A 91033-nucleotide genomic window follows, 5' to 3' on the forward strand; every position below is an offset into this window, starting at 1 on the left:
CCCGAAGATCACCTCTTCGTGGACCTGCTCAAACACCCACCACCACCCCACCGTCAAGACCTACTGGCCAGCGGATTCAGGATGGAACTACTTCAGGGATATTGCTGCCTCGCACGTGGGCACAGCCCTCCGACGGCACCCGACTGGGACTAAACCCACTGCCCAGGACAAACGTCCGTCGAGCGCACCCCATGAAGACGACCCGCCAACGCCGTGCCCCGCACGCGCCGTGGTCTGCACGCACCGTGGTCTGCACGCACCGTGGTCTGCACGCGCCGTGGTCTGCACGCGCCGATCATGGAGTTGTGGCTGTTGCTTTGCCCACTTTCATGGCTTTCGCGGGGGCCACAACTCCATGATCGCGCGTCGATGACCGGCCGGGGTGGGCGGGCAGGGAGACCTGCTCAGCGGAAGACGCTGGAGGCTGGGTTGAGGTCGGCTACTTGGCGGGGGTGGCCTTGCGGGCCGAGGTCGCCGAGGCCGTCGTCCGCTTCGCGGTGGACTTGGCCGCCGGACCAGTGGACTTGCGGGCACGGCTCGCGGCGCTCGTCGTGGCCTTCTTCGCCGGGGCCGTGGACTTGCGGGCCGCCGCCCTGGTCGTCGCGCTCGCCGTGGACTTCCGGGCCGACGCTGTCGACTTCCGGGCCGGTGCCGTGGACTTCCGGGCTGGTGCTGTCGACTTGCGCGCCGAGGCGGTGGCCTTCTTCGCCGGGACGGACTTGCGGGCCGCCGTACCGCTGCTCGTGGCCTTCGCCGCGGACTTCTTCGCCGGTGCGGACTTGCGCGCCGCTGTGGCCCGGGTCGTCGTCTTCTTCGCTGCGGTCGCCGTCTTGCGTGTCGCGGCCGGCCGGGTAGCGGTCGCCTTCTTCGCCGGAGCGGTCTTCCGCGCAGGAGCGACGCGACCTGCCGCCGCCTTCTTCGCCGGAGCGGCTTTGCGCGCCGGAGCGACCCGACCAGTCGAGGCCTTCTTGGCGGGAGTGGTCTTACGGGCCGGAGTGGCCCGACCCGTTGCCGTCTTCTTGGCGGGAGCGGCCTTGCGGGCGGAGACGGTCCGACCGGCCGTCGTCGTCTTCGCCGGGGCGGCGCGACCCGTGGACGCCTTCTTCGCCGGGGCCTTCTTGGCGGGTGCCTTCGCCGCCGTCGTACGGGCGGGGGTCCGGGTCGACGCCGTGGTGGTCTTGCGCGCGGGGGCCTTGCCGGCCGCTGCGGTGGTCTTCGTGGCCGGGGCCTTGCGCGCGGCGGTGGCCCGCGCCGTCGTCGTCTTCCGCGCGGGCGCGGTCTTACGCGCAGCGGAAGCAGCCTTCCGCGCAGGAGCAGTCTTGGACGCGGCGGAAGCGGCCTTGCGGGCCGGAGCAGCCTTGGACGCAGCAGAAGCAGCCTTACGGGCCGGAGCAGCCTTGGACGCAGCGGAAACAGCCTTGCGCGCGGGCGCGGTCTTGCGCGTCGGGGTCGCCGCGCTCGTGGACGCCTTGGCGGCCGTGGTGCGCGCCGCCGTGCCCCGGGCCGCTGCACTGCCGGGCGCCGCGCTCCGAGTGGTCGTGCTCCGGGTACCCGTGCTGCGCGCCGCCGTGGTCCGGGCCGCTGTCGCCGTCGCTGTCGTGGCCTTGGCGGGTGCCCGCTTGGCGGCAGGCGTGGACTTCGTGCCGGCGGCAGCCGCAGCGGACCCGGGCGCGGTCTTCCGACCGGCAGCCGCAGGGGTCGCTGCGGTGATCTGGCTGGCGGGGGCCTTCACGGCGGCGCGCTTGCGCGCCGGGGCCGTCATGCCATCTGACGCGGTCGCCTGCGCGGCCGGGGTCGCCGTGGTGGTGCTCCTGGCGGCCGGGGTCGTGGCGGTGGTGCGCTTGGAGGCCGGGGCCCGGCCGGCACCACCGGACGCGGTACGGGTGGCCGGGGCGGTGCCGTTCGCGCGACGTGTGGTCGGCGTACGGGTGAGGCCGGCGGTGCGGTCCGTGGCGGCAGTCTGCCGGGCGGGTGTTCGCGTCGCGGCCGGTCGGGTGGCCTGTTGTGCTTCGGCCATCTCGGTTCCTCCTTGGGGACGTGCCACCGCCCTCGCGGCGCACGTGGTGTCGCGACGCGAGGTCGTCCCGCGTCGGCTACTTCTCCTCCCCGTCCTCCTCGGCCCTACGGGCGTCCTCGGCCTCCCACGCTTCGTTGCGCTCCCGCACCTTCTGCAGGGCGTTCTCCGCGTCGGCTGCCGAGGCGTACGGGCCGAGGACGTGCCGGGCAGGGCACACGTCGGCTTCGTGCTCGACCCGGTGGTGCCGCGTACACCAGAAGTAGCGCCCATGTCCGATGTCGTTCATGGGATCACTGTGCATCGGGATGCGACCGCCCGCCACCGGAACACTGCAAGTCACCAGGCTTTTCCACAGTAGACCTGCATGTGGCTTTACGTGCGAAAACAGCGAAAAACACAAAATGTCGCAGCAGCCCTATCACTCTCCGTACACGAATTAATGTCACTGTGACGACGGATGCGGACGCCTGCCGCGCGAATGTCGGCACCCCGCGACGGTGCGCGCACCGAGCGCGTCCGAGTAGCCGAAATCCAACTCTGCCAGGGGAATCGGGTCACTCGTCACTTCGTCCTGACCGGATGCGAGGGCCGATCGGCGCCCGGCTAAGGTCGCCGGATGGGCGTACCGGAATACATCCTGCGGATGCGTGAACACGTCGGACACGAGCTGATTTGGCTACCCAGCGTCAGCGCAGTGGTCCGAAACGACGCGGGCGAGCTGTTGCTCTCCCGACTCGCCAACGACGGGCGATGGTCGGTGGTGAGTGGCTTCGTCGAGCCGGAGGAGCAGCCGGCCAGCGCGGTGGTCCGCGCGGTGCTGGAGGAGACCGGTCTGGAGGTCGAGCCGCTGCGCCTGAGTAGCGCGGTGACGCACCCGCGCACGTACCCGAACGGGGACCGCTGCGAGTACCTCAACCTCGGCTTCCGCTGCCGTCTGCTCGGCGGCGACCTGCGGGGCGACGACGACGAGTCGTCGGACGTGCGGTGGTTCGCCCCGGGGCGACTGCCCGACCTGGACGAGCACGCCCGGATGGTGATCCGGCACGCGCTGGGCACCGAGGTGTCGGCGTTCTTCCTGCCCGCTGGGATGCCCTGGGGAGAGCCGGGCGAACTCGAACATGCCTGACGCGCCGCTGCGCTACCTGACCGACCTGGTCGCCGCCGCCCGCGAGGTGCTCGGCGACGACCTGCGCGGCGCGTACGCGGCGGGCTCGGTGGGGTTGGGCGCGTACCAGCCGGGGCGCAGCGACGTGGACGTGGCGCTGGTCTGCGCCGCGCCGCTGGACCGCGCGGTCGCCGGTGAGCTGGTGACGCGGCTGCGGCACGAGGCGTTGCCCTGCCCGGCGCGCGGGCTGGAACTGGTGGTGTACCGGTGGGAGGTGGCCCGATCGGGCACGCCCGAGCCGGGGTTCGAGGTGGAGCTGAACACCGGCGCGGGAATGGACTTCCGGGTGTCGTACGGCCCGGCGGACCGGCCGCCCGCCGACGGGCTGTTCTGGTACGGCCTGGACCGCAGCATCCTGCACCAGAGCGGGCGGGCCCTTCTCGGCCCGCCCGCCGCCGACGTCTTCGCCGACCTCGCCCCCGACGACCTGCGGCGGCTCGTGGCGCAGGCGCTGCGCTGGTGGCTGGCGCTGCCGCTGCCGGCCGGCGACGTGCCCGCACCCGGAGCGGAGGACGCCGTGCTCGGCGCGTGCCGGTCCTGGGTACGCCTGCACCACGGGGTGTGGCTGCCCAAGGTGGCCGCCGGCCGGCGGCTGCTGGACGGGGCCGGACCGCTCGTCGACGCCGCGACCACCGACCTGGTGACCCGGTCGATCGCCGCCCGCGACGGCGGCCCACCCCCGTCCGGCCCACCGGCCCGCGCCTTCCAGCGCCGGGTGTTGGCCGACCTCACCGGTACGCCGACCTGAGCGCTCAGGCCGCGACCGGCTCCACCGGGATCCACAGCTCCGCGTCGGCACGGCTGCCGTCGGCCGAGATGCGGGTACGGGAGATCTCCGGCCCGGGCCGGGACCGGTACGGGTTGGACGGGAACCACTGCGTGAACACGTCCCGCCACAGGTCCTGCACCGCCTCCGGAACGGTCCCGGAGGTCTCGAAGACCGCCCAGGTCCCCGCCGGCACCGGCATGGCGTCCAGGTCGTCGGGCACGTCGGCGCCGGTGACCACGCCGTACCAGTAGTCCAGTTCGGTGCCCTCGGCGCGGCTGTCGGCGAGGCCGTCGCCGACGTTGACCACACCCGCCGGCTCCTGGTCGGACAGCGCCTCGATCCGGTCCCGGGTCGCCGGTGCGATGCTCTTGACGAACGCCACGATGGCCGGGTTCATGCCCTCGTGCACCAGCGGCACCCGGGCCTTTAGACCGACCAGCCGGAACGACTCCTTCTGCACGATGCGGTACCGCATGCTGCTGCTCCCTTCGACGGTCAGTCGGAAGGACATCCGGGGCTGGGCCTGCAACAGCGCGCCGGTACGCCGGGCCTCGCCGGGCCCGACCCCGTGCACCGCCTTGAACGCGCGGGCGAACGCCTCGGCCGAGCCGTACCCCCAGCGGACCGCGATGTCGAGCAGCGTCCGCTCCCCCGCGACCACCTCCGCGCCCGCCACGGTGAGCCGGCGACGCCGCACGTACTCGGAGAGCGGGACACCGGCCAGCGCGGAGAACAGCCGCCGGAAGTGGTACTCCGACGTCACCGCGATCCGCGCCAGCTCACCGGCGTCCACCGGCCGGTCGAGATGCCGCTCGATGTGCTCCATGGCCTGGTTGAGTCGCTCCAGCACCCGGTGCCTCCTTCCTTGCGCCACCCAAACTATGGGCGCGACGGCACCGCGCACCCGACATGCTGTGCCCGGTGCGGTCGGGTGGTCGGCGGCGGTACTCCCATGCTCGCGCCCGGATACCCGCCATCGCCCCGGAACGAGGTCGGCCGGCCAGGGATGCCCAGGTCGCGGACTGAGTAGCAGACAACATCGGCACCGAGACATCAGCCGCAGCGACGAACTCGACCGGCCCGCCGGTCACCCACCGTGGCCCGCTCAGTCCGATCGCGCTGTCCCGGGTGCACAGCACGTGTCACGTGTGCCACCCTCGTCCGAGATTTCCTCACCCGGGGCCCGGCCCCGGTGAAGACCACGAGCTGGCGCGGACTCGGACGCCAGTCGAACCTGGAGGCACCATGGCCAACCTCGACACCGCCCTCAAGGACGCCATGACGATCGACGGCGCGATCGGCGTCGCGCTCGTCGACTACACCAGCGGGATGACACTCGGCGTCGCGGGCGGCACACCGGAGATCGACCTGACCGTCGCCGCCGCCGGCAACACCGACGTGGTACGCGCCAAGATGCGGACCATCGAGATGCTCAAGCTCAACGACGAGATCGAGGACATGCTGATCACCCTCGGCGGTCAGTACCACATCATCCGACCGTTGAACGGCTCGAACGGCAAGGGCCTGTTCCTCTATCTGATGCTGAGCAAGACCCGCTCGAACCTGGCTCTGGCCCGGCACCAGTTGCGCAGCATCGAGGAGCGCCTCGAACTGTGAGCGAGACCTTCCTGCCCCGCCGCACCGCGCAACGCCCGGCCGCCCCACCACCGCCCCGGCTCCCCCCGTCGCTGGCCGGCAACCCGAAACTGCCGTACCCGGCCATCGGCACGGAACTCGCCGAGCTGCGCCTCCAGATCCCCGGCGTGCAGGGAAGCGTTCTCGGCGGCGTGGACGGCCTGCTCATCACCCACGACGTACCACCAGGGCTGGACCCCGACGACCTGGCCGCGATGGCGGCGGCGACCTTCGGCCTCGGCCGGCAGGTCAGCCTCCGACTCGGTCAGGGCGAGTTCCAGCAGTCCACCGTCCGCAACCAGGCCGGCTACTTCTCCGTGTACGCCGTCGGCCCGCAGGCCCTGCTCTCCGTGGTCGGCGCCGACGCGATCAACGTGGCCCGCCTCCACCTGCACGCCCCACCCGTGGCGGCGCGCCTCGCCGCCCTGCTCGCGCAGGTCTGACCGCGGTTGCCCGCCCAGGTCTGACGTTCTGCCGCAAGCCGGGCTCACCGCCATCGTGTGCGCCACGCGCCGCGCGTGATTCCTCGCCACACGATGGCGGTGAGCCCACCACCCTAGTCACCCGTCGCGTTCATCGCCCGACGACCATCGGCCCGCCCGCGCGGAGTCCGCACCCACAGGGGAGCGCCGATCAGCACCCGGTCGACCGACGCCCGCTCGGTCCACCGATCCGGGACGAGCAGCACGTCGCTGTAGATCTCGGCGAACCACTCCGAGTCGGTCACCTGGTCGAAGCTGAACTCCGGCTGCTCCCGGTCACGCCGCGACGGCCTGCCGCCGCCCGCACCGTTGCCGAACGCGACGGCCACGGCTTCGCGCGAGACCGACTGCGAGTCGACCGGCCCGGACCAGTCCTTCGGGAACCCGCTCACCAGCCAACCGCTGATCGACGACTCCGACGAACTGCCCCCGCCACGGTGGCCGGCGTGCTGCTCTCCCGCGCTCACGAAGCCGGCGAGGTTGTCCGTACTGCCGAAGAGGCAGACGGCGACGCGGCTCCCGTCGGACGCCACCGACCGGACGCCGACGACGACGCGCGGCGGCATACAGCCGACCAGATGCGTGAACTCGACCTGGCCCCGCCCCTTGGCGAAGCGAACCTTGGGCGGCGTCACGAAGTCCTCCACCGCCAGGTCTCCGATCGCGCGCTCGATCCGGTCCGCGATCTCGTTCCGAAAGAGCGCACGAGGCTCCCGCTCGAACTCGGCAGTGGAGTTGAGCAGTGGCACCGAGAGGGCCAACTTCGACCGCCACCGTGGACTGAGGTCGATCCCACCGTCCTCGGCGATGGACCGCACCCGCCGCTCCGACCAGTACGCGTACCGGGTGAGGTCGCCTCTCTCGCCCATCCCGCCAACCCTCCACCAGTCCCGCACCTCGGCACGGAAAGCCCACTCACGTCCGTCGAACTGTCTACCGCACGAACGCCAGCAACCGCCGCCCTCAGCACGCGGAGCAGGCTTAGTTTCATGCGTCGGACTCGCTTCACGTCACGTCGGAGGCCGTTCTCAGACCGACGACGAGGACGAACACCGACCGCCACTCGACGGCCACGCCTCGTTTGTCGAGCTGGTAGCCCTCAAGCCAGATCCAGCCGTCGAACGTCGTCCAGTCCAGAACCCTGATCAGTCGGAAGTGGATCGGTCTGTGGAACTGCGGACTGGCCTCCCGGGTGAGGTAGAGCAGTTCTCCCGACCGAGGTACGCCAGGCGTTGACGGTCGCTGCGGCGTCTTCGAGCCTCGGGCAGGCGGTGTGCGGTTGACAGCGCGTACAGACGCCCCTGTGGTGGGCGTCGATGACCGACCACGAGAGTTCGACACGGAACGGGACCTCAGGCCGGGTCATCGGCGGAGCCGTCCGGCCTCTCGTCAGAACTCGGACGGTGGTAGGGACGCTGGTTCGTCGACCCGCTGCGCGCCAGTCCAGCTCGGACGCGCACTTGGTCGACCGAGATCACCTGCCAGACGACGTCGATGGGCTCGTCCGGCCTCTGGAACCACTTCGACCGCGTCACTGGTTGCCTCCGGAAGTCGTAGGGGCAACCGACACAGACACACCTACCCCTAGGTCACTCTCGGTGCCGGTTGCGTTGCAACCCTAAACCCGTCCAGTCAACCTGTCTAGACAGGCTCGCCGGGGGTGCGGCGCAGAAGAGACTCCGGAAGATCGGCGGTACGGTGACGGACGTGCCTACCCCGCACCCAGAGCCACCCCGGTACCGGTTGATGGCGGAAGAACTGCGTCGCCGAATCATGTCCGGCGCGATCCCGCCTGGGGCATTACTGCCCAGCGAATCGACCTTGATGACCGAGTTCTCCGTGGCGCGCGGAACGGTCCGGGAGGCGCTCGCCCTCCTGCGCGCCGAGGGCCTGGTAGTCACCGAGATGGGACGCGGCACATACGCGCGGCCCACCATGCCCGTGCGGCGTCTCGGCTCCGACCGCTACCGCAAGGAACTCGACCAGATCCGTTCGGGCGAATTGGGTACGTCGTTCACGGCGGACCAGCAGATCCCGTGGTCGGCGTACACCCTGGACAAGACCTTCCACGAGACGCCCGCGAGCGAGACGATCGCCGACCTCTTCGGCGTCGAACCGGGCACGATGCTGCTCGAACGCCGCTTCGTCTTCCGGACACACGGCACGCCGCAGCAGATGTCGACCTCATACCTGCTGCTGGAGATGGTGACCGGCACGCCTGTGGCCGACCCCGCCAACGAACCGTGGCCCGGCGGCAACACCGCGCAGCTTCACAGCCTGGGCCACACGATCACCTCGGTGCGGGAGCAGGTCCGGGCGAGGATGCCCGTACCCGACGAGGTCGACACCCTGCGGATTCCGGGCGGCGTCCCGGTGGTCGTCGTCACCCGGCAGACCTACGCCGGGGACCGCGTGCTTGAGGTCGCCGACATCACCATCCCCGCCGACAGGGTCAGCCTGGACTATCGAATCGACCTGGGTTAGGTCGCTGCTGGATGCCTGCGGAATTCTGCTCGCCGACAGCCAGCGTGAGCCGCCGTCCAAGGTTCGAGGCGATCGGGCAGGGCTTGGGCCGTTATCGGATCACCGGGGCCAGCGGTGAATGCGGTGGTGTCGGTCGCGGGCGGCTCGGTACTGTCCGGGCTCACGATCGACGGGAATAGCGGGGTCGAGTTGAGCAGTGGCGTGGGTACGACGGTGTTGTGGCGCCCGACCGGGCCACAGGAGCTGGAGCTTGTCCGCGCCTCGGGGTGGCGGCAGTGGCCGCCGCGCCTGCCCGATCAGCCGATCTTCTACCCGGTGTTGAACGAGGACTACGCGATCAAGATCGCCCGGGACTGGAACGTGCCCGCGTCTGGTTCGGGGTACGTCACCCGCTTCCAGGTCGAGACGGAGTTCCTGAGCCGCTACCCCGTCCGCCAGGTCGGTGGCGACACCATCTTGGAGTTGTGGATACCCGCCGAGGAACTGGACGAGTTCAACAAGCACATCGTCGGTGCGATCGAGGTCGTCCACGAGTTCCGGTCGCAGTGATCAGCAGGAACAGCGGTTAGCAAACGTCCCCCGTCCTGCAGCGCATCGGCTGGCCGGGCAGTGTCATCCGGACAGGCCGAAACCGGTCAAGGTGGGAGCGGTCGCAGAGGTCGCATCCAGGTGGCCTTACCAGCCGTCCGTACATGAAGAGGCGACATGATTCGCTTGTGGAATCCCGCGCCTGGCCTCACCGCTTCGATAAGGTTCCGTGGCGGTACATCGATGCCTGGTTCCGCCAGCTCGCCCAGCACTACCCCGACTTTCAGCACATGGCTGACATCACGGAAAGGACAGTCACCCGAGAAATTCACCTCGCTGCGAGCCCAATGCCGCGATTATTTGAGTAGCTTCACTATGGGCGCGAGCTCTGCAAATCCTTGGAGCCAATTCCGATTCTCGATCTGACGTGCAAAAACAAGAGCTTCATCAAGTCGGTCGGATCGTAGCAGCAGCCCAAGGAAGCGCCTCTGAGCGTAACAGTCCCCTTGAATCGCAAGCCCGCGAAACACTTCGATAGCCTCAGCCTCATGCCCCCAGATTTCAAGGAATACAGCGAGCTTTTGAAGTGAGCTTCGAGTTTGCGCTTGAGCCCGCAATCTGGCGATCGCCTCTTCCGGACGATCCAGACGGATAAGAACCTCAACAAGCGCTTGAATAGCATACCCATCACCCGCATCAGCTCGAATTCCCAGGTCCTCTATTCGGTCCTGAGAAGCGAGGATCCGCGAAAGCATCTGAGCACCCTCTCGCGAGTGCTCAACACCAGAATCTGCTAAGCGGCGATAAAGCGCTTCAGCATGACGTGAGAGACCCGCAGCTTCGGCACTGCCAGCCAAAAGCACACGTCCCCGCACCGTTTCAATACTATCTAGGCAGGCTTCCCACGCAAGATCCGGAACGTCACAACCAGCGCGGATCTGCACCAGCCGTTGGAGCAAGTAGTCAGTGACTGCATAACCCACAACTTGCCGCCGGTCCGGACTTACCACAGCCAGCAGGGGCGCGGTAGCGCGATCCTGGGGCCGCCCAGAAGATGTTAATTCGCTAATGCTCTCATGAAACCACTCGTCGCCTGGATAGTGACCAGAGAGATAAGCACGTGCGGCTTTGGAAAGAACCTCCACTGTTAGCGCTCGCTGCATGCCAAGGCGTCGCGCGTCCACCGCCGCGTGCACAATCGCACGATGTTCCGTCGTTCCACGCTCATACCGTCGGACAACCTCACGCGCCCCAGCCAGAACCTCGGTCACGTTATAGTCGCCCGCAGTCAACGCAATAGCAAGCCGGGGATCTGCCGAAGCTAATGCCGACGCCTTCTCTCGCTCTCCGACTGTGAAACCTTCCAGAGAAAATTCTTCCAATCGCCGACTGTCAAGGATATCGAGAGCGGCCGGATATCGAGGACGATGCAAACCGCTAACTCTATCAAATTCGGTTGCGCGAAGTTGCCTCGCATACTCTGGCCATAAAGTGCCCACAAATATCACGGGACGCGGCGAGTCCATCAGGCTGCGAACAGCGGAAGCAGTTACAGCAACGTGTCCAGAAGTAAGATAAGGACCTTCCAGAAAACGCTGGAGTTCGTCGAGCCACACAACCAAGGGAGAAATCTTATATCCAGCTTGGGAGATGTTGTTGATTACGCCGCCATCACCTAAGCCAGGGGCCAAGATCCGGAAATCAGGCACCACAGCGCGCGTCGCTTCGTAGAGCAAACGAGTCTTACCCACACTAGAATTTCCCACAACTAGCAAGAAGCCGCCCGTTACCCTAAATTCAGCCAGCCTCCTACAGATTTGCTCATAATTCTCGCGCGGCACGAAAATCGGCAGATGCGGATCGAGAGCCTCAGGCCCGCCGAGGGTGTCGCTTTTCCAAAGCGGCTCTTGAGCCCGCCATGTTGCGACCGAACCGTCGAGGTCGATAGCGGGATGGACACGGAGGGCTAGCGCGTCCACCTCTGCCACCCGAGGGAAGCGCCGCCCCATCCTGCCTACACGAGCATTGAATGCCAGCCGCTGCGCCTGTGGTTCAGCTTCCAACGCATTGGTTGATGCCTGTGAACTCCCGCTGCGGATCTGAATCCGACCAAAGATCACGGATGCGAGAAGCGATACAACGCCGACCAACATACTTATTATGCTGCTAAAGCTATCCTTGTCGGAGAGGTCCGCCTGCCAGAACCTGGACAAGAAATTTATCACGGGAGGGACCCACCACCAGCCCGCAATGCCGATTAGGCCGATAGTCCCAAGAGCCAACCATGTGCGACGAATGCGCCAGCCGCGTCGAGCCAGTCCTACCGCTGCCGCCATCGACACAACGATAGACCCTTGCTTCCAGTCCTACTAGCCAGTCCAGCCTAAGGACTGGCTAGCCATCGTGACAAAGGGGGCACGCCAGCAGCTCCACCGCCAGGACGCGCCCCGGTATCACGACAACCAGTGGCATGGCCGCAGATGCGAGCCGAGCCGCCGGCCTGCACTCGGTCTAATCGCCAGGGTTGGCTACAACCCAGCGAAGGAGACTCGTGTATGCCGCGATCGCTGCATATAGGTCCTCGCGTAGTCCGGCCATGGTGATTAGTCGGGATTCGCGGGTCCGGCGGTCGACGAGATGCCACTCCACGCGCATGGCTCTGCCTGGTCCGTCGGGCCGCGGGTAAGGGTCGCTAGTGACCCGGGTGATGTTTCCGTGCGCTAGTTCGTTGCGGCGCCGGATCGCGGCCCATAGCTCGTCACGTGGGAAGGTGCCGTTCGCCTCGGGCGACGCGCTGCCGTCCATAAGCGACTCGACACGCTTTAGGCGTTTGCCGATCGTCCACTGGTCTAGCTCGCTCCGACGCGCCTCGGGATCATCTGGTTCCTCTAGCCGCAGGATCACGTCACCGAGGAGGTCCTCCAGGACGGTGCTTTGCGTGATGACGAGACCTCGCCGTTGGTCAAGCGCGCTGCGTTCGGCGACCTCTTCCCAGTCAAGGTCGACCTCATCGTGGAAAGCTAGGAGGAGGTCGTAGTCGGAGAAGACGTTCAAGGGTTCGTCCGAGTCGTCGTCGAACGACACCTCGACGACATCAACCGACATCTCCTCCAGCAGCCGGACATCGTTCTCGTCCAGCATCCCGGCGTAGGCCCAGTCGACCACGTATGAACAGGTCAGGTCGGGATAGTCCGGCGTTCGGAATGCACAGCGCCAACCGCTGACCTCTGGAACGAGATCCGAACTCTCGCGCCGTACGTCACCGTGGCGGGGGCACCTCATGTGTTCGGCGATGGGGGCAGCCTGCCAGCGACGAAGTACCTCGATCTGCCCGGGAGTGAACGGCGCGTGGACCTTCGGCGTGTGGGCTGGAAGTCCCAGCCCGAGTCGGAGCGCCACTCGGTTTCTCCACTACTTCGTACCGGAACGAACGCGTCGGTATAGACGTCGCGCCACGTCCCATCCTGCCGTGGCGCAACCACCATCGGCGGCCGTCACACGTCTCGCTTCCGCACCGCTAGTTTGCTGCTGAGCCCTCGCTCGGGCCGTCTCCAGGCCGTCCCAGGCCGTGGCCAGGCCGTCAAACGCCACCCAATGATGACCAAGGTCAACCAACAGCACCGGATAAACGACCAGCTCAGAGCCTTGATCAGGTCCCTGAGCTGGTGGGCGACGGACGAGTCGACCTGTACGCCGGATTCTGTGCGCGGCGCGTACCCCTTGCGGGGTTCGCACCGGCGGCGGCCATCCATCTCGGCCTGCCGTCGCCGACAGGCTCGTGCGGCCTACCCGCAGACATCGGGCGGGCCGCCCTCAAGCGTCTGCGCAGGTCGTCATCTTGCGGTGACGGCCCTACTTGGCCTTGCTCCGGGTGGGGTTTACCGAGCCACCCCGGTCACCCGGGGTGCTGGTGGGCTCTTACCCCACCGTTTCACCCTTACCGTCCCCGTTGGGGGTCGGCGGTCTGTTTTCTGTGGCACTGTCCCGCGGGTCGCCCCGGGTTGCCGTTAACAACCACCCTGCCCTGTGGAGTCCGGACGTTCCTCGGCGGCGGGCCGCAGCCCGCCGACGCGACCGCCCGGTCGACTCGTCCGTCGCACGCTCATCCTAACGACACCGGGTCGCCGCCTATTGCGCCGGCAGGACCGCAGGCCGGGTCGTCCGGGGGTACGCATAATGGGCCGATGACGACGCTGCCGCCGTTTCCCGAGCCTACGGTCCCGGCCGACGGGCGGGCCGAGGTGTTCCTGCGCTACCTCGACTATTTCCGGGAGAGCGTGCTGGCCAAGGTGTCGGCGCTGCCCGAGGCGGAGGTGCGGGCGAGCCGGTTGCCGTCGGGCTGGACTCCGCTGGAGCTGCTGCGGCACCTACGCTTCGTCGAGCTGCGCTGGATCGAGTGGGGCTTCCAGGGTCAACCGGTCTCCGAACCGTGGGGCGACTGGCGGGACGGCCGCTGGCACGTACCGCCGGAGACGAGCGTGACGGATCTGGTGGCTGAGCTACGCGCGCAGGGCACCCACACCCGCAGCGTGGTGCAGAGCGCCGACCTGACCGCCGTCGGCGCCCCCGGCCCCCGCTGGAACGGCGCGGAACCGGCATCCCTGGAACGGGTGCTGTTCCACCTAATCCAGGAGTACGCCCGCCACCTAGGCCACCTGGACATCGTCGCCGAGCTAGCCAACGGCCCCCTCGGCGAGTAACCCCACCCCCGTACCCCCTGGGGTTGATCAAGAGGTTTGGTCGTGATTCACCGACGAACGGTGACCAAAAGCTCTTGATCAACCCCGCGGGCCGACCGCGCAGGTCCGCCGCCCACCGTCATCAACCAGGGGAGGCGGGGTCAGGGCAGGTAGGGGGTTTCGTTGACGGAGCGGACGGCTATGCCGCCGTCGGGCCAGCGGTCGAGGATGGAGATGCCGGCGGCGTCGAGGAAGAGGCGGTGCAGGAAGGCGTCGGTGGCGGCGAGGGCGTCGCGCAGCATCAGCTTGATCGGCGAGACGTGCGAGACCACGACCACGGTCTGACCGGGGTACGCGGCGAGCAGTCGCTCCACCACCCGCGTGCAGCGTTGGGCGACCTCGTCGAAGGACTCGCCGTCGGGTGGGGCGATCCGGGGCGAGGAAAGCCAGGCGTCGAGTTCACCGGCCCATCCTTCGCGTACCTCGGCGAAGGTCCGGCCCTCCCAGGCACCGAAGTCGCACTCGATCAACTCGTCGTCACGGCGTACCGGGATGTCGCCGATCGCGGCGGCGATGGCCTCGGCGGTCGCCGTACACCGGGACAGCGGTGAGCTGACCACGGCGGCGGTGTCGGGGGCGAGCGCGGCGACCCGGGCGGCGGTGGCCCGCACCTGGTCCTTGCCCTTCGCGGAGAGCGGGATGTCGCCGCGTCCGGAGTAGCGGCCCTGTTCGGTGTACTCGGTCTCGCCGTGCCGGACCAGGATCAGCCGGGTGGCGGTGAAGCTGGGGCGCGGCTCCCAGGAGACCGGGGCGCTGCTCGGGTCGGTGCCGGGCGACTCGGCGCGGGCGGCGACCCGGGTCGCGCCGCCGCCGGCCGGTTCCGGGCCGCCGAGGCGGCGCGGTGACTCGACGGTACGCGGTGGCGTGACGGTCGGAGTGGCGGTGCCCGACGTGGCGGCGGCGTCCATGGCGGCGTTGGCCAGCCGGTCGGCGTGGGTGTTGCGGTCCCGGGGGATCCAGGTGAAGCGGACCGCGTCGAACCGGCTGACGATCTGGGCGGCCTGGGCGGCGAGTGGACGCAGCCCGGGATGCTTGATCTGCCAGCGGCCGGACATCTGCTCGACGACCAGCTTGGAGTCCATCCGGATCTCGACCTCGCGGGCGCCCAGTTCGGCGGCGGCGGTCAGACCGGCGATCATGCCCTGGTACTCGGCGACGTTGTTGGTGGCGGTGCCGATCGACTCGCTGCACTCGGCCAGCACCTCGCCGGTCGCCTGGTCACGGACGACCGCGCCGTAGCCGGCCGGGCCGGGGTTGCCCCGGGAGCCGCCGTCGGCCTCGACCAGCACGGTACGCGGTGCCACCGGCTACAGCCCGGACTCGTTGGTGCGGACCATGATCCGGCGGCAGTCCTCGCAGCGGACCACCTCGTCGGGGTCGGTCTTGCGGATCCGGGCCAGGTCGGCGCCGGAGAGGTCCAGCCGGCACCCGCCGCAGCGGCCGGCGGTCAGCAGCGCGGCACCCAGCCCGGTGTCGGTGCGGATCTTGTCGTAGAGCTGCACCAGGTCGGCGGGGAGGTCACCGGCGAGCGGCTGCCGGGCGGAGCGCTTGAACTCCTCCTCGCGGCCGATCTCGGCCAGAGCCTCGTCGCGGCGCTGCTCGGTGGCGGCCCGCCGCTCACGCACCTCGGCCAGCCGCTGCTCCACCCCGTCGAGCGTCGACTGGGCGGTCTCCCGCTGCTCCATCAGCTCCAGCTCGGCGTCCTCCAGGTCGCTCTGCCGGCGGTTCAACGAGACCAGCTCGTGCTGGAGCGCCTCCAGCTCGCGGGCCGGACCGCCACCGGCGGCGAGGCGGTCCTCGTCCTTCTTCTTGCGCGCGCGGACCTGGTCGACGTCCTTCTCCAGGCGGGCGATGTCCCGGTCCAGGTCGTCCACGGCCACCTGGGCGCGGACCCGCTCGTCCTCCAGCGACGACAACTCCCGGGCGAGGGCCTCCAGTTCGGCGCGCTCGGGCAGCGCCCGGCGGCGGTGGGCGAGCTGGGCGAGGGCGGTGTCGATCGCCTGGAGGTCGAGCAGGCGGCGCTGGACCTGGGGGTCAGCCTTCACGGTCGGGGCTCCTTGTCGTCCGCTGCGGATCGCTCCGGAGCGGCGGGTGAGGCGGCGTGTACGGTCCACGGGTCGGTGTCCAGGTCGGACACCAGGGTCTCGACGTCGGGCATCGTGGCGCGCAACCCGGTGGCCAGGTCGTCGAGCCAGGGCCGTTCGGTGGCCCAGTGGGTGGCGTCGAGCAGCGCCGGTCCACCGGTGGCGAGGTGTTCGCCGGTCGGGTGGTGACGCAGGTCTGCGGTGAGGTACGCGTCCACCCCGGCGGCGGTCGCGTCGGCCAGGAAACTGTCCCCCGCGCCGCCGCAGACTGCCAGCGTACGCACCGTGCGGTCCGGGTCGCCTGCGGCGCGTACGCCGATGGCGGTGGGAGGCAGCACGGCGGCGGCGTGCCGGGCCAGCTCGGCCAGGGTCAGCGGCTGCGGCAGCTCGCCGATGCGCCCGGCCCCCCGGCCCTCACCGGCGGCGGGCGTACCCGGCCGGGACGGCACCAGCGGACGCAGGTCGGTCAGGCCGAGCCGGTCGGCGAGGGCGTCGGAGACCCCGGGTACGGCGACGTCGGCGTTGGTGTGGGCGACGTAGAGCGCGACGTCAGCCTTGATCAGTTGGTGGATGATCCGGCCCTTGTACGTGGTCGGTGCCACCGACGAGACGCCGCGCAGCAGCAGCGGGTGGTGCGCGATGATCATGTCGGCGCGGGCGGCGAGCGCCTCGGCGACGGTCTCCGGGACCACGTCGACGACGCAGAGGATCCGGCGGACCGGGGCACCGGGCTCGCCGAGCACCAGCCCGACCTTGTCCCACTCCTCGGCCCAGGCGGGCGGATAGCGCCGCTCCAGCTCGGCCACGACGTCGGCGACGGTCGGCACGGCTGCGGTTGTGCTCACGGCGCGCCAGCTTACCGGCGTCGGCGGCACTCCGGGACGTCACCCGGCCGACCCCGGACATCTCACCCGCCCCACAGTCGCCACCGGCCTCGACGCTCCCGACGGGCGTGCTCTCGGCCTCGGCGCTCGCGGCGTGCAGTTCCCGGCGTGGGCGCTCCCGGCGGGCGTGCTCCCGGCGTCGGCACGTTCCCGACTGCACGCTCCCGACGGGCGGGCTTCCGGCGGGGGGTGGTGGGAGACGGGGCCCGGGCCGTGGCGGTGGCCACGGCCCGGGCTGTGGATTGCGGCATCCGGTGTGTCGGGGTGATTGCAGGGGACCCCTGTTCTACCGGAGGCGTTAATAAGGTGCCCTTCCTTTCACCAGTCCCACCCGGCGTGCCGCTCGGCGTTCATCCGGCGTGCCGCTCGGGGTTCACCCGGTCCGGCAGAGCTGGTCGCGCAGGGCGGTCAGCGGCAGCGCCCAGGGGAAGGTGTGCTGATGGCGTTCTCCGGTCCCGGGCGGGTGCAGGGGGAAGACGTCGTCGCCGAAGAGCACGGTCACCCCCCACTCCGCCAGTCGGGCGATCCCGGTGCGGAAGGCCGGGTGGGCGGCCATCGCCGCGTTGGTGTACGGCACGGCGACCAGTGGTACGCCCCGTCCCTGTGCCTCCACCAGCAACCCGAGGGCGAGGGTGTCGGCGATGCCGGCCACCCACTTGTTGACCGTGTTGACGGTGGCCGGGCAGACGATGATGGCGTCGGCCGACGGCAGTACGTCCGGGTCCCCCGGGTTCTTGTAGTGCGTACGCACCGGGTGGCCGGTCTGGCGGGCCAGCGAGGTGCGGTCGACGAACTTGGCGCCGTCCGGCGTGGTGATCACGCAGACGTCCCAGCCGTCCTGTTGGGCCAGCTCGACGAGCCGGCCCACGTCTCGGGCCAACGGCGAACCGCAGGCGATGATGTACAGCACCTCTTGGTGCCCGTCGTGGCGGTGCGAACCGGTCATGCCGGCTCCGAGTTCATACTCCTACTCCCATGTGCTCAGCCAACTCCGCGATCGGAGAAGGCGGCGCACCCCGTGTGCGACGCAGGACCTCGGACATGACCTCGTGGGCGATCGGCCGGCAGCGGATCTCCGACGCCGCCAGCCGGTCACCGCGCAGCAGCATCTCCCCGGCGTTGGCCATGTCGCCCATCTGGTTGTAGGCGCGGGCCTGGTCGAGCAGGTGATGGGCGCGGCGTTCGGGCAGCATGGCGTCGAACGGCAGGTTGACGATCCTGGTGCGGTGGATCTCGACGGCCCGCCCGCCGTCGCCCAGCTCGACGGCGGCCGCCGCCCGGTGCAGCTCGACGTTGGTCGGCCCGAACGACGTCCAGTAGTGGTTCTGGTCGCTGCCGAGTTCGAGAGCGGCGTCGCGGGCGCCGGCGAGCAGGTCCGCGCAGGTGGAGGTGTCGCCGGTACGCGCCGCGGCCATCGCGCCCTGCAACAGCAGCATCCCGTAGACCGAGACTCGCTCGGCCTTGCTGTCGTTGCCGCCGCCCGGCGCGATCCGGTCGGCGATGCGGACGTTGAGTTCCAGCGCGGAGCGGGGACGCCCCATGGCGAGCAGGGCGTTGCAGACCCGGGTGGTGGCGATCCCGGCGAGCAGTTGGTCGTCGGCGCGTTGGGCGACCGCGATGGAGCGGTCGGCGGCCAGCCAGGACAGGTCGCACTCCCCCAGCTTGCGCAGCACCGAGGAGGCGATCTGATAGACCTGCCCGAGCAGGTTCGCGGCGCGTCGGGCCTGTTCACCGCCGTACGCGGCGTCGGCCGCCTGGGCGTCGCGCAGCAGCTTCGGCAGCGCCCGGGTCAGCATGCCGTAGCGGCCGTACTGGTAGGTGAGCCAGGCGTGGGTGACGGCCTTGCCCATGTCGGCGAGCGGCGGCGGGTCCGGCTTCGCGTCGAAGTAGGCGCTGATCGAGTCGTACCGTTCCAGGGCGGCCCGGATCTCCTCGACCTCGACCTGGTCGATGCAGTTCATCGTGTCGGTACGCCGCTCCGGGTCCTTGCCGAGCAGCAGTTGCACGTCGATCTGGAGGATGTCGGCGATCTCGTAGAGCACGGAGAACTTGTCCAGCCGCCGCACTCCGCGCTCGATCTTGTCGACCCAGCTCTTGGACTTGCCCAGTCGGTCGGCGAAGACCTGTTGCGACATCTTGCGCCGCCCACGCCAGTAGGCCACCCGCCGCCCGATGGGCAGTTCGTCCATGTCGCCAGTCCTCCCCTTGCTGCTGGAGCCCTGGCCAGGAGCCGGGGGCTGATCCGCAGGTGCGGCCATCCGTCCGTACGTCAGGTTTTCGCTGGTCGCACTGCTTGTGCGTCAGCCGTACGGCCGATCCTCGTACTTTTCGTGCAAGTTGCATCGGCCACTTTGTCAAATAAACGATCGCAGACCACGGCAGTGACGCTGTTCGACGTATGTGCTGGTGCCGGTCGGCCCGGCGAGGGGAGATAGCACCAATGTGGGGGAATGTCGCACCGAGCGTGGCACGACTGTCGCCGTTGGAGCGGGTCCGGCTGCGCCGCGTCGCGGTGCGGTACGCGCTGCACGGCTGGGAGGTGACCCCCGGCGCCTGCCTGGCGCGCAGCCGCTTCGTCTGCGGCCGGGCCGGCTGCCCGACGGTCGGCTGCCACCCCGCGTTGGAGGACTGGGAGCACGCGGCCAGCGCCGACCCGGCCCGGGTGGCCACCTGGTGGCGGTCCCGCCCGCACGGCATCCTGCTGCCCACCGGCCGCGCGTTCGACGTGCTGGAGGTCGCCGCCCACCTGGGTCGACGGGTGCTCGACGCGGTCCGGTCGCACCCGGTCGGTCCCGGCGTACGCGGACCGGTGCTGGTCACCCCGATCGGACGCTGGATGTTCCTGGTCCGCCCCGGTGACCCGCTGCGTCCCGAGCTGGAGCACTGCTTCCACGTGGTGCGGCACGGGCCCGGATCGTGGGTGCCGGCACCACCCACCCGGCTGCCCGAGGGGCCGGTCCGCTGGGCGGTCGCGCCGGAGCAGGCCCGCTGGCAGCTCCCCGACTCGTACCTGGTGCAGAACACGCTCGTTGACGAGTTGCGGGCCACCGGCGTCACGCTGACCTCCGCGCTGGTCCCGGGCCACCTGCCGCTGCCCCGGCGCGGTCGCTGAGCCGCCCGGCGCTGCCTCGACGGGGTGACTCAGCCGCGCCTGGCGACTCGGTGGGGTACCCGACAGCGACGCCCGACGGGAATTGCTCGTTGAGCACCACGACGGCGCGCCCGCGCCGGGAGCGGGGATCCGATGTCCACCGACCACACGGAGCAGCACCAGGGCGGGGCCGAACCGCCTCGCCGGCACCGGCCCGGACGCCGCTGGGCGGCCACCCGACCACCGGGCTCGCGTCCCGGACGTCCCCGGCCGCTCGGCTCCCGGCCGGCGATCCTGCACCGACCGGCCCGCTGGCCCTGATCGCCCGTCCCACCGGTCAGTCGGCCAACGGCAGGTCGGTGGAGCGCAGGCAGCGGGCGTCCTCGGTGACCACCGCGTGCCGGTGCCCCGGCAACCGGTCCACCCAGCCGATGCCGGTCACCCCCATGGCCAGCGCGGCGGTCGAGTACGCGTCGGCCAGCCCCAGGTCGTGTCCGACCACGGTCACGGACCGCAGGCCCTTCGCCGGTGCGCCCCGCCGGGGGTCGCGCACGTGGTGACCGCGTTCGTAGACCCCGGAGGTGGCCACCGCCAGGTCGGTGCCGGCCAGCACCAGGCAGACCGCCGACGGGTCCCACGGGTGCCGCACCCCGATCCGCCACGGTCGCCCGGTCGACGAGCGACCGCGTACCCGCACGTCCCCACCGGCGTTCACGCAGTGGTTCACCGCACCGGCGGCGAGCAGCCGGTCCGAGGCCACCTGGGCGGCCCAGCCCTTGACGTACCCGGACGGGTCGAGCCCGCCGGTGGCGTACGCGTCGAAGAAGCCGTCGGTGTCGCCCCACAGGTCGGCGCAGCGTTCCAGCACCCGCCGCAGGTCCGCCGACGCCTCGGAGAGCAGCAGCTCACCCCGCTCGAAGCGGCACACCTCGCTGTCCGGGAGGTAGGTGCTGAACCGCGCGTCCACCTCGCGCAGCCAGCCGAACACCTCGTCGGCGAGCCGGGTCAGCTCGGCGGCGGGCAGGTCGTCGGCGATGTCCAGGCTGATCGGCGTACCCATCACGTGCTCGACCCGGCGCAGGCCGGGGCGGGTCGCGGTGCCGGCGGCCATCAGCGGGCCCGGTCGATCGCGGCCTGGAGGGACTGGCGGTAGGACTCGCTCGTCGCGGTCGCCCCGGAGACGGTGTCCAGGTCGGCGCTCTGCCGCGCGACCACCAGCCCCGCGACGCCGCTGTACCGGCTGTCGACCAGGTCGCTGCGGTGCTCGGACTGGGCGGTCCGTTCCGGCAGTTCCAGCGCCGTGGCGTCGACGATGCGGCTGCCGTCGACGGTGATGCGGACCTGCACGTTGCCGAACTCGTTGCCGACCACCGGCCCGCTGACGGTCCGGGTGGTGGGCCGTGGGGCGGCGGTGGTGGTGCGGGGGGCCGAGGGGGTCCGGGCGGCGTCGGACGGGTCGGTACGCCTCGCCGGGGCCTCGGTGCTGCGTGCGGGCTTCGGTGACCGGGAGGCGCGGGGTTCACGGCTCGGCGCCGCCGACTCGACGTCGACCTGCGGCGGGGTCCCGTCCGTGGTCGGTGCCGTGCCGGGCGGTGGCTCCAGGGCGACCTGGCCGGTGCCCGGGGCGGCCTTGAGCACCACCATCGCGGTGGTGCTGGCGGCCAGGCCGGTGATCGCGAACAGCGCGCGACGCATCGGGGCGGTACTCCTCTGCCTAGAGCTCGAAGGTGCCGACGTGGATCTGGCGGCGGGGCACGCCGACCCGGCGCAGCAGCCGTCGGCTCTGCTCGACCAGGCCGGGCGGGCCGCAGAGGTAGACGTCGCGGCGGGCCACGTCCGGCACCAGCCGGCGCAACCCGTCCGGCGACATCACCTGACGCGGGCCGGGGTCGTTCCGGGAACCGACGACGTACCAGATCCGCACGCCCCGGGCCTGGGCCAGCCAGTCCAGTTCCCGGTGCAGCAGCACGTCGGCCGGGGTGCGGGCCCGATAGATCAGCGCCGCGCCGGGCGGCAACTCCTCCAGCATCGCCCGCAGCGGGGTGATGCCGCTGCCACCGGCGATCAGCAGCGCCTGCTCGCGGACCCGGTGCGCGGCGGTGAAGGTGCCCGACGGCCCCGCCGCCCAGACCCGTACGCCGGGGTCGAGGTCACGCAGGTCCCGGGTGTACGCGCCGACCACCTTGACGGTCAGCCGCAGCCAGCGGCCGTTGGCGGCGGCGGAGACCGAGAACGGGTGCGACTGCCACCAGCAGCCCCGGGTCAGGAAACGCCAGCGGAAGAACTGTCCGCCGAGCAGGTCCAGCCGGTCCAGCCGGGCGCCGGTCAGATAGATCGAGACGGTGTCCGGGCTCTCCGCCACCACGTCGGCGACCCGCAGCCGGTGCCGCAGGTTGAACACCATCGGCCCGACCAGCCGTCCCCACACCAGGGCGGCGACCACCAGCCCGTAGCAGGCGATCCAGCCGGTGCGGACCGGGCCGGGGCGGAACAACTGGGTGCCGTTGCTGAACTGGTGCGCGAAGCCGAGCAGCAGCACCGCGTACCCGGCCAGGTGAGTGGCGTGCCACAGCTCGTAGGGCAACGCCCGGCGTACCGCCCGGACGCTGGTCAGCCCGACCAGCACCAGCAGACCGGCGGCGGCGAACGCGGAGACCATGTCCTGGTACTCGCGCAGCATGACCCCGGCCTGGTCCAGCGGCGAGCGGCCGGTCAGGCCGCCGTAGCCGACCAGGACGAAGGCGGTGTGCGCGAGCACCGCCACCAGCAGGGTGATCCCGAGGTCCCGGTGCCAGGCGGCGATCCGCTCGCCGCCGGCCACCCGTTCCAGCACCGGTAACCGGCTCATCATCAGCACCTGCACCAGCAGCAGGTAGCCGGCGAGCAGGCCGGTGATCTGACCGGCGGCGGTGGTCATCGCGGTGGCGTCGGTGAGCGAGCCGGCCGGGGTGTCGAGCCACCAGGGCAGCACGCTGGCGACCAGGCCGACCAGGAACAGGCCGGTCAGCAGCCGCCGACCGGCGGGCCCGCGTCGGGCCGCCACCGGCAGCGACGGCGCGGGCGGACGACCGTCGGCGCGGGGCGGTGGCCCGGACCGGCGGTCGGCGTACGCGTGATGGGTCACGCGTACAGCTTCATCGGGGCGTACTTCATCCGGGGGAAGATCTTGTCCACCTCCGCGTTGGTGAGCCCGAACCGGCCCTGGGCCACCGAGCCGTAGACGTTGAACATGTTGTTGTACTCGGGGACGTCTCCGGAGTCGAGTGCGTTCAATCCGTTCCAGGTGCCGAGCAGCGGACCGGCGAGTCTGCGGCCGGACAGGATGGTCACCACCCCGCCGTGCCCGTGGTCGGTGCCGCCGCTGTTGGAGGCGACCCGCCGCCCGAACTCGCTGGACACCATGACGGTCACGTCGTCGGCGGCGTCACCCAGGTCGGTGAAGAACGCGGCCAGCGCGGCGGCCAGTTCGTTGAGCCGTCGATAGAGCTGCCCGCCGTCACGGGTGCCCTGGTTCTCGTGGGTGTCGTACCCGCCCATGCCGACGGTGGCCACCCGGACGTTCGCGCCGCCCTTGATGAGCTGCGCGAGCTGCTGGAAGGCGAAGCCGACGCCCCGGTACTCCACGCCTTCGGCCGGCCGGTACGGCTCGGCGGAGAGCCGGCGCGCGGTGGCCAGCGCACCGAGCCCGGAGCGCACCGCCTCCTCGACCGGGTGGTTGATGCCGGTGAACAGGCCCCGGATCGCCTTCTCGGTGGCCTCCCGGTACCGCTCGTCACCGGCGAGGCGCAATGAGCCGACGCTGTTCAGCGAGATGGCCCCGTTGTTTCCCACCAGCGAGCGGGGCAGCGTGCTGCCGACACCGACGCTGCGGAACGCGGTGCCCTTGCCGAGCGCGTCGACCAGGCTGTCCAACCAGCCCCGCCCGCCGGTCTCGCCGGGCAGCCCACCGAGGTTGCAGGCGTCGGCGGCCTGGAAATGGCTGCGGGACAGCCGCTCGTCGGAGACGCCCGGGACGAAACCGAGCTGCCCGGCGCGCAGCCACCGCTCCAGCGGCCGGAACGCGCTGGTCAGCTTGAAGCCCCGGCCCAGCGCCAGCGAGTCGTCGGGCAGCAGCAGGTCCGGGCGGGCCCGGTCGAGCACCGGGTCGTCGTTCGGCGCGACCAGGCTGAGCCCGTCCAGGCCGCCGTAGAGGAAGACGTGCACCAGCGTGCCGGTCTTGGTGGCCGCGAACGACGCCGAGGTGGTCACGAACTGGGCGGTGGCCAGCGCGGTGGCGGTGGCGGCGGCACCGGCGACGAAGGTCCGCCGGGTCACCCCGCGTCCGTCCTGCTGGGCCTCCTCCAGCTCCTCCAGCCGCCGGTAGCGGTCCGCCTCGGCGGCGTTCTCGGCGGCCACCACGTCGGCCTCGGCCCGTAGCAGGGCCTCGGCCGGGTTGTCGGCCAGTCGCCGCACGTCGGGGCATTCCGGGTGCAGGGGGTACGAGTACACGGGCTCCTCCATCGGGTGCCTCAGCGGAGGTGGTGCTGGGGAGAGGCGAGGATCGCCCGCGCGACGGCGGTGATCGCCCCGTCGAAGTTCGCGTCGACCCTCGTGCCGGCGGAGACCCCGGCCACGTCGAGGATCAGCGCCCGTTCCCGGTCGGACAGCTTCTGCCGGACCAGCCGTCGGGCCAGCGCGTCCACGTACGCCCCGGCGGTGGTGGGCGGGTCGGCCACCAGCTTCTCCGGTCGGGTGTGGGTGAACACGGTGCGGTTGGCGGCGAGCAGCTCGTTCGCCTCGTTCCAGCCGTTGACCATCGTGCCCGCCGACGTCCACGCCACGTAGACGTCCGGGTAGCCGTCCGGGGTGGGCTGACCCATCGGGTGGTGGCCCAGCTCGCGCAGCTTGTCGGAGACCTGCCGCAGGCCGCGCGCGTACGGGGTGCGGCGGTTGTCGCCGTTGTCGTGGTCCGGTGCCGCGTCCGGGGAGACGCCGAGGGTGCGGTACGTGGCGACCAGGTACTCCAGCGGGCGGCGTACCTTCTGCCCCACCGCCGCCCAGAACTCCGAGGAGCTGAACAACGTCATCAGCACCGGCTTGATCTGGCCGTAGTTCGCGCTGTAGGTCTTGGCCAACCGGTCCACCAGGGACTTCGGCGGGGTGTCCGAGACGAACCGGACGGCCAGGTTCTGTGCCACGTACTTCGCGGTGGACGGGTGCAACGCGATGTGGGTGACGTACGCGTCGATCGCCGCCTCGGCCCGCTTCGGGTCCGCCGAGTCGTTGGCGTGGCGGAAGCCGAGGATCTTGACCTTGCCGACGTAGTGGCGGTCGGGGCGGAAGACGTACGCGCCGTCCTGGACACCCCGGCCGGTCTGGAGCAGCGCGGCCTGGCGGACGTCGGCCTCGGTGTAGCCGCCGTCGACGCCGACCGAGTACAACTCCAGGTTCTCCCGGGCCAGGTTCTCGTTGACCGCGTCCGCCCGGGAGTCCACCTGGTTGAGATAGAGCAGCAGGGCCGGGTGCCGGTTGGCGGCCAGCAGCATCTGCGGGTAGCTGCCCAGCGCGTGCTTGCGGATTACGTCCCGGTCGAACGAGTTGCGGTACACCTCACCGCCGTCGAACTCGGCGGCGACGTGCAGGAAGTCGTTCCAGAAGTCGACCATCACCTCGAACAGTTGGCGATCCGACCAGATCTGCCGGGCGACGGTGGCGTCCACCATCTCCCGCTCCGGTTGGGCGCCCCGCTCGTTGAGCTGGTCCCGCTGCTCGCGCAGCTCCTTGACCGAGAGGTTGAGGGTGGGCAGTTCGGCGAGCTTGAGTTCGGCCCGGGTCGGGGCGATCTTCTCCGGCTCCAGTTGCCAGCGCACCCAGCCGTCGATGCCGCGCTGCTTGATCTCGGCGAGCACGGCGGCGGTCGGCCCGAAGGTCAACCGGCGGGCCAGGTGCGTCGCCGGGTCCTTGCTGAGCACCGTCTTGACGGTCACCTTGGTCTGCGCCGCGGCCTGCGCCGGGCCGGCGTAGACCCGACCGCCGGTGGGGGCGTTCTTCTTCAGCACCTCACCGGCGCGGGAGCCCATGTAGCTCTCGTTCTGCTCGGTGTAGGTGCGGACCGTACTCGGTCGCTGTCCGCTGGGACGGGCCGGCGTACCGTCGGTCGTGGTGGTCCCGGTGGCGTCCCCGGCGACCGCCGCGCCGTCGCCGAAAAGGCCGCGCACCTGCGGCGTCATCGCCAGGGCCGCGCCACCGGCGACCACGGCGGCGGTACCGCCCAGCGCGGCCAGAGCCCGACGGCGGCCGACCCGGCGACCACCGTCGTCGTCACCGTCCGCATCGGGCGGTCCGCCCACCGGCAACGGCGGCACCCCGTGCCCGTCCGGCCCGATCCACTGCGGGCGACCGTCATGGCCGTACGGGTCGACCTGGTGCTGCTGCCGGGGTGCGGCGTAGGGGTCGACCGGGTGCGGCCCGGGTCGGGGGTACGGGTCGACCTGGTGCGGCCGGGGTTCGGGGTGCGGGTGGGGCTGGCGGGATCGGGGGTACGGGCGGGGGTCCTGTCCGCGTTCGTCGCGGCGGGGTGGCACATGCTGTTCGGCCATACCGTTCCCGTTTCTACCCAGCGTCGCGCTCACGGCCGAGCGGGGGTGGTGAGGTGCGACGACTGCTGCCGGAGGGGGTTGCCCCGGCAAGGTAGTCAGCGGCAGGTGACCCGACAAGACAGGCCGTCCCGCCCGCCCGGGGCGACTTAAGGCAACGCTCAACGCGAACGGAGGTCGCCTACCGCACCGGTCACCCGGGTACGCACCTCGCGAGCAGCACGGACGGCCCGAGCCACCGACCGTAGGTGACAATCCCACCTGCTCGGGCGACGTCGGACCGGTTCGACCCCACAGGCAGATTTAAGGCAGGACTAAGGCGGCGCTCAGGCGTCCGGACGCGCTCCCGCCGCCGTTCTTTCGCTCTTGCGCCGCGCTCCCGCCGGTGCGGGCGACCGGACCGGCCAAAGTAGGACCAGCAGGAGAGCGTGAGCCGTCTCCGCAGTGGGTATTCCGCCGCGCCGTTGCTGAACGCGTGAGGGGAAGGCACATGCTCAGCAAAGAGGACCAGCGCCGTTTCGAGCAGATCACCCGCAATCTCCGGGAGAGCGATCCGGCGTTCTTCGCCCGGCTCGACAACCGCTCCCGGATGCGACGCGGCCGGATGCTGCTGTTGATGACCATCGTGTTGTGGGCGGCCCTGCCGGCCACGACCGTACTCGCCGGCCGACTGGCCGGGGCGGTGTACGCCGTCCTGCTGGTCGTCAACACCGCCCTGATGTGGCGGTACCGGCACCGCTGGGTCTGACCGGCGGTCCGTTCACTCGCCGAGCTGCCGGTACGCCTGGCGCAGACGCTCGGCCAGACCCGGCCCGCCGATCGCCGGTGCGGGTGCGCCGAGTTGCCGCAACAACAGGTCCGGCCGGCTCGCCAGGCTCGGCGGGCGGTCCGGCAGCGGCACCGGCGGCAACCAGAACCGGTCGACCGTCTCGGCGAGCGGCGGGGCCGGCAGATCGGTGAGGACCCGTGCCGCACCGGCCGCCGGGAGACCCACGTCGCCGCCGGACGACCGGTCGGCAGCACCGTCCGCTGCCGGGCCGTCTGCCGTCGAGGTGCCTGCTGTCGGGGTGCCTGCTTGTGGGGCGGCGGCGGTGGCCACGGATGGTGGGCCGACGTGGACGGACCCGGCCGGGGTGCCGCGTAGCTCGCGCAGTCGGGCGAGCAGGTCGTCGCGGCTGCGGCCCCGCCAGTGCAGCAGGGCGAACGGGTCCGCGTCGAACGCCTCGGCCAGCAGATAGAACGTGGCCGCGAGGTGTTTGCAGGGCACCGCCGCGTCCGGGCAGGAGCAGTGCTGTTCCAGGTCGGTCACCGCAGCGGGGAACAGCGGTGCGCCGAGCGTGGCGAGCAACTCCTCCAGCTCGGCCGGCAGGTCACCGGCGAGCAGCCGGGCGCTGAAGAACGCCTGGGCGGCCAACGCCGTCTCGATCCGGGTCCAGAGGTCGGCCGGGAACGGCGGCAACGCCACCCGGACCTGGTACGGCCGTGGTCGTGAGCCCTGCACCACCGCGTCCACGCGTCCGGGGTGGACGTCGAGGCGTACCACCTGGCCGGCCCGTGCGTACGCCCGGCCTCGGGTGAGCCGGGTGCCGAGCGCGAACGACTCCAGCACCTCCAGGAACCGCCGCGACCACCAGGACACCCCGATGGCGCCCCGGGTGCTGCGGGCGCGCAGCCCGCCGTCGACCCGACGCGGCGGACCGTAGTCGGCGAACCTGCCCTCGGTCACTCGGCCACCGCCCCGGCCTCCAACGCGAACAGCTCCCGCAACTGGGTGGTGGACAACTCGGTGATCCACTGCTCGCCGGTGCCGACGACCGAGGCGGCCAGGCCGCGCTTCTCGGCGATCAGCGCGGCGACCTTCTCCTCCACCGTGCCGGCGCAGACGAACTTGCGGACCTGGACCCGTCGACGCTGCCCGATCCGGAACGCCCGGTCGGTGGCCTGGTCCTCGACCGCCGGATTCCACCACCGGTCGACGTGCACCACGTGGTTGGCGGCGGTCAGCGTCAGGCCCGTCCCGCCGGCCTTGAGGGAGAGCACGAACAGGGCGGGTCCGTCGTCGGACTGGAAGCGGGCCACCATCTCGTCCCGCTCGGCCTTGCCGACCCCGCCGTGCAGGAACAGCACCTCCCGGCCGAACCGGGCCGCCAGGTGACCGCGCAGCATCCCGCCGAACTCGGCGTACTGGGTGAACAGCAGCGCCTTCTCCCCCGCCGCCAGGACCTCGTCCAGGATCTCCGCCAGCCGGGCCAGCTTGCCGGAGCGTCCGTCCAACGGGGAACCGTCGCGCAGCAACTGCGCCGGATGGTTGCAGACCTGCTTGAGCCGGGTCATCGTGGCCAGCACCAGACCCCGCCGCTCGATGCCGTCGGAGGACTCGATCCGGGCCATCATGTCGTCGACCACCACCCGATAGAGCGCCGCCTGCTCGGCGGTGAGGTTGCAGACGACCTCCATCTCCAGCTTCTCCGGCAGGTCCGAGATGATCGACGCGTCCGTCTTGAGTCGACGCAACACGAACGGGCCGGTGATCCGGCGCAGCCGCTCGGCGGTGTCGGCGTCGCCGTGCCGCTCGATCGGCTCGGCGAACCGCTTACGGAAGGTCGCGGCCGGGCCGAGCAGCCCCGGATTGGCGAACTGCATGATGGACCAGAGGTCGGCGAGCCGGTTCTCCACCGGCGTACCGGTGACCGCCAGCCGGTGCCGGGCGGGCAGCAACCGCACCGCCTCGGCCTGCCGGGTGGCGGCGTTCTTGATCGCCTGCGCCTCGTCCAGCACCACCCGGTGCCAGTCCACCCCGGCCAGGTCCACCGCGTCCCGCGCCGCCACCGAGTACGTGGTGAGCACCAGGTCCGCCTCCTGCACGGCGGCACCGACGTCGTCACCCCGCGCCCGCTGCGCGCCGTGGTGCACGTGCACGCGCAACTCCGGGGCGAACCGGGCCGCCTCCCGCTGCCAGTTGCCCACCAGCGACATCGGGCAGACCAGCAGGGTCGGCCCGGCCTCGGCCGGGTCACCGGCCAGCAGAGCCAGCAACTGCACCGTCTTGCCCAGCCCCATGTCGTCGGCGAGCACCCCGCCGAGCCCCAGCGACTGGAGGAACGCCAGCCAGGCCAGCCCCCGCCGCTGGTACGGCCGCAGCGTGCCGTGGAACGACGGCGGCGGGTCCAGCGGCGTGAGCCGACGCTCCACCGACCCGGCGAGCAGGTCACCCAACGCCCCGTCGGCGGTCACCTCCAGCACCGGCAGGGCGTCCGGCTGCGTACCGTCGGCGAGCCCGAGCCGCAGCAGGTCGGCGACGGTCAGCTCGCCGGTGGACCGCAACAGACGCAGACCGGCGGCGAGCCGCTTCGGATCCAGCTCGACCCACTGGCCGCGCAGCCGCACCAGCGGAGTCTTCACCTCGACCAGCCGGGCCAACTCCTCCTCGGTCAACGGATGGTCGCCGAGCGCCACCTCCCAGCGGTAGTCGACCAGGGCGTCCAGCCCCACCCGGTCGGTCGGTCCGCTGACCGTGCCGGGCGCGGCCCGCGAGCCCGCGCGCAGCCGCGCGCCCAACCGCGACGCGGGCCGCTGCCACCACGACGGCAGCAGCACCGTGAACCCGGCGGCGTGCAGCATCGGCGCGCCCTCGCGCAGGAACCGGTGTGCCCCGTCGGCGTCCAGCTCCAGCGCCTCCGGGGTGGCGGTCCGCAGCGCCGTGTCCAGCTCCGGCCAGAGGCGGCTGGCCCGGCCCAGCTCGGCCAGCAACGTCTCCTGCGGCTGGGCACCCGCGACGGCGCCGCCCTCGCCACGCCACACCTGACCGGCGTCGACGTGCAGACCCGACTCGTCGGCCGCGCGCAACCCGAACTCCACCCGCCACCCGCCCGGGTCCGCCACCGCCGCGTCCAGGTCGAGCGGTACCACCGTCACCGGGCCGGGCACCTCCTCGGTCGACGGCTCCACCAGCCGGAAGCTCGCCCGTACCGTCCCGCCCGCGGCGTCCCGTTGCCAGGCGTCCAACTCGGACCGGAGCAGGTCCAGCGCCGCCGGCTCGGCGGTGAACTCACGGTGCGGCCCGGTCAGCGCGCCGAGCCAGGACGCCACCGCCGTGCCGGGGCGTACGCCCTTGGCCAGCGCGGTCTCCGGCAGCGCTGCCCGCACCGCCGCGTCGGTCACCACATCCAGCGCATCCCCCAGATGTAAGGAAGGGCCCCCTGTTAACGCCTCAGGTAGAGCAGGGGACCCCTGTTCACTTTTGCGCCGGGCGGTGCGCGCCGATCCGCTCGTCCGGCGCGCCGGGGAACCGACGGCGCTGCCGGGCCCCGGCAGGGCGGGCAGGTCCGTCTCGACCACCGCGCGGGCGACCGGCGGCAGGGCCAGCGCCAACGACCGCGCCCAGGCCGCGTCGGTGCCGGTGAGCAGCGGACGCCACACCGCACGCGCGGGTACGCCGTCTCCCGGCCGCCCAGCGCCGGCCGCCGTCGACCCGGTCCGGGCAGTGGACCGCCGTCGGGCCTGGTGGGCCTGGTGGGCCTGATGAGCGTGGTGGATCTGGTGGGCCTCGCGGGCCGGGGAGGCCGGGTGAGGGGTCGGTGGGGCGGCGAGGCCGGGCAGGACCCGGCCCCGGCCGGCCAGGTCGACGGCGAAGGCGGCCACCTCGGCCAGGTGTCGCAGGGCGGCACCCGGTACGGCGGACACGCCGTCGAGGCCGCGGAGCAGCACCAGGGCGGCGTCCGGGCCGTACGCCAGCACGGGCACCCGCCAACCGGCCAGGGTGACCCGGCCCCGGGCCGGTGCCACGACGGTGGTCCGGACCAGTTCCGGCGAGTCCACCGGCGCACCGCCCCGGGTGGGCAGGCTCAGCAAGGCGGTGCCGAGGTCGGCCGGTTCGGCGGCCTCGCCCAGGACGGCGGTCAGCACGGCGTGGTCGGCGGCGAACGGGTGCGGCCGTTCCCGGGGTGCCCGCCCCGGTCGGCGCGGCGTCTCCGGGTCCCGGGTGCTGTCCTCGGCCCAGACGGCGAGACCGCGACCAGGCAGCCACACCCCGTGCACGACCAGCACGCCACGCCCCCTCGTCGGGTAAGGAGGGGACCCCTGCTAACGCCTCCGGTAGAGGAGGGGTCCCCTGCTAACAACCGGGTCAGCTTAGGCGGCGCCGGACCGCTACGGTCGGCGCCATGTACGACCTTCTGGTGATCGGTGGACTCGGCGTCGACGTACGGGTGCGGGTGCCCGGGTTGCCGCTGCCAGTGGTCGACTCGGTCACCGTCGACCCGATCGACCTGCGGATCGGCAACACGGGTTCCGGGGTGCTGCTCGCCGCCCACGCGCTCGGGCTGCGGGTGGCGGTGATCGACACGATCGGTGCCGACCCGGCCGGGGACGTGGTGCGGGCCGCGCTGGCCCGGACCGGCGTGCACGCCGAGCTGGCCGAGGACCCGGCCGGCACCCGCCGCTCGGTGAACCTGGTCGACCCCACCGGACGCCGGATGGCGCTGTACGACCCCCGGGCCTCGGACGGTCCCGCGCCGTTCCGCATCGAGCGGGTGGCGGCGCTGGTCGAGGACGCCACCCACGTCCATCTGTCGATCATGAGTTGGGTCCGGGACCTGCTGCCCGCTCTCGCCGACCGCCTGGCCGAGGGGGTGAGCAGCTCCACCGACCTGCACGACTGGGACGGGCGCAACCCCTATCACCGGCCCTTCGCCGAGGTCGCCGAGTTGGTCCTGGTCAGCGGCGCGGCGTTGGGCGACCGGGCGGCGGCGACAGCCGCCGCGTTCGCACCGCGCCCGGTGCTGGTCACATGGGGCGCGGACGGCGCGGAGCTGCATCTCGGCGGCCGCGTGCACCGGGTGCCGGCCGCCGTGCCGCCCGGCCCGGTGATCGATACCAACGGCGCCGGGGACGCCTTCGCCGCCGGGGTCGTCGCGGCCCGATCGCAGGGCGCGACCTGGGCCGAGGCGGCCGGGTACGCGGCCCGGGTGGCCGCCGCCGCCTGCACCCACGACGGCATGGAGTACCCGCCGGGGCTGCTCCCGCTGCCCTGACGGCCGCCCCTCGGGGCCGGGTCTGCCGCAGCGGCTCTCACACCGCAGACCTCCGCAGCCGGGCGGCACCCGACAGCCGAGCCTCAGCGGCAGCCCAGCCGTGACGGCTCCCGGCAGCTCAGCCGTGACGGCTCCCGGCAGCTCAGCCGTCGGTGCCGCGTGCGTCGTCCGACCGTGGGCGACGGTCAGAGGGCGCCGGTGGTGCCGTCGGTGAGTTCCCGGAGGATGTCGGCGTGCCCGACGTGCCGTGCGGTCTCCTCGATCATGTGCACCAGGATCCAGCGCAGCGACACCTCACCGAGCTGCGGTTGCGGCACCACGTGGTCCAGGTCGAATCGGGCCGCGATCTCCCGCGACCGGTCACACGTCCGCTCGTAGTCGGCGGCCAGGCTCTCCACCGTGTCCGCCTCGTCCAGGGTGAAGCTGGCCAGCGCCGCCTCCTCCGAGGTGGGGAACACCTCGCCCGGTGCCGGGTCGAGCAGGATGTGGAACCAGTTGCGTTCGATCTCGGTGAGGTGTTTGACCAGCCCGGCGACCGTGGTCGCCGAGGGCAGCAGCCGACGGGCCGCATCGGCGTCGGAGAGGCCACGCAGTTTGCGCAGCAGCACCGCCCGGTGGAAGTCGAGGAACGATTCGAGGACCTCCCGCTCGCCGGCCACCCGGTTGACGACCGGGCCGAGCGTCGGGTCTATCGCGATCTCCGCCATGACCGGAGACTAGCCCCGTTCCGACCCGTCGGCTGTCCCCCCGCGCCCCGGCTATCCGCTGCACGGCGGCGGCGGGCGGGGCAGGATGGGCGCATGGCATCCTCGGTTGAGATCCCGCTGGTAGGTGGCGAGGCGGACGGACAGCAGGTCACCGTCGAGCTGGACCCCAACGGCCGTCCCCCACTGACCCACCACCACCTGGGCTCGGGCGGCCTGGCCGGGGCAGACATCTACGAGCTGGAGTCGGTCGACGCCCAGAGCCAGCAGTGGCGCTACTGCTGGCGCGGCCCGGCCGTCTGATCCACCCGACGCACGACGCGGCCCACCGACCGAGCACACAGGTCAGGCGCCGACCTCGACCAGGGAACGGGTGCGCAGGTTCTCCAGCACCGACCGGGTGACCTGCGAGGTGCCCCGGGCCTCCTCGCAGACCTGGGCGACCCGCTGGGCGGTGGTCTCTCGCCGCTGGTCACGCTCGTCCCACAGTTGGTCGACCTCGGCCAGCAGCGGCCCCTCCACCTCCCGTTCCACGCCGCGCAGCGCCGGCACCCCGAGCCGCTGGGCCAGGTCGAAGACCTTTCCGGCGTACGGCAGGGGCAGGAACGGCGTACCCATCATCGCGGCGAAGATCAGGAAGTGCAGCCGCATGCCGACGGCCAGGTCGAAGTGGCGCATCAGCCCGAGTACCTGTTGCGGCGAGTAGGTGCCGTGCAGGATGCGTCCGCGCTCGGCGGCGATCATGTGCGAGAGCACCCCGTGCGAGTGCCGGATGTCGTCGCGCTCCATCGGGACGAACAGCACGTGCGCGTCGATCCGGTGCACCAGGAAGTCGCCGATCTGGGCCAGCAGCCGGTGGTAGCCGTCGACGTCGAGCCGTTCGGCGGCCCGACCGGGTTCCCGTACGCTCATGCCGACCAGCCGCTTGCCCGCCGGGACGCCCTCCTCGCGCAGCAGTTCCGCCGGGAAGTCCTCCGGTTCCAGCAGGAACGCCGGGTCGGCGGTGACGGTGATCGGGTTGAGCAGTCCGGCCTCCTCCAGCACCATCCGCGACTCCTGGTCGCGGACGGTCACCTGGGTGGCGCCGGCCAGCGTCTCCCGCACCATCCCGGTGTCGACCATCTCGCTGAGCGGCCCCACCCCCACCGCGTACGTGAGCAGCGGGAGGCCGCGTTCCTGGGCGACCCGCACCACACGCAGGTAGCGGCGGGCCTCCTTGTCGTAGAGGATGCCGCCGCCGCCCAGGATGAGCAGGTCGAGCTGCGACAGCACCAGGGCGGAGTCGGTACGGCTGACCCCCTCCCACGGCACCGCCTCGACATCCGGGTGCGCCAACGCGGTGTGCGCCGGGTTCCGTGAGAAGACGATGATCCGGGCGTTCGGCTCCTGTTCACGCAGGTCGGCCAGCAGGCCGGTGAGGATGGCCTCGTCACCGAGGTTGCGCCCGCCGTACGAGCCGAGCACGCCGATGGTCAGTCCGGCACGCGTCATCCGTCGCTCCTCCCCAGGTGCGTCCGCATCGACGTCTTCCCGCTGCACCGGCGAACAGTCCTCGCCGCGCCGGGGGCACCGCCCGAGCGGCGATCGGGGTTCAGGAGGGCTCGGCGGACAACCGGGACACCAGGGCGACGACCACGTCGTCGGGGTCGAACCCGGCGTCGATCGAGGGGGTGAGCAGGTCGAGCAGCAGCCCGTCCACGGCGTAGCGCAGCAGGGCCACCTCGAACGCGCCGCCGGGCAGCCCGGCGGCCAGTTGGTGCGCGACGTCGTCGCGGTAGCCCTGCCGCAGGGTGGCACCGAGGATCCGGGCGAGGTCGGGCCGACGGGCCGCCTCCAGGCGCAACTCGATCAGGGCACGGGTGAGTTCCGGCTGCCGGGTGGTCCGCTCGACGATGTACCGGACGTAGTCGGTGAGCAGGGCCGTGGAGGGTTCCCGGGCGGCCAGTCCGGCCACCACCGTCTCGTCGGGGGCGAAGCGCTCGAAGATCCGCTCGCCGAGCGCGCCGAGCAGGGCGTCCCGGGAGCGGAAGTAGTTGGAGGCGGTGCCGACCGGTACGCCCGCCTCGGTGTCGACGGCGCGGTGGGTGAGCCCCCGCGCGCCCTGCGCCGCCAGTACCCGCAGCCCGGCGTCCGCCAGGGCCGCTCGTCGCTCGGGGTTGCGTGCCATGGGGAGCACCCTAGCAACAACCACGACAGGTGTTGTAGTTTGGCGACAACCACAACATCCGTAGTGATTGGAGTACCGCTTGCGATCCCTCGTCTACTACGTCGCCAGCACGATCGACGGCTTCATCGCCGCCCCCGACGGGGCGTTCGACTTCTTCGGCCCCGACCCCGAGGTGGCGCAACACCTCGCCACGCACTGGCCGCAGACCTTCCCGACCTTCGCTCACGCACAGCTCGGCATCGACCGCCCGCAGGGCCGGTTCGACGCCGTCCTGATGGGCCGGGCCACCTACGAACCAGCCCTGAAGCTCGGCGTCGCCAGCCCGTACGCCCACCTGAAGCAGTACGTCTTCGCCCGCTCGCTGCCGCCGGTGGAGGATCCGGCGGTGGAGATCGTCTCCGACGACGCAGTCGCCTTCGTCCGCGACCTCAAGCAACGGTCCGGCGGCGACATCTGGCTCTGCGGCGGCGGCCAGCTCGCCGGCCAACTGCTGCCCGAGGTGGACGAACTGATGGTCAAGGTCAACCCGATCGTCGCGGGCAGCGGCATCCCGCTCGCCGACCGCTCGTTCGACCTGCAGCACTTCACCCTGGCCGACGCCACCCCCATCGGCGCGGGCGTGGTCATGCTGCACTACACCCGGTAGAGAGGGCTCGCCGGGCAGGTCGGCGAGGTGTCGGCGGCGCGGGTCAGTCCGGGGTGTGCAGGGTGTGGGTGAGGAACGGGAGCACCACCGTCGGCAGGGCGGGCGAGTCCACGATGTCGTAGTGGGTGAGCCCGGGCAGGACGGCCAGACGGGCGTCCGGCCGGTCCGCACCGTCCCAACCGGCGTCCCGGTGGCCGCCGCCGAGCAGACCGAAGAACTCCACCATGTGCGCGGGACGGATCGAGTCGGCGTCGGCGAAGACCAGCAGGGTGGGGGTGGTCAGCGCGGCCACCTCCGCGGACCAGTCGTACTCGCGGCGCAACAGCTCACCGGTCCGGGCCCAGAGCTTCGGCCAGTAGTCGGGGCGGGGCGCGACCTGCCGATAGAGCTCGTACGCGGGGATTCCCCGCATCCGCTCGCCGGCCGCCTCGTCGGGCTCCGGCATCCCGGCGAGCACCTCGGGGAACCAGCCCTGACGTCGGCACGGCGCGGAGACCACCACCAGCCGGCGGAGCAGGTGCCGGTGCTGGACCGCCAGCCGCAGGCCGACCCCGCCACCGAGGGAGAAGCCCAGCACGTCGACCGGCCCCAGACCCAGGTGGTCGATGAACGCGGCCACGTCGTCGGCCATCGACTCGTACCGCATCGGACGGTCGACGTCGGCGGTGCGTCCGTGACCCGGCAGGTCGACGCTGATCACCCGGCGGCGCTGCGCCAGCGCGGGCCGGATCGCGGCGAAGGTCTCCACCGCGCCGAACCCGCCGTGCAGCAGCACCAACGGCCGCCCGGTGCCGTGTGTCTCGTACCAGAACCGCACGTCGGCGACCTCGGCGTAGCCCACTCGCGCCCCTCCCCGTCCGCGTCGGCACCGACCCGACGACGACGGTACGCGGCACCTTCGCGGTCTCGGCTCCGATTGCCCGAGACCGCACCCCTGTCATCACGCGTCGACGAGTGATCCGCCCGCGCCCGGCTGGTGCTCGGGACCTGGTCGACACCCTGTTGGGCGCCTGTCGAGCTGAGAGCGTTGACGGATCGCGTGGAGCGGTCCCGGCCTGCGGCGCCCCCGCGCCCGGAGGCGCGATAGCGCAGACGGTTCAGCTCGACAGGCGCCGAACTAGGAACCAAGGAGGTCGCCGCCGACGTGCGTCTCGGACCAGGATCACACGCCAGCGACATCGAGCTATGACTATCGACCCCAGCGCTCGGCCGGTCGGCAGTCAGAGCCGGGTTCGCCGTAGACGACGTTGCCGGACGAGTCGGCGTAGCAGTGGTCGAACTCGTCGGACGGACGAAACAACAGGCGCCGGTCGATCTCGGCGCCTCCGGCGTCATAGCTGACCAACTCCGCGTCCTTCCTGACCCTGCCGCCCTCGGTGAGCAGGCCGAACACGCCGTCACTCAGCCGCGCCACCGTGGTGTGCCCGTCGCCGTGGTCGAGCACCAGCCGGTGCACCCGAGCGCTGACCCGGCCGGTCACGGCGACGTCACCGCCGGCGACTTCGGTCGACGTAAGAAGGAACCGCTGGACCGGGCCGGGCAACCAGGCCCGTAGCCGCCAATCGCGTTCCCCGCCATACCCCCCGCTGACCTCCCCGCCTGGCGACGTCGACACGTCACAGGTGAAGTAGCCGGTCTCCGTCAAGAACAGGGCAACGGCACGGTCGTCCTGCTCGGCGGCGACGGCCAGCTGGTCCATCGACACCGGGAACCGCTCCCGCTGCGCGTTCCACGACAGGCACTGCTCCATCGCCTGACGCAATGTCGGCGAAAGCTCGTCCGGCCCCATCGCCAGGTATCGCACGTCGTCGCCGTTCGGCGCGACGTTCACGCCGACCGCCACGGCCGCGGCCGCCGCCACGGCGGCGATCCCCAGTCGGACCCTCGCACGGGGTCGTGGCCGATGGATCGACCTCATCAGATCCGCCCGCATCCGCGCCGCACTGCCGGGCGGCAGATCCCGCTCGACCGGCGCGTCGAGAACATCCTTCATCGATTCGTCTCCTGCTCGTCGTCGTCTGATACCGTCCGTGCCAGCCGGGCTCGGGCCCGACTCACGCGCGAACGGACCGCGCCTTCACTGATTCCGAGGACTGCGGCTGCCTCGCTGTACGGCACGCCGGACCAGAGACACAGGGCAACCGCTTCGCGTTCGGCACGAGGGAGTCGGCGTACCACCGCCAGGATCTTGACCATCTGCCGTTCGTCGTCGAGCCGCGCGGCGACGTCGCCGGCCGGGTCCACGTCGGCCTCCCGCTCCGGCGGCGACCGACGCAGGGCCGCCCACCACCGCCGGCCCGAACGCCACTCGGTACGGGTCGCATTGGTGGCGACCACCAGCAGCCACGGCAACGCCGACCCGTCGACCAGACGCGCCTCACCCCGCCTACGCCAGGCGACCAGGAAGGTCGACTGCGTGACGTCCTCCGCGAGCGTCCACGAGCCCGTGAGCCGGAACGCGTGGTTGTACACCGCCCGGGAGTACCGGTCGAAGAGTCGACCGAAGGCGATCTCGTCACCGGCGGCGACAGCCGCCCAAAGATCTTGGTCAGACGGTTGAATCTGGCTCGTCACACCTGACTATCGCCGGCCGGGGCGAACCTGTTGCACGGCTCCTCGACGCCGACGGCCCGGAGAACTGGTCTCCGGGCCGTCGTTCGATCTGGTGGGCGCGGCAGGTTTCGAACCTGCGACCCCTCGCTTGTAAGGCGAGTGCTCTCCCGCTGAGCTACGCGCCCGGGACACCGTCCGGCCGAGCCGGCGGTTGGCAAGCCTACCCTGCCGCCCACCGGCCCATCCGGACGGTTACCACCGTTCGGGACGGGTCAGGCGCTGGCCTCGGCCAGGGCCTTGCGCCACCCGTGCTGGTTGCGCGGTTCGCCCGGCATGTTCATCTCGGCGAACCGGACCACGCCGTTCTTGTCGATGACGAAGGTGCCCCGGTTGGCGATGCCGGCGACCTCGTTGAAGACGCCGTACGCCTGGGCGACGGCACCGTGCGGCCAGAAGTCCGACAGCAGCGGGAACTGGTAGCCCTCGCGGTCCGCCCAGATCTTGTGGGCGTACACCGAGTCGACGCTGACGGTGAGCACCTGGACGTCGTCGCTGACGTACTCGTCGAGGTTGTCCCGCACCTCGCACAGCTCGCCCTGGCAGATGCCGGTGAAGGCCAGCGGGTAGAAGACCAGCAGGACGGTACGCCGGTCACGGAAGTCGGCGAGCCGTACCTCCTGGTTGTTCTGGTCCTTCAGCACGAAGTCCGGCGCCTCGGCACCAACCTCGATCGGCATGCGAGCTCCTTCGGGAGTCAGGTCGGGTCGGCCTCAGCCTGTCACACCGCTGAGCAGGGTCACTTCTTGCCCTTGGCGCCTCGGCGCAGCACGAGACGGGCCCCGCTCCAGTCCTTGCCGGCGTTGATGGTGGAGGTCTGTTGCAGGCCGGCGGTAGGTGCCGACTCGGCGACCTCACTCGGCTCCACGTGCCCGTCACGGCCGGCCTTGGGCGTCAACAGCCACACGACCCCGTTGTCGGCCAGGGGGCCGAGGGCGTCGACGAGGAGTTCGAAGAGATCACCGTCGCCGTCGCGGTACCACACCAGCACCGCGTCGACCACCTCGTCGGTGTCCTCGTCGACCAGATCACCACAACGGTCCGTCAGGGCGTCCCGGAGATCGGAGTCGACGTCGTCGTCGTAACCCATCTCCATGACGACCATCCCCGGCTCGATGCCGAACCGGTCCGCCAGGCTGCGTACCCCGTCGGCAGCCTGACCAGCGGTCGCGCTCACTGTCGCGTGCCTCCTCATCTCGTGGCGAGTTCGCGGCGTCCCCTCGAACGCCGTCAGGCAAAGTCCACACAGTTGTGCCCTCCGGCGCAAGTGGCGCACCGGGTGGAACGAAATTTACCGTGCCAGCAGCGTACGGGCACCCTGGGTGATGGCCTCCTCGGACACTAGGACCTGACGGGCAGCCGGACCTAATGGTACAAATGAGTCAACTGCTGCCACCCGTCGTGCCGCACCGACATAACCGGCATCGACCAGAGCGGCCAGCACTCCCTCACCCACCCCGCCGGAGCGCCGGGTCTCGTCCACCACCAGCACTCGGCCGGTCGCGGTGGCCTCCCGGATGAGATCGGCCACCGGCAGCGGGGCCAGCCAGCGCAGGTCCACCACCCGGGTGCCGACGCCCTCGTCGGCCAGCGCCGACGCGGCCCGCAACGACATGCGTACGCCGTTACCGAACGTGATGATGGTGACGTCCTCGGCCGAGCCGACGCCGTACACCCGGGCCCGCCCGACCGGCACGTGTGCGCCCGCCCAGGCGCCCGGCTCGGCGTACCCGGCCAGCCACTCCCCGTCGCCGTCGGTGTAGAGGTCGCGGGTGTGGTAGAGCCCGATCGGCTCCAGGAACACACAGACACTGCCGTCCACCGCCGCGCTCGCCAGGCAGGTCCGCAGCATCGCCGCCGCGTCGTCCGGTCGCGCGGGTACGGCGACCACCAGCCCGGGCACGTCCCGCAGCACCGCCACCGAGTTCTCGTTGTGGAAGTGCCCGCCGAAACCCTCCTGGTACGCCAGCCCGGCCACCCGCACCACCATCGGGTTGCGCAACGCGCCCTGCGAGAAGAACCTCATGGTGGCCGCCTCGCCACGCAACTGGTCCTCGGCGTTGTGCAGGTACGCCAGATACTGGATCTCGGGCACCGGCAGCATCCCGGCCAGCCCGGCACCGAGCCCCAGGCCGAGGATCGAGGTCTCGTCGAGCAACGTGTCGAAGACCCGGGCGACACCGAACCGGTCCCGCAGGCCCTTCGTCACCCCGTACACCCCGCCCTTGGCGGCGACGTCCTCGCCGAAGACGGCCATCTGCGGATGGTCGAGCAGCCCGTCGGTGAGCGCGGCGTTGATGCTCTGCGCCAGCGTCAGCGGGCCGACCAGCTCCGGCGGCTTGCCGCCGAACGCCTCGACCCGCGCGCCCGCGCCCGGACCGGCCGCCCGGTCGCCCGCCTCGGCCACCGCACGGGCCACCCGCAGCGGTCGGCGGGGCGCCAGCGGGGCGACCACCTCGGCCGGGCTGGCCAGCTTCGGCTCGTCGAGTACCCCCTCGGCCAGCCGACGGATCCGCCAGCCGACCTCGTCGTAGCGGTCCAGCAGCTCCGCGCCGCTGGCCAGGCCCGCCTCGACCAACCGTCGGGCGGTGGCCACCAGCGGATCCCGGTCCAGGTCGGCACGGATCTCCCCGGCCGACCGGTACGCGCTCTCGGCGTCCGCGCCCGCGTGCCCCATCAACCGCACCGTGGTCAGGTGCAGGACGGCCGGACGCCGGTGCCGACGTACCCAGGCCGCCGCCTCGACCGCCACCTCGTACGTCTCGACCAGGTCCGTGCCGTCGGCGGCGAAGTATCGCACCCCCGGCTTCGACCGCAGCGCCGTCGCCACCCAGCCCTGCGGGGACCGCAGGCTCAGTCCCAGGCCGTTGTCCTCGCACACGAACAGCACCGGGATGCGCAGGCCGGTGTGGTCGTACCAGCCGGCGGTGTTGAAGGCGGCGGTGGCGCTGGCGTGGTTGATCGAGGCATCCCCGAACGAGCAGACCACGATCGCGTCGGGTGCCCACGTCGCCGCCGCGGGCGTCTCCCCCGGCCAGGTCGGCTCCGGCCGCGTCTCCAGCCGACGCAGCCGCTCCACCGCCAGGCCCATGCCGACCGCCCGGGGCAGGTGCGAGGCGACCGTCGAGGTGGTCGGCACCACGGCGAGGTCGGCCCGACCGAAGACCTTGTGCCGGCCTCCGGCGATCGGCTCCTCCCGCGAGGCCACCATCCCGCGCAGCACGTCCCGGGCCGCGTCCGCGTACCCCGGGTCCAGCGCCCGCGCGCCAACCGACCCGCCCCCCGCCGGCCCCGGCACCGCAGCGCCCTCGGCGGGTTCGGCACCGTCGGCCGGTGCGACATCATCCGCGGGCGCTTCGCCCTCCTCAGCCGGTTCGACATCGTCCTGGGTCGGCTCGGTGTCCTCGGCCGGATCGGAATCGCGGGCAGTCGGCTCGGGATCGCCGTCAGCCGGTGCGGCGGCGTCGACCCGCCCGGACTCCCGCATCGCGTCGCCGGCAACCGGAGGCGGCGTGGCGAACGCGTCGGCGGTGCGCTCGCCGCCGATGTCGGGCGGGTCCGCGTCGGGCTCCCGGTCGGTGTCGGGCTCCGCGTTGCGGGCGGCCTGAGCGGCCCGTACGCAGTAGAACGCGCCGGAGCGGTAGTGCAGCAGGGCCGGGTCGGTGGGGCGCAGCGCCGCGGCGACCCCGGCGTTGCCTTCGTGCCCGGCCGAGCCGATCGTGTAGTAGCCCTCACCGAAGCTGCGGAGCCAGCGCCCAGCGAGGTCGAGTTGGCGGCTGGTGACCTGGGCGTCGAAGAGGTCCAACAGCTCTGCGCCGGTCAGCGTGGCACCGTCGGCCACCGGCTGTGCCGGGTCGGCGCGGCGCCCCGGCGCGGCGAGGGCGGCCAGGGCCTCCCGGAACCGGTCGTCGAGATCCTGCGGGGTGGTCACGTCCGACAGCATTACCGACCGAGGCACGCCTCGCCCACCTGAGCACGTTTCACGCACCTGGGACGGCGCGGCGCATCGGACCGTACGGCCCAGGCGGTGGCACCGACCAGGGGTGGGCCGTCCGTCGGGTGGAGGATGCCCGGCCCACCGTTGGCCCGAGTGACCGGCCTCAGACGCCGAACTGCTCCGGGCAGCCGCCGTCGGAGACCTTCCAGACCAGCTCGCCGAGGACCGCCAACTCCGCCGTGCTGAGCCCGGCCAGCAGTCGTGAGTCGGACAGCACCTCGTGGACCCGGTCCCGCATCCGTCGGCCCGCCTCGGTCACCACCAGCGTCCGCTGCCGCCGGTCGGCCGGGTCGGCGCGGCGCTCCACCAGCCCGGCCCGCTCCAGCTTGTCGACCAGCGCGGTCACGTTGGACCGGTCGCAGCGCAGCTGCTCGGCCAGCTCGCGGGCGGGCAGCGGGTGATCCGGGTCCAGCTCGTAGAGCGCGCGGGCGACCGCCGGGGTCAGCCCCAACGCGGCGATCTCGGTGTCCTGGTGGTGCCGCAGGGCGGCGGCCACGTGCATGATCCGCCGGACCGTGTCGCCGGCCACCCGGGAGCGGTCGGCCCGACCCGGGCCGACCAGGGTGACGGGTGGTCGCGGCATGGTCGGATTCTACGTTCCGGCCGGATTCGGGCAGCTCCACCGTTACGCCGGTGTGGTGGTCAGCCGGGCAGGAAGGAGAAGCGGACCTGCCGGCTGGTGTTGTCGCCGTTGGTGTCGACCAGGCAGACCGACTGCCAGGTGCCGAGGGCGAGCCGGCCGCCGAGCACGGGCAGCGTCGCGTACGGGGCGACGAAGGCGGGCAGCACGTGGTCGCGGCCGTGCCCGGGCGACCCGTGCCGGTGCTGCCACCGGTCGTCGGTGGGCAGCAGGGCGTCCAGTGCGGTGAGCAGGTCGTCGTCGGAGCCGGCGCCGGTCTCGATGATGGCCACCCCGGCGGTGGCGTGCGGCACGAACACGTGCAGCAGTCCGTCGCCCTGCCCGGCGAGGAACTGCTCGGCCTCGGCGGTGATGTCCCGGACGGTCGGCCGGGAACCGGTCCGGATGCTGATCACCTCACTACGCATACCCCTCATTCTGCCCGGTTACGAGATCTTGTACCGGCGCGCTCGGCGGCGTTTCCTGGCAAGATCGTCTACGACCCGTCGCGGCCTGCGCGGCGACCTGAAGTTACTGGTCGGTACGTGTGTCGAGCGTCGCCCTTGGGCCGGGTGGACGTGACGGCGAGTGCCGCGACGGGGCAGGATGGCGCTAGAGACCTATCCCACACACAACCGAGGGAACGCCTGTGGCTACGGAACGCAAGCGCCCGGTGATCACGGCCGGACTGCCGAGCCAGCTTCCGGATACCGACCCTGAAGAGACCAGCGAATGGGTCGAGTCGCTCGACGGTGTCATCGATGATCGTGGCACCAAGCGGGCGCGTTACGTGATGCTGCGCCTGTTGGAGCGCGCCCGTGAGCGCCAGGTCGGCGTACCGTCGCTGACCACCACCGACTACCTCAACACGATCCCGCCGGAGCGCGAACCCTGGTTCCCGGGTGACGAGCACATCGAGCGCCGGATCCGGGCGTACGTGCGGTGGAACGCGGCGATGCTGGTGCACCGTGCGCAGCGTCCCGAGATCGGCGTCGGCGGGCACATCTCCACCTTCGCCAGCTCGGCCTCGCTGTACGAGGTGGGCTTCAACCACTTCTTCCGGGGCAAGAACCACCCGGGTGGCGGCGATCAGCTCTTCTACCAGGGGCACGCCTCCCCCGGTATGTACGCCCGGGCGTTCCTCGAGGGCCGACTGAGCGAGAACCAGCTCGACGGCTTCCGGCAGGAGCTGTCGCACCCCGGCGGCGGCCTGCCGTCGTACCCGCACCCCCGGCTGATGCCGAACTTCTGGGAGTTCCCCACCGTCTCGATGGGGCTCGGCGGACTGAACGCCATCTACCAGGCCCGGTTCAACCGCTACCTCCAGCACCGGGGCATCAAGGACACCTCCGACCAGCACGTCTGGGCCTTCCTCGGCGACGGCGAGATGGACGAGCCGGAGACCCTGGGCGCGATCGGCGTGGCCGCCCGGGAGGAGCTGGACAACCTCACCTTCGTGATCAACTGCAACCTCCAGCGCCTGGACGGTCCGGTCCGCGGCAACGGCAAGGTCATGCAGGAGCTGGAGGCGTTCTTCCGGGGCGCCGGCTGGAACGTCATCAAGGTGGTCTGGGGCCGGGAGTGGGACCCGCTGCTCGCCGCCGACACCGACGGCGCGCTGGTCAACCTGATGAACACCACGCCGGACGGCGACTACCAGACCTACAAGGCGGAGTCCGGCGCGTACGTCCGGGAGCACTTCTTCGGTCGGGACGCGCGGACCCGCAAGATGGTCGACGGCCTGAGCGACGACGAGATCTGGAACCTCAAGCGGGGCGGACACGACTACCGCAAGCTCTACGCGGCCTACAAGGCGGCGACGGAGCACACCGGGCAGCCGACGGTGATCCTGGCCAAGACGATCAAGGGCTGGACGCTCGGTCAGCACTTCGAGGGCCGCAACGCCACGCACCAGATGAAGAAGCTGACGCTGGACGACCTCAAGATGTTCCGCGACCGGCTCTATCTGGACATCCCGGACTCGGCGCTGGAGGACAACCCGTACCTGCCGCCGTACTACCGGCCGGACGAGAAGTCCGACGAGATGCAGTACCTGCACGAGCGGCGCAAGCAGCTCGGCGGCTACCTGCCGAGCCGGCGGACCAAGGCCAAGACCCTGGCCATTCCCGGCAGCGAGCGCTTCGCCGACGTCAAGCGGGGCTCGGGCAAGCAGAAGGTGGCCACCACGATGGCCTTCGTCCGGCTGCTCAAGGACCTGATGAAGGACAAGCAGTTCGGCAAGCGCTGGGTGCCGATCATCCCGGACGAGGCGCGCACCTTCGGCCTGGACTCGATCTTCCCGACCGCCAAGATCTACTCGCCGCACGGCCAGCGGTACACCTCGGTCGACCGGGAGCTGTTCCTGTCGTACAAGGAGTCCACCACCGGTCAGATCCTGCACGAGGGCATCAACGAGGCCGGTTCGGTCGCCTCGTTCACCGCCGCCGGCTCGTCGTACGCCACGCACGACGAACCGATGATCCCGATGTACATCTTCTACTCGATGTTCGGGTTCCAGCGCACCGGTGACGGTTTCTGGGCGGCGGCCGACCAGATGGCCCGTGGCTTCGTGCTCGGCGCCACCGCCGGTCGCACCACGCTCAACGGTGAGGGCCTCCAGCACGAGGACGGCCACTCGCTGCTGCTCGCGGCCACGAACCCGGCCGTCGTCGCGTACGACCCGGCGTTCGCGTTCGAGATCGCGCACATCGTGGAGAACGGCCTGCACCGGATGTACGGCGAGGAGCAGGAGAACATCTTCTACTACCTCACCATCTACAACGAGCCGATCCACCAGCCGGCCGAGCCGGAGGGTGTGGACGCCGAGGGCATCGTCAAGGGCATCTACCGCTACGCGGCGGCCCCGACGGTGGAGGGCGACGCCCCCCGGGCCAACGTGCTCGCCTCCGGCACCGGCATGCAGTGGGCGCTCAAGGCGCAGCAGTTGCTCGCCCAGGACTGGGGGGTGGCCGCCGACGTCTGGTCGGTGACCTCCTGGACCGAGCTGCGGCGGGACGCGGTCGAGTGCGAGGCGTACAACCTCCTGCACCCGGGCACGGAGCAGCGGGTGCCGTACATCCAGCAGAAGCTGGCCGACGCCGACGGGCCGAAGGTCGCGGTCAGCGACTGGATGCGCGCGGTGCCGGACCTGATCTCCCGCTGGGTGCCGGGCGACTGGACCTCGCTGGGCACCGACGGCTTCGGCCTGTCGGACACCCGGCACGCGCTACGTCGGCACTTCCGCGTCGACGCCGAGTCGATCGCGGTCGCCACGCTGCGGCAGCTCGCGCTGCGTGGCGTCGTACCGGCGCACGTACCGGCCGAAGCGGCCAAGAAGTACGCCATCGACGACGTGAACGCCGCCCCGGTCGGCGAGACCGGCGGCGACAGCTAGTACCGCACGCACTGAAAGAGGGCCCGGCGCATATGCGCCGGGCCCTCTTTCGCGCTGTACGTGGCACGGCGGGGGTGCGGTGAAAGGAAGGGCCCCCTGCTAACGCCTCGTGCATAGCAGGGGTCCCCTCCTAACACGCAGGCACGCGCGCGCACCGCGAGCGCCGAGAACGGCGGCGACGTCCGGATCCGACCGCACGGCGGGTGCCGAGCCCACCGGGCGGGGCCTCGTCGACGTCCCGGTATGACACAGGCGAGCTCGGGAGGCGACTTCCCCCCGTAACATCACCAATCCATAATCGTCGATAGGCATCCGGCTTCCGCACGGGCACCACGCCGGCCCGGTGGACTCCCCCTGTCGCGCCGTCCTCCGCCGGCTCGGACGCCGTCCGCCCCCGCGCGACGAGAGGGAGCACAGATGCGAATCGTCCGGATCGGCCTGGCCCTGGCCGTCGGCGCACTGGTGGTGTCGACGCTCGGACCCGGCTCGCCCTCGGTGGCACACGATCCCGCCACCCCCGCCGGGCGGGCCTCGGCCCAGGAGTTCATGGCACAGCGTGAACCGACCCAGCAGTTGGTCGCCGCCGCGGCGACGGCCTGCACGAACGGCCAGGCGGCGGGTTACCCGTGTCGCAACGTCGATTTGCTGTCGTTCCTGCCGCTGACGAGCATCGGCGGCAGCCAGGCGAACGACATCTGGGGCTGGACCGACCCCCAGACCCGCAAGGAGTACGCGATCGTCGGTCGCCGCAACGGCACCTCCTTCGTGGACATCTCGAACCCGACCGCGCCGGTCTATCTCGGCAACCTGCCCGCGTACCAGAACCGCACGGCGGTCTGGCGGGACATCAAGGTCTACCGCGACCACGCGTACGTGGTGGCGGACGTGTCCGGGCACGGCATGCAGGTGTTCGACCTGACCCGGTTGCGGGGCGTCACCACGCCGCAGACCTGGACGACCAACGCGCAGTACAACCAGTTCGGCAACTCGCACAACATCGCCATCAACGAGCAGACCGGCTTCGCGTACGCGGTCGGCACCAACACGTGCAGCGGCGGCCTGCACATGGTCGACATCCGGACCCCGAAGTCCCCGGCGTACGCCGGCTGCGTCAGCAACGACGGATACACCCACGACACCCAGTGCGTGGTGTACCGGGGTCCCGACACCGCCCACACCGGCCGGGAGATCTGTGTCAGCTCCAACGAAGACACCGTCACCGTGGTGGACGTGACCAGCAAGTCCGCTCCGCGGCAGTTGGCCCGCATCGGGTACACCGGCCGGGCGTACACCCACCAGGGCTGGTTCACCGAGGACCAGAGGTACTTCCTGCTCGACGACGAGCTGGACGAGTCCCGGCGCGGGGTCAACACCCAGACCTACATCTGGGACCTGGCCGACCTGGACGCGCCCCGGCACATCGGCACCTACAGCGCGCCCTCCGGTGTCGCCGCCACCGACCACAACCAGTACGTCAAGGGACGGTACAGCTACCAGGCCAACTACCGGGCCGGGTTGCGCATCCTGGACCTCGGCGACGTGGCCGCCGGTCGGGCCACCGAGGCCGGCTTCTTCGACGTCTACCCGTCCAGCAACAGTTCCTCGATGAACGGGGCCTGGAGCACCTACCCGTACTTCCCGAGCGGTGTCGTCGTGGTCAGCGGCATCGAACAGGGGCTGTTCGTGTTGCAGCCCCGGCTGCCGTGACGACGACCAGCCAGGGGCCGACGGCGAACGCCGTCGGCCCCGTCGACGTGCCGCCCGATCCGGAGTACCCGGCCGGTCCCGGCGTCCCGGTGCCGACGGCAGGCCCGGGGACCCGTTACGCGGCGATCGCGCTGGTGCTCGCGCTGTCCCTGACGGTCGGCTTCTTCGCCGGCCGGGCCGGTGGTCCGAGCGGCGGTCCGGCCCGGCCGACCGCTGCGATGGCGGGCGGGCACGCGGGCCACGGTCCGGGTGGGCTGGAGGTCTCGCGGGACGGCTGGACGCTGGCGCTGCACACGTCGGCCCTGACCGTCGGCGAGCCGAACGACCTGGCCTTCCAGATCACCGACCAGACCGGTGTCGCGCTGACCGCGTTCCAGGAGAACCACGAGCGCCGGATGCACCTGATCCTCGTCGGGCGTGACCTCTCCGGATATCAACACCTGCACCCGGAGATGTCGCCCGACGGCACCTGGCGGGTGCGGGTAACACCGTCGGCACCCGGCCCGTTGCGGGTGATCGCCGACTTCTGGCCGCTCGGCGCCCAGGCGGGGGTCACCCTCGGGACCGACGTGCCGGTTCCCGGCCGGTACGCGGTCCGGCCGCTCGATCCGCCCGAGGAGACGGTCCTGGTCGACGACTACACGGTCACCCTGGACGGCGGCCTGCGCGCCGGCGAGTCCCACCAGGTGCTGGTCTGGCTCGGTCGCCTCGGGCAGCCGGTGAACGACCTGCAACCGCACCTGGGCGCGTACGGGCATCTGGTCGCGTTGCGTCAGGGCGACGTGGCGTACCTACACGTCCATCCGGCGGCGGCCAGCCAGGCCAGTTCGGTGGTGGCGTTCGGCATCACCGTGCCGTCGACGGGCACCTATCGATTGTTCTTCGAGTTCCGACACCTCGACGAGGTACGCGTCGCGGCCTTCACCGTGGTCGTGTAGGGGCGTCGAAAACGGTGGCGGCCCGGGTGCACCTGGTCGGGACACCGGGGCCGCCACCGCATCGTGGGTGACGCCAGGAGGTGGTCGGTCAGCCGACGGCGGCCAGGTCGGTCAGCCGAGCCAGCGAGTCCTCCAGATCGGCGCCGACCCTCCGCAGGCCGAGCCGGAGCAGCGCGGCCTTGACCGGGCCGGCCGGCCAGCGTACGACGATGAGCCGCACGACCGTCCCACCCTCGTCCTCGTCCGGGGTGAGCTGGACGTAGATCTCGGTGCGCGCCTCCGCTCGGGCACCGGCGCCCTTGGCGCGTTCCCGCCAGCCGATCAGGGTCGGCTCCTGGTAGGCGATCACTTCGGCCTCATGTGCGGCACCGCGCCCGGCCTGGACCAGTTGCCGTCTGCCGAAGCCCTCTCCTGAGAGGACCTCGGCCGCACGGACGCCGGCCAGCCAGGCCGGCAACTGTTCAGCGCGCTGAACCACGTCCCAGACCGCGTTCACCGGTGCCGACACGTGCGCGCTGCGTTCCACGAGGATCATTTCCGTCTTCCTCCAGTGAGGACATCCCACAATATTCGGAACTGTATGCGCAAAAACGGACGTATGTGGACGGGTTTGCCGAAGACACGCCGAAAGGTATTGCCATCGACGCTTCGGCACCCTATGGCGCAGCGCTCCCACGACCCCTAGAGTTCCGAACACGTTTCGCGTTTCGCCGGGAGGGCGCATGCAGACCGCTCCGATGCCCGACTTCCCCAGCGGATTCCGCTGGGGCGTCTCCACCTCCGCCTACCAGATCGAGGGCGCCGCCGACGCGGACGGTCGCGGACCCTCCATCTGGGACACCTTCGCCCACTCCCCCGGGCGCATCCTCGACGGCAGCACCGGCGACGTGGCCTGCGACCACTACCACCGGTACGCCGAGGACGTCGCGCTGATGGCCGGACTCGGGGTGACCGCGTACCGCTTCTCGGTGGCCTGGCCTCGCGTGCTGCCCACCGGCACCGGTCCGGTCAACGCCGCCGGGCTGGACTTCTATGAGCGGCTGGTGGACGAGCTGCTCGACCACGGCATCGACCCGGTCGCCACGCTGTTCCACTGGGACCTGCCGCAGCCGCTTCAGGACGCCGGCGGCTGGCTGCACCGCGACACCGCGCACCGCTTCGCCGAGTACGCCGACGTGCTGGCCGCCCGCCTCGGCGACCGGGTCAAGCTCTGGATCACCCTCAACGAGCCGTTCATCCACATGAGCCTCGGCCACGGCACCGGCGAGCACGCCCCCGGCAAGGCGCTGTTCTTCGACGCCTTCCCGGTCGCCCACCACCAACTGCTCGGCCACGGTCTCGCGGTCGGCGCGCTGCGCGCCCGCAGCAGCAGCCCGGTCGCCATCGCCAACAACTATTCGCCGGTACGGGTGCTCGGCGACGACCCGGCCGACGCCGCCGCCGGGTACGCCTACGACGCGCTGCACAACCGGCTCTTCACCGATCCGCTGCTCGGCCGCGGCTACCCGACCGAGCTGGGCTTCGACACCAGCGTGGTCCGCGACGGCGACCTCGACGTCATCGCCGCCCCACTGGACGTGCTGGGCGTCAACTACTACAACCCCACCGGCGTCCGCGCCCCCGAGGAGGGTTCACCGCTGCCGTTCGAGCTGGTGCCGCTCACCGGGTACCCGCGTACCGCCTTCGACTGGCCGGTGGCGCCGGACGGGCTCCGGGACCTGCTCGGCTGGCTGCACCGGCAGTACGGGTCGGACCTGCCCCCGATCCAGATCACCGAGAGCGGCTGCGCGTACGACGACACCCCGGACGCCGACGGCCAGGTGCCGGACCGGGACCGGATCGCCTATCTGGACGGCCACCTGCGCGCGGTGCACGCGGCGATGGCCGACGGGGTCGACGTGACCGGGTACTTCGTCTGGTCGCTGCTGGACAACTGGGAGTGGGCCGAGGGCTTCACCAAACGCTTCGGGCTGGTGCACGTGGACTTCGCCACCGGAGCGCGTACGCCCAAGTCGTCGTACTCCTGGCTGCGCGAGGTCATCGCGGCGGCCCGGCGGGAACCTCCCCGGTGACCACCATCGACCCGACGCCGGCCTCGCTGCCGGCGGCGCTGGCGGAGCCGACGGTCCCGGTGCGGCGCGGCTGGATCGCGCTGCTCTTCGCCGCGAACCTCGGCGTCTGGATGGCGTTCTTCACGCCGATCCAGGTGCTGCTGCCGCAGCAGCTCGGGCAGATCGCGCCGACCAACAAGGAGACCATGCTGGCGGTGGTCACCGGCCTCGGCGCGTTGGCCGCGGTGATCGTCAACCCGGTGGTCGGGGCGCTGTCGGACCGGACCTGCCTGCGGATCGGCGGCCGGGAGTTCGGTCGCCGGCACGTCTGGACCCTCGGCGGCGCGGTGCTCGGGGCGCTGTCGCTGGCGCTGCTCGCCCAGGCGCAGACCGTGCTCGGCGTGGTCGTCGGCTGGATCGCGGCACAGACCTGCTTCAACGCGATGCTGGCCAGCCTGACCGCCGCCGTACCGGACCGGGTTCCGGTCGCCCAACGCGGCGGCGTCTCCGGCTGGGTCGGCATCCCGCAGGCGCTCGGGCTGGTGCTCGGCGTCGTGCTGGTCACCGCCGTGGTCACCGGCAACGCCGCCGGGTACCTGGCGATCGCCGCCGCGGTGCTGCTGTTCGCGCTTCCGTTCGCCCTGCGCACCACGGACGACCCGCTGCCGCGTACGCACCGACCGGCGCTGCGGGGACTGCTGGCCGGCATGTGGGTGTCGCCGCGCCGGTACCCCGACTTCGGCTGGGCCTGGATCACCCGGTTCCTGGTCCAGCTCGGCAACGCCTTCGGCACCCTCTATCTGCTGTACTTCCTCACCGACGAGGTCCGGGTGGCCGACCCCGAGGGCGGCCTGCTGGTGCTGATCCTGCTCTACACCGCCGGGCTGATGGCCACCACCGTGGTCGCCGGGCGGCTGTCGGACCGCTCGGGCAAACGCAAGATCTTCGTGATCGTCGCCGGGATGGTGATCGCGGTCGCGGCCCTGCTGCTGGCCGTCGCCCCCACCTGGCCGATGGCGATCGTCGCCGCGCTGCTGCTCGGTGCCGGTTACGGGGTGTACCTGTCGGTGGACGCCGCCCTGATCACCCAGGTGCTGCCGAGGGCCACCGACCGGGCCAAGGACCTCGGCGTGATCAACATCGCCAACTCCGCCCCACAGGTGCTCGGACCGGCCATCTCCGCCCCGATCGTGGTCTACCTGGGCGGCTACCCGGCCCTGTACGCCACCACCGCCGTGGTGACCGTCCTCGGCAGCGTCCTGGTGCTGAAGATCCGCTCCGTCCCCTGACAGGCTGTGATGTAAGGAGGGGACCCCTGTACAACACCAGGCGATAGCAGGGGACCCCTCCTAACATCTGTACGCTGGGGGCCGTGACGGTACGTGTGCGATTCGCCCCCTCCCCGACCGGTATGTTCCACGTCGGCGGTGCCCGCTCGGCGCTGCAGAACTGGATCTACGCCAAGCAGCAGGGCGGGGTGTTCGTGCTGCGCATCGAGGACACCGACGCCGCACGCAACAAGCCGGAGTGGACCGAGGGCATCCTGTCGGCGCTGGACTGGATCGGCATCGAGCGGGGCAGCTACGAGGGCCCCTGGTTCCAGTCCTCGTACGCCGACGAGCACCGCGCCGCCGCCCGCCGGCTGCACGACTCGGGTCGCGCGTACTACTGCGACTGCACCCGCGAGGCGGTGCAGGCCCGGACCGGTAACCAGTACACCGGCTACGACGGCCACTGCCGCGACCGTGGCCTGCCGCCCGGCGAGGGTCGTGCGCTGCGCTTCCGTACGCCCGACGAGGGCACCACGGTGGTCGTGGACCTGATCCGGGGCGAGCCGACCTTCGAGAACAAGCTCATCGAGGACTTCGTGATCGCCCGGGGCGACGGTTCACCCGTCTTCCTGCTGGCCAACGTCGTCGACGACATGACGATGGGCATCACCCACGTCATCCGGGCCGAGGAGCACCTGCCCAACACCCCGAAGCAGCAGTTGCTCTGGGACGCCCTCGGGGTGAAGCCGCCGATCTGGGCGCACGTTCCCGTGGTCGTCAACGAGAAGCGGCAGAAGCTGTCCAAGCGACGGGACAAGGTCGCGCTGGAGGCGTACCGGGACGAGGGCTACCTCGCCACCGCGATGCGCAACTATCTGATGCTGCTCGGCTGGGCGCCCTCCGGCGACCGGGAGATCGTGCCCTGGTCGGTGATCGAGGACGAGTTCCGGCTGGACGAGGTCAACCCGTCACCGGCCTTCTTCGACGAGAAGAAGCTGCGGGCGTTCAACGGCGAGTACATCCGGGCGCTGCCGGTCGAGGAGTTCGTCGAGGTCTGCGGGCCGTGGCTGACCGGTACCGGCAGCATCCCGCCGCCGCCGTGGCAGCCCGACGAGTTCGACCCGGCGACGTTCGCCGCGGTGGCGCCGCTGGCCCAGACCCGCATCGCGGTCCTCAGCGAGATCGTTGCGAACGTCGACTTCCTCTTCCTCGCCTCCCCGCTGATCGACGAGGCGGCCTGGGCCAAGGCGATGAAGGAGGGTTCGGCCGAGCTGCTGGACGACGCCATCGCCGCCTACGCGGCGGTGACCTCGTGGGACGCGGCGACGCTGAAGACCACCCTGGAGGAGGTCGGCGCGGCGCGCGGTCTCAAGCTCGGCAAGGCCCAGGCGCCGGTACGCGTCGCGGTCACCGGCCGGACGGTCGGGTTGCCGCTGTTCGAGTCGCTGGAGCTGCTCGGCGCCGAGCGCACCCTGACCCGGCTACGCGCCGCCCGCGCCCGCCTGTTCTGAGGCTGTCGGATGTAAGGAGGGGTCCCCTGCTAACGCCTGGTGCATAGCAGGGGACCCCTCCTTACATCCGTGCACGGCGAGAGGCGCGGCGGCGGATCAGGCGGGCGGCGACCAGCACGACGAGCAGCACCAGGGCGACGATGCCCGCCCACCAGCCGGCGCCCGACGAGTCGCCGGACCGGGGCATCGGGGTGGCCGCCAGCGGACCGGACCTGGTCGGGGTGGGCGTGGCCTCCGTCGGTGCCGGGGTGGCCGGTACGGCGGTGGTGGCCCCCTCGGCAGGGGTAGCCGTCGTCGCCGACGAGGTCGGATCGGCGGGCGTACCGGTGGTCAGCGTGAACCGGACCTCGCCGGAGATCGGGTGGCCGTCGCCGGAGACGATCTCGTACCCGATCACGTACAGGCCGGCCCGGCCGGGGGTGAACGGCGCGCTGATCCGGTTGCCGGAGACCCTGGCCGGGCCGCCGAGCGCGTCCACGTCGTCCGGTCCGGTGACCGTGAGTGTGGTGCTCTCCTCGTCGAGCCGAGCGAGGAAACGCAACTCGACCCGCTCGGGCGCGGTCGCGACGCGGGCGCCGTCGCGGGGGTTGCTGCCGGTCAGTTGGTTGTGCGCGGCGGCCGGGGTCATCGGCAGCAGCAAGAACACACCGAGCGCCACGCCGAACACCACTGTCCAGGACCGCGTCGTACGCGCTACCCTGCCCCCCATCACGGCCTCCGCACCGGTAAGATCCGCCCCGCGTGTCCACGGCTGATCATTGGTCGATTCGCGATCGCAGATAGTTCCAATTAGTGTTTCACCAGCTGCAACCGATCGTCGTTCCACGGAGTCTTTGTGGTGGGTACCCGTCCTGTGGGCACGGTCACCGCCGTCGGCCCTCCAACGCGTGACCCCTGCAGCACAGCCGACCATCGACGGGGCGAGGAGGCGGCATGGTCCGACGGATGAGGCGACTGGCCACGATAGCGGTCGGTGGAGTCGCCGCGGTGTTGTTGTCGCTGGCCTTCGTCGAGCCGGCCAAGGCCGCGCCGAAGGCGCCGCCCGCCGGCGTCGACATCACCGGAGACGGGTTGGCCGAGCCGTTGCGCCTGCGCCACGACTCCAGCCCGGAGCAGGTGACCGCCGTCATCGACCAGGTGAGCCGATCCCTGGCGCGGGCGAGCGCGCCCAAGAAGGCCGACCTCGGTCCGAAGTACACCGTGGTGGTGCTGGCCGGTGACACTCCGAAGCAGACCTACGACCTCTATCCGAAGGCGGTCGGCGGACCGCGCGTCTATCGGCCGGCCAAGCAGCCGGACGCCCGCAAGACCACGGCGGCCTGGTTCCTCGGGCGGATGACCATGTCGGAGACGCTGCGCACCGTCGGGGTGCCGCTGGAGCGGACGTACGAGGCGGTCAGCGGCGGGGTCGGTGGAGGCGAACGGATCATTCCGGAGGACGCGCTCAACCCCGCTCAGGACATCAACGAGGCCTTCAGCGATCTGCGCCGCCTGCTCCTGCTGAACGTCGCGGTGATGCTGGTGATCACCCTCGGGCTGGCCGGGATCGCGCTGCTGGTCCGCCGCCGGACCCGCTGAACCTCCGCACCAGCGCCGCGAGGCTGAGCCTCGGCACCAGCGCCGCCGGACCGAGCCTCAGCACCAGCAGGACCGGACCCGGGTGCGCCCTAGCACCAGCGGCGCGGGGGCCGTTCCCGGCGTACCGCCCGCAGTGCCGGGCGGACCGGGCCGTGCCGGTGGGCGCCGGCCCAGCCGGGCAGGTCGCTGCGACAGCCGCCGGTGACCGGCTCCGGCACGGCGGTCTCGCCCGTACGCTGACGCGGCACCACGGGTTCGACGGGGCGCGGGCGTACCGGAGCGCCGTCCTCCTCGGGACGCTCGGCCGCCCGTGCCGGCGTGGGTTCGCCCGGGTGGGCCAGGCCGATGAGCCGACGGTGGTGCTTGGCGACGGCCGGCTGCTCGTGCGGTCCCGATCGGCAGGGCTCTCCCTGGGCGCAGCCGTGGTCAGCCTCCCCGTGCGCCATCGGTGTCTCCTCACGCTCGCCCTCACCCGCCGGTGCCCACCCGACGTGCCTCGTTACCGTACTGGCCGGCTCCGACGGCCCGTGCAGCGCGTACCGGGTGGGTGCTGTCGGTCCCACCGACGCCTGCCGGCGAGGTCCAGCTCAGGACATGTCAGGCTAGGCGGGTGAGCGAGTCGGGCGGGACGGACCTGTCGGCCACGCTGCGCCGGATCGAGCGGGCCGCCGGTGCGCTGGCCACCGACAGCGTGGCCCGGATGGACGACACGCTGCCCTGGTTCCGGGAGCTGCCCGCCGACCAGCGGTCCTGGGTGATGCTGGTGGCGCAGGCCGGCGCGCGCTCGCTGGTGCAGTGGCTGCGCTCCGACGGCGGCCCCAACAAGGGCACCCAGGAGGTCTCCGACGAGGTGTTCGCCACCGCGCCGCAGGCGCTGGCCCGGTCGATCACCCTCCAGCAGACCGTCGCCCTGATCAAGGTCACCATCGACGTGGTCGAGGAGCAGGTCGACGACCTGGCCGCCCCGGGCGAGGCGGCGCAGTTGCGCGAGGCGGTGCTGCGCTACTCCCGGGAGATCGCCTTCGCCGCGGCCCGGGTGTACGCCCGGGCGGCCGAGTCGCGCGGTTCGTGGGACGCCCGCCTCCAGGCCCTGCTGGTCGACGCGCTGCTGCGGGGTGACTCCCCGGACGTGCTGGCCAGCCGGGCCGCCGCGCTCGGCTGGACGGACGCGCCGCCGGTCGCGGTGGCGGTCGGCCCCTCCCCCGGCGGCGAGGTCGCCGCCGTGCTGCACACCGTCTACCGGCAGGCTCGGCGGGTCGGGGTCGAGGTGATCGGCGGCGTGCACGGTGACCGTCTGGTGATCGTGCTGGGTGGGGCGGCGGACCCGGTGGCGGCCACCGCCGAACTGCTCTCCACCTTCGGCGACGGCCCGGTGGTCGTCGGCCCCTCGGTGCCGAGCCTGGACGAGGCCACCGAGTCGGCCCGGGCGGCGTTGGCCGGTTACCGGGCGGCCCCGGCGTGGCCGGCCGCGCCCCGGCCGGTCTACGCCGGTGACCTGCTGCCCGAACGGTCCCTGGCCGGCGACGCGGAGGCCCGGCGGCGGCTGCGGCACGACGTGTACGCGGTGCTGGTGCGGGCCGGCGGTGAGCTGCTGGAGACGCTGGACGCCTTCTTCGCCGCGGGCGGCACGCTGGAGAGCGCGGCCCGGGCGCTGTTCGTGCACCCGAACACGGTGCGGTACCGGCTGCGGCGGATCTCGGACGTCACCGGGTTCAGCCCGTTGTCGCCCCGGGACGCCTTCGCGTTGCGGGTGGCGCTGACCGTGGGTCGGTTGGATCCGGTGGTGCCGACCCCGACATTGGCCCCACCGACCGGTAAAAGATCACAGGTCGGCGATGATCAGCACCAATCTTTGTAGGATCTCTCCAAAGGTCCTAGTGCGGTTTGGTACCGGTCGGCACAGCGCAACCGGTGGGTATCCGGGAGAGTCATAGACGTGCTCGCCGTACTCTGCCCCGGCCAGGGTTCTCAGAAACCCGGCTTCCTGACTCCCTGGCTCGACCTGCCCGGCGCCGAGGCGCGGCTGCGTCACTGGTCCGCGCTGGCCGGCGTCGACCTGGTGCACCTGGGCACCGAGGCCGACGCCGACGAGATCCGGGACACCGCCCGCACCCAGCCGCTGCTGGTGGCCGCGGCCCTGCTCGCCGCCGAACACCTGCCGATGCAGGACGTGGCGCTGACCGCCGGGCACAGCGTCGGCGAACTCGGTGCGGCGGCGCTGGCCGGCGCGCTGCCGGCGGACGCCGCGATCTCCCTCGCCGGGGTACGCGGCCGGGAGATGGCCGCCGCCTGCGCGCTGGAACCGACCGGCATGGCCGCGGTCCTCGGCGGCGACCCGGACGAGGTGCTCGCCGCGATCGAGGGGCACGGGCTGCACGCCGCGAACCGCAACGGCACCGGGCAGGTCGTCGCCGCCGGTGCGGTCGACGGCCTGGAGAAGCTGGCCGCCGAGCCGCCGGCCCAGGCGCGGGTCATCCGGCTCCAGGTGGCGGGTGCCTTCCACACCCCGTACATGGCTCCTGCGGAGGCGGCGCTGGCCACGGTGGCGGCCGACGTCACCACCGCCGACCCGACGCGGATCCTGCTCTCCAACCTCGACGGCACCGCCGTCAAGCAGGGCGCGGAGATGCTCCAGCGGCTGGTCCGGCAGGTCACCGCCCCGGTCCGCTGGGACCTGTGCATGGCCGCCCTCGCCGACCTCGGGGTGACCGGCGTGATCGAGCTGCCGCCCGCCGGTACGCTCTCCGGCCTGGTCAAGCGCGAGCTCAAGGGCCCCGGCCTGCCGGAGATCGTGACCCTGAACACCCCTGACAAGCTGCCCGCCGCCCGCGACCTGATCGCCCGCGTCGCCGGAGGGCAGGCGTGAGCGCCGTCCGCCTCAGTCCGTCCGACTCCCGTGCCGAGATCGACCGTAGGAAGGGCTCGTCATGAGCGGCAGTCGCATCCTGTCCCTGGGGCACTACCAGCCGTCCCGGGTGGTGACCAACGACGAGATCGCCCAGTTGGTGGAGACCAACGACGCGTGGATCCGGGACCGGGTCGGCATCGCCAGCCGGCGGATCGCCGGTGACGAGACGGTCGCCGACATGGCCGCCGCCGCAGCGGACAAGGCGCTGGCCAACTCGGGGCTGACCGCCTCCGACATCGACCTGGTCGTGGTGGCGACCTGCACCTCGATCGACCGCAGCCCGAACGTGGCCTGCCGGGTCGCGGCCAAGCTGGGCATCGACGCACCGGGGGCGTTCGACCTGAACACGGCCTGTTCCGGCTTCGCGTACGCGCTGGGCACCGTGGACCACGCGGTCCGCGCCGGTGCCAGCCGCAACGCCATCGTGATCGGCGCGGAGAAGCTGTCCGACTTCATCGACTGGAACGACCGCACCACCTGCATCATCTTCGGCGACGGGGCGGGCGCCGCGGTGGTCACCGCCGCACCCGAGGGCGAGCCGGCCGGTATCGGCCCGGTGGTCTGGGGCTCGGTGCCGGAACGCGGCGACGCGGTACGCATCGAGGGCTGGCGCCCGTACGTCGCGCAGGAGGGTCAGACGGTGTTCCGCTGGGCCACCACCGCCCTGGCGCCGCTGGCGTTGCAGGCGTGCGAGCGGGCCGGGGTCGACCCGTCGGAGCTGGCCGCGTTCGTTCCGCACCAGGCCAACACGCGGATCATCGACGGCATCGCGAAGCGGCTGAACATCCCGCAGGCGATCATCGCGAAGGACCTGATCGAGTCCGGCAACACCTCGGCGGCCAGCATCCCGCTGGCCCTGTCGAAGCTGGTGGAGCGCCGCGAGGTGCCCTCCGGCGCACCGGTGCTGCTGTTCGGTTTCGGCGGTGGCCTGACCTACGCCGGTCAGGTCGTCCGCTGCCCCTGATACCCCCTCGGCGCGCAGGCGCAGAGGTGTGACGGACGGCGTCGCCGCCCGTCGAGAAATTCCGATGAGAGGAACCCACCGCAATGACCCGTGACGAGATCACCACCGGCCTCGCCGAGATCCTCGAAGAGGTTGCCGGGGTGAACCCGGACGACGTGGCCGAGGGGAAGTCCTTCACCGACGACCTGGACGTCGACTCGCTCTCCATGGTGGAGGTCGTGGTGGCGGCCGAGGAGAAGTTCGGCGTCAAGATCCCGGACAACGAGGTCCAGAACCTCAAGACGGTCGGGGACGCCGTGAGCTACATCGAGGCGCAGTCCTGATATGAGTCGTCCTGACGTCGTCGTCACCGGGCTCGGCGCGACCACCCCGCTGGGCGGGGACGTCGCGTCGACCTGGGACGCCATGCTCGCCGGCCGCTCCGGGGTGAGTGCGCTCACCCAGGAGTGGGCCGGTCAGTTGCCGGTCCGGATCGCCGCCCAACTGGCGGTCGATCCCTCCACCGTGCTGGACCGGGTGAAGCTGCGCCGGCTGGACCGCTCCGAGGCGATCGCGTTGATCGCCGCCCACCAGGCCTGGGCCGACGCCGGCCTGGTCGACGCCGGAGCGGACCCGGAACGGATCGGGGTCAGCATCGGCTCCGGCATCGGTGGCGCGGTCACCCTGCTCAACCAGGACGACATCCTGGAGGCGTCCGGTCCCCGGCGGGTCTCCCCGCACACCGTGCCCATGCTGATGCCCAACGGTCCCGCCGCGTGGGTGGGTCTGGAACTCGGCGCCCAGGCCGGTGTGCACTCGGTGGCCAGTGCCTGCGCGACCGGCGCGGAGGCGATCGCGCTGGGTCTGGACATGATCCGGGCCGGTCGGGCCGACGTGGTGGTGGCCGGTGGCACCGAAGCGGTGATCCACGCGCTGCCGATCGCCGGATTCGCCTCGATGCGGGCCATGTCGACCCGCAACGACGAACCCGAGCTGGCCTCCCGGCCGTGGGACAAGGGCCGGGACGGCTTCGTCCTCGGCGAGGGCGCCGGCATCGTGGTGCTGGAGCGCGCCGAGCACGCCGCCGCCCGGGGTGCCCGGGTGTACGCGCGGCTGGCCGGTGCCGGTATCACCTCCGACGGCTACGACATCGTCCAGCCGCACCCGGAGGGCGCCGGCGCGATCCGGGCCATCGCGAAGGCGATCGCCGACGCGGACGTGGACCGGGCCGACATCAGCCACGTCAACGCGCACGCCACGTCCACCCCGGTGGGCGACATCGCCGAGATCAAGGCACTGCACGCGGCACTCGGCGACCACCCGGTGCTGACCGCCACCAAGTCGATGTCCGGGCACCTGCTCGGCGCGGCCGGTGCGCTGGAGTCGATCGCCACGATCCTGGCGATCCGCGACAGCGTGGTGCCGCCGACGATCAACCTGGACGACCCGGACGACGGCCTCGACCTCGACGTGGCCGCCGGCAAGGCCCGCCACATGGACATCCCCGCCGCGCTGAACAACTCGTTCGGCTTCGGCGGTCACAACGTGGCGCTCGTCTTCACCCGGGCCTGAGCCGCCCCGGCGGCGCAGGCTGCGGCAGCACCGCCTCGGCCCCGCCGACGCACCACGCGTCGGCGGGGCCGAGGCGTGTTCCGGGCCGGTCGGCGGGTCAGCCGCAGGTGGTGGCGGGCAGTCCGGAGACCTTCACCGGGGACCGTCCGCGCGGGGCGGCCTTGCCGGCGAGTACGTCGGCGAGCGCCGTCATCGAGGCCCGGCTCGACGAGTACGTGGCCAGCAGCGTCGGCGAGTTCGCCTGCGCCAGCACGTACGGAGTGTCCATGGCGACGGTGACGCCGGCCCCGGAGCGCAGGTCGCCGGCCCCGTCGCCGTACCCGACGAGGTGCACGACCGTGCCGCCGCTGGGCACCACCTCCACCCCGGCGGCGGTGAGTGCCTCGGTCAGCGCGGTCCGGGTGTGCGCCCGCCCGCCCGAGGAGGTGACGGTGACCGGGCCCTTGACCCCGCTGGTGTCGCACCGGCCCTTCAACACGGTCACCGCGGCGGCGGCCAGGTCACCGGCGGCGTCGAGGTGCGCCGGAGCCCGCAGCGTGGACATCTCCGGCACCGGCGAGTCGGCCAGCGTGAACTTCATGGTCAGTACGCGGGTGGCCGCCTCCACCAGTCGGGCCCGGGGCAGCGAGCCGTCCCGCAGCGCCGTCAGCAGCCCGTCGTACGCCTGACCGACGTGCGGCGGCATGAGGATCAGGTCGTTGCCGGCCTTGAGGGCGCGTACCGCCGCCTCACCCGGCCCCCAGCGGCGGGCCGGCGGCATGTTCATCCCGTCGGTGATGACCACGCCCTGGAACCCGAGTTCGCCGCGCAGCACGTCGGTGAGCAGTTTGCGGGAGAAGGTGGCGGCCACTTCCGGATCGATCTCCGCCACGTCGAGGTGGGCGGACATCACGGCCAGGGCGCCCGCCTCGATGCCGGCGCTGAACGGGGGCCACGCCTCGGCGGCGAGCTTCTTGCGCGACTGCGTGAGCACCGGCAGGTCCTCGTGCGAGTCGACGGCGCTGTGCCCGTGCCCGGGGAAGTGCTTGACGGTGGCCGCGACACCGGACGCCTGAAGCCCGCGAACCGCACCACCGACCTGTCCGGCGGCGCGGGTCGGGTCCGCGCCGAACGACCGGGACCCGATCACCGTGCTGCGCTTGACCAGCACGTCGGCGACCGGCGCGAAGTCGAGGTTGATCCCCATCGCGGCCAACTCGGTGCCGGCGGCCCGCCAGGCGGACTCGGTCAACGCCGGATCGTCGGCGGCACCGGCGGCGAGTGCGCTGGGTAGCATGGTCACCCCGTCGGTGATCCGGGTGACCACGCCGTACTCCTGGTCGGTGCCGATCAGGAACGGCGCCGTGCCGGCGGGCAGCTTGTCGGCGGCCTCCCGTAGGCCGGTGGTGAGCTGGCGGACCTGCTTCGGGTTGTCGACGTTGGTGGTCGGTTGGTTGCCCTGGGTGGGGTCGTCGGCGCTGAACCCGACCAGGATCAGACCACCGAGCCGGTACTTCTCGATCATCTCGGCCGGGGTGTCCACGCCCCCGAGGTTCCGGTTGCCGGCGGCCGAGCCGGCCGAGACCTTGGTGGCCTGGTCGCCGTAGGCGTACGGCATCAGCACCTGGCCGACCAGGTCCTCGTCGGCGAGTTCGGCGACCAGCGCGGCGGCCCGGGTGGCCGGGTCGTCCGGCGGTGCGCTCGACGGGGGCGCCGGTTCTGTCGCCGGGGCCGACGACGGGGCGGCCCCCGGTCGCTGCCCGGCTCCCGAACAGCCGGTGACGAGTAACGCGGTCACGGCGACGAACGCGGCGACGACGCGCCGAGGGGTAGTCGACACGCGGCCCAGTCCACCAGCTCACCGCGTATCGGGGCAACTCGACCGTCAACCAGTGGACGGGCGTGCCGGTACGCCGCCGGAGGTGGCGGGCCTCGGGTCCGGCCGCTCAGCCGACCCGGGTGAGCAGGGTCACCGGCGCGCCGTCACCGGCGTAGCGGTACGGCTCCAGCTCGGCGTCCCAGGCGGTGCCGAGCGCCTTGTCCAGCGCGTGCGCGAGCGCCTCCGGTCCCCGGGCGGCGGCCATGATGCTGCGCAGCCGGTCCTCGCCGAGCTGGATGTCACCGGCGGCACCGACCGTGGCCCGGAACAGCCCGCGTCCCGGCACGTACATGAAACGCTCGCCGTCGGCGCCCGGACTGGGTTCCTCGGTCACCTCGAAACGGATCATGGGCCACTGCCGGAGGGCAGCAGCCAGTTCGGCACCCGTCCCCGGGCGACCGGACCACCCGCACTCGGCCCGGCGGGCGCCGGGATCGACGGGTTGAGCCGTCCATTGCAGGTTGACCGGCGCGACAAGGACGCGCGCGATCGCCCACTCGACGTGTGAACACACGGCGAGCGGGGTCGAATGGACGTATACGACGCCACGCGTTGGCACGGTGACCTCCCGGAGAGCGAGGTGCGTCTTCCCCTACGACCTCGACCCGGACCGGGTGCGTTGCTGGAACACATGATGACTCCTGTGACGGATGGTGCGCCAGCGAATCGGGAAATCCGCCGGTCGGAATACCCGGACAGGTGACTGCGGTTCCACCTCGTGACGCCGCGGTGACCAGCCGGGATCGTGGCTCGTGTACAGTTCCATCGGCGGCCTGTGCCGCGTACAGCCTCTGCGGGTCACCCGTTCGGTACCGCCCGCATCAGCCCCCGGACGTTTCCCCGTCCTCCGTACGTCTTGCAAGGAGTACCTCCGTGGCGAGCAACACCTCTAAGACCGCGCGCGCATCAGTCCGGGCCGGCCAGGCTGGCCAGGGTGGCGCACTCAGCGTGCTGGGCGAGTTCAAGTACCTGATCCCGCTCAACGGCGGCAAGCACGCCTACGTGCGGAACCTGACCAACGGCAAGACCGCGCACCTGCGTACCGACTCCGAGGCCTTCGTCGAGGAGATCCGGGTGCTGGCCGCCGCCGGGCACGCCACCAAGATCCGGGCGGAGATCAACGGCCTCAACGCCGCCCACCCGGGCGACGGCTGGGACGCCACCGAGAAGCGCCTGGTCGAGGCCGGCGTCTTCGAGGGCTGAGCACCGCCCCACCCGCACCACCACGAACGCCCGCCGGGCTCACCCGGCGGGCGTTCGCGCGTCCGCGTGGGGCGCGGGCAGCGGGACGGCGTGGAGTGGTCAGGGGGTGGGGGCGACCAGGGAGACCTCGCCGGTGGTGAGGGTGTAGAGCGCGCCGATCACCGCGACCCGGCCGGAGGCGACCGCGGGAGCCAGGAGCGGGTCGGCGCGCAGGGTGGTGACGGTGCGCCGGACGTGGCGGCGGACGGCCAGGGGCTGCACTTGCGGATCGTCCAGCCCCACCTCGGTCACCGCGGGCGCGATCCGGTCGATCAGGTGGGCCAGGGCACCGGCCGGGCGTCGACCGGTGCGCAGCGTGTCGACGGTCGCGGCCACCGCCCCGCAGCGTTCGTGCCCGAGCACCATCACCAGTGGTACGCCCAGCACGTCCACGACGTACTCGATCGAGCCGAGGACCGCGCGGTCCAGCACGTGGCCGCCGGTGCGGATGACGCAGATCGAGCCGAAGGTCTGGTCGAAGATCGCTTCGAGCGGTACCCGCGAGTCGATGCAGCCGAGCAGGACGGCGTACGGCTGCTGGTCGCCGGAGGCGCTCGCGGCGGCGGCGGTGACGTCGTGTCCGTGCACCGGCTGGCCGCTGACGAAGCGCCGGTTGCCGGCGAGCAGTGCGGCCAGTGCGGCGCGTGGGGTCCCGCCGGCCGCCCGGTCGTCCGGTCGTGGATCGGCCGTCCGTGGCATCGCCATGGTCTCAGCTTGGCCGGATCGTCCCGCCGACGTCACCGGTTCCGGGATCTTCTCAGCACCCCGATTCGCGTGGTCTCATGACGGGTAGCCGGTGTTACCACCGGGTATCCCCGGTGTTGCGCATCCGCGTGTGCCTGGGGAGGTGGCGATGCCAGATCCGGTCGAGGTGCGACTGGGCGACGACGTGAGCCTGCACGTGGACACCGACGGCCCAGCGGACGCCGAGGTCACGGCGGTTCTGCTGCACGGCTGGACGCTTGACGCGCGCAGTTGGCACCGGCAGGTGACGGCGCTGCGCAAGGCGTACCGGTCGGTGCGGGTGGTCAGGTACGACGCACGAGGCCACGGTCGGTCCAGCTGCATGACGCTGCCCACGGCGACGCTGGCCCAGCTCGGCGACGACCTGGCCGCGGTGCTGGACACGGTGGTGCCGACCGGGCGGGTGGTGCTGGTCGGGCACTCCATGGGCGGCATGACGATCATGGAGTACGCGCACCGGCACCCCGGGCACTTCGCCCGCCGGGTGGCCGGGCTGGTCTTCGTCTCGACCACCGCCGAGGGGCACACGCACACCGTCTACGGGTTGTCGCCCCGGATCACCCGGATCATCCGACTGGCCGAGACCACCGGGGCCGGGGTGCTCGCCCGTTGCGGGGCCTGGCGTCCGCCCCGGGCCCTGTTGCGCGCGCTGCGCCCCAGCATCCGCTGGATGCTCTTCGGCGACCGCTGCGACCCGACCGACATCCGCCTGGTCACCTCGGCGGTGGCGCGCGCCTCGCTGCGCTCGATCGGCGGGTTCCGGGCCTCCTTCGGCGCCCAGCACCGGCTGGAGACGTTGGCCGCGCTGGCGGATCTGCCGGCGGCGGCGTTGGTCGGCGACCGGGACCGGCTCACCCCGCCGCCGTGCGCGGAGTCGATCGCCGCCGCGCTGCCCGCCACCGAGCTGACCGTCTGCCCCGGCGCCGGGCACATGTTGATGATGGAGCGTCCCGAGGAGGTCACCGCGGCCCTCTCCGGCGTGCTGCGTCAGGTGCTCGCCGACGCCCGACGCGCCGGTGGTCGGGCCGCCGCCGGCCGCACCCGCCGCCGCTAGAGATCGCACCCGGGCCCGGTGCCTCCGCACGCCCGCGAGGTGGGGCGTAATCTCGTGCGGTTGGCCGGGCCGGTGTGACGAGGAGAACGAAGCGGTGGACCAGAGCACCCTGGACCAGGAGATCGCCGTCGAGCAGCGGCATCTCGACCGGGTGTACGCACGACTGGCCGAGCTGCGCCGCGCGGCGGTCCGTGCCGAGCGGGACGGCTACCGGCTGGCCCGGGTCGGCAACTTCGGCGCGCTGGTGGAGCGGGACGCGATGGTGTTCCACGCCGCGCAGCGCCGCCACGTGCTCGACGCCGAGTACGAGGGGCTGGTCTTCGGCCGGCTCGACCTGCGCGACGGGCAGGTGTTCCACGTCGGACGCCTGGGCATCCGTGACGAGGACGCCGCGACGCTGGTGGTCGACTGGCGCGCCCCGGCCGCCGCCCCGTTCTATCAGGCCACCCCGGCCGAGCCGCTCGGCGTGGTACGCCGCCGGACGATCCAGTCCAGCCGGGAACGGGTCACCCGGATCGAGGACGACCTGCTCGACCCGGACGCCGCACCGGCGGAGATGGCGGTGGTCGGCGACGGCGCGCTGCTGGCCAACCTGTCCCGGACCACCGGTCGGGGCATGCGCGACATCGTGGCGACCATCCAGCGCGAGCAGGACGAGGCGATCCGCTCCCCCGGTTCCGGGGTGACGCTGGTCTCGGGCGGACCGGGCACCGGCAAGACGGCGGTGGCGCTGCACCGCGCCGCGTACCTGCTCTACTCCGACCGCAGCCGGTACGCCGGGGGCGGCATCCTGGTGGTCGGCCCCTCCTCGGTCTTCGTCGAGTACATCGCCTCGGTGCTGCCGTCCCTGGGTGAGGAGACCGCCACCCTGCACTCGCTGGGCACCCTCTTCCCCGGGCTGGTCGCCACCCGCACCGACCCGGTCGAGGTGGCCGCGGTCAAGGGGTCGCTGCGGATGCGCCGGTTGCTGGAGCGGGCGGCCCGGGACGGCGTACCCGACTCCCCGGCCGAGCTGCGGCTGCTCTACCGGGGGCAGTTGCTGCGGCTGGAGCGGGCCGAACTGGACGCCATCCGGGACCGGGCGTTGGCCCGGGGCGCGCGACGCAACGAAGTACGCCGGGCCGGCTTCGACGGTGTCCTGGCGGCGCTCTGGGCGCAGGCCCGCCGGTTGGGCATCGCCCGGCTGCCCGAGCAGCGGGCCTTCGAGGACGAACTGATCGACCGGACCGACTTCCGGGACTTCCTCAAGGCGTGGTGGCCCCGGCTGCATCCGCGGCACGTGCTCGGCTGGCTGGCCGATCCGGAACGGCTGCGCCGGTACGCCGCCGGGCTGCTGTCCCGGGCCGAGATCCGGCTGCTGGAGCAGGCGTACCGGGGGCTGGCCGCCGAGGGGCCGACCGTCGCCGACGTGGCGCTGCTCGACGAGCTGGACGCGCTGCTCGGCAAGCCGGTGCGTCCGGCCCGTGCGAAGCGCGACCCGTTCCAGCTCGCCGGTGGGGTACGCGAGCTGAGCACGTACGCCGACCGGCAGCGGGCCGCCCGCCAGGCGGCCCGGGAGCGGCCCGAGGACTACCGCGACTACGCGCACGTGGTGGTGGACGAGTCGCAGGACGTGTCACCGATGCAGTGGCGGATGATCGGCAGGCGCGGTCGGTTGGCCTCGTGGACGGTGGTGGGTGACCCGGCGCAGACCGCGTGGACGGGGGATCCGCAGGAGCTGTCCCGGGCCCGGGACCAGGCGTTGGGTCGCCGTCGACGGCACCGGTTCACGCTCACCACCAACTACCGCAACTCGGCGGAGATCTTCGCGGTGGCGGCGGCCGAGATCCGGCGGGCGTACCCGGACCTGGCCCTGCCGACCGCGGTGCGGACCACCGGGGTCGACCCGGTGGAGCTGGTGGTGCCGGCGGCGGAGCTGGAGACCAGCGTGCTGACCGCCGCGAGCGCGCTGCTCGGCGAGGTCGAGGGCACCGTCGGGGTGATCACGCCGGTGCCGCGCCGGGACGAGGTCGCGGCCTGGCTGGGCGGGCTCGGCGGCGAGCGCCTCCAGGTGGTGACCAGCCTGGAGGCCAAGGGCATGGAGTACGACGGCGTGGTGCTGGTCGCCCCCGGTGAGATCCGTGCCGATCCGGGCTCCGGCGTGCGGACGCTCTACGTCGCCCTGTCCCGGGCCACCCAGCGGCTGACCACGATCGACCCGACCGGCTGAGCGCGCACATATAGCAATGTCGGCATAGCTCCGTCCCCGGCCGGGCGCAGCACGCAAGGTGTCTGCGTGGGCGCGGGCCACGACCACCACCACGCTTCGGTGTCGAACGCCGCACACCGCCACTCCGGCCGGCTGTGGGCGGCGTTCGTGCTGCTCACCGCCCTGATGGCGGTGGAGGCGGTGACCGCTCTGTGGACCGGCTCGCTGGCTCTGCTCTCCGACGCCGGGCACATGTTCACCGACGTGCTCGGCATCGGGATGGCGCTCGCGGCGGTGACCGCCACCCGACGCGTGGACACGCATCCACAACGCACCTTCGGCCTCTATCGGCTGGAGGTGCTCGCCGCGTTGGCCAACGCCGTGCTGCTCGTCGGCGTCGCCGGTTACGTGCTGGTCGAGGCGGTACGCCGGTTCGGCGACCCACCGGAGGTGCGTACCGGGCCGGTGCTGGTGGTGGCCACGCTCGGCCTGCTCGCCAACCTGGTCGCGTTCGCGCTGCTGCGACCCGGGGCACGGGAGAGCATCAACCTGCGCGGGGCGTACCTGGAGGTGCTGGCCGACCTGCTCGGCTCGCTGGGGGTGATCGCGGCGGCGGCGCTGATCGCGCTGACCGGCTGGTGGTGGGCGGACCCGCTGGTGGCGGTCGCGATCGGCGCGTTCATCCTGCCGCGTACCTGGCGTCTGGGCCGGGCGGCGGTCCGCATCCTGGTGCAGGCCGCCCCGGAGCACCTCCAGGTCACTGCGGTGCACGACCGGCTGGCCGCGGTGCCCGGCGTGGCCGGCGTCCACGACCTGCACGTCTGGACGCTCACCTCCGGGATGGAGGTGGCCTCGGCCCACCTGACCACCGCCGAGGGCGCCGAGGTCGGCACGGTGCTCCGCGCCGCCCGTACGGCGCTGCGCGAGGACTTCGACATCGCGCACGCCACGTTGCAGATCGAGCCCGGGACGAGCGCCGGTGCCTGTGGGACGGTGGAGTGGTAGCGGGGCGGTGAATGCGAAAGGCAACAAGAATCCCATTTGTCTGGTTTACTGGTGACCAGGGGAACACCAGGAGTCACACCGGCTGCACCAGCCCCACCAGCACCGGTAGGCTCGGACCCGGTCTCCGCCAGGCGGCACTCGACGGTGCCGGCGGTGACCGCCGCCTAATCGCCCGCCAGGGCGAACCGGGGAACCATGTTCCAGGGGTGCATCCGCGTCCAGCGGTAGGGATCTTCCGTCCCGAACCCGTCAGCTAACCCGGTCGGCGGCTGACGGAAGGACATGTGCATGCCAGCAGTGGCAACCGTGAGACCGGCCGGCCGTACGGCGGCCCTGATCGCTGCGGGGCTCGCCCTCGCCCTGGGCGCCGCGCTCGCTCCGTTCAGCGCTGCCTCCGCAGCCCCCGGTGACGTCGGCGACGAGGGCGGTACACCGGCGCTGCGCGCCCAGTTGGAGGCGGCCAGCAAGGGCTACCTCGACGCCAAGACCGCCCTGGACCGCTCGGTCGTCCGGCAGAAGAAGCTGGCCGAGCAGCTCACCACGACCGAGGGTCAGCTCACCGAACGCAGCGACAAGGTAGCCGAGATCGCCGCGCAGGCGTATCGCGGCGGCCGGCTCGGCGCCGCGTCGGCGCTGCTCAACAGCGGTTCCCCGGCCGGTTTCATGGACCGTGCGGCGGCGCTGGACGCGGTGGCGGCCAACGAGGAACGCGCGCTGCGGGACCTGCGGACCACCCGGGACGAGGTCAGCAAGACCAAGCAGGCCCTCGACATCGAGGTGCAGGAGCAGCGCAAGCAGGTGGCCGTGATGGCCAAGCGCAAGGAGCAGGCCGAACGCTCGCTGACCGTGGCCGAGGAGCGCGCCGAGCGCGCTGAGCGGGCTGCGGCACAGGAACGGGCCAGCCGGACCCCGGCACGTGGCGGCGGTTCCAGCAGCGCCACCGCCAAGCCGGCACCGCGCAACTCCAACGGCTCCTGGCCGGCCGAGTCGTGCAGCGTCAACGACCCCACCCCGGCCAACGGCTGCATCACGCCCCGCACCCTGCACGCGCTCAACCAGGCCAAGGCGGCCGGCTTCACCCGGTACGTCTCCTGCTACCGCGCGGGCGGCTCGGGTGAGCACCCGAAGGGTCGGGCCTGCGACTTCGCCGCGCAGAAGAACGGCTTCGGCGGGGTCGCCACCGGCGGCGACCGGACGTACGGCAACAACCTGGCGGCGTTCTACGTCAACAACGCCGACCGTCTCGCCGTGCTCTACGTGATCTGGTACAAGCAGATCTGGCTGCCGAGTAGCGGCTGGCGGACGTACAGCGGCGCGCGGGGCGACCCGTCCAGCGACCACACCAACCACGTACACCTGTCGGTGTACTGATCCACACGGCACGCCGGGTGGCCGCCCTCGCGGGTGGTCCACCCGGCGTCGTCGTTCCCGCACTCCGAGGCGGCTGCCTCGGCTCCGCCCCGCCCGTCGCCGCGCGCTCTGCGGCCACCTTGGTTACCGTCGACATCGAAGCGGACATTTCGTGGCGACCGGGAGGAACGGTTATGAGCGGACCGCAGCGGACCCAGTGCGACGGTGTGTCGTGAGCGCGGCGACCGGACATGTGATGGTCTTCGCGCCGACCCCACTGCTCACGGTCACGATCGACCAGCCCAACGAGACTCCGGAGCTGCACCTGCACCCCGGCGGTCAGGGCGTCTGGCAGGCCCGGATGGTGCTGTCGCACGGCGTCGACGTGGTGCTCTGCACCGCGCTCGGCGGCGAGATCGGGCAGGTGCTGGAGCCCCTGCTGGTCAGCGAGGGCGTCGACCTCAAGGTGGTGGCGCGGGACTCCGGCGGCAGCGGCGGGTACGTGCACGACCGCCGCGAGGGCACCCGGCAGGAGATCGTCGACGTGACCGGGCAGCCACTGAGTCGACACGAGTTGGACGAGCTCTACAACCTGTCGCTGGGCGAGGGGCTGCGGGCGGCGGTCAGCATCCTGAGCGGCCCGAACGACCCGTCGCTGGTCCCCGCCGACCTGTACCGGCGTTTCGCCGCCGACCTCGGCGCGAACGGCAGCCGGGTGGTGGTCGACCTCTGCGGCGACCACCTCACCGCCGTGCTGGACAGCGGGGTCTTCTTCGTCAAGGTCAGCCACGAGGAGCTGATCGCCGACGGCCGCGCGGCCGACGACGACGAGGAGCAGCTCACCCGGGCGATGTACGAGCTGCACGCCACCGGTGCCGAGAACGTGGTGGTCAGCCGGGCCGACAAGCCGGCGCTGGCCCTCGTCGACGGCGAGGTCTTCGAGGTGCAGATGCCCCGCCTGGAGGCGGCCGACCCGCGCGGTGCGGGGGACTCGATGACCGCCAGCGTGGCCGCCGTGGTGGCGCGCGGCGGTGACGTACGCACCGCGATCCGGACCGGCGCGGCGGCCGGCGCGCTGAACGTCACCCGGCACGGACTGGGCACCGGGCGGCTGGACTCGATCACCGGCCTGGTGGACCGGGTACGCCTGGAGCCGGCCGGTGTCCGCCGGCAGGAACGCACCACCCCCGACGAGTTGGCCCACCGGGTGGGTGGCGCATGACCCTGCGAGTGCTGATCACCAACGACGACGGGATCGCCGCGCCGGGCATCCACGCTCTGGCCCGGGCGGCGGTCGACCGAGGGCTGGACGTGGTGGTCGCGGCACCGCTGGAAGAGGCGAGCGGCACCAGCGCCGCGATGAGTGCGGTGGAGCAGGACGGGCAGGTGGTGGTCCGTGAGCATCCGTTGCCGGAGCTGGCCGGGGTACCGACCTTCGGGGTCGGCGGCTCGCCCGCCTTCATCGCGTTGATCGCCGTGCACGGCGCGTTCGGGCCGCCGCCGTCGGTGCTGCTCTCCGGCATCAACCGGGGGGCGAACGCGGGCCGGGCGGTGCTGCACTCCGGCACGGTGGGTGCGGCGTTCACCGCCGCCGCCAACGGCTGTCGGGCGTTGGCGGTGTCACTGGACGTGCTCTCCGTCGGGGAGGCGACCGCCGTCAGCGGAGGTGCCGCAGTGGCCGCCGCGGCCCGGGTACGCGACGCCGAACGGAACTGGGCCACCGCCGCCCACGTGGCGTTGGACCTGCTCCCCCGGCTGACCGCCGGTCCGGTGGAGAGCGTGCTCAACGTCAACTCGCCGGACGTGCCGCTGGACCGGCTGCGCGGCGTACGCCGGGCGGGGCTGGCCACCTTCGGTCAGGTGCAGATGACCGTCGCCGAGGCCGGCCACGGTTTCGTGCGGACCGCGCTGGAGGAGCCCGGTCAGGCGGTGCAGCCCGGGACCGACCTGGCGTGGCTCGCCGACGGGTACGCCTCGGTGACGGCGGTCCGCGCCGTCACCGAGGTGTCCGACGTGAACCTGACCGGTCTCGACGGCGACTGACGGTCAGCCGCCGGGAAGGACCTCGGGAGTGGCGGCGGCACCGGCGTAGTACGGCTCCGGCGCGCCGAAGAGACCGAGCAGCCCGGTCACCCAGAGCTGTCGGTGCACGAACCGACTGGGTTCGGTGACGATCAGCTTGACGCCACTGACCTCAGCCGTCTGGAAGCCGGCGACCATCGCGCTGATGCCCACCGAGTCGATGAAGGTGACCAGCCGCATGTTGAGCTCGATCCGGGCCGGCCGCCCCTTGGCCAGCACTTCGGCGATGGCCTCTTTCACCTCGTACGCGGTGTCGACGTCGATCTCGCCCCGAGGGGCGATCTCGATGACACCACCGGGCCGAACCGTCTGCAGGATCGACAGGCTCACGCGAGCACCTCCACTCGCCCGTACGACGGGCGCCTCATCAGTACGCGGGCCGCGACCGAGAGTATTCCTCCGACGGCCTCGGTCGCCACCCCTCGGGATGAGCAATTCGCGGACATCGGCGCGTCAAATCGCCCATATCCGGACTTATTACGTCCTATCACTCGGAGCAAGCCGAGGCCCGCACCGACGAACCAGGGTAGCGGGCCGCGGCTCGCCCGTCCGATATCCGGGACCCCGGCGTGCCCCGCAGGCCGACGGCCTGACCTGCGACCAGCCGGTGCGGGTGGCGGAGTGTGCCTAGCATCACCGATGACGACCACGACGAAGGGACGACACGATGCTTCGCAGGCTCGCCGGTCTGGCCGGTGTCAGCGCCCTGCTCGCCCTCCTGCTCGCCTGCGGGTTCGGCGGCGGGGGCGATGACGACGACGATGACGACGACTTCGCCCGCGCGGCGGTCGTCGCGGTGGTGTCCCACGGGTGATCCGGTACGCCGCCGGCGCACCGTGCGCGGGCGACGTCCATGTGGCCGGCGCCGGCCACGCAGGCACGGTGGTTTGCGGTGGCGTCCGGCGGGGCACAGCCTCGGTGGCGAACCGCCGACGTCCGAGGTCAGCCCGGCCACCGGCTTCGGCACTGTCGAGGAGGGAACCACATGTTCGGAAGCAACCTGCTGGACCGTCGCAGCAAGCCGGAACAGATCACGGACCAGGCGTGGCAACACCTCGTCTCGGCGGGCGACAGCATCCGGGACGCCGCCCGCTCGGCGCGGCACACCTCGGCCGGTTTCGCCGACGACGCCGGTGACCTGGTCGGATCGGCGGCCGAGGAGGCGCGGCACCGGGCCAGCGTGGCCTTCGACGCGCTCGCCGGACGCCGTCCCGCGCTGCCCTGGACCCTGTTGATCGGCGCGGCCCTGGTCGGCGCCGCGATCGGCTGGGCCGCCGGCAGCGCCGCGCGGGCCGCCGGCAGCCGGGACCGGGCCGCCGACGACATCGAGTTCGTGGACGTCGAGCGCCCGGACTCCCCCGCCGGCCCGCTGACCTGACGGCGCTGCCCGACCGGCAGTTCCTCGTAAGGAAGGGTCCCCTGCTAACGCCTCGTGCATAGCAGGGGACCCTTCCTTACATTTGTGCGTGGCGTCTCGCCCGAGCCGGGTGAGGCCGGATCACCCGCTCCTCGACCAGGCTCGGTCCCGGCGGACCGGTACCGGTCCGCACCCGCCGCGCGAGAGGAGCGAGCAGATGGCCGGCATCTCGACGATCCAGCGCACCGACGAGCACATCCGGACCGCGGTGCTGGACGAACTCGACTGGGAGCCCCGGGTCCGGCCGCACGAGATCGGGGTGAGCGTCGCGGAGGGCGTGGTGACGCTGACCGGACGGGTGGACGGCTACGCCAAGAAGTGGGCGGCGGAACGGGCCGCCCACCGGGTGGCCCAGGTCCGGGCCGTCGCCAACGACCTCGCCGTACACACGGCCACCGGCGCCGAGCGCACCGACCCGGAGATCGCCGCCGCCGTGACGCACGCCCTCCAGTGGCACGCGTTCGTGCCGGTCGAGCAGATCGACGTGACGGTCTCGCAGGGCTGGGTCACCCTGCACGGCGAGGTCGAGTGGGAGTACCAGCGCCGGGCCGCCCAGCAGGCGGTCGCCGGACTCGGCGGCGTACGCGGGGTCAGCGACGGTCTCGTCGTCCGACCCTCGGTACGCCCCGACGGCGCCGTGCTGGCCCAGCGGATCGTCGACGCGCTGGCCCGCAACCAGGCCACCGAGGCCGAGCAGGTGACGGTACGCGTACACGGCGACACGGTGCTGTTGGGCGGGTTGGTGCACTCGATGCCCGAACGCGCCGAGGTCGAACGGGTCGTCTGGTCCGCTCCCGGCATCCGCGAGGTGCGCAACCACATCGCGGTGGCCCCGGTGCTGGGCTGAGCGCCGTCCCGGCCCGACCACCCCGGCCGGGTGACCCCGCCTCACCCGGCCGGACCGCAGACTGGCGGGTATGACCGATCGGCTGACCACGCCATTGCAGGTCACTGCGCGGCTCCGCACACCCGTCACGGAGCACGACCACGTCCGGGGCCCGGTGGACGCGCCGGTGACGATCGTCGAGTACGGCGACTTCCAGTGTCCGTTCTGCGGGACGGCCCACCGCAACCTCCAGGAGGTCCAGCGGCAGCGGGCCGACACCGTCCGCCTCGTCTATCGGCACTTCCCCATCGCCAACATCCACCCGTACGCGGAGCGGGCCGCCGAGGCGGCGGAGGCCGCCGGCCGGCGCGGACGGTTCTGGGAGATGCACGACTGGCTCTACGAGCACCAGGACCAGCTCGACCCGGTGCACCTGACGCTCGGCATCGAGCAGCTCGGCCTGCCGGTCGACGAGGTGGACGCGGAGATCGGGCGGCACGCCGGTGGTGACCGGATCCGGCAGGACTTCGTCGGCGCGATCCGCAGCGGCGTGGACGCCAGCCCCACCCTGTTCGTCAACGGCGACCGCCACGACGGCGACGTCGACCCGGGCACCCTCCTGACCGTGGTCGACGACGCCGCCGGCTGACCAGCGGCCGGGCGGTGGCGACGGTGGCGGGTGAGCACCTCACCCGCCACCGTCGCGCACCCGGATCAGATGAGACGCAGTTGGCGGGCCCGGCGGACCGCGTCCCGACGGCGGGTGGCGTCCAGCTTGCGATAGATGTTGCGGACGTGCGTCTTGACGGTGTTCACCGAGACGGACAGCTCGGCCGCGATCTCCACGTTGGACAGGATGCTCTGCAGGTATCGCAGGATGGTCAGCTCCCGCTCGGTCAACGGCTCGTCCAGTGCCGCCACCGGCACGCCGGGCGAACCCCGCCCGTCCGGCACCTCGACGGCACGGACCAGGTCACTGACCGTCGGCCAGTGCGCCGTGCCGGAGTCCAGGTGGGCGGCGAGCAGGTCCCGCAGGCCCGGCTCGGCCCGGGTGAACGGCCGCCGGTACCCGTCCGGGGCCGCCAGGTCGAGCGCCTGCTCCACCGTCCGGCCGGCCCGCCGCCCGTCCCCGCTCCGGGCCGCGAGCACCGCGTCGAGCAGCGCGGCGTCCAGGCGTACCGGCAGCGGCCAGTCGGCCGACGACGGCGCCGACCAGTCCGGCAGCAGACGGGCGGCGGCGCGCGGGTCACCGGCCCGCAGCTCGACCCGGGCGGCGGCCACCGCCAGCGGGGGTGCCGCCGAGTCCGGGTGGCCGTTGGCCAGGTCCCGGGCCGTCGGCACGTCACCCCGGGCGCTGTGCAGGTCCGCCTCGGCCGCCCGCAGCCGCACGTCCAGCTCGCCGCCCCGGCCGGACCAGCGGCTCCGGGCCTCCACCAGCAGCCGGTGGGCCACCGCGAGATCCCCCTCGTCGCCGCGCAGGTACGCCCGGCACCAGACCGCCACCGCGCCGGCCGCCGCCTCCTCGTTCGCCGGTGCCGCCAGGGTCAGGTTCGCCTCGGCCTCCGCAGGCTGGTCCCGATGCAGCGCCACCAGGGCCAACGCCAGATAGGCGTACCCGCAGTCGAGCTGCGCCGACCAGCCCTGGCAGGGCGGCAGGGCCAGCGCCGCGCGGGCCGCCTCCTCGGCCGCGCGCAGCTCGCCGCGCAGCGCCGCGAGCAGGGCCCACCGGCTGGCGCAGACCAGTTCGGTGCGCGGCCGACCGGCCGACCGCGCCGCCGCCAGCGCCGCCGCGAACTCGCTCGCCGCACCGGCCAGGTCACCGGCGTCGAGGGCGAGCAGGGCCCAGGCGGTACCGGCCACCGCCCGCACGTCGGCGTCGTCCAAGGTGCCCGCCCGGAGTCCCGCAGCGCGTACCGCCGCGCCCGCGTCCGGAACGGCGAGGTCGAGCCGCCCGGCAGTGGCCGCCCCGACTGCGGGCTCCGCGACGGCGGGCGACGCGACGTCGGGCGACGCGACGGCGGGCGATGCGACGTCGGGGCGGGTGGCGAGCAGGCGGGCGGCGGCGACGCGTACCGCCTCGGGGTCGTCGGCCAGCCGGGCCAGGGTGAGTTCGACGACGGCGACCAGCCGGGCGAACCGGCTGCGGCGCGGTTCCGGCAGGGCGCGGCCGTGCCCGGCAGCCAGCCGTAGGTGCCGGTGGGCGGCGTCGCCGTCGCCGTCGAGGGCCCGCTGGGCGGCGCAGGCCAGCGCCAGTTCCGGGTCACGCGACACCGCCTCCGCCGGGGGTGGCGCGGGCACCGGCCCGGTGCGGCCACCCCGGTCGTACGCCAACTCCGGCCAGCCGGTCACGAACAGGTCGGTCGCCCTCGTCCAGTCGCCGGCAACGAGCGCGTGCCGCAGCGCGTCGGCCGGTCGGCTGTTGCCGGCATACCAGCTCGCCGCGCGCAGGTGCAGGTCACGCTGCTCCTCGGCGGGCAGCCGGGACACCTCGCGGTACAGCAGGTCGGCCAGGAGCGGATGGCACCGGTACCACACCGGCCGCCCGCCGTCGGGGTGCAGCAGCCCGGCGTCCGCTGCGAGCGCGCCGAGTCGCCCCTCGGCGTCGCCGTCACCGGTCAGCGCCACCGCCAGTCCGGCGCAGACGGTGTCGGTGACCGCCGCGCGGCGCAGCAGGTCCCGATCGGCCGGGTCCAGCCCGGCGAGCACCTCCTCGCGCAGGTAGCCGGCGATCTCCGGCTGGTCCGCGCCGAGCTGGGTGATCCACCGGTCCGGGTCCGGCTGGCCGTGCAGCCCGAGCGCGGCGATCCGCAACGCCGCCGCCCACCCCTCGGTACGTCCGCGCAGCCGCTCGACGGCGGCGGCCGGCACCGCCACCCCGTGCGCGGTCAGCAGGTCGGCCACCTCGTCGGCGGTGAAGGCCAGGTCACCCGGACCGATCTCGGTCAGTTCACCGGCCAGCCGTAGCCGGTGCACCGCCAACGGCAGGCCGGCCCGCCCGGCCGCCACCACCCGCAACCGCTGCTCGGTGTGCCGCAGCAGGAACTCCAACCCGGCCAGGGCGGCCGGATCGGTGACGCGGTGCAGGTCGTCCAGGATCAGCACCACGGGTCGCTCCCGGGCAGCCAGGGCGGCGGCGAGCACCTCCAGCTCGTCCGGGCGTGGGACCCGGTCGGGCACCGGTGTCGCGGCCGGGTCCGCGACCGACCGCAGCGCCGCCGCGAGGTACGACCAGAGTCGGTCGCTGTCGTCGCCGGCCTCCACCGAGATCCAGGCCGGTGCCGGGGCGTCCGGGTCGGCCTCGGTCACGGCCTGCCGCCACGACGCCAACAGCGTGGTCTTGCCCCACCCGGCGGGCGCGCGGACCAGCGTGACCGGCGACGTCACCCCCTCGTCCAGCATCCGGGCCAGCCGGGGACGCAGCACCACCGGTCTCGGGAGCACGGCAGGCGTCAGCCGCGACGCCAGCAGGGGCGGGCCGGCCGGTACGCCGACCGCCCCGGCGGTCCGTACGGTGCTGCGGTCATCCGGCATCCGGCCCACCCCCACGGACGCGTACTCCTCCCCGGTCCTGCGGCGGGCGGTTACCCGACCGGCAGCCGTTCACCCCTTCGGGGCGAGCCGGGTTCACCTCACCCCGGGCGAACGTGGAGAGGCTCCCGTCCGCTGGTCGGTGCCGGACCGCCTCGGAGCCGATCAGCCCGGGGGCCGCCGATCCGGACGATCGGGGCGGACACGGATCCGGAGGTGCGAGTGGGACGGGTCAGGACGGTCGTCGCGGTGGCCGGCGTCCTCGGTGGGGCGGCGGCGCGTACCGCCCGGTCGGTGGTCGCCCGCCGGTGGGCCACCCGCCGCCGGGAAGCCGACGGCGCCCCCACCGGGCGCTGGCAGGTGGTGACCGTCGACCGCCCGGCGGAGGAGGTCCTGCCGGCACGCGGCTGGCCCGAGCCGCTGCGTCGGCTCGACGGCGCGGTCGACGTCACGCTGCGCGCCGCGCCCGGTGACCGGGGCGTCGAACTGGCCGCCCGACCACGGCCCGACGCCACCCCGTCAGGGTTCGCCGCCCACCTGGTCGGCGACGACCCGCAGCTCCTGGTGCGCCAGGCGTTGTGGCAGGTCAAGCAACTCGTCGAGGCCGGTGAGGTGTTGCGCGCCGACCGTCCGTCCACCGACCGACCGGCGCGCCCGTCGGGATGAGGGCGCTGTGTTGGACCTCCGGCGGGGACCTGGCCGTGCGCCAGGTCCCGGACCCGGAGCTGCGCAACGACCAGGACATGATCGTCCGGGTACGCCGCAGCGCCACCTGCGGCGCCGACCTGTCGCTGCTCGCCGGGCGGACACCCGGCCTGTCCCCCGGCGACGTGCTCGGCCACGAGTTCCTCGGCGACGTGCTGGAGGTGGGTCCGGCGGTCCGCCGGCACCGGGTCGGCGACCGGGTGGTGGTCTGCGCCTCGGTGGCCTGCGGTGCCTGCTGGTACTGCCGGCGCGGGCTGCCGGCCTGCTGCGACAACGGCAGCACCGAGCCGGCCGCCGGGGAGGCGGAGTGGGGGCACCCGGTGGCCGGCTGCTTCGGCCAGCCCCGGGCCGCCGGGGGCTTCGCCGGCAGCCACGCCGAGTACGTGCGGGTGCCGTACGCCGACGTCGGGGCGTTCACCGTGCCGGAGTCCGTCGGCGACGACCGGGCCCTGTTCGCCTCGGACGCCGCCCCGGCCGGCTGGATGGGCGCCGACCTGGGCGCGGTCCGCCCCGGGGACGTGGTGGCCGTCTGGGGCGCCGGGGCGGTGGGGCAACTGACCGCCCGGGCGGCCGGGTTGCTCGGCGCCGACCGGGTGGTGGTCGTCGACCGGCACCCGGGCCGGCTGCTGATGGCCCGGCAGCACACCGGCGCGGAAACCCTCGACCTGCGCCACACCGACGTGCTGGCGGAACTGCGCGACCTCAGCGGCGGACGGGGGCCGGACGTCTGTGTGGAGGCCGTCGGCGGCGCGGCCGAGGAACCCCGGTCCCTGGCGGAGCGTTTCACCGGACGCCGCCGCGCGCCCGAGGCGCTGCGCGAGGCGGTGCACGCCTGCCGCAAGGGCGGCACGGTCTTCGTGCTCAACGGCGGCGCGCGCCTCGTCGACGCGTTCCCGATCGGCGCGGTGGTGCACAAGGGGCTCACCGTGCGCGGAGCGCGCCAGCACGGCCAGCGCTACATCCCGATGCTGCTGGACCGGATGGCCCGCGACGAACTGCGGACCGAACACCTGGCCACGCACCACTTCCCACTGGAGCGGGCGGCCCAGGGGTACGCGCTGTTCCGCGACCGTCCCGACGACTGTCTGCGGGCCGTGTTCACCCCGCACGAGCCGCTGTCGATCGACGGTCAGCCTGGTGGATGACATCATCGCGGGATGGCTGCGGAACGGACGTACGACGTCGTGCTGTTCGGGGCGACCGGGTTCACCGGTGAGCTGACCGCGCAGTACCTGGCCCGGCACGCGCCGGCCGGACTGCGCTGGGCGATCGCCGGGCGCAACCCCGACAAGTTGGCCACGGTCCGGGACCGGCTGGCCGCGATCACGCCGACCCTGGCGGACCTGCCGCTGCTCACCGCCGACGTCACCGACCCGGCGTCGCTGCGGGCGGTCGCCGAGCGGGCCCGGGTGGTGGCCAGCACCGTCGGCCCGTACGTGCACCACGGGGAGCCGCTGGTCGCGGCGTGTGCGGCAGCCGGCACCGACTACCTCGACATCACCGGCGAACCCGAGTTCGTCGACCAGATGTACCTGCGACACCACGCCGAGGCGACCCGCACCGGGGCCCGGTTGGTGCACGCCTGCGGCTTCGACTCGATCCCGCACGACCTGGGCGTCTGGTTCACCGTCAAGCACCTCCCGGCCGACGTACCGATCACCGTCGACGGTTACGTCCGGGCCGGCGGGCGGTTCTCCGGCGGCACGTACCACTCGGCGCTGACCGCCTTCTCCCGGCGGGCCGAGACGTCCCGGGCAGCCCGCGAGCGGCGCGCCGCCGAACCGCGACCCACCGACCGGCGGGTCCGGGCCGTACCGGGCAAGCTGGCCCGGTCGCGCGACCTGCCGGTCTGGGCGGTGCCGCTGCCGACCATCGACCCGCAGGTGGTCCGCCGCTCGGCCGCCGCCCGCCCCGAGTACGGGCCGGACTTCCGCTACCGGCACTTCGCGGCGGTCAAACGCCTGCCCACCGTGCTGGTGGCCGGCGTCGGCCTGGGCGCGCTGGCCGGACTCACCCGGCTGCCCCCGGCCCGGCGCTGGCTGCTCGGCCGGCTCACCTCCGGCCAGGGCCCGAGCGCCGAGCAGCGGGCCACGTCGTGGTTCCGGGTCCGTTTCGTGGGCACCGGCGGCGGTCAGCGGGTGATCACCGAGGTGGCCGGCGGCGACCCCGGCTACGACGAGACCGCCAAGATGCTCGCCGAGTCCGCCCTCTGCCTGGCCCTGGACGACCTGCCGGCCACGTCCGGCCAGGTCACACCGGTGACCGCGATGGGCGACGCACTCCTGACCCGCCTCACCACCGCCGGCCTCACCTTCCGCGTCCTCGACTGAACGGTCTTTGGTGAAAGGAAGGGACCCTTTCTAACGCCTCGTGTATAGGAAGGGACCCCTCCTAACATCCACCCGGCACCCGGCACCCGGCGCCCGGCACCCGGCACCCGGTTGACCCTCGACCTGGTCGAGGCGGCAGGATCTGCAGGGTGGAGCGTGACCTGCGCAGCATCGGCGAGGTGGCCCGGGACAGCGGGCTGACCGTGAGTGCCCTGCGGTTCTACGACGCCGCCGGGGTCCTGGTGCCGGCCCGGGTGGACCCGGTGACCGGGTACCGCCGCTACACCGACGACCAGGTCGCGTCGGCCCGGCTCGTCGCCGGGCTGCGCCGGGTCGGCCTGCCGGTGGCCGAGATCGCCCAGGCGGTACGCGCCGAACCGGCCGTCGTGCACCGGCTACTCGACACCCAACTGCGCCGGTTGGCCGACGGGCTGGCCGACGCGCGCCGCGAGGTGTCCCGGATCCGGGCACTGCTGCCGGTCGAGGAGGCGAGCGAAGCCACCCGGCTCACCCTGGACCGGGCGGGACTCGCCGCCGCCGTGGACGCGGTCCGCTTCGCCGTCGGGACCGATCCGGAACTGCCGGCGCTCACCGGTGTCCTGTTCGACGTGACCGACACGGGCGTACGGCTGGTGGCCACCGACCGGCACCGGCTGGCGGTGGCGAGCGCCGACGCGACGGTGGACGGCCCGGCGGTGCGTATGCTGCTGCCGCTGGCGGCGGTGGACAGGTTGAGCCGACTGGTGACCGACCCGGACGTCGACGCGCACGAGGTACGGCTGACACTGACCACGTCCCGGCTGCACGCCGACGTGGCCGGGCGGGAGCTGCACGCCACGGCGCTGCCGGACGACTTCCCCGACTACCACGTGCTGCTGCCCCGCGCGGGCGAGCACGGGCCGACCCGCCGCATCTCGGTGGACGCCGAGTGGCTGGCCGGCGCGCTGCGGGCGGGCGTTCCCACGCTGACCCGCGAGTACGCCGGTGCTCCGCTGCCGGTGACCGTACTCGAATTGGGGACGGGCGACGGGTTGCGCCTGCTCGGCCCCGACGACCTGCACCACGCCGACGACCTGCGGGTCGGGGTGAACGGCGCGTACCTGCTCGACGCGCTGGACGCGGCCGGGAGCGGCCGGCTGGTGCTCGAACTCGACAGCCCGGTCACCCCGCTGGCGATCCGCCGCCCGGACGACGAGGGCGCCTTCTCCATCCTGATGCCGATCCGTCTCTGACCGAACGCGCCACCGGCTCAGCGCGAAGCGCGCCGGTGAGCAGGATCGGTCGGCCGGGTGCGGGAGTCGGGGCGATCCGGGCGCGGCGGTAGCATCTGGTAGTCCACCCGACTTCCGGACGGAGGCGTACGGAGCAGCATGCTCGACATGGAGTTGATCCGGAAGGATCGCGACGCGGTGGCGACCGCGCTGGCGAAGCGGCTGGAGGCCGCCGAGGTCGACCGGGCGCTGGACGACATCCAGCAGCTCGACCGGGAGCGTCGCCGGCTGATCAGTGAGATCGACGGGGAACGCCAGCGTCGCAAGGCCGAGGCCCGGGCGTACGCGCAGGCGAAGCGGGCCGGTGTCGAGCCGGAGACGACCTCCGAGGTCGGCCGCAAGCAGATCGCCGAGTTGGAGAGCGAACTCGACGAGGTGCAGGCACGGCTGCGTACCGTGATGAGCGAGCTGCCCAACCTGCCCGCCGACGACGTGGTCCCCGGCGGCAAGGAGGCCAACCGGGTGGTGAAGACCTTCGGGGCGCCTCCGGCGATCGAGAAGGTCCGTGACCACGTCGAGTTGAGCCGGGCGCTGGGTCTGGTCGACCACGAGCGCGGCGTCAAGCTGGGCGGGTCGGGCTTCTGGATGTACACCGGCCTGGGTGCCCGCCTGGAGTGGGCGCTGGTCAACTGGCTGATCGAGAGCAACATCGAGGCCGGGTACGAGTTCCTGCTCCCGCCGCACCTGCTGCTGGACACCGCGGGCTTCGCCGCCGGCCAGTTCCCGAAGTTCTACGACGACGTCTACCACCTGGACAAGCAGTCCGCCCCGCGTGGGCAGTTCCTGCTGCCGACGGCGGAGACGGCGATCCTCGGCGCGTACCAGGACGAGATCCTGGAGACCGCGAAGCTGCCGCTGCGGGTGTTCGCGTACACCCCCTGCTACCGCCGCGAGGCGGCGGGCTCGCACTCCGACGAGCGCGGCACCGTGCGGGGCCACCAGTTCAACAAGGTGGAGATCTTCCAGTTCACCCTGCCCGAGCAGGCCGACGCCGCGCTGGAACAGATGGTCGCCCACGCGGAGAGCCTGGTCGAGGGGTTGGGCCTGCACTACCAGCGCAGCCTGCTGGCGGCCGGCGACTCCAGCGCCTCAATGCGCAAGACGCTGGACATCGAGGTGTGGATGCCCAGCACCGGCAAGTACAAGGAGGTCTCGTCGGTCTCCTGGGGCGGTGACTACCAGGCCCGACGGGCGGCGATCCGCTACCGCGAGCCGGGCGGCAAGCAGACCCGGTTCGTACACACGCTGAACGGCTCGGCGCTGGCGACCAGCCGGCTGCTGCCGGCGATCCTGGAGCAGTTCCAGCAGGCCGACGGGTCGGTGCTGGTGCCGGAGGTGCTCCGCGACCGGATCGGCACCGACCGACTCACCCCGCGCTGACCGGTTCGTCGGGGGTCGCCGCGCGCGGCCCCCGACGCTCCGACCCGCTGCCCGGTACGCCGACCGGCGCGCTGCCGCTGCGCGCGCTATCGACCGGTGCGGCATCGCTCGGTGCAGTGTCGACCGGTGCGGTGTCGCTGGGTGCAGTGCCGCTCCGTGCGCTCGCGTCCGGCGGCTCGCGGCGGGGTGCGGTGTTAGCAGGGGACCCCTGCTCTACCGCAGGCGTTAATAAGGGGCCCTTCCTTCGCAGCAAGCCGGCGAGCAGCAGCACGCCGACGGCCGCGACGAGCGCCGCCGGACCCGCGCTGTCCAGAGCCGCCGCCAGCGAACGCTGGAGACCGGCGACGGCGCTCACCACCGGATCGGCGAGCGCCTCGCGACGACCGGCGGCCAGCCGCGCCTCGTACCAGCCGTACCAGGCGACGTAACCACCGGCGAGCAGCAGCACCAGGCCACTGACCCGGGGTGCCCAGGCACCGGCGCCCCGCAGCCGGGCCACCACCTCGCCGCGCAGCAGTGCCACGCCGAGCGCGGCCACCGCGACCACCAACCCCATCCCCAGGGCGTACGCCCCGAACAACGCCAGCCCGCGTCCGGTCGACCCGGCCTGGAGGCTGGTCACCACGATCGCCAGGAACGGCGCGATGGCGCAGCCCAGCGAGGCGGTCGCGTACGCCATGCCGAACAGCACCATCGACGGCCAACTGCGGGTCAGCCGGGGTGCCCGGGTCAGCGGGCGCAGGCTGGGCAGCCGTCGTCCGGCGAGCAGCCAGCAGCCGAGCAGCAGGAGCAGCAGTCCCAGCCCGACGGTGAACCACGGCAGCCGGGGACGCAGCCACCCGGCGAACGGGGCCAGGGCCAGGCCGAAGGCACCGAACACCAGCACGTACCCGCAGGTGAGCGCGGCGGCGGCGGTGAGTGCCCGGCCGACCGCGCCCCGGGTGTCGGTGGCCCCGGCGACCAGCAGCGACAGGTACGCCGGCAGCATCGCGAAGCCGCACGGGTTGACCGCGCCGAGCATGCCCGCGGTCAGCGCGAGCAGGAGCGGCGCCTCCATCAGGCGGCCAGGGCGGTGACCCGCCGGGTGAGGTCCTCCCCGTCCAGCCACCCCTTGTGCGCGACCTTGCCCTCCCGATCGATGATCACGAAGGTGCTCTGCTCGACGACCCCGAACCGCTTCCAGAGCGCGCCCTGCCGGTCGTCGATCTGCGGCATCGGGCCGAGTTCGAACTCGGTGACGAAGTCAGTCATCGCCTTGCGTTCGCCGAGCCCGGCGACGCCGACGATCGGCACGGTGTCCCGGAAGCCGGGTTCGATCTCGGCGATGGTCCACGCCTGGCTGGCGCAGGTGGCGCACCAGGGCGCCCAGAACCAGAGCACCACCGGACGACCGGCCAGGGCGGCGGCGTCGAAATCCGCACCGGCCAGGGTCTGCCCGGTGAACTTCAGAGTGTCGGGCACCGGCACCGGAATGGTGGGGCCGGGCGTCGGTCCGGCGGGCTCCGCAGCCGCCGAGGCGGATGCGGGCGCGGCGGCGGACTCCGGTGCGGCCGCGGCCTCCTCGACCGAACCCGCGGCACCGCAGCCGCCGGCCGCCAGCGCGGCGGCGAGCAGGACGGCGACCGCACCGATGGCACGTCGCGTCTGTCGGACCGGCCTCATCGGTGTCTCCTTCGATTCGCTGGTACGGCCACCGGCCGCCCGTCCGGTCCCGCTTCGGTCACCGCACGCGCACGCACTCCCGCTTCGGTCACGGCACGCGCACGCACTCCCGCTTCGGTCGCGGCACGCCTGCCCGGTACCGGCTTCGGTCGCGGCACGCTCAGGCCTTGGTCAACCGCAGCGCCAGCTCCGGGCAGACCTTGACCGCCTTCGACGCGCCCTCCCGCAGCCAGGTCGGCACCGGGGTGGGCGGGAAGGCGGGGTAGCCGTTCTGGTCGAGCCGGATGAAGTCCGGCACCACGTGGGCGCAGAGGCCGTGACCGTCGCACCGGGACCAGTCCAGGACCAGCTTCTGCGGGTCCGGGTCAGGGGCGCCGGGCAGGCCCATCATGCCCTTGACCCGCCGGCCGCAGCCCTCGCCGGTGGTGTGCTTCTTGAGGTCGTCGGCGAAGACCTCCATCGCCGACAGCGCGAAGCGGGACGTACCGTCGGGGTGGCTGCACGCACCGCGCCCCTTGACGTCGCCGGCGGCGGCCCGGACCACCTCCACCGGCGCGCTGCCGGAGACCGCCAGGTCGACCGCGCGGGCCAGGTCCGGCAGGCCGCGCTTGCACGGCCCGCACTGCCCGGCCGACTCGCCGGCCAGGTAGCGCACCACCTGGGCGGCCTCGCCGAGCGGGCAGGTGTCGTTCGCGAGCGGCACGATGATGCCGGCCCCGAGGGTGCCGCCGACCGCGGCGAGTCCCTTGCGGGAGACCTCGGCCTTCTCCGCCGCCTCCCTGGTGATCCACTTGCCGTGGTAGCCGCCCATCAGGATGCCCGGCCCGTCGGGCACCTCGCAGAGTTCGAGGATCTCCCGCAGCGGGGTGCCGGCCGCGCACTCCACCACCGCGTGCCGCTTGGCCGCGCCGGTCACGCTGAGCAGCACGGTGCCCGGCTCGTCGTCGGTGCCGAGCGCCGCGTACTCGTACGGGCCGAGGCGGGCGGCCACCGCGAGCTGCGAGTACGTCTCGGCGTTGGAGAGCAGGGTGGGCAGGTTGCTGACGCCGGAGTCGCTGGAGCGCTTCTTGGTGCCGGGCGGGATGTGCGGCAGCCCGTTGATCCCGTTGACCAGCGCGCCGCCCTCCCCGCTGATGAACCGGTGCGGCACCGTCACCACGCTGGTCGGCACCGGCATCCGCCGCTCGTCCAGCGCCTCCATCAGGGAGTCCCGGCCGACCAGGTCGTCGGCGACGCAGAGCACGATCTCCTCGGCGTCCAACGCGAAGGCGGCCAGCGCCGCGCCGTCCAGGATCAGGTGCGGGGCCCGGGTGAGGATCACCTTATCCTTCCAGCTCGCCGGCTCCCCCTCGGTGGCGTTGACCACCACCACCGGCGGCAGGTCCTGGCGTTCGCAGGACTCCAGCACCGCCCGCAGCTTCCTGGCGAACGGGAACCCGGCGCCGCCCTTGCCCTTGAGCTGGATGCCCTCCGCGAGACGCAGCAGGTTGGACGGCTCCATCGGGCTGATCGGGCCGTGCACCATCTCGTGGGCCTGCAGGTCGAGCCGGCCGAACTCGGCGAACCCGGCGGTGAGCCGGGGCTCACCGACACAGGCCACCGGCGGGACCACGGCACGCTCCGTCACTTGGCCTCCCCTCGCAGTCCGGCCCAGTAGGCGCCGTCCACCTTCTCGGGGTCGGCCCGGCGGCGCCGGCTGTCCGACGCCCGGCGGGCGCGCCGGGAGGCGAGGTCGACCAGGGTCGGGGTGTCGTCGTCCACGTCGTCCTCCGCCGCGTACCGGGCCGGGGGCCGCCAGTAGTCGTTCTCCGCCTCCGGCACGTCGTCCTCCACGCTGTGCCGCCCGCCTCCGCTGCGCGGCTCGGCGGAGATGGGCGTACCGGAGATCGGCGAACCCGAGATGGGCGCACCGGAGATCGGACCGGCCGAGATCGGCGCGTTCGACTCCCAGCGACGCGGGCTGTCCCAGGGCTCCTCCGGCTCGTCGTCGCGGCGGCGGGGCGGGGACGAGTAGCGGGTACCGGCGTCGTCGTCCACCCGGGAGCGGCGGTACCGGCCGGTCTCCTCGTCGTCGCGGCGGCGTCGGCCGCCCGGCTCGCGCTCGTACTCCGACTCCTCCTCGCGGCGGCGCGCGGAGCGGCGGCCCACCGACTCGCGCTCCTCCTCGCGGCGGGAGGCACGGCGCCGGACCGGCTCCTCGTCCTCGCGGACCCGGCGGCCCACCGGCTCCAGCTCCTCCTCGTCCCGGCGGTACGCGCGCCGCCCGGTGGACTCCAGCTCGTCGTCGCGGCGGACGGCACGCCGGCCGACCGGTTCCTCGTCACGCCGTCGGGACACCGGCTCCATCAGCTCGGTCTCCCGACGGATGGCCCGCTCGAACTCCTCCTCCTCGCGGCGCGATCCACGCCGCACCACCGGCTCCAGTTCCTCGTCGACGCGGTCCCGGCCAGGACGTACCGGCTCGCGCAGGCTGCCCGGCTCGGGGACCACCGGCACGGTGAAGCGCTCCGGGTCGTTGCGCCGGATGGTCGGGCTGGCCCAGGTGCCGGAGGTGCTCTCGGCCCAGCTCATGTCGCGGCGGACCCGCTTTTCGCGGCCGTCCTCGCCCTCGGCGCGCCGGCCGGTGAGGGTGCCGAGCAGGCCCTTGCCCCGGGTCTCCTCGGTGGACTTGCTGCCGGTCATCGCCTCGTTGAGCGCGGCGGCCTGGTGCTGCTCGCGACTGCGTCGCTGGAGGCTGACCGAGAGGCGGACCAGCAGCGCCACCACCACCAGCACCACGCAGAGCCAGTAGCTGAGGGTGACCCAGGTGGCCGGCGCACGGCCGGCGCCGAGGCCGTGGAAGATGCCGAAGGGCCAGGACAGGTACGCCATCGAGTGCAGGCCGCGCCACAGCCACTTGGGGCCGACGTCGGCGAACCGGGCCCGGATGATGCCGGTCCAGAGCACACCCACCATGAGCAGTGCGGCGATGGTGCCGAGACCGACGTAGAGCCCCCGGCCCCCGACGAACGGCACCGCCACGTCGGTCACCCCGGCCCGACCGCTGGCGATCTTGGTGATGACGTGGAAGACCAGGCCGGCGACGCCGAGGATGCCGGTGGCCCGGTGCGCCGACTGCAACAGCACCCGGTGCCGGATCAGCAGCACCAGCCGGTCGGTGGCGAGCAGCCCCATCATCACGGTCAGGCTCAACGCGACCAGGGCGATCACACCGGCGAAGAACTCGGTGAAGAAGAAGCCCATGGCGTACGCCCGCTGGCCGACGTTGGTGAGCATCATCAACGCCCACAGCGCCGCGATCCCGGACGCGGACAGCGCCAGGATCTGGCTGCGGGACCGTACCCGGATACCTCTGGTGCTGGTGCTGGTACGGACGGCAGGCGTCTTCTCGTTCTGCGTAGCCCGGGCCATTAGCTCCTCGATCGTCTCGCGGCGGCGCACCGCCGGCCGACCCTGTTCCCCCCACCAGTACGTCCGTGGCGTTCAGTCGGATTAGCTCCAGCCGAAAATTTCTCGACGAGTTGTCGAACCGTCTCCCCGCCCGGCGCGTGTAGCGGGTCCGCCACCCGCTGAAGACAGTCACAGGCGTCCATGCATTGACAGGCGATGAAATGCGCTTGTAACCTTGCCGAAATTTTCAGTCCCGGTTGCAAGATCCGGTCAACCGCACCGCCGTCCCCCGTCCTCCGGCACCCCAGGAGCACCCGATGCGTCGACGTCGACTCCGCCCGGCGATCATCGCTCTCGCCGTGATCGCCAGCCTCCTCGCACCCGGCACCGTGGCCACACCCCCGGCCGCCGCCGCCCCGACCAGCGCCGCCCCGGCCGCCGCCGCCCCGGCCGCCGCTCCGAGCGGCGGCAAGAAGGTCATCGCCAACCTCTTCGAGTGGAACTGGCCCTCGGTGGCCGCCGAGTGCACGAGCACACTCGGCCCCAAGGGCTACGGCTACGTCCAGGTCTCACCCCCGCAGGAACACGTACGCGGCAACCAGTGGTGGGTCGCCTACCAGCCGGTCAGCTACCGGATCGAGTCCCGCAAGGGCACCCGCGAGCAGTTCCGGTCCATGGTGGCCACCTGCCAGGCGGCCGGCGTCAAGGTGATCGTCGACGCCGTCGTCAACCACATGTCCGGCCAGACCAACGGCGGCACCGGCTGGGCCGGCTCGTCCTACCAGCACCACGTCTACCCCGGCATCTACCAGGCGCAGGACTTCCACTACTGCGGCCGCAACGGCAACAACGACATCGTCAACTACCTCGACCGGTACGAGGTGCAGAACTGCGAGCTGGTCAACCTCGCCGACCTCAAGACCGGCTCCGAGTACGTCCGGTCCCGGCTGGCCGGGTACCTCAACGACCTGCTGTCACTGGGCGTGGACGGCTTCCGGCTGGACGCCAGCAAGCACATGCCCGCCGCCGACATCGCCGACATCCTGCGCCGCCTGAACCGCCCCGCGTACGTGGTGCAGGAGGTCATCTACGGCCCCGGCGAACCGATCCGGCCCGAGGAGTACACCGGCAACGGTGACGTGCACGAGTTCCGCTACGGCAAGGACCTGGCCCGGGTCTTCCGCTCCGAACGGCTCGCCTACCTGCGCAACTTCGGTGAGGGCTGGGGGCACCTGCCCAGCTCGGTGGCGTCGGTCTTCGTCGACAACCACGACACCCAGCGCGACGACGGCGGGGTGCTCACCTATCGCGACCGGGGCACGTACGCGCTGGCCAACGCCTTCATGCTGGCCTGGCCGTACGGTTCGGCGACGGTGATGTCCAGCTACACCATCACCAGCCGCGACGCCGGCCCGCCCTCGGACGGCACCAACAGGACACTGAACACCACCTGCTACTCCGGCTGGGAGTGCGAGCACCGCTGGCCGGTGATCGCCAACATGGTCGGCTTCCGCAACGCCACCGAGGGCACCGGGGTCAGCAACTGGTACGACAACGGCTACCAGCACATCGCCTTCAGCCGCACCGGCCGGGGCTTCGTCACCATCAACGACGAGGACTTCCCGATCACCGGCCGCTCGTACCAGACCGGCCTGCCCGCCGGCCGTTACTGCGACGTCATCCACGGCACCTTCGCCAACGGCACCTGCAGCGGTCCGGTCATCACCGTCGACGCCAACGGCTGGTTCGCCGCCACCGTCCCCGCCCACGACGCCATAGCCCTCCACACCAACGCCCGCCTCCCCTAACCCCCCAACTCCCGCCCCCGTTCCCCCCTTGGCCTGGTGGTCGCGCTGGTCACCGCCCGCGCACCGGCGACGCAGACGAACAGCCCCAGGAC

At 72.2% G+C, this 91033-nt stretch carries 81 protein-coding genes, 1 tRNA gene, 1 other RNA gene, 3 pseudogenes and 1 riboswitch; of the genes and pseudogenes, 41 read left to right on the forward strand and 45 right to left on the reverse strand.

The window, feature by feature from the left end; all coding sequences use genetic code 11:
* Nucleotides 1–439 precede the first annotated feature (439 nt).
* Both ACWDVW_RS21500 and ACWDVW_RS21505 read right to left on the reverse strand, forming a co-directional pair.
* Nucleotides 440–2017, reverse strand: coding sequence for a hypothetical protein (locus ACWDVW_RS21500; RefSeq protein WP_449951610.1), 1578 nt, complete (start codon nucleotides 2015–2017; stop codon nucleotides 440–442).
* A 76-nt stretch (nucleotides 2018–2093) separates the two neighbouring features.
* Nucleotides 2094–2303: a hypothetical protein gene (locus tag ACWDVW_RS21505; protein WP_396752057.1), complete on the reverse strand. Its 210-nt coding sequence runs from the start codon at nucleotides 2301–2303 to the stop codon at nucleotides 2094–2096.
* Nucleotides 2304–2633: 330 nt separating this feature from the next.
* Between ACWDVW_RS21505 and ACWDVW_RS21510 the strand changes: the two genes are divergently transcribed.
* Both ACWDVW_RS21510 and ACWDVW_RS21515 read left to right on the forward strand, forming a co-directional pair.
* Nucleotides 2634–3143, forward strand: coding sequence for an NUDIX hydrolase (locus tag ACWDVW_RS21510; protein WP_449951614.1), 510 nt, complete (start codon nucleotides 2634–2636; stop codon nucleotides 3141–3143).
* On the forward strand, nucleotides 3136–3930 hold the full coding sequence (locus tag ACWDVW_RS21515; protein ID WP_449951617.1) for a nucleotidyltransferase domain-containing protein: 795 nt from the start codon (nucleotides 3136–3138) through the stop codon (nucleotides 3928–3930). The genes ACWDVW_RS21510 and ACWDVW_RS21515 overlap by 8 nt, the downstream gene beginning before the upstream one ends.
* A 4-nt stretch (nucleotides 3931–3934) precedes the next feature.
* Here the strand turns inward: ACWDVW_RS21515 and ACWDVW_RS21520 are convergent, their stop codons facing one another.
* Entirely contained in the window at nucleotides 3935–4801 is an 867-nt protein-coding gene (locus ACWDVW_RS21520; protein ID WP_449951620.1) for an AraC family transcriptional regulator, read from the reverse strand.
* A gap of 395 nt (nucleotides 4802–5196) precedes the next feature.
* Between ACWDVW_RS21520 and ACWDVW_RS21525 the strand changes: the two genes are divergently transcribed.
* Both ACWDVW_RS21525 and ACWDVW_RS21530 read left to right on the forward strand, forming a co-directional pair.
* A complete protein-coding gene (locus ACWDVW_RS21525; RefSeq protein ID WP_350698528.1) occupies nucleotides 5197–5568 on the forward strand; it encodes a roadblock/LC7 domain-containing protein in 372 nt (123 codons plus the stop codon).
* Nucleotides 5565–6029 (forward strand): roadblock/LC7 domain-containing protein, encoded by a 465-nt coding sequence (locus ACWDVW_RS21530; RefSeq protein WP_396752066.1) that lies wholly within the window; start codon nucleotides 5565–5567, stop codon nucleotides 6027–6029. Before ACWDVW_RS21525 ends, ACWDVW_RS21530 begins: the two co-directional genes overlap by 4 nt.
* A 113-nt stretch (nucleotides 6030–6142) precedes the next feature.
* On the opposite strand, the gene ACWDVW_RS21535 is transcribed toward ACWDVW_RS21530, so the two are convergent.
* Nucleotides 6143–6937, reverse strand: a complete 795-nt coding sequence (locus tag ACWDVW_RS21535) for a hypothetical protein (protein ID WP_449951624.1) — start codon at nucleotides 6935–6937, stop codon at nucleotides 6143–6145.
* Between the two features lie 136 nt (nucleotides 6938–7073).
* On the reverse strand, nucleotides 7074–7274 hold the full coding sequence (locus ACWDVW_RS21540) for a hypothetical protein (protein WP_449951761.1): 201 nt from the start codon (nucleotides 7272–7274) through the stop codon (nucleotides 7074–7076).
* Nucleotides 7275–7814: 540 nt separating this feature from the next.
* Here ACWDVW_RS21540 and ACWDVW_RS21545 point away from each other — a divergent pair.
* Nucleotides 7815–8552: a GntR family transcriptional regulator gene (locus tag ACWDVW_RS21545; RefSeq protein ID WP_449951626.1), complete on the forward strand. Its 738-nt coding sequence runs from the start codon at nucleotides 7815–7817 to the stop codon at nucleotides 8550–8552.
* 189 nt (nucleotides 8553–8741) lie between these two features.
* A complete protein-coding gene (locus ACWDVW_RS21550) occupies nucleotides 8742–9101 on the forward strand; it encodes a hypothetical protein (protein WP_449951763.1) in 360 nt (119 codons plus the stop codon).
* A gap of 335 nt (nucleotides 9102–9436) precedes the next feature.
* Here ACWDVW_RS21550 and ACWDVW_RS21555 read toward each other — a convergent pair whose 3' ends face one another.
* The 3 genes from ACWDVW_RS21555 to rnpB all read right to left on the reverse strand — a co-directional run bounded on the left by ACWDVW_RS21555 (nucleotide 9437) and on the right by rnpB (nucleotide 13170).
* The gene (locus ACWDVW_RS21555; RefSeq protein ID WP_449951628.1) at nucleotides 9437–11416 is read right to left on the reverse strand and encodes a hypothetical protein; all 1980 of its coding nucleotides are present in this window, start codon (nucleotides 11414–11416) and stop codon (nucleotides 9437–9439) included.
* A gap of 175 nt (nucleotides 11417–11591) precedes the next feature.
* On the reverse strand, nucleotides 11592–12479 hold the full coding sequence (locus tag ACWDVW_RS21560) for a hypothetical protein (RefSeq protein ID WP_449951630.1): 888 nt from the start codon (nucleotides 12477–12479) through the stop codon (nucleotides 11592–11594).
* Between the two features lie 274 nt (nucleotides 12480–12753).
* Nucleotides 12754–13170: RNase P RNA component class A (rnpB, locus tag ACWDVW_RS21565), an RNA gene on the reverse strand.
* A gap of 94 nt (nucleotides 13171–13264) precedes the next feature.
* On the opposite strand from rnpB, the gene ACWDVW_RS21570 reads away from it, so the two are divergent.
* On the forward strand, nucleotides 13265–13780 hold the full coding sequence (locus tag ACWDVW_RS21570; RefSeq protein ID WP_449951633.1) for a mycothiol transferase: 516 nt from the start codon (nucleotides 13265–13267) through the stop codon (nucleotides 13778–13780).
* A 140-nt stretch (nucleotides 13781–13920) separates the two neighbouring features.
* Here ACWDVW_RS21570 and ACWDVW_RS21575 read toward each other — a convergent pair whose 3' ends face one another.
* From ACWDVW_RS21575 to ACWDVW_RS21595, 5 genes are all read right to left on the reverse strand, one after another.
* Nucleotides 13921–15123, reverse strand: coding sequence for a bifunctional RNase H/acid phosphatase (locus ACWDVW_RS21575; protein WP_449951635.1), 1203 nt, complete (start codon nucleotides 15121–15123; stop codon nucleotides 13921–13923).
* Between the two features lie 3 nt (nucleotides 15124–15126).
* Nucleotides 15127–15864 carry a zinc ribbon domain-containing protein gene (locus ACWDVW_RS21580; protein WP_449951637.1) on the reverse strand — a complete coding sequence of 246 codons (738 nt, stop codon included), beginning with the start codon at nucleotides 15862–15864 and terminating at the stop codon, nucleotides 15127–15129.
* Nucleotides 15861–16748, reverse strand: a complete 888-nt coding sequence (locus tag ACWDVW_RS21585; RefSeq protein ID WP_449951640.1) for a Nif3-like dinuclear metal center hexameric protein — start codon at nucleotides 16746–16748, stop codon at nucleotides 15861–15863. The genes ACWDVW_RS21580 and ACWDVW_RS21585 overlap by 4 nt, the downstream gene beginning before the upstream one ends.
* Before the next feature lie 412 nt (nucleotides 16749–17160).
* Nucleotides 17161–17733 (reverse strand): flavoprotein, encoded by a 573-nt coding sequence (locus ACWDVW_RS21590; protein ID WP_350698487.1) that lies wholly within the window; start codon nucleotides 17731–17733, stop codon nucleotides 17161–17163.
* 13 nt (nucleotides 17734–17746) lie between these two features.
* Nucleotides 17747–18976, reverse strand: coding sequence for a helix-turn-helix domain-containing protein (locus ACWDVW_RS21595; RefSeq protein WP_449951643.1), 1230 nt, complete (start codon nucleotides 18974–18976; stop codon nucleotides 17747–17749).
* Between the two features lie 251 nt (nucleotides 18977–19227).
* Here ACWDVW_RS21595 and ACWDVW_RS21600 point away from each other — a divergent pair, with 251 nt between their 5' ends.
* Nucleotides 19228–19899: a bifunctional DNA primase/polymerase gene (locus ACWDVW_RS21600; protein ID WP_350698483.1), complete on the forward strand. Its 672-nt coding sequence runs from the start codon at nucleotides 19228–19230 to the stop codon at nucleotides 19897–19899.
* A gap of 316 nt (nucleotides 19900–20215) precedes the next feature.
* Here the strand turns inward: ACWDVW_RS21600 and ACWDVW_RS21605 are convergent, their stop codons facing one another.
* Genes ACWDVW_RS21605 through ACWDVW_RS21625 form a run of 5 tightly spaced genes read right to left on the reverse strand, consistent with a single transcriptional unit; the run spans nucleotide 20216 to nucleotide 26456 of the window.
* Nucleotides 20216–20938: an FAD:protein FMN transferase gene (locus ACWDVW_RS21605; RefSeq protein WP_449951765.1), complete on the reverse strand. Its 723-nt coding sequence runs from the start codon at nucleotides 20936–20938 to the stop codon at nucleotides 20216–20218.
* Nucleotides 20939–20988: 50 nt separating this feature from the next.
* Complete coding sequence (locus ACWDVW_RS21610; RefSeq protein WP_449951646.1) at nucleotides 20989–21573, reverse strand: FMN-binding protein; 585 nt, start codon at nucleotides 21571–21573, stop codon at nucleotides 20989–20991.
* A 19-nt stretch (nucleotides 21574–21592) separates the two neighbouring features.
* Nucleotides 21593–23002 carry a ferredoxin reductase family protein gene (locus ACWDVW_RS21615; protein ID WP_449951649.1) on the reverse strand — a complete coding sequence of 470 codons (1410 nt, stop codon included), beginning with the start codon at nucleotides 23000–23002 and terminating at the stop codon, nucleotides 21593–21595.
* Nucleotides 22999–24378 carry a DUF1501 domain-containing protein gene (locus ACWDVW_RS21620; protein ID WP_449951652.1) on the reverse strand — a complete coding sequence of 460 codons (1380 nt, stop codon included), beginning with the start codon at nucleotides 24376–24378 and terminating at the stop codon, nucleotides 22999–23001. Before ACWDVW_RS21620 ends, ACWDVW_RS21615 begins: the two co-directional genes overlap by 4 nt.
* Before the next feature lie 8 nt (nucleotides 24379–24386).
* Nucleotides 24387–26456, reverse strand: a complete 2070-nt coding sequence (locus ACWDVW_RS21625; RefSeq protein ID WP_449951655.1) for a DUF1800 domain-containing protein — start codon at nucleotides 26454–26456, stop codon at nucleotides 24387–24389.
* A 487-nt stretch (nucleotides 26457–26943) separates the two neighbouring features.
* Between ACWDVW_RS21625 and ACWDVW_RS21630 the strand changes: the two genes are divergently transcribed.
* Nucleotides 26944–27201 carry a DUF3040 domain-containing protein gene (locus ACWDVW_RS21630; protein ID WP_131056949.1) on the forward strand — a complete coding sequence of 86 codons (258 nt, stop codon included), beginning with the start codon at nucleotides 26944–26946 and terminating at the stop codon, nucleotides 27199–27201.
* Nucleotides 27202–27213: 12 nt separating this feature from the next.
* Here the strand turns inward: ACWDVW_RS21630 and ACWDVW_RS21635 are convergent, their stop codons facing one another.
* The 3 genes and pseudogenes from ACWDVW_RS21635 to ACWDVW_RS21645 form a co-directional block, all read right to left on the reverse strand.
* Nucleotides 27214–28179: an SWIM zinc finger family protein gene (locus ACWDVW_RS21635; protein WP_449951658.1), complete on the reverse strand. Its 966-nt coding sequence runs from the start codon at nucleotides 28177–28179 to the stop codon at nucleotides 27214–27216.
* Nucleotides 28176–30629: pseudogene (locus tag ACWDVW_RS21640) on the reverse strand (DEAD/DEAH box helicase); the annotation flags it as partial. The pseudogene ACWDVW_RS21640 and the gene ACWDVW_RS21635, both read right to left, overlap by 4 nt.
* A gap of 143 nt (nucleotides 30630–30772) precedes the next feature.
* Nucleotides 30773–31499, reverse strand: a pseudogene (locus ACWDVW_RS21645) (ATP-dependent helicase); the annotation flags it as partial.
* A gap of 116 nt (nucleotides 31500–31615) precedes the next feature.
* Between ACWDVW_RS21645 and ACWDVW_RS21650 the strand changes: the two are divergent.
* Nucleotides 31616–32485, forward strand: coding sequence for a carbohydrate kinase family protein (locus tag ACWDVW_RS21650; protein ID WP_449951660.1), 870 nt, complete (start codon nucleotides 31616–31618; stop codon nucleotides 32483–32485).
* Between the two features lie 185 nt (nucleotides 32486–32670).
* Here the strand turns inward: ACWDVW_RS21650 and ACWDVW_RS21655 are convergent, their stop codons facing one another.
* Nucleotides 32671–33192, reverse strand: a complete 522-nt coding sequence (locus ACWDVW_RS21655) for a DinB family protein (protein WP_449951662.1) — start codon at nucleotides 33190–33192, stop codon at nucleotides 32671–32673.
* A 93-nt stretch (nucleotides 33193–33285) separates the two neighbouring features.
* On the opposite strand from ACWDVW_RS21655, the gene ACWDVW_RS21660 reads away from it, so the two are divergent.
* The gene (locus ACWDVW_RS21660; RefSeq protein ID WP_350698462.1) at nucleotides 33286–33492 is read left to right on the forward strand and encodes a hypothetical protein; all 207 of its coding nucleotides are present in this window, start codon (nucleotides 33286–33288) and stop codon (nucleotides 33490–33492) included.
* 42 nt (nucleotides 33493–33534) lie between these two features.
* Here ACWDVW_RS21660 and ACWDVW_RS21665 read toward each other — a convergent pair whose 3' ends face one another.
* A complete protein-coding gene (locus ACWDVW_RS21665) occupies nucleotides 33535–34680 on the reverse strand; it encodes a polysaccharide pyruvyl transferase family protein (RefSeq protein WP_449951665.1) in 1146 nt (381 codons plus the stop codon).
* Between the two features lie 100 nt (nucleotides 34681–34780).
* Nucleotides 34781–35356: a TetR/AcrR family transcriptional regulator gene (locus ACWDVW_RS21670; RefSeq protein WP_449951668.1), complete on the reverse strand. Its 576-nt coding sequence runs from the start codon at nucleotides 35354–35356 to the stop codon at nucleotides 34781–34783.
* A gap of 79 nt (nucleotides 35357–35435) precedes the next feature.
* Here ACWDVW_RS21670 and ACWDVW_RS21675 point away from each other — a divergent pair, with 79 nt between their 5' ends.
* Nucleotides 35436–36002: a dihydrofolate reductase family protein gene (locus ACWDVW_RS21675; RefSeq protein ID WP_449951670.1), complete on the forward strand. Its 567-nt coding sequence runs from the start codon at nucleotides 35436–35438 to the stop codon at nucleotides 36000–36002.
* Between the two features lie 43 nt (nucleotides 36003–36045).
* Here the strand turns inward: ACWDVW_RS21675 and ACWDVW_RS21680 are convergent, their stop codons facing one another.
* The 9 genes from ACWDVW_RS21680 to ACWDVW_RS21720 all read right to left on the reverse strand — a co-directional run bounded on the left by ACWDVW_RS21680 (nucleotide 36046) and on the right by ACWDVW_RS21720 (nucleotide 43656).
* Complete coding sequence (locus ACWDVW_RS21680) at nucleotides 36046–36843, reverse strand: alpha/beta fold hydrolase (RefSeq protein ID WP_449951673.1); 798 nt, start codon at nucleotides 36841–36843, stop codon at nucleotides 36046–36048.
* A 348-nt stretch (nucleotides 36844–37191) separates the two neighbouring features.
* Nucleotides 37192–37995, reverse strand: coding sequence for a hypothetical protein (locus ACWDVW_RS21685; protein WP_449951675.1), 804 nt, complete (start codon nucleotides 37993–37995; stop codon nucleotides 37192–37194).
* The gene (locus tag ACWDVW_RS21690; protein WP_449951678.1) at nucleotides 37992–38576 is read right to left on the reverse strand and encodes an RNA polymerase sigma factor; all 585 of its coding nucleotides are present in this window, start codon (nucleotides 38574–38576) and stop codon (nucleotides 37992–37994) included. The genes ACWDVW_RS21685 and ACWDVW_RS21690 overlap by 4 nt, the downstream gene beginning before the upstream one ends.
* A gap of 89 nt (nucleotides 38577–38665) precedes the next feature.
* Nucleotides 38666–38740 (reverse strand) — tRNA-Val (locus ACWDVW_RS21695).
* An 87-nt stretch (nucleotides 38741–38827) separates the two neighbouring features.
* Nucleotides 38828–39292: a peroxiredoxin gene (locus tag ACWDVW_RS21700; protein WP_449951680.1), complete on the reverse strand. Its 465-nt coding sequence runs from the start codon at nucleotides 39290–39292 to the stop codon at nucleotides 38828–38830.
* Nucleotides 39293–39351: 59 nt separating this feature from the next.
* Nucleotides 39352–39789, reverse strand: coding sequence for a DUF3052 domain-containing protein (locus tag ACWDVW_RS21705; protein ID WP_350698451.1), 438 nt, complete (start codon nucleotides 39787–39789; stop codon nucleotides 39352–39354).
* Between the two features lie 114 nt (nucleotides 39790–39903).
* Nucleotides 39904–42330, reverse strand: a complete 2427-nt coding sequence (locus tag ACWDVW_RS21710; protein WP_449951768.1) for a thiamine pyrophosphate-dependent enzyme — start codon at nucleotides 42328–42330, stop codon at nucleotides 39904–39906.
* Between the two features lie 382 nt (nucleotides 42331–42712).
* A complete protein-coding gene (locus ACWDVW_RS21715) occupies nucleotides 42713–43192 on the reverse strand; it encodes a MarR family winged helix-turn-helix transcriptional regulator (RefSeq protein WP_449951683.1) in 480 nt (159 codons plus the stop codon).
* A 59-nt stretch (nucleotides 43193–43251) separates the two neighbouring features.
* Complete coding sequence (locus ACWDVW_RS21720) at nucleotides 43252–43656, reverse strand: YjbQ family protein (protein ID WP_396750364.1); 405 nt, start codon at nucleotides 43654–43656, stop codon at nucleotides 43252–43254.
* 221 nt (nucleotides 43657–43877) lie between these two features.
* Between ACWDVW_RS21720 and aceE the strand changes: the two genes are divergently transcribed.
* The 3 genes from aceE to ACWDVW_RS21735 all read left to right on the forward strand — a co-directional run bounded on the left by aceE (nucleotide 43878) and on the right by ACWDVW_RS21735 (nucleotide 49267).
* Nucleotides 43878–46622, forward strand: a complete 2745-nt coding sequence (aceE, locus tag ACWDVW_RS21725; protein ID WP_449951686.1) for a pyruvate dehydrogenase (acetyl-transferring), homodimeric type — start codon at nucleotides 43878–43880, stop codon at nucleotides 46620–46622.
* 417 nt (nucleotides 46623–47039) lie between these two features.
* Nucleotides 47040–48329, forward strand: a complete 1290-nt coding sequence (locus ACWDVW_RS21730) for a choice-of-anchor B family protein (protein ID WP_449951688.1) — start codon at nucleotides 47040–47042, stop codon at nucleotides 48327–48329.
* The gene (locus tag ACWDVW_RS21735; protein ID WP_449951691.1) at nucleotides 48326–49267 is read left to right on the forward strand and encodes a hypothetical protein; all 942 of its coding nucleotides are present in this window, start codon (nucleotides 48326–48328) and stop codon (nucleotides 49265–49267) included. The genes ACWDVW_RS21730 and ACWDVW_RS21735 overlap by 4 nt, the downstream gene beginning before the upstream one ends.
* Nucleotides 49268–49355: 88 nt before the next feature.
* Here ACWDVW_RS21735 and ACWDVW_RS21740 read toward each other — a convergent pair whose 3' ends face one another.
* Nucleotides 49356–49802 carry an SRPBCC family protein gene (locus tag ACWDVW_RS21740; protein ID WP_396750372.1) on the reverse strand — a complete coding sequence of 149 codons (447 nt, stop codon included), beginning with the start codon at nucleotides 49800–49802 and terminating at the stop codon, nucleotides 49356–49358.
* Nucleotides 49803–49989: 187 nt separating this feature from the next.
* Between ACWDVW_RS21740 and ACWDVW_RS21745 the strand changes: the two genes are divergently transcribed.
* The 3 genes from ACWDVW_RS21745 (at nucleotide 49990) to gltX (ending at nucleotide 54100) form a co-directional block, all read left to right on the forward strand.
* On the forward strand, nucleotides 49990–51339 hold the full coding sequence (locus ACWDVW_RS21745) for a GH1 family beta-glucosidase (protein ID WP_449951694.1): 1350 nt from the start codon (nucleotides 49990–49992) through the stop codon (nucleotides 51337–51339).
* Nucleotides 51336–52607 (forward strand): MFS transporter, encoded by a 1272-nt coding sequence (locus tag ACWDVW_RS21750; protein ID WP_449951696.1) that lies wholly within the window; start codon nucleotides 51336–51338, stop codon nucleotides 52605–52607. The genes ACWDVW_RS21745 and ACWDVW_RS21750 overlap by 4 nt, the downstream gene beginning before the upstream one ends.
* Nucleotides 52608–52690: 83 nt before the next feature.
* Nucleotides 52691–54100 (forward strand): glutamate--tRNA ligase, encoded by a 1410-nt coding sequence (gene gltX, locus ACWDVW_RS21755; RefSeq protein WP_449951699.1) that lies wholly within the window; start codon nucleotides 52691–52693, stop codon nucleotides 54098–54100.
* A 61-nt stretch (nucleotides 54101–54161) separates the two neighbouring features.
* Here gltX and ACWDVW_RS21760 read toward each other — a convergent pair whose 3' ends face one another.
* The gene (locus tag ACWDVW_RS21760) at nucleotides 54162–54809 is read right to left on the reverse strand and encodes a copper resistance protein CopC (protein ID WP_449951701.1); all 648 of its coding nucleotides are present in this window, start codon (nucleotides 54807–54809) and stop codon (nucleotides 54162–54164) included.
* Between the two features lie 224 nt (nucleotides 54810–55033).
* Between ACWDVW_RS21760 and ACWDVW_RS21765 the strand changes: the two genes are divergently transcribed.
* Nucleotides 55034–55678, forward strand: a complete 645-nt coding sequence (locus ACWDVW_RS21765; RefSeq protein ID WP_350698432.1) for a hypothetical protein — start codon at nucleotides 55034–55036, stop codon at nucleotides 55676–55678.
* An 89-nt stretch (nucleotides 55679–55767) separates the two neighbouring features.
* Here ACWDVW_RS21765 and ACWDVW_RS21770 read toward each other — a convergent pair whose 3' ends face one another.
* Nucleotides 55768–56124: a hypothetical protein gene (locus ACWDVW_RS21770; RefSeq protein ID WP_449951704.1), complete on the reverse strand. Its 357-nt coding sequence runs from the start codon at nucleotides 56122–56124 to the stop codon at nucleotides 55768–55770.
* 101 nt (nucleotides 56125–56225) lie between these two features.
* On the opposite strand from ACWDVW_RS21770, the gene ACWDVW_RS21775 reads away from it, so the two are divergent.
* The 5 genes and pseudogenes from ACWDVW_RS21775 (at nucleotide 56226) to fabF (ending at nucleotide 61101) form a co-directional block, all read left to right on the forward strand.
* Nucleotides 56226–57536, forward strand: a complete 1311-nt coding sequence (locus ACWDVW_RS21775) for a PucR family transcriptional regulator (protein WP_449951707.1) — start codon at nucleotides 56226–56228, stop codon at nucleotides 57534–57536.
* Between the two features lie 78 nt (nucleotides 57537–57614).
* Nucleotides 57615–58532: pseudogene (locus ACWDVW_RS21780) on the forward strand (ACP S-malonyltransferase); the annotation flags it as partial.
* Between the two features lie 73 nt (nucleotides 58533–58605).
* The gene (locus ACWDVW_RS21785; RefSeq protein WP_449951710.1) at nucleotides 58606–59550 is read left to right on the forward strand and encodes a beta-ketoacyl-ACP synthase III; all 945 of its coding nucleotides are present in this window, start codon (nucleotides 58606–58608) and stop codon (nucleotides 59548–59550) included.
* Nucleotides 59551–59633: 83 nt separating this feature from the next.
* Nucleotides 59634–59873 (forward strand): acyl carrier protein, encoded by a 240-nt coding sequence (locus tag ACWDVW_RS21790; RefSeq protein WP_053653162.1) that lies wholly within the window; start codon nucleotides 59634–59636, stop codon nucleotides 59871–59873.
* A gap of 1 nt (nucleotide 59874) precedes the next feature.
* Complete coding sequence (gene fabF, locus ACWDVW_RS21795) at nucleotides 59875–61101, forward strand: beta-ketoacyl-ACP synthase II (RefSeq protein ID WP_449951713.1); 1227 nt, start codon at nucleotides 59875–59877, stop codon at nucleotides 61099–61101.
* A gap of 97 nt (nucleotides 61102–61198) precedes the next feature.
* On the opposite strand, the gene ACWDVW_RS21800 is transcribed toward fabF, so the two are convergent.
* Entirely contained in the window at nucleotides 61199–62929 is a 1731-nt protein-coding gene (locus ACWDVW_RS21800) for a glycoside hydrolase family 3 protein (protein WP_449951770.1), read from the reverse strand.
* A 97-nt stretch (nucleotides 62930–63026) separates the two neighbouring features.
* On the reverse strand, nucleotides 63027–63518 hold the full coding sequence (locus ACWDVW_RS21805; protein ID WP_396750392.1) for a DUF3145 domain-containing protein: 492 nt from the start codon (nucleotides 63516–63518) through the stop codon (nucleotides 63027–63029).
* Between the two features lie 314 nt (nucleotides 63519–63832).
* Between ACWDVW_RS21805 and ACWDVW_RS21810 the strand changes: the two genes are divergently transcribed.
* Nucleotides 63833–64162, forward strand: coding sequence for a hypothetical protein (locus ACWDVW_RS21810; RefSeq protein WP_117229745.1), 330 nt, complete (start codon nucleotides 63833–63835; stop codon nucleotides 64160–64162).
* A gap of 99 nt (nucleotides 64163–64261) precedes the next feature.
* Here ACWDVW_RS21810 and ACWDVW_RS21815 read toward each other — a convergent pair whose 3' ends face one another.
* Entirely contained in the window at nucleotides 64262–64906 is a 645-nt protein-coding gene (locus tag ACWDVW_RS21815; protein ID WP_449951717.1) for a carbonic anhydrase, read from the reverse strand.
* Between the two features lie 148 nt (nucleotides 64907–65054).
* On the opposite strand from ACWDVW_RS21815, the gene ACWDVW_RS21820 reads away from it, so the two are divergent.
* The 6 genes from ACWDVW_RS21820 to surE all read left to right on the forward strand — a co-directional run bounded on the left by ACWDVW_RS21820 (nucleotide 65055) and on the right by surE (nucleotide 72585).
* Nucleotides 65055–65999, forward strand: coding sequence for an alpha/beta fold hydrolase (locus tag ACWDVW_RS21820; protein WP_449951720.1), 945 nt, complete (start codon nucleotides 65055–65057; stop codon nucleotides 65997–65999).
* Between the two features lie 94 nt (nucleotides 66000–66093).
* Nucleotides 66094–68208, forward strand: coding sequence for a HelD family protein (locus tag ACWDVW_RS21825; protein ID WP_449951723.1), 2115 nt, complete (start codon nucleotides 66094–66096; stop codon nucleotides 68206–68208).
* Between the two features lie 66 nt (nucleotides 68209–68274).
* Nucleotides 68275–69192, forward strand: a complete 918-nt coding sequence (locus ACWDVW_RS21830; RefSeq protein ID WP_449951725.1) for a cation diffusion facilitator family transporter — start codon at nucleotides 68275–68277, stop codon at nucleotides 69190–69192.
* Between the two features lie 151 nt (nucleotides 69193–69343).
* Nucleotides 69344–69476, forward strand: a riboswitch (cyclic di-AMP (ydaO/yuaA leader).
* Nucleotides 69477–69480: 4 nt separating this feature from the next.
* Entirely contained in the window at nucleotides 69481–70563 is a 1083-nt protein-coding gene (locus tag ACWDVW_RS21835) for a coiled-coil domain-containing protein (protein WP_449951728.1), read from the forward strand.
* A gap of 235 nt (nucleotides 70564–70798) precedes the next feature.
* Nucleotides 70799–71764, forward strand: a complete 966-nt coding sequence (locus tag ACWDVW_RS21840; RefSeq protein WP_396750544.1) for a 1-phosphofructokinase family hexose kinase — start codon at nucleotides 70799–70801, stop codon at nucleotides 71762–71764.
* On the forward strand, nucleotides 71761–72585 hold the full coding sequence (gene surE / locus ACWDVW_RS21845; protein ID WP_449951730.1) for a 5'/3'-nucleotidase SurE: 825 nt from the start codon (nucleotides 71761–71763) through the stop codon (nucleotides 72583–72585). Before ACWDVW_RS21840 ends, surE begins: the two co-directional genes overlap by 4 nt.
* 3 nt (nucleotides 72586–72588) lie before the next feature.
* On the opposite strand, the gene ACWDVW_RS21850 is transcribed toward surE, so the two are convergent.
* Nucleotides 72589–72954, reverse strand: coding sequence for an STAS domain-containing protein (locus tag ACWDVW_RS21850; RefSeq protein WP_131054395.1), 366 nt, complete (start codon nucleotides 72952–72954; stop codon nucleotides 72589–72591).
* A gap of 337 nt (nucleotides 72955–73291) precedes the next feature.
* Here ACWDVW_RS21850 and ACWDVW_RS21855 point away from each other — a divergent pair, with 337 nt between their 5' ends.
* The 4 genes from ACWDVW_RS21855 to ACWDVW_RS21870 all read left to right on the forward strand — a co-directional run bounded on the left by ACWDVW_RS21855 (nucleotide 73292) and on the right by ACWDVW_RS21870 (nucleotide 75516).
* Nucleotides 73292–73438, forward strand: coding sequence for a hypothetical protein (locus tag ACWDVW_RS21855; protein WP_449951734.1), 147 nt, complete (start codon nucleotides 73292–73294; stop codon nucleotides 73436–73438).
* A 171-nt stretch (nucleotides 73439–73609) separates the two neighbouring features.
* Nucleotides 73610–74002 carry a hypothetical protein gene (locus ACWDVW_RS21860; protein ID WP_396750404.1) on the forward strand — a complete coding sequence of 131 codons (393 nt, stop codon included), beginning with the start codon at nucleotides 73610–73612 and terminating at the stop codon, nucleotides 74000–74002.
* Nucleotides 74003–74198: 196 nt separating this feature from the next.
* Nucleotides 74199–74888: a BON domain-containing protein gene (locus ACWDVW_RS21865; RefSeq protein WP_449951737.1), complete on the forward strand. Its 690-nt coding sequence runs from the start codon at nucleotides 74199–74201 to the stop codon at nucleotides 74886–74888.
* An 82-nt stretch (nucleotides 74889–74970) separates the two neighbouring features.
* Nucleotides 74971–75516, forward strand: coding sequence for a DsbA family protein (locus ACWDVW_RS21870; RefSeq protein WP_449951773.1), 546 nt, complete (start codon nucleotides 74971–74973; stop codon nucleotides 75514–75516).
* Nucleotides 75517–75581: 65 nt separating this feature from the next.
* On the opposite strand, the gene ACWDVW_RS21875 is transcribed toward ACWDVW_RS21870, so the two are convergent.
* Nucleotides 75582–78398, reverse strand: coding sequence for a LuxR C-terminal-related transcriptional regulator (locus tag ACWDVW_RS21875; RefSeq protein WP_449951739.1), 2817 nt, complete (start codon nucleotides 78396–78398; stop codon nucleotides 75582–75584).
* 219 nt (nucleotides 78399–78617) lie between these two features.
* On the opposite strand from ACWDVW_RS21875, the gene ACWDVW_RS21880 reads away from it, so the two are divergent.
* The 5 genes from ACWDVW_RS21880 (at nucleotide 78618) to serS (ending at nucleotide 84081) form a co-directional block, all read left to right on the forward strand.
* The gene (locus ACWDVW_RS21880) at nucleotides 78618–79061 is read left to right on the forward strand and encodes a hypothetical protein (RefSeq protein ID WP_449951743.1); all 444 of its coding nucleotides are present in this window, start codon (nucleotides 78618–78620) and stop codon (nucleotides 79059–79061) included.
* Complete coding sequence (locus tag ACWDVW_RS21885; protein WP_449951745.1) at nucleotides 79058–80245, forward strand: alcohol dehydrogenase catalytic domain-containing protein; 1188 nt, start codon at nucleotides 79058–79060, stop codon at nucleotides 80243–80245. Before ACWDVW_RS21880 ends, ACWDVW_RS21885 begins: the two co-directional genes overlap by 4 nt.
* Nucleotides 80246–80257: 12 nt before the next feature.
* Nucleotides 80258–81430 carry a saccharopine dehydrogenase family protein gene (locus tag ACWDVW_RS21890; protein WP_449951747.1) on the forward strand — a complete coding sequence of 391 codons (1173 nt, stop codon included), beginning with the start codon at nucleotides 80258–80260 and terminating at the stop codon, nucleotides 81428–81430.
* Between the two features lie 161 nt (nucleotides 81431–81591).
* On the forward strand, nucleotides 81592–82662 hold the full coding sequence (locus ACWDVW_RS21895; RefSeq protein ID WP_449951776.1) for a DNA polymerase III subunit beta family protein: 1071 nt from the start codon (nucleotides 81592–81594) through the stop codon (nucleotides 82660–82662).
* A gap of 138 nt (nucleotides 82663–82800) precedes the next feature.
* Complete coding sequence (gene serS / locus ACWDVW_RS21900; RefSeq protein WP_396750414.1) at nucleotides 82801–84081, forward strand: serine--tRNA ligase; 1281 nt, start codon at nucleotides 82801–82803, stop codon at nucleotides 84079–84081.
* On the opposite strand, the gene ACWDVW_RS21905 is transcribed toward serS, so the two are convergent.
* The 4 genes from ACWDVW_RS21905 to ACWDVW_RS21920 all read right to left on the reverse strand — a co-directional run bounded on the left by ACWDVW_RS21905 (nucleotide 84068) and on the right by ACWDVW_RS21920 (nucleotide 89184).
* A complete protein-coding gene (locus ACWDVW_RS21905; RefSeq protein ID WP_449951750.1) occupies nucleotides 84068–85138 on the reverse strand; it encodes a cytochrome c biogenesis protein CcdA in 1071 nt (356 codons plus the stop codon). The genes serS and ACWDVW_RS21905 overlap by 14 nt on opposite strands.
* Complete coding sequence (locus ACWDVW_RS21910; RefSeq protein ID WP_449951753.1) at nucleotides 85138–85743, reverse strand: redoxin domain-containing protein; 606 nt, start codon at nucleotides 85741–85743, stop codon at nucleotides 85138–85140. The genes ACWDVW_RS21905 and ACWDVW_RS21910 overlap by 1 nt, the downstream gene beginning before the upstream one ends.
* Nucleotides 85744–85903: 160 nt before the next feature.
* A complete protein-coding gene (locus tag ACWDVW_RS21915) occupies nucleotides 85904–87370 on the reverse strand; it encodes an NADH-ubiquinone oxidoreductase-F iron-sulfur binding region domain-containing protein (protein ID WP_350698391.1) in 1467 nt (488 codons plus the stop codon).
* On the reverse strand, nucleotides 87367–89184 hold the full coding sequence (locus tag ACWDVW_RS21920; RefSeq protein WP_449951756.1) for a hypothetical protein: 1818 nt from the start codon (nucleotides 89182–89184) through the stop codon (nucleotides 87367–87369). Before ACWDVW_RS21920 ends, ACWDVW_RS21915 begins: the two co-directional genes overlap by 4 nt.
* Nucleotides 89185–89450: 266 nt before the next feature.
* On the opposite strand from ACWDVW_RS21920, the gene ACWDVW_RS21925 reads away from it, so the two are divergent.
* Nucleotides 89451–90941, forward strand: coding sequence for an alpha-amylase (locus ACWDVW_RS21925; RefSeq protein WP_449951759.1), 1491 nt, complete (start codon nucleotides 89451–89453; stop codon nucleotides 90939–90941).
* Nucleotides 90942–91033 lie beyond the last annotated feature (92 nt).

Source organism: Micromonospora sp. NPDC003241 (assembly GCF_053589795.1).

Bases quoted from the DNA above. Each gene is read 5' to 3' on its own strand.
- ACWDVW_RS21500 (WP_449951610.1), bottom strand. From the start codon at position 2,017: ATGGCCGAAGCACAACAGGCCACCCGACCGGCCGCGACGCGAACACCC.
- ACWDVW_RS21505 (WP_396752057.1), bottom strand. From the start codon at position 2,303: ATGAACGACATCGGACATGGGCGCTACTTCTGGTGTACGCGGCACCAC.
- ACWDVW_RS21510 (WP_449951614.1), top strand. From the start codon at position 2,634: ATGGGCGTACCGGAATACATCCTGCGGATGCGTGAACACGTCGGACAC.
- ACWDVW_RS21515 (WP_449951617.1), top strand. From the start codon at position 3,136: ATGCCTGACGCGCCGCTGCGCTACCTGACCGACCTGGTCGCCGCCGCC.
- ACWDVW_RS21525 (WP_350698528.1), top strand. From the start codon at position 5,197: ATGGCCAACCTCGACACCGCCCTCAAGGACGCCATGACGATCGACGGC.
- ACWDVW_RS21535 (WP_449951624.1), bottom strand. From the start codon at position 6,937: ATGGGCGAGAGAGGCGACCTCACCCGGTACGCGTACTGGTCGGAGCGG.
- ACWDVW_RS21545 (WP_449951626.1), top strand. From the start codon at position 7,815: ATGGCGGAAGAACTGCGTCGCCGAATCATGTCCGGCGCGATCCCGCCT.
- ACWDVW_RS21555 (WP_449951628.1), bottom strand. From the start codon at position 11,416: ATGGCGGCAGCGGTAGGACTGGCTCGACGCGGCTGGCGCATTCGTCGC.
- ACWDVW_RS21570 (WP_449951633.1), top strand. From the start codon at position 13,265: ATGACGACGCTGCCGCCGTTTCCCGAGCCTACGGTCCCGGCCGACGGG.
- ACWDVW_RS21590 (WP_350698487.1), bottom strand. From the start codon at position 17,733: ATGACCGGTTCGCACCGCCACGACGGGCACCAAGAGGTGCTGTACATC.
- ACWDVW_RS21595 (WP_449951643.1), bottom strand. From the start codon at position 18,976: ATGGACGAACTGCCCATCGGGCGGCGGGTGGCCTACTGGCGTGGGCGG.
- ACWDVW_RS21600 (WP_350698483.1), top strand. From the start codon at position 19,228: ATGTGGGGGAATGTCGCACCGAGCGTGGCACGACTGTCGCCGTTGGAG.
- ACWDVW_RS21605 (WP_449951765.1), bottom strand. From the start codon at position 20,938: ATGGGTACGCCGATCAGCCTGGACATCGCCGACGACCTGCCCGCCGCC.
- ACWDVW_RS21610 (WP_449951646.1), bottom strand. From the start codon at position 21,573: ATGCGTCGCGCGCTGTTCGCGATCACCGGCCTGGCCGCCAGCACCACC.
- ACWDVW_RS21620 (WP_449951652.1), bottom strand. From the start codon at position 24,378: ATGGAGGAGCCCGTGTACTCGTACCCCCTGCACCCGGAATGCCCCGAC.
- ACWDVW_RS21625 (WP_449951655.1), bottom strand. From the start codon at position 26,456: ATGGCCGAACAGCATGTGCCACCCCGCCGCGACGAACGCGGACAGGAC.
- ACWDVW_RS21630 (WP_131056949.1), top strand. From the start codon at position 26,944: ATGCTCAGCAAAGAGGACCAGCGCCGTTTCGAGCAGATCACCCGCAAT.
- ACWDVW_RS21650 (WP_449951660.1), top strand. From the start codon at position 31,616: ATGTACGACCTTCTGGTGATCGGTGGACTCGGCGTCGACGTACGGGTG.
- ACWDVW_RS21655 (WP_449951662.1), bottom strand. From the start codon at position 33,192: ATGGCGGAGATCGCGATAGACCCGACGCTCGGCCCGGTCGTCAACCGG.
- ACWDVW_RS21660 (WP_350698462.1), top strand. From the start codon at position 33,286: ATGGCATCCTCGGTTGAGATCCCGCTGGTAGGTGGCGAGGCGGACGGA.
- ACWDVW_RS21665 (WP_449951665.1), bottom strand. From the start codon at position 34,680: ATGACGCGTGCCGGACTGACCATCGGCGTGCTCGGCTCGTACGGCGGG.
- ACWDVW_RS21670 (WP_449951668.1), bottom strand. From the start codon at position 35,356: ATGGCACGCAACCCCGAGCGACGAGCGGCCCTGGCGGACGCCGGGCTG.
- ACWDVW_RS21685 (WP_449951675.1), bottom strand. From the start codon at position 37,995: ATGAAGGATGTTCTCGACGCGCCGGTCGAGCGGGATCTGCCGCCCGGC.
- ACWDVW_RS21700 (WP_449951680.1), bottom strand. From the start codon at position 39,292: ATGCCGATCGAGGTTGGTGCCGAGGCGCCGGACTTCGTGCTGAAGGAC.
- ACWDVW_RS21715 (WP_449951683.1), bottom strand. From the start codon at position 43,192: ATGCCGCGACCACCCGTCACCCTGGTCGGCCCGGGTCGGGCCGACCGC.
- ACWDVW_RS21720 (WP_396750364.1), bottom strand. From the start codon at position 43,656: ATGCGTAGTGAGGTGATCAGCATCCGGACCGGTTCCCGGCCGACCGTC.
- ACWDVW_RS21730 (WP_449951688.1), top strand. From the start codon at position 47,040: ATGCGAATCGTCCGGATCGGCCTGGCCCTGGCCGTCGGCGCACTGGTG.
- ACWDVW_RS21740 (WP_396750372.1), bottom strand. From the start codon at position 49,802: ATGATCCTCGTGGAACGCAGCGCGCACGTGTCGGCACCGGTGAACGCG.
- ACWDVW_RS21745 (WP_449951694.1), top strand. From the start codon at position 49,990: ATGCAGACCGCTCCGATGCCCGACTTCCCCAGCGGATTCCGCTGGGGC.
- ACWDVW_RS21760 (WP_449951701.1), bottom strand. From the start codon at position 54,809: ATGGGGGGCAGGGTAGCGCGTACGACGCGGTCCTGGACAGTGGTGTTC.
- ACWDVW_RS21765 (WP_350698432.1), top strand. From the start codon at position 55,034: ATGGTCCGACGGATGAGGCGACTGGCCACGATAGCGGTCGGTGGAGTC.
- ACWDVW_RS21770 (WP_449951704.1), bottom strand. From the start codon at position 56,124: ATGGCGCACGGGGAGGCTGACCACGGCTGCGCCCAGGGAGAGCCCTGC.
- ACWDVW_RS21785 (WP_449951710.1), top strand. From the start codon at position 58,606: ATGAGCGGCAGTCGCATCCTGTCCCTGGGGCACTACCAGCCGTCCCGG.
- ACWDVW_RS21790 (WP_053653162.1), top strand. From the start codon at position 59,634: ATGACCCGTGACGAGATCACCACCGGCCTCGCCGAGATCCTCGAAGAG.
- fabF (WP_449951713.1), top strand. From the start codon at position 59,875: ATGAGTCGTCCTGACGTCGTCGTCACCGGGCTCGGCGCGACCACCCCG.
- ACWDVW_RS21815 (WP_449951717.1), bottom strand. From the start codon at position 64,906: ATGGCGATGCCACGGACGGCCGATCCACGACCGGACGACCGGGCGGCC.
- ACWDVW_RS21820 (WP_449951720.1), top strand. From the start codon at position 65,055: ATGCCAGATCCGGTCGAGGTGCGACTGGGCGACGACGTGAGCCTGCAC.
- ACWDVW_RS21835 (WP_449951728.1), top strand. From the start codon at position 69,481: ATGCCAGCAGTGGCAACCGTGAGACCGGCCGGCCGTACGGCGGCCCTG.
- ACWDVW_RS21840 (WP_396750544.1), top strand. From the start codon at position 70,799: ATGGTCTTCGCGCCGACCCCACTGCTCACGGTCACGATCGACCAGCCC.
- surE (WP_449951730.1), top strand. From the start codon at position 71,761: ATGACCCTGCGAGTGCTGATCACCAACGACGACGGGATCGCCGCGCCG.
- ACWDVW_RS21855 (WP_449951734.1), top strand. From the start codon at position 73,292: ATGCTTCGCAGGCTCGCCGGTCTGGCCGGTGTCAGCGCCCTGCTCGCC.
- ACWDVW_RS21860 (WP_396750404.1), top strand. From the start codon at position 73,610: ATGTTCGGAAGCAACCTGCTGGACCGTCGCAGCAAGCCGGAACAGATC.
- ACWDVW_RS21865 (WP_449951737.1), top strand. From the start codon at position 74,199: ATGGCCGGCATCTCGACGATCCAGCGCACCGACGAGCACATCCGGACC.
- ACWDVW_RS21875 (WP_449951739.1), bottom strand. From the start codon at position 78,398: ATGCCGGATGACCGCAGCACCGTACGGACCGCCGGGGCGGTCGGCGTA.
- ACWDVW_RS21885 (WP_449951745.1), top strand. From the start codon at position 79,058: ATGAGGGCGCTGTGTTGGACCTCCGGCGGGGACCTGGCCGTGCGCCAG.
- ACWDVW_RS21890 (WP_449951747.1), top strand. From the start codon at position 80,258: ATGGCTGCGGAACGGACGTACGACGTCGTGCTGTTCGGGGCGACCGGG.
- serS (WP_396750414.1), top strand. From the start codon at position 82,801: ATGCTCGACATGGAGTTGATCCGGAAGGATCGCGACGCGGTGGCGACC.
- ACWDVW_RS21905 (WP_449951750.1), bottom strand. From the start codon at position 85,138: ATGGAGGCGCCGCTCCTGCTCGCGCTGACCGCGGGCATGCTCGGCGCG.
- ACWDVW_RS21910 (WP_449951753.1), bottom strand. From the start codon at position 85,743: ATGAGGCCGGTCCGACAGACGCGACGTGCCATCGGTGCGGTCGCCGTC.
- ACWDVW_RS21925 (WP_449951759.1), top strand. From the start codon at position 89,451: ATGCGTCGACGTCGACTCCGCCCGGCGATCATCGCTCTCGCCGTGATC.